123 protein-coding genes and 4 tRNA genes (1 of these 127 running past the window's edge) are annotated in these 108572 nt (G+C 70.1%); 59 read left to right on the top strand and 68 right to left on the bottom strand.

The genetic code is table 11. The features are described 5' to 3' along the window. From rpsE to ABT034_RS10500, 21 genes are all read right to left on the bottom strand, one after another. Nucleotides 1-77 carry the 5' portion of a 30S ribosomal protein S5 gene (gene rpsE, locus ABT034_RS10600; protein ID WP_015035588.1) on the bottom strand. Its footprint begins 526 nt before the window's first position, so only the first 77 of its 603 coding nucleotides appear in the window; the start codon lies at nucleotides 75-77; its stop codon lies beyond the left edge, outside the window. 46 nt (nucleotides 78-123) lie between these two features. Next, a complete protein-coding gene (gene rplR, locus ABT034_RS10595; protein WP_015035587.1) occupies nucleotides 124-507 on the bottom strand; it encodes a 50S ribosomal protein L18 in 384 nt (127 codons plus the stop codon). A 3-nt stretch (nucleotides 508-510) separates the two neighbouring features. Continuing rightward, nucleotides 511-1050: a 50S ribosomal protein L6 gene (gene rplF, locus ABT034_RS10590; RefSeq protein ID WP_351213430.1), complete on the bottom strand. Its 540-nt coding sequence runs from the start codon at nucleotides 1048-1050 to the stop codon at nucleotides 511-513. 21 nt (nucleotides 1051-1071) lie between these two features. Continuing rightward, nucleotides 1072-1470 carry a 30S ribosomal protein S8 gene (rpsH, locus tag ABT034_RS10585; protein WP_015035585.1) on the bottom strand — a complete coding sequence of 133 codons (399 nt, stop codon included), beginning with the start codon at nucleotides 1468-1470 and terminating at the stop codon, nucleotides 1072-1074. 208 nt (nucleotides 1471-1678) lie between these two features. After that, on the bottom strand, nucleotides 1679-1864 hold the full coding sequence (locus ABT034_RS10580) for a type Z 30S ribosomal protein S14 (RefSeq protein ID WP_003948630.1): 186 nt from the start codon (nucleotides 1862-1864) through the stop codon (nucleotides 1679-1681). Between the two features lie 5 nt (nucleotides 1865-1869). Beyond that, nucleotides 1870-2427, bottom strand: coding sequence for a 50S ribosomal protein L5 (gene rplE, locus ABT034_RS10575; RefSeq protein ID WP_351213750.1), 558 nt, complete (start codon nucleotides 2425-2427; stop codon nucleotides 1870-1872). After that, nucleotides 2424-2735 (bottom strand): 50S ribosomal protein L24, encoded by a 312-nt coding sequence (rplX, locus tag ABT034_RS10570; RefSeq protein ID WP_351213429.1) that lies wholly within the window; start codon nucleotides 2733-2735, stop codon nucleotides 2424-2426. Before rplX ends, rplE begins: the two co-directional genes overlap by 4 nt. A gap of 2 nt (nucleotides 2736-2737) precedes the next feature. Continuing rightward, nucleotides 2738-3106, bottom strand: a complete 369-nt coding sequence (gene rplN, locus ABT034_RS10565) for a 50S ribosomal protein L14 (RefSeq protein WP_003956455.1) — start codon at nucleotides 3104-3106, stop codon at nucleotides 2738-2740. A 130-nt stretch (nucleotides 3107-3236) separates the two neighbouring features. Beyond that, nucleotides 3237-3518, bottom strand: a complete 282-nt coding sequence (gene rpsQ, locus ABT034_RS10560) for a 30S ribosomal protein S17 (protein ID WP_030318650.1) — start codon at nucleotides 3516-3518, stop codon at nucleotides 3237-3239. After that, nucleotides 3518-3742, bottom strand: a complete 225-nt coding sequence (gene rpmC, locus ABT034_RS10555; RefSeq protein WP_015035581.1) for a 50S ribosomal protein L29 — start codon at nucleotides 3740-3742, stop codon at nucleotides 3518-3520. The genes rpsQ and rpmC overlap by 1 nt, the downstream gene beginning before the upstream one ends. Beyond that, nucleotides 3742-4161, bottom strand: a complete 420-nt coding sequence (gene rplP, locus ABT034_RS10550; RefSeq protein WP_015035580.1) for a 50S ribosomal protein L16 — start codon at nucleotides 4159-4161, stop codon at nucleotides 3742-3744. Before rplP ends, rpmC begins: the two co-directional genes overlap by 1 nt. A 5-nt stretch (nucleotides 4162-4166) precedes the next feature. Beyond that, the gene (gene rpsC / locus ABT034_RS10545) at nucleotides 4167-5018 is read right to left on the bottom strand and encodes a 30S ribosomal protein S3 (protein ID WP_030214015.1); all 852 of its coding nucleotides are present in this window, start codon (nucleotides 5016-5018) and stop codon (nucleotides 4167-4169) included. Continuing rightward, entirely contained in the window at nucleotides 5018-5365 is a 348-nt protein-coding gene (gene rplV / locus ABT034_RS10540; RefSeq protein ID WP_056552397.1) for a 50S ribosomal protein L22, read from the bottom strand. The genes rpsC and rplV overlap by 1 nt, the downstream gene beginning before the upstream one ends. Before the next feature lie 43 nt (nucleotides 5366-5408). Continuing rightward, nucleotides 5409-5690 (bottom strand): 30S ribosomal protein S19, encoded by a 282-nt coding sequence (gene rpsS / locus ABT034_RS10535; protein ID WP_024755409.1) that lies wholly within the window; start codon nucleotides 5688-5690, stop codon nucleotides 5409-5411. 12 nt (nucleotides 5691-5702) lie between these two features. Further along, nucleotides 5703-6539, bottom strand: a complete 837-nt coding sequence (gene rplB / locus ABT034_RS10530) for a 50S ribosomal protein L2 (RefSeq protein WP_266895432.1) — start codon at nucleotides 6537-6539, stop codon at nucleotides 5703-5705. Nucleotides 6540-6579: 40 nt separating this feature from the next. After that, nucleotides 6580-6903 carry a 50S ribosomal protein L23 gene (gene rplW / locus ABT034_RS10525; protein WP_024755407.1) on the bottom strand — a complete coding sequence of 108 codons (324 nt, stop codon included), beginning with the start codon at nucleotides 6901-6903 and terminating at the stop codon, nucleotides 6580-6582. Beyond that, complete coding sequence (gene rplD / locus ABT034_RS10520; protein WP_351213424.1) at nucleotides 6903-7553, bottom strand: 50S ribosomal protein L4; 651 nt, start codon at nucleotides 7551-7553, stop codon at nucleotides 6903-6905. The genes rplW and rplD overlap by 1 nt, the downstream gene beginning before the upstream one ends. Before the next feature lie 7 nt (nucleotides 7554-7560). Next, nucleotides 7561-8205 carry a 50S ribosomal protein L3 gene (rplC, locus tag ABT034_RS10515; RefSeq protein WP_024755405.1) on the bottom strand — a complete coding sequence of 215 codons (645 nt, stop codon included), beginning with the start codon at nucleotides 8203-8205 and terminating at the stop codon, nucleotides 7561-7563. Between the two features lie 11 nt (nucleotides 8206-8216). Next, the gene (gene rpsJ, locus ABT034_RS10510; RefSeq protein ID WP_003948644.1) at nucleotides 8217-8525 is read right to left on the bottom strand and encodes a 30S ribosomal protein S10; all 309 of its coding nucleotides are present in this window, start codon (nucleotides 8523-8525) and stop codon (nucleotides 8217-8219) included. Between the two features lie 433 nt (nucleotides 8526-8958). Continuing rightward, entirely contained in the window at nucleotides 8959-10200 is a 1242-nt protein-coding gene (locus ABT034_RS10505; protein WP_351213422.1) for an RNA polymerase sigma factor, read from the bottom strand. Continuing rightward, on the bottom strand, nucleotides 10197-10559 hold the full coding sequence (locus ABT034_RS10500; protein ID WP_351213420.1) for a YciI family protein: 363 nt from the start codon (nucleotides 10557-10559) through the stop codon (nucleotides 10197-10199). Before ABT034_RS10500 ends, ABT034_RS10505 begins: the two co-directional genes overlap by 4 nt. A 187-nt stretch (nucleotides 10560-10746) precedes the next feature. On the opposite strand from ABT034_RS10500, the gene ABT034_RS10495 reads away from it, so the two are divergent. After that, entirely contained in the window at nucleotides 10747-12729 is a 1983-nt protein-coding gene (locus ABT034_RS10495; protein WP_351213748.1) for a PIG-L family deacetylase, read from the top strand. A gap of 109 nt (nucleotides 12730-12838) precedes the next feature. Here ABT034_RS10495 and tuf read toward each other — a convergent pair whose 3' ends face one another. From tuf to ABT034_RS10470, 5 genes are all read right to left on the bottom strand, one after another. Continuing rightward, entirely contained in the window at nucleotides 12839-14032 is a 1194-nt protein-coding gene (gene tuf / locus ABT034_RS10490) for an elongation factor Tu (RefSeq protein WP_026058274.1), read from the bottom strand. Nucleotides 14033-14183: 151 nt separating this feature from the next. Continuing rightward, complete coding sequence (gene fusA, locus ABT034_RS10485) at nucleotides 14184-16313, bottom strand: elongation factor G (protein WP_351213417.1); 2130 nt, start codon at nucleotides 16311-16313, stop codon at nucleotides 14184-14186. Between the two features lie 39 nt (nucleotides 16314-16352). After that, a complete protein-coding gene (gene rpsG, locus ABT034_RS10480; protein ID WP_351213415.1) occupies nucleotides 16353-16823 on the bottom strand; it encodes a 30S ribosomal protein S7 in 471 nt (156 codons plus the stop codon). 2 nt (nucleotides 16824-16825) lie between these two features. Next, a complete protein-coding gene (rpsL, locus tag ABT034_RS10475; RefSeq protein WP_003948652.1) occupies nucleotides 16826-17197 on the bottom strand; it encodes a 30S ribosomal protein S12 in 372 nt (123 codons plus the stop codon). Nucleotides 17198-17491: 294 nt separating this feature from the next. Further along, entirely contained in the window at nucleotides 17492-17941 is a 450-nt protein-coding gene (locus ABT034_RS10470) for a helix-turn-helix domain-containing protein (RefSeq protein ID WP_351213413.1), read from the bottom strand. Between the two features lie 253 nt (nucleotides 17942-18194). On the opposite strand from ABT034_RS10470, the gene ABT034_RS10465 reads away from it, so the two are divergent. From ABT034_RS10465 to ABT034_RS10455, 3 genes are all read left to right on the top strand, one after another. Further along, nucleotides 18195-18470 carry a WhiB family transcriptional regulator gene (locus tag ABT034_RS10465; RefSeq protein ID WP_351213411.1) on the top strand — a complete coding sequence of 92 codons (276 nt, stop codon included), beginning with the start codon at nucleotides 18195-18197 and terminating at the stop codon, nucleotides 18468-18470. 136 nt (nucleotides 18471-18606) lie between these two features. After that, entirely contained in the window at nucleotides 18607-19311 is a 705-nt protein-coding gene (locus ABT034_RS10460) for a hypothetical protein (RefSeq protein ID WP_351213746.1), read from the top strand. Further along, the gene (locus tag ABT034_RS10455; RefSeq protein ID WP_351213409.1) at nucleotides 19305-19511 is read left to right on the top strand and encodes a MerR family transcriptional regulator; all 207 of its coding nucleotides are present in this window, start codon (nucleotides 19305-19307) and stop codon (nucleotides 19509-19511) included. Before ABT034_RS10460 ends, ABT034_RS10455 begins: the two co-directional genes overlap by 7 nt. A 51-nt stretch (nucleotides 19512-19562) precedes the next feature. Here the strand turns inward: ABT034_RS10455 and ABT034_RS10450 are convergent, their stop codons facing one another. Beyond that, nucleotides 19563-20390 carry an ATP-grasp domain-containing protein gene (locus ABT034_RS10450; protein ID WP_351213407.1) on the bottom strand — a complete coding sequence of 276 codons (828 nt, stop codon included), beginning with the start codon at nucleotides 20388-20390 and terminating at the stop codon, nucleotides 19563-19565. A gap of 315 nt (nucleotides 20391-20705) precedes the next feature. Here ABT034_RS10450 and ABT034_RS10445 point away from each other — a divergent pair, with 315 nt between their 5' ends. The 4 genes from ABT034_RS10445 to ABT034_RS35325 all read left to right on the top strand — a co-directional run bounded on the left by ABT034_RS10445 (nucleotide 20706) and on the right by ABT034_RS35325 (nucleotide 22688). Continuing rightward, complete coding sequence (locus ABT034_RS10445) at nucleotides 20706-21116, top strand: phage tail termination protein (RefSeq protein ID WP_351213405.1); 411 nt, start codon at nucleotides 20706-20708, stop codon at nucleotides 21114-21116. 152 nt (nucleotides 21117-21268) lie between these two features. Beyond that, a complete protein-coding gene (locus ABT034_RS10440) occupies nucleotides 21269-21880 on the top strand; it encodes a phage tail tube protein (protein WP_351213403.1) in 612 nt (203 codons plus the stop codon). 95 nt (nucleotides 21881-21975) lie between these two features. Continuing rightward, the gene (locus tag ABT034_RS10435) at nucleotides 21976-22266 is read left to right on the top strand and encodes a hypothetical protein (protein ID WP_351213401.1); all 291 of its coding nucleotides are present in this window, start codon (nucleotides 21976-21978) and stop codon (nucleotides 22264-22266) included. A gap of 215 nt (nucleotides 22267-22481) precedes the next feature. After that, nucleotides 22482-22688 (top strand): hypothetical protein, encoded by a 207-nt coding sequence (locus ABT034_RS35325; RefSeq protein WP_502972863.1) that lies wholly within the window; start codon nucleotides 22482-22484, stop codon nucleotides 22686-22688. A gap of 51 nt (nucleotides 22689-22739) precedes the next feature. Here the strand turns inward: ABT034_RS35325 and ABT034_RS10425 are convergent, their stop codons facing one another. Further along, on the bottom strand, nucleotides 22740-23549 hold the full coding sequence (locus tag ABT034_RS10425; protein WP_351213399.1) for a hypothetical protein: 810 nt from the start codon (nucleotides 23547-23549) through the stop codon (nucleotides 22740-22742). 306 nt (nucleotides 23550-23855) lie between these two features. Between ABT034_RS10425 and ABT034_RS10420 the strand changes: the two genes are divergently transcribed. The 14 genes from ABT034_RS10420 to ABT034_RS10355 all read left to right on the top strand — a co-directional run bounded on the left by ABT034_RS10420 (nucleotide 23856) and on the right by ABT034_RS10355 (nucleotide 36101). Beyond that, a complete protein-coding gene (locus ABT034_RS10420; RefSeq protein WP_351213397.1) occupies nucleotides 23856-24068 on the top strand; it encodes a hypothetical protein in 213 nt (70 codons plus the stop codon). A 91-nt stretch (nucleotides 24069-24159) separates the two neighbouring features. After that, nucleotides 24160-25134, top strand: a complete 975-nt coding sequence (locus tag ABT034_RS10415) for a hypothetical protein (protein ID WP_351213395.1) — start codon at nucleotides 24160-24162, stop codon at nucleotides 25132-25134. A 30-nt stretch (nucleotides 25135-25164) separates the two neighbouring features. Beyond that, nucleotides 25165-26376 (top strand): phage tail protein, encoded by a 1212-nt coding sequence (locus tag ABT034_RS10410; protein ID WP_351213393.1) that lies wholly within the window; start codon nucleotides 25165-25167, stop codon nucleotides 26374-26376. Then, nucleotides 26373-27635 (top strand): phage tail tape measure protein, encoded by a 1263-nt coding sequence (locus ABT034_RS10405; protein WP_351213391.1) that lies wholly within the window; start codon nucleotides 26373-26375, stop codon nucleotides 27633-27635. Before ABT034_RS10410 ends, ABT034_RS10405 begins: the two co-directional genes overlap by 4 nt. Before the next feature lie 165 nt (nucleotides 27636-27800). After that, nucleotides 27801-28733 carry a phage distal tail protein gene (locus tag ABT034_RS10400; protein ID WP_351213389.1) on the top strand — a complete coding sequence of 311 codons (933 nt, stop codon included), beginning with the start codon at nucleotides 27801-27803 and terminating at the stop codon, nucleotides 28731-28733. A 128-nt stretch (nucleotides 28734-28861) separates the two neighbouring features. Further along, on the top strand, nucleotides 28862-30055 hold the full coding sequence (locus ABT034_RS10395) for a hypothetical protein (RefSeq protein WP_351213387.1): 1194 nt from the start codon (nucleotides 28862-28864) through the stop codon (nucleotides 30053-30055). 49 nt (nucleotides 30056-30104) lie between these two features. Further along, nucleotides 30105-31298, top strand: coding sequence for a hypothetical protein (locus ABT034_RS10390; RefSeq protein ID WP_351213385.1), 1194 nt, complete (start codon nucleotides 30105-30107; stop codon nucleotides 31296-31298). 32 nt (nucleotides 31299-31330) lie between these two features. Next, nucleotides 31331-32464 carry a hypothetical protein gene (locus ABT034_RS10385; protein ID WP_351213383.1) on the top strand — a complete coding sequence of 378 codons (1134 nt, stop codon included), beginning with the start codon at nucleotides 31331-31333 and terminating at the stop codon, nucleotides 32462-32464. A gap of 12 nt (nucleotides 32465-32476) precedes the next feature. Further along, complete coding sequence (locus ABT034_RS10380) at nucleotides 32477-33592, top strand: hypothetical protein (RefSeq protein ID WP_351213381.1); 1116 nt, start codon at nucleotides 32477-32479, stop codon at nucleotides 33590-33592. Further along, nucleotides 33592-34170 (top strand): hypothetical protein, encoded by a 579-nt coding sequence (locus ABT034_RS10375; protein ID WP_351213379.1) that lies wholly within the window; start codon nucleotides 33592-33594, stop codon nucleotides 34168-34170. The genes ABT034_RS10380 and ABT034_RS10375 overlap by 1 nt, the downstream gene beginning before the upstream one ends. Nucleotides 34171-34190: 20 nt before the next feature. Beyond that, complete coding sequence (locus ABT034_RS10370; RefSeq protein ID WP_351213377.1) at nucleotides 34191-34595, top strand: ATP-binding protein; 405 nt, start codon at nucleotides 34191-34193, stop codon at nucleotides 34593-34595. Between the two features lie 88 nt (nucleotides 34596-34683). Next, nucleotides 34684-35595, top strand: a complete 912-nt coding sequence (locus tag ABT034_RS10365) for a peptidoglycan-binding protein (protein WP_351213375.1) — start codon at nucleotides 34684-34686, stop codon at nucleotides 35593-35595. 22 nt (nucleotides 35596-35617) lie between these two features. Then, the gene (locus ABT034_RS10360; RefSeq protein ID WP_351213373.1) at nucleotides 35618-35851 is read left to right on the top strand and encodes a hypothetical protein; all 234 of its coding nucleotides are present in this window, start codon (nucleotides 35618-35620) and stop codon (nucleotides 35849-35851) included. Beyond that, nucleotides 35838-36101, top strand: a complete 264-nt coding sequence (locus tag ABT034_RS10355) for a hypothetical protein (protein ID WP_351213371.1) — start codon at nucleotides 35838-35840, stop codon at nucleotides 36099-36101. The genes ABT034_RS10360 and ABT034_RS10355 overlap by 14 nt, the downstream gene beginning before the upstream one ends. A gap of 71 nt (nucleotides 36102-36172) precedes the next feature. Here ABT034_RS10355 and ABT034_RS10350 read toward each other — a convergent pair whose 3' ends face one another. The 9 genes from ABT034_RS10350 to ABT034_RS10310 form a co-directional block, all read right to left on the bottom strand. Then, on the bottom strand, nucleotides 36173-40087 hold the full coding sequence (locus ABT034_RS10350; protein WP_351213369.1) for a DNA-directed RNA polymerase subunit beta': 3915 nt from the start codon (nucleotides 40085-40087) through the stop codon (nucleotides 36173-36175). 100 nt (nucleotides 40088-40187) lie between these two features. Further along, a complete protein-coding gene (gene rpoB, locus ABT034_RS10345; protein WP_351213367.1) occupies nucleotides 40188-43670 on the bottom strand; it encodes a DNA-directed RNA polymerase subunit beta in 3483 nt (1160 codons plus the stop codon). A gap of 550 nt (nucleotides 43671-44220) precedes the next feature. Beyond that, entirely contained in the window at nucleotides 44221-44604 is a 384-nt protein-coding gene (gene rplL, locus ABT034_RS10340) for a 50S ribosomal protein L7/L12 (protein WP_351213365.1), read from the bottom strand. A gap of 110 nt (nucleotides 44605-44714) precedes the next feature. Then, nucleotides 44715-45245 (bottom strand): 50S ribosomal protein L10, encoded by a 531-nt coding sequence (gene rplJ, locus ABT034_RS10335; protein WP_351213363.1) that lies wholly within the window; start codon nucleotides 45243-45245, stop codon nucleotides 44715-44717. A 389-nt stretch (nucleotides 45246-45634) separates the two neighbouring features. Further along, nucleotides 45635-46363: a 50S ribosomal protein L1 gene (rplA, locus tag ABT034_RS10330; protein WP_351213361.1), complete on the bottom strand. Its 729-nt coding sequence runs from the start codon at nucleotides 46361-46363 to the stop codon at nucleotides 45635-45637. Between the two features lie 79 nt (nucleotides 46364-46442). Next, nucleotides 46443-46877 (bottom strand): 50S ribosomal protein L11, encoded by a 435-nt coding sequence (gene rplK / locus ABT034_RS10325; RefSeq protein WP_315891551.1) that lies wholly within the window; start codon nucleotides 46875-46877, stop codon nucleotides 46443-46445. Between the two features lie 158 nt (nucleotides 46878-47035). Further along, nucleotides 47036-47947 carry a transcription termination/antitermination protein NusG gene (nusG, locus tag ABT034_RS10320; RefSeq protein WP_351213359.1) on the bottom strand — a complete coding sequence of 304 codons (912 nt, stop codon included), beginning with the start codon at nucleotides 47945-47947 and terminating at the stop codon, nucleotides 47036-47038. A 43-nt stretch (nucleotides 47948-47990) separates the two neighbouring features. Beyond that, nucleotides 47991-48278 (bottom strand): preprotein translocase subunit SecE, encoded by a 288-nt coding sequence (gene secE / locus ABT034_RS10315; protein ID WP_351213357.1) that lies wholly within the window; start codon nucleotides 48276-48278, stop codon nucleotides 47991-47993. Between the two features lie 103 nt (nucleotides 48279-48381). Further along, nucleotides 48382-48454, bottom strand: a tRNA-Trp gene (locus tag ABT034_RS10310). Between the two features lie 207 nt (nucleotides 48455-48661). On the opposite strand from ABT034_RS10310, the gene ABT034_RS10305 reads away from it, so the two are divergent. Then, on the top strand, nucleotides 48662-49888 hold the full coding sequence (locus tag ABT034_RS10305; RefSeq protein WP_351213355.1) for a pyridoxal phosphate-dependent aminotransferase: 1227 nt from the start codon (nucleotides 48662-48664) through the stop codon (nucleotides 49886-49888). 131 nt (nucleotides 49889-50019) lie between these two features. Further along, nucleotides 50020-51039, top strand: coding sequence for an adenosine deaminase (locus tag ABT034_RS10300; RefSeq protein ID WP_351213353.1), 1020 nt, complete (start codon nucleotides 50020-50022; stop codon nucleotides 51037-51039). 25 nt (nucleotides 51040-51064) lie between these two features. Here the strand turns inward: ABT034_RS10300 and ABT034_RS10295 are convergent, their stop codons facing one another. Then, on the bottom strand, nucleotides 51065-51661 hold the full coding sequence (locus ABT034_RS10295) for a TetR/AcrR family transcriptional regulator (protein ID WP_351213351.1): 597 nt from the start codon (nucleotides 51659-51661) through the stop codon (nucleotides 51065-51067). Between the two features lie 87 nt (nucleotides 51662-51748). On the opposite strand from ABT034_RS10295, the gene ABT034_RS10290 reads away from it, so the two are divergent. Continuing rightward, nucleotides 51749-52381, top strand: a complete 633-nt coding sequence (locus ABT034_RS10290; protein WP_351213349.1) for an NAD(P)-dependent oxidoreductase — start codon at nucleotides 51749-51751, stop codon at nucleotides 52379-52381. Here the strand turns inward: ABT034_RS10290 and ABT034_RS10285 are convergent. The 6 genes from ABT034_RS10285 to ABT034_RS10260 form a co-directional block, all read right to left on the bottom strand. Further along, on the bottom strand, nucleotides 52378-53433 hold the full coding sequence (locus ABT034_RS10285; protein ID WP_351213347.1) for a UDP-N-acetylmuramate dehydrogenase: 1056 nt from the start codon (nucleotides 53431-53433) through the stop codon (nucleotides 52378-52380). The genes ABT034_RS10290 and ABT034_RS10285 overlap by 4 nt on opposite strands. 62 nt (nucleotides 53434-53495) lie before the next feature. Then, on the bottom strand, nucleotides 53496-53924 hold the full coding sequence (locus ABT034_RS10280) for a MaoC family dehydratase (protein ID WP_351213345.1): 429 nt from the start codon (nucleotides 53922-53924) through the stop codon (nucleotides 53496-53498). Nucleotides 53925-53926: 2 nt separating this feature from the next. Further along, nucleotides 53927-54379 (bottom strand): FAS1-like dehydratase domain-containing protein, encoded by a 453-nt coding sequence (locus ABT034_RS10275; protein WP_351213343.1) that lies wholly within the window; start codon nucleotides 54377-54379, stop codon nucleotides 53927-53929. A 109-nt stretch (nucleotides 54380-54488) separates the two neighbouring features. Beyond that, complete coding sequence (gene rpmG / locus ABT034_RS10270) at nucleotides 54489-54653, bottom strand: 50S ribosomal protein L33 (protein ID WP_003956487.1); 165 nt, start codon at nucleotides 54651-54653, stop codon at nucleotides 54489-54491. An 86-nt stretch (nucleotides 54654-54739) separates the two neighbouring features. After that, nucleotides 54740-54812: transfer RNA gene (locus ABT034_RS10265), tRNA-Met, on the bottom strand. 44 nt (nucleotides 54813-54856) lie between these two features. Beyond that, nucleotides 54857-54929 (bottom strand) — tRNA-Thr (locus ABT034_RS10260). Nucleotides 54930-55136: 207 nt separating this feature from the next. Between ABT034_RS10260 and ABT034_RS10255 the strand changes: the two genes are divergently transcribed. Together ABT034_RS10255 and ABT034_RS10250 are read left to right on the top strand one after the other, a co-directional pair. Next, nucleotides 55137-56417, top strand: coding sequence for an amidohydrolase family protein (locus tag ABT034_RS10255; protein WP_351213341.1), 1281 nt, complete (start codon nucleotides 55137-55139; stop codon nucleotides 56415-56417). Nucleotides 56418-56419: 2 nt separating this feature from the next. Next, nucleotides 56420-57076: an NAD(P)H-binding protein gene (locus ABT034_RS10250; protein ID WP_351213339.1), complete on the top strand. Its 657-nt coding sequence runs from the start codon at nucleotides 56420-56422 to the stop codon at nucleotides 57074-57076. A 220-nt stretch (nucleotides 57077-57296) separates the two neighbouring features. On the opposite strand, the gene ABT034_RS10245 is transcribed toward ABT034_RS10250, so the two are convergent. Continuing rightward, nucleotides 57297-59054 (bottom strand): ATP-dependent nuclease, encoded by a 1758-nt coding sequence (locus ABT034_RS10245; RefSeq protein WP_351213337.1) that lies wholly within the window; start codon nucleotides 59052-59054, stop codon nucleotides 57297-57299. 54 nt (nucleotides 59055-59108) lie between these two features. Here ABT034_RS10245 and ABT034_RS10240 point away from each other — a divergent pair, with 54 nt between their 5' ends. Further along, a complete protein-coding gene (locus ABT034_RS10240) occupies nucleotides 59109-59636 on the top strand; it encodes a GntR family transcriptional regulator (protein ID WP_351213335.1) in 528 nt (175 codons plus the stop codon). Nucleotides 59637-59647: 11 nt separating this feature from the next. Next, a complete protein-coding gene (locus tag ABT034_RS10235) occupies nucleotides 59648-60217 on the top strand; it encodes an HD domain-containing protein (protein ID WP_351213333.1) in 570 nt (189 codons plus the stop codon). On the opposite strand, the gene ABT034_RS10230 is transcribed toward ABT034_RS10235, so the two are convergent. After that, on the bottom strand, nucleotides 60205-60678 hold the full coding sequence (locus tag ABT034_RS10230; RefSeq protein WP_221745624.1) for an NUDIX domain-containing protein: 474 nt from the start codon (nucleotides 60676-60678) through the stop codon (nucleotides 60205-60207). The genes ABT034_RS10235 and ABT034_RS10230 overlap by 13 nt on opposite strands. Next, nucleotides 60675-61445 carry a helix-turn-helix domain-containing protein gene (locus ABT034_RS10225; RefSeq protein WP_351213331.1) on the bottom strand — a complete coding sequence of 257 codons (771 nt, stop codon included), beginning with the start codon at nucleotides 61443-61445 and terminating at the stop codon, nucleotides 60675-60677. The genes ABT034_RS10230 and ABT034_RS10225 overlap by 4 nt, the downstream gene beginning before the upstream one ends. Before the next feature lie 656 nt (nucleotides 61446-62101). Between ABT034_RS10225 and ABT034_RS10220 the strand changes: the two genes are divergently transcribed. From ABT034_RS10220 to ABT034_RS10155, 14 genes are all read left to right on the top strand, one after another. After that, on the top strand, nucleotides 62102-62368 hold the full coding sequence (locus ABT034_RS10220) for a DUF6284 family protein (RefSeq protein WP_351213329.1): 267 nt from the start codon (nucleotides 62102-62104) through the stop codon (nucleotides 62366-62368). Further along, nucleotides 62368-62967 carry a hypothetical protein gene (locus ABT034_RS10215; RefSeq protein ID WP_351213327.1) on the top strand — a complete coding sequence of 200 codons (600 nt, stop codon included), beginning with the start codon at nucleotides 62368-62370 and terminating at the stop codon, nucleotides 62965-62967. Before ABT034_RS10220 ends, ABT034_RS10215 begins: the two co-directional genes overlap by 1 nt. Continuing rightward, on the top strand, nucleotides 62964-63395 hold the full coding sequence (locus ABT034_RS10210) for a DUF6303 family protein (RefSeq protein WP_351213325.1): 432 nt from the start codon (nucleotides 62964-62966) through the stop codon (nucleotides 63393-63395). Before ABT034_RS10215 ends, ABT034_RS10210 begins: the two co-directional genes overlap by 4 nt. Nucleotides 63396-63403: 8 nt before the next feature. Next, nucleotides 63404-64261: a protein spdB gene (locus ABT034_RS10205; protein ID WP_502972875.1), complete on the top strand. Its 858-nt coding sequence runs from the start codon at nucleotides 63404-63406 to the stop codon at nucleotides 64259-64261. Continuing rightward, on the top strand, nucleotides 64258-64593 hold the full coding sequence (locus ABT034_RS10200) for an RRQRL motif-containing zinc-binding protein (RefSeq protein WP_221745631.1): 336 nt from the start codon (nucleotides 64258-64260) through the stop codon (nucleotides 64591-64593). Before ABT034_RS10205 ends, ABT034_RS10200 begins: the two co-directional genes overlap by 4 nt. A gap of 213 nt (nucleotides 64594-64806) precedes the next feature. Beyond that, on the top strand, nucleotides 64807-65193 hold the full coding sequence (locus tag ABT034_RS10195; protein ID WP_351213742.1) for a DUF6251 family protein: 387 nt from the start codon (nucleotides 64807-64809) through the stop codon (nucleotides 65191-65193). Nucleotide 65194: 1 nt separating this feature from the next. Beyond that, entirely contained in the window at nucleotides 65195-65389 is a 195-nt protein-coding gene (locus ABT034_RS10190; protein ID WP_351213323.1) for a hypothetical protein, read from the top strand. A 109-nt stretch (nucleotides 65390-65498) separates the two neighbouring features. Next, nucleotides 65499-65708, top strand: coding sequence for a DUF6257 family protein (locus tag ABT034_RS10185; protein WP_351213321.1), 210 nt, complete (start codon nucleotides 65499-65501; stop codon nucleotides 65706-65708). Between the two features lie 88 nt (nucleotides 65709-65796). Then, entirely contained in the window at nucleotides 65797-67875 is a 2079-nt protein-coding gene (locus ABT034_RS10180) for a cell division protein FtsK (RefSeq protein ID WP_221745637.1), read from the top strand. A gap of 149 nt (nucleotides 67876-68024) precedes the next feature. Beyond that, nucleotides 68025-68270 (top strand): hypothetical protein, encoded by a 246-nt coding sequence (locus ABT034_RS10175; RefSeq protein WP_221745640.1) that lies wholly within the window; start codon nucleotides 68025-68027, stop codon nucleotides 68268-68270. A 161-nt stretch (nucleotides 68271-68431) separates the two neighbouring features. Next, nucleotides 68432-68620: a hypothetical protein gene (locus ABT034_RS10170; RefSeq protein WP_221745642.1), complete on the top strand. Its 189-nt coding sequence runs from the start codon at nucleotides 68432-68434 to the stop codon at nucleotides 68618-68620. A gap of 12 nt (nucleotides 68621-68632) precedes the next feature. Further along, nucleotides 68633-69094: a hypothetical protein gene (locus ABT034_RS10165; protein ID WP_351213318.1), complete on the top strand. Its 462-nt coding sequence runs from the start codon at nucleotides 68633-68635 to the stop codon at nucleotides 69092-69094. A gap of 85 nt (nucleotides 69095-69179) precedes the next feature. Beyond that, a complete protein-coding gene (locus ABT034_RS10160) occupies nucleotides 69180-70052 on the top strand; it encodes a bifunctional DNA primase/polymerase (RefSeq protein WP_351213316.1) in 873 nt (290 codons plus the stop codon). 1 nt (nucleotide 70053) lies between these two features. Beyond that, nucleotides 70054-71529 carry an AICE element replication initiation protein gene (locus ABT034_RS10155; protein ID WP_351213314.1) on the top strand — a complete coding sequence of 492 codons (1476 nt, stop codon included), beginning with the start codon at nucleotides 70054-70056 and terminating at the stop codon, nucleotides 71527-71529. Between the two features lie 19 nt (nucleotides 71530-71548). On the opposite strand, the gene ABT034_RS10150 is transcribed toward ABT034_RS10155, so the two are convergent. Beyond that, nucleotides 71549-71821, bottom strand: coding sequence for a hypothetical protein (locus ABT034_RS10150; protein ID WP_351213312.1), 273 nt, complete (start codon nucleotides 71819-71821; stop codon nucleotides 71549-71551). 529 nt (nucleotides 71822-72350) lie between these two features. Here ABT034_RS10150 and ABT034_RS10145 point away from each other — a divergent pair. Together ABT034_RS10145 and ABT034_RS10140 are read left to right on the top strand one after the other, a co-directional pair. Next, on the top strand, nucleotides 72351-72557 hold the full coding sequence (locus ABT034_RS10145) for a helix-turn-helix transcriptional regulator (RefSeq protein ID WP_221745650.1): 207 nt from the start codon (nucleotides 72351-72353) through the stop codon (nucleotides 72555-72557). After that, entirely contained in the window at nucleotides 72554-73918 is a 1365-nt protein-coding gene (locus ABT034_RS10140) for a tyrosine-type recombinase/integrase (protein WP_351213310.1), read from the top strand. The genes ABT034_RS10145 and ABT034_RS10140 overlap by 4 nt, the downstream gene beginning before the upstream one ends. A gap of 200 nt (nucleotides 73919-74118) precedes the next feature. Here ABT034_RS10140 and ABT034_RS10135 read toward each other — a convergent pair. After that, a tRNA-Tyr gene (locus ABT034_RS10135) sits at nucleotides 74119-74200 on the bottom strand. Between the two features lie 171 nt (nucleotides 74201-74371). Here ABT034_RS10135 and ABT034_RS10130 point away from each other — a divergent pair. The 4 genes from ABT034_RS10130 to ABT034_RS10115 all read left to right on the top strand — a co-directional run bounded on the left by ABT034_RS10130 (nucleotide 74372) and on the right by ABT034_RS10115 (nucleotide 77361). Continuing rightward, nucleotides 74372-74863 carry a YajQ family cyclic di-GMP-binding protein gene (locus ABT034_RS10130; protein ID WP_351213308.1) on the top strand — a complete coding sequence of 164 codons (492 nt, stop codon included), beginning with the start codon at nucleotides 74372-74374 and terminating at the stop codon, nucleotides 74861-74863. 109 nt (nucleotides 74864-74972) lie between these two features. After that, on the top strand, nucleotides 74973-75470 hold the full coding sequence (locus ABT034_RS10125) for a methylated-DNA--[protein]-cysteine S-methyltransferase (protein WP_351213306.1): 498 nt from the start codon (nucleotides 74973-74975) through the stop codon (nucleotides 75468-75470). Continuing rightward, on the top strand, nucleotides 75467-76102 hold the full coding sequence (locus ABT034_RS10120) for an alpha-ketoglutarate-dependent dioxygenase AlkB family protein (RefSeq protein WP_351213304.1): 636 nt from the start codon (nucleotides 75467-75469) through the stop codon (nucleotides 76100-76102). Before ABT034_RS10125 ends, ABT034_RS10120 begins: the two co-directional genes overlap by 4 nt. 20 nt (nucleotides 76103-76122) lie before the next feature. Then, nucleotides 76123-77361, top strand: coding sequence for an APC family permease (locus tag ABT034_RS10115; RefSeq protein WP_351213302.1), 1239 nt, complete (start codon nucleotides 76123-76125; stop codon nucleotides 77359-77361). A gap of 2 nt (nucleotides 77362-77363) precedes the next feature. Here ABT034_RS10115 and ABT034_RS10110 read toward each other — a convergent pair whose 3' ends face one another. The 12 genes from ABT034_RS10110 to ABT034_RS10055 form a co-directional block, all read right to left on the bottom strand. Next, nucleotides 77364-77741, bottom strand: coding sequence for a YccF domain-containing protein (locus tag ABT034_RS10110; protein ID WP_351213300.1), 378 nt, complete (start codon nucleotides 77739-77741; stop codon nucleotides 77364-77366). Then, nucleotides 77738-78601: a zinc metalloprotease HtpX gene (htpX, locus tag ABT034_RS10105; RefSeq protein WP_351213298.1), complete on the bottom strand. Its 864-nt coding sequence runs from the start codon at nucleotides 78599-78601 to the stop codon at nucleotides 77738-77740. The genes ABT034_RS10110 and htpX overlap by 4 nt, the downstream gene beginning before the upstream one ends. A 165-nt stretch (nucleotides 78602-78766) precedes the next feature. Further along, nucleotides 78767-80338, bottom strand: coding sequence for an NADH-quinone oxidoreductase subunit N (locus ABT034_RS10100; protein WP_351213296.1), 1572 nt, complete (start codon nucleotides 80336-80338; stop codon nucleotides 78767-78769). Further along, a complete protein-coding gene (locus tag ABT034_RS10095) occupies nucleotides 80335-81888 on the bottom strand; it encodes a complex I subunit 4 family protein (protein ID WP_351213740.1) in 1554 nt (517 codons plus the stop codon). The genes ABT034_RS10100 and ABT034_RS10095 overlap by 4 nt, the downstream gene beginning before the upstream one ends. 27 nt (nucleotides 81889-81915) lie before the next feature. Beyond that, nucleotides 81916-83901 carry an NADH-quinone oxidoreductase subunit 5 family protein gene (locus tag ABT034_RS10090; protein ID WP_351213294.1) on the bottom strand — a complete coding sequence of 662 codons (1986 nt, stop codon included), beginning with the start codon at nucleotides 83899-83901 and terminating at the stop codon, nucleotides 81916-81918. Continuing rightward, nucleotides 83898-84320, bottom strand: a complete 423-nt coding sequence (gene nuoK / locus ABT034_RS10085; RefSeq protein WP_351213292.1) for an NADH-quinone oxidoreductase subunit NuoK — start codon at nucleotides 84318-84320, stop codon at nucleotides 83898-83900. Before nuoK ends, ABT034_RS10090 begins: the two co-directional genes overlap by 4 nt. Beyond that, entirely contained in the window at nucleotides 84320-84868 is a 549-nt protein-coding gene (locus ABT034_RS10080) for an NADH-quinone oxidoreductase subunit J family protein (RefSeq protein WP_351213290.1), read from the bottom strand. The genes nuoK and ABT034_RS10080 overlap by 1 nt, the downstream gene beginning before the upstream one ends. Further along, nucleotides 84865-85431 (bottom strand): NuoI/complex I 23 kDa subunit family protein, encoded by a 567-nt coding sequence (locus ABT034_RS10075; RefSeq protein WP_351213288.1) that lies wholly within the window; start codon nucleotides 85429-85431, stop codon nucleotides 84865-84867. The genes ABT034_RS10080 and ABT034_RS10075 overlap by 4 nt, the downstream gene beginning before the upstream one ends. Beyond that, nucleotides 85431-86399, bottom strand: coding sequence for a complex I subunit 1/NuoH family protein (locus ABT034_RS10070; protein WP_351213286.1), 969 nt, complete (start codon nucleotides 86397-86399; stop codon nucleotides 85431-85433). The genes ABT034_RS10075 and ABT034_RS10070 overlap by 1 nt, the downstream gene beginning before the upstream one ends. Beyond that, on the bottom strand, nucleotides 86396-87778 hold the full coding sequence (locus ABT034_RS10065) for an NADH-quinone oxidoreductase subunit C (RefSeq protein WP_351213284.1): 1383 nt from the start codon (nucleotides 87776-87778) through the stop codon (nucleotides 86396-86398). Before ABT034_RS10065 ends, ABT034_RS10070 begins: the two co-directional genes overlap by 4 nt. Further along, entirely contained in the window at nucleotides 87775-88341 is a 567-nt protein-coding gene (locus ABT034_RS10060; protein WP_351213282.1) for an NADH-quinone oxidoreductase subunit B, read from the bottom strand. The genes ABT034_RS10065 and ABT034_RS10060 overlap by 4 nt, the downstream gene beginning before the upstream one ends. Next, the gene (locus ABT034_RS10055) at nucleotides 88332-88733 is read right to left on the bottom strand and encodes an NADH-quinone oxidoreductase subunit A (RefSeq protein ID WP_351213280.1); all 402 of its coding nucleotides are present in this window, start codon (nucleotides 88731-88733) and stop codon (nucleotides 88332-88334) included. The genes ABT034_RS10060 and ABT034_RS10055 overlap by 10 nt, the downstream gene beginning before the upstream one ends. A 229-nt stretch (nucleotides 88734-88962) precedes the next feature. Here ABT034_RS10055 and ABT034_RS10050 point away from each other — a divergent pair, with 229 nt between their 5' ends. The 5 genes from ABT034_RS10050 to ABT034_RS10030 all read left to right on the top strand — a co-directional run bounded on the left by ABT034_RS10050 (nucleotide 88963) and on the right by ABT034_RS10030 (nucleotide 95747). Further along, entirely contained in the window at nucleotides 88963-90156 is a 1194-nt protein-coding gene (locus ABT034_RS10050) for a sensor histidine kinase (protein WP_351213278.1), read from the top strand. Between the two features lie 244 nt (nucleotides 90157-90400). Further along, the gene (locus ABT034_RS10045; protein ID WP_351213276.1) at nucleotides 90401-91687 is read left to right on the top strand and encodes a sensor histidine kinase; all 1287 of its coding nucleotides are present in this window, start codon (nucleotides 90401-90403) and stop codon (nucleotides 91685-91687) included. Between the two features lie 97 nt (nucleotides 91688-91784). Next, nucleotides 91785-92444 (top strand): response regulator, encoded by a 660-nt coding sequence (locus ABT034_RS10040; RefSeq protein WP_351213738.1) that lies wholly within the window; start codon nucleotides 91785-91787, stop codon nucleotides 92442-92444. Nucleotides 92445-92752: 308 nt separating this feature from the next. Next, entirely contained in the window at nucleotides 92753-94693 is a 1941-nt protein-coding gene (locus tag ABT034_RS10035) for a 2-oxoacid:acceptor oxidoreductase subunit alpha (protein ID WP_351213274.1), read from the top strand. Next, nucleotides 94686-95747, top strand: a complete 1062-nt coding sequence (locus tag ABT034_RS10030; RefSeq protein ID WP_351213272.1) for a 2-oxoacid:ferredoxin oxidoreductase subunit beta — start codon at nucleotides 94686-94688, stop codon at nucleotides 95745-95747. The genes ABT034_RS10035 and ABT034_RS10030 overlap by 8 nt, the downstream gene beginning before the upstream one ends. A gap of 51 nt (nucleotides 95748-95798) precedes the next feature. Here the strand turns inward: ABT034_RS10030 and ABT034_RS10025 are convergent, their stop codons facing one another. From ABT034_RS10025 to ABT034_RS10010, 4 genes are all read right to left on the bottom strand, one after another. Then, nucleotides 95799-98024, bottom strand: a complete 2226-nt coding sequence (locus ABT034_RS10025; RefSeq protein WP_351213270.1) for a bifunctional serine/threonine-protein kinase/ABC transporter substrate-binding protein — start codon at nucleotides 98022-98024, stop codon at nucleotides 95799-95801. A gap of 2 nt (nucleotides 98025-98026) precedes the next feature. Continuing rightward, nucleotides 98027-100327: a bifunctional serine/threonine-protein kinase/ABC transporter substrate-binding protein gene (locus tag ABT034_RS10020; protein ID WP_351213268.1), complete on the bottom strand. Its 2301-nt coding sequence runs from the start codon at nucleotides 100325-100327 to the stop codon at nucleotides 98027-98029. Then, complete coding sequence (locus tag ABT034_RS10015) at nucleotides 100324-101187, bottom strand: hypothetical protein (RefSeq protein WP_351213266.1); 864 nt, start codon at nucleotides 101185-101187, stop codon at nucleotides 100324-100326. Before ABT034_RS10015 ends, ABT034_RS10020 begins: the two co-directional genes overlap by 4 nt. Nucleotides 101188-101271: 84 nt before the next feature. After that, nucleotides 101272-101688, bottom strand: a complete 417-nt coding sequence (locus tag ABT034_RS10010) for a winged helix-turn-helix transcriptional regulator (RefSeq protein ID WP_351213264.1) — start codon at nucleotides 101686-101688, stop codon at nucleotides 101272-101274. 115 nt (nucleotides 101689-101803) lie between these two features. On the opposite strand from ABT034_RS10010, the gene ABT034_RS10005 reads away from it, so the two are divergent. The 3 genes from ABT034_RS10005 (at nucleotide 101804) to ABT034_RS09995 (ending at nucleotide 104715) form a co-directional block, all read left to right on the top strand. Next, nucleotides 101804-102688, top strand: a complete 885-nt coding sequence (locus ABT034_RS10005) for an SDR family oxidoreductase (RefSeq protein ID WP_351213262.1) — start codon at nucleotides 101804-101806, stop codon at nucleotides 102686-102688. Between the two features lie 167 nt (nucleotides 102689-102855). Then, the gene (gene rarD / locus ABT034_RS10000) at nucleotides 102856-103788 is read left to right on the top strand and encodes an EamA family transporter RarD (RefSeq protein WP_502972874.1); all 933 of its coding nucleotides are present in this window, start codon (nucleotides 102856-102858) and stop codon (nucleotides 103786-103788) included. Nucleotides 103789-103875: 87 nt separating this feature from the next. Next, on the top strand, nucleotides 103876-104715 hold the full coding sequence (locus ABT034_RS09995; protein WP_351213258.1) for a mechanosensitive ion channel family protein: 840 nt from the start codon (nucleotides 103876-103878) through the stop codon (nucleotides 104713-104715). A 26-nt stretch (nucleotides 104716-104741) separates the two neighbouring features. On the opposite strand, the gene ABT034_RS09990 is transcribed toward ABT034_RS09995, so the two are convergent. Further along, on the bottom strand, nucleotides 104742-105059 hold the full coding sequence (locus ABT034_RS09990) for a DUF6401 family natural product biosynthesis protein (RefSeq protein ID WP_351213256.1): 318 nt from the start codon (nucleotides 105057-105059) through the stop codon (nucleotides 104742-104744). A 29-nt stretch (nucleotides 105060-105088) separates the two neighbouring features. Next, a complete protein-coding gene (locus tag ABT034_RS09985; RefSeq protein ID WP_351213254.1) occupies nucleotides 105089-106522 on the bottom strand; it encodes an MFS transporter in 1434 nt (477 codons plus the stop codon). 111 nt (nucleotides 106523-106633) lie between these two features. On the opposite strand from ABT034_RS09985, the gene ABT034_RS09980 reads away from it, so the two are divergent. Further along, nucleotides 106634-107071, top strand: coding sequence for a winged helix-turn-helix transcriptional regulator (locus ABT034_RS09980; protein WP_351213252.1), 438 nt, complete (start codon nucleotides 106634-106636; stop codon nucleotides 107069-107071). Between the two features lie 72 nt (nucleotides 107072-107143). Next, nucleotides 107144-107761 carry a DUF4291 domain-containing protein gene (locus ABT034_RS09975; protein ID WP_351213250.1) on the top strand — a complete coding sequence of 206 codons (618 nt, stop codon included), beginning with the start codon at nucleotides 107144-107146 and terminating at the stop codon, nucleotides 107759-107761. Nucleotides 107762-107787: 26 nt separating this feature from the next. Here the strand turns inward: ABT034_RS09975 and ABT034_RS09970 are convergent, their stop codons facing one another. Beyond that, entirely contained in the window at nucleotides 107788-108411 is a 624-nt protein-coding gene (locus ABT034_RS09970) for a GNAT family N-acetyltransferase (RefSeq protein WP_351213248.1), read from the bottom strand. Nucleotides 108412-108572 lie beyond the last annotated feature (161 nt).

Raw genomic sequence — 108572 nt, 5'->3', positions numbered from 1 at the left:
GCGCCACCGTCGCGGCCCTTCCGGTCCCGCCGCTCGCCGCCACCGGCACCGCTTCCGCGGCGCTGGGGTCCAGCCATTGGATTTACCTCTCTCTGTTACGTCCGTTAGTCCCGGAACCGGGGCTTAGAACTTCAGCCCGGCTTCGCGGGCGGCGTCAGCCAGAGCGGCAATGCGCCCGGCGTACCTGTTGCCACCACGGTCGAACACGACAGCCTCGACGCCAGCGGCCTTGGCGCGCTCAGCGACGAGCGCACCGACCTGCTTGGCCTGCGCGGACTTGTCACCCTCGCCACCACGGATCGACGCGTCCAGGTTCGACGCGGACGCAAGGGTGTGACCCTTGAGGTCGTCGATGACCTGAGCGGTGATACCGCGGTTCGAACGCGTCACGACGAGGCGCGGACGCTCCGCCGTACCCGACACGTTCTTGCGGATGCGGATGTGGCGGCGCGCCTTGGCGGCACGCTTGTAAGCGTCGCCCTTGGCGATCTTCACACCGTATGCCATGGCTTACTTACCAGCCTTTCCGACCTTGCGGCGGATGACCTCGCCGGCGTACTTGACGCCCTTGGCCTTGTACGGGTCGGGCTTCCGCAGCTTGCGGATGTTCGCCGCGACCTCGCCGACCTTCTGCTTGTCGATGCCCTCGACCGAGAACTTGGTCGGCGACTCGACCTTGAACGAGATGCCCTCGGGCGCCTCGATCAGGATCGGGTGGCTGTAACCGAGCTGGAACTCCAGGCTGGAGCCCTTCGCGGCCACGCGGTAACCGACACCGCTGATCTCGAGCGCCTTCACGTAACCCTGGGTCACACCGGTGATCATGTTGGCCACCAGCGTGCGGGACAGGCCGTGAAGGGCCTTGTTCTGACGCTCGTCGTTCGGACGGTTGACGTTGAGCACGCCATCCTCGCCCTTAACGATGTCGATCGGCGCGGCGACGGTGTGGCTCAGGGTGCCCTTGGAACCCTTCACCGTGACCGTGCGGCCCTCGATGGTGACGTCCACGCCGGCGGGAACCTGGATAGGCAGCTTGCCAATACGCGACATGAGCTTTCCTTCCTTTCCCGACTACCAGACGTAGGCGAGGACTTCCCCACCTACGCCCTTCTTGCCTGCCTGCTGACCGGTCAGGAGGCCGTGGGACGTGGAGATGATCGCCACGCCCAGACCGCCGAGGACCTTCGGCAGGTTGGTGGACTTCGCGTAAACCCGGAGACCGGGCTTCGAGATCCGCTTGATGCCCGCGATGGAGCGCTCACGGTTCGGACCGAACTTGAGCTCGAGGACGAGGTTCTTGCCGACCTCGGCGTCCTCGACCTTCCAGCCCGTGATGAAGCCCTCCTGCTGGAGGATTTCCGCGATGTGAGACTTGATCTTGCTGTGCGGCATCGTCACGGAGTCGTGGTATGCCGAGTTCGCGTTACGCAGACGAGTCAGCATGTCCGCGATCGGATCAGTCATGGTCATGAATTGGCCTTCGGCCTCTCTCGCCGGGGTTTCCTGTATGCGCCATCCCTCTCCCCACACAGGGGCGGGACGGGTGCGGCGCGGGGACCTACGGCGTAGTAAGTCGTACGGGCGGCGGACGCCCAACCCTCCTAGCCTAAGCCATGGAGGCCTGGGCATCCGCCAACCCAGTGCTTACCGAGAGACTCCGGTCATCCCAAGTAAGGGATTACCAGGAGCTCTTGGTCACGCCCGGCAGCTCGCCACGGTGAGCCATCTCACGAAGGCACACGCGGCACAGGCCGAACTTGCGGTACACGGAGTGGGGTCGACCACAGCGCTGGCAGCGCGTGTAGCCGCGCACGCCGAACTTGGGCTTGCGGGCAGCCTTCGCGATGAGAGCCTTCTTCGCCATCTCGCTTACGCCTCCTTGAACGGGAAGCCGAGGTGACGCAGAAGGGCACGGCCCTCGTCGTCGTTGGTCGCCGTGGTCACCACGGTGATGTCCATACCCCGGACACGGTCGATCTTGTCCTGGTCGATCTCGTGGAACATGACCTGCTCCGTGAGACCGAAGGTGTAGTTGCCACGCCCGTCGAACTGCTTGGGGGACAGACCACGGAAGTCGCGGATGCGCGGAAGCGCGAGCGACAGGGTGCGGTCCAGGAACTCCCACATGCGGTCGCCACGGAGGGTGACGTGCGCACCGATCGGCTGGCCCTCACGCAGCTTGAACTGCGCGATGGACTTACGAGCCTTGGTGACGGCCGGCTTCTGGCCGGTGATCGTGGTCAGGTCACGGACGGCACCGTCCATGAGCTTCGAGTCACGGGCGGCGTCGCCGACACCCATGTTGACCACGATCTTCACGAGGCCGGGAACCTGCATGACGTTCTCGTACGAGAACTCCTCACGCAGCTTGCCCGCGATCTCCTCGCGGTACTTCGTCTTGAGACGCGCAGTGGTGGTAGCCATCAGATGTCCTCACCCGTCCGCTTGGCAACGCGGATCTTGTTGCCCTCGTCGTCGAAGCGGAAACCGACACGCGTGACGACCTTCTTGCCGTCCTTCTCCACCACGAGCTGAACGTTGCTCACGTGGACAGGGGCCTCGGTCGTGACGATGCCACCGGCCTGCGAGGGGCCGGCCTTCGTGTGCTTCTTGACCCGGTTGACACCCTCGACGAGGACGCGGTTGTCGCGGGGGAAGGCCGTGATGACCTTGCCCTGCTTGCCCTTGTCCTTACCGGTGATGACCTGGACCAGGTCGCCCTTCTTGATCTTCATGCTTACAGCACCTCCGGCGCGAGCGAGATGATCTTCATGAACTTCTTCTCGCGCAGCTCACGGCCCACCGGGCCGAAGATACGGGTGCCGCGAGGGTCGCCGTCGTTCTTGAGAATGACAGCGGCGTTCTCGTCGAAGCGGATGTACGAGCCGTCCTGGCGGCGGCGCTCCTTGACGGTGCGAACGATGACCGCCTTGACGACGTCACCCTTCTTCACGTTGCCACCGGGGATCGCGTCCTTGACGGTGGCGACGATGACGTCACCGATGCCCGCGTAGCGGCGACCCGAGCCACCGAGAACACGGATGCAAAGGATTTCCTTGGCACCAGTGTTGTCGGCGACACGCAGTCGCGACTCCTGCTGGATCACGTCTATCTCCTGATTGTCTGCCGGTTCCCGGCCGGGGCTTCACGAGGAAGCCCCGGCCGAGCCTGGCGGAACGAACTCGAAGGGTTACCCCTTCAAGCTGTGGTTATTGGATTTCGCTTGCGCGAAATACCTACTTGGCCTTCTCGAGGATCTCGATGACGCGCCAGTGCTTCGTCGACGACAGCTTCCGGGTCTCCATCAGGAGGACGCGGTCGCCGATGCCGGCAGCGTTCTGCTCGTCGTGAGCCTTGAGCTTGTTCGTACGGCGGATGACCTTGCCGTACAGCGCGTGCTTGACGCGGTCCTCAACGGCGACGACGACGGTCTTGTCCATCTTGTCGCTGACGACCAGGCCCTCGCGGACCTTGCGGGCGTTGCGCTCGGTCTTCTCAGTCACGTTGCTCTCGCTCATCAGGCGCTCTCCACCGTCTCGATGCCCAGCTCGCGCTCACGCATCAGGGTGTAGATCCGCGCGATGTCCTTGCGGACGGACTTGAGCCGCCCGTGGTTCTCGAGCTGACCGGTCGCCGCCTGGAAGCGGAGGTTGAACAGCTCTTCCTTGGCCTCGCGGAGCTTGTTGAGAAGCTCCTCGTTGCCCAGCTCGCGCAGCTCGGACGCCTTGGTACCGGCCGACATCACAGCTCACCTGCTTCGCGCTTAACGATCTTGCACTTCATCGGCAGCTTGTGGGCCGCACGGGTCAGGGCCTCGCGCGCGATCTTCTCGTTCGGGTAGGACAGTTCGAACATCACCCGACCCGGCTTGACGTTCGCGATCCACCACTCCGGAGAACCCTTACCGGAACCCATGCGGGTCTCGGCGGGCTTCTTCGTCAGGGGACGGTCCGGGTAGATGTTGATCCAGACCTTGCCGCCACGCTTGATGTGGCGGGTCATCGCGATACGAGCAGCCTCGATCTGGCGGTTCGTCACGTACGCCGGCGTGAGGGCCTGAATGCCGTACTCGCCGAACGCAACCTGCGTACCACCCTTGCTCATACCCGAGCGCTTGGGGTGGTGCTGCTTGCGGTGCTTGACCCTACGGGGGATCAGCATTTCGGTCAGGCCTCCGTTCCGGTGCTCTCAGCCGGAGCGGCAGCGGCGGCGGGAGCGTCGGCCTTGGGGGCCTCGGCAGCCGGCGCGGACTGCTGCTGCGGCTTGCGGCCGCGGCCGCCACGCTCGCCACCGCGGCCACCACGGCCGGCGGGACGGTCGCCAGCGCCACCCGCGCCACGGGCCGGGCGGTTACCCGCACGGGCCGCAGCGTTCTCGGCGCGGACCTCGGCGATGTTCTTGACGTCGCCCTTGTAGATCCAGACCTTGACGCCAATGCGACCGAAGGTCGTCTTGGCCTCGAAGAAGCCGTAGTCCACGTTCGCGCGGAGCGTGTGCAGCGGCACACGACCCTCGCGGTAGAACTCGGAGCGGGACATCTCGGCGCCGCCGAGGCGACCGCCGCACTGGATCTTGATGCCCTTGGCGCCGGCCTTCATCGTGCCCTGCATGCTCTTACGCATGGCGCGACGGAAGGAGACGCGGGAGGAGAGCTGCTCGGCAACGGCCTGAGCAACCAGCTGAGCGTCCATCTCGGGGTTCTTGACCTCGAGGATGTTCAGCTGGACCTGCTTGCCCGTGAGCTTCTCGAGGTCGCCGCGGATGCGGTCGGCCTCGGCGCCACGGCGGCCGATGACGATGCCGGGACGCGCGGTGTGGATGTCCACCCGCACGCGGTCACGGGTGCGCTCGATCTCAACCTTCGAGATGCCGGCGCGCTCCATGCCGGACGTCATCATCCTGCGGATGGCGACGTCTTCCTTGACGTAGTCCTTGTACAGCTTGTCGGCGTACCAGCGGGACTTGAAGTCCGTGGTGATGCCGAGCCGGAACCCATGCGGGTTAACCTTCTGGCCCATTACCGGGTTCCTTCCTTGCTGCTGACGACCACGGTGATGTGGCTGGTCCGCTTACGGATCCGGTAGGCGCGGCCCTGAGCACGCGGACGGAACCGCTTCAGGGTCGGGCCCTCATCCACAAACGCCTCGCTGATGACCAGCGAAGAGGCGTCCGTGTGGTCGTAGTTGTGTGCAGCGTTGGCGATGGCGCTGTCAAGCACCTTGCCAACCGGCACGCTCGCGGCCTGCGGGGCGAAACGCAGGACCGCCTGAGCCTCCGTGGCGTCCATGCCACGGATAAGGTCCACCACGCGGCGGGCCTTCATGGGCGTGACGCGGATGTACCGCGCCTGGGCCCTGGCTTCCATGGTTGTCCTTCCAGTGTCTGTCATGGTCGATTCCACCCCGCTACTAGCGGCGCTTCGACTTCCGGTCGTCCTTCACGTGACCCCGGAAGGTGCGCGTCGGCGAGAACTCACCGAGCTTGTGGCCGACCATCGACTCGGTGACAAACACCGGAATGTGGGTCTTGCCGTTGTGCACCGCGATCGTGTGGCCGAGCATGGCCGGGATGATCATCGAGCGACGGGACCAGGTCTTGATGACGTTCTTGGTACCGGCTTCGTTCTGTACGTCCACCTTCTTTACGAGGTGTCCGTCGACGAAGGGTCCCTTCTTGAGACTGCGCGGCATCTAAACCCGCTCCTAGCGCTTCTTGTTCGTCTTGCGGCGGCGGACGATGTACTTGCTCGAAGCCTTCTTCGGCGAGCGAGTACGACCCTCCTTCTGACCCCACGGGGAGACCGGGTGGCGACCACCGGAGGTCTTACCCTCACCACCACCGTGCGGGTGGTCCACCGGGTTCATCGCCACACCGCGAACGGTCGGGCGAACGCCCAGCCAGCGCTTACGGCCGGCCTTGCCCCAGTTGATGTTCGACTGCTCGGCGTTGCCGACCTCGCCGATGGTGGCGCGGCAGCGGGCGTCGACGAGACGGATCTCGCCGGACGGCATACGAAGGTGGGCCATCGTGCCCTCCTTCGCGAGCAGCTGCACGGAGGCACCAGCGGAGCGCGCGAACTTGGCGCCGCCACCGGGACGGATCTCGATCGCGTGGATCGTGGTACCGACCGGGATGTTGCGGAGGGCCAGGTTGTTGCCGGGCTTGATGTCAGCGCCGGGGCCGTTCTCGACGCGGTCACCCTGCGTCAGACCCTTGGGGGCGATGATGTAGCGCTTCTCGCCGTCCACGTAGTGGAGCAGCGCGATGCGGGCGGTGCGGTTGGGGTCGTACTCGATGTGAGCGACCTTCGCCGGCACGCCGTCCTTGTCGTGACGACGGAAGTCGATCAGACGGTAGGCGCGCTTGTGGCCACCACCCTGGTGGCGCACGGTGATCCGGCCGGTGTTGTTACGGCCGCCCTTGCTGTGCAGAGGGCGAACCAGCGACTTCTCCGGCGTGGACCGCGTGATCTCGACGAAGTCGGCTACGGAGGAGCCACGACGGCCCGGCGTAGTCGGCTTGTACTTGCGGATTCCCATTTCTCAGTCCTCGTCCGATTCCGGACGATCCAGACCGCCGTTAGGCGGTCGGACCGCCGAAGATGTCGATACGGTTGCCCTCAGCAAGGGTCACGATGGCGCGCTTGGTGTCCTTGCGCTTACCGAAACCGGCCTTGGTGCGCTTGCGCTTGCCCTGGCGGTTGATCGTGTTGACCCCGGTGACCTTGACCGAGAAGACCGCCTCGACGGCCTGCTTGATCTGGGTCTTGTTGGAGCCAGGCGCGACGATGAACGTGTACTTGTTCTCGTCCAGCAGGGCGTAGCTCTTCTCCGAGACGACCGGCTTGACGAGAATGTCGCGCGGGTCCGAGAAGGTCTTGCTGGTGACGACGGCCTCAGTCATCAGGCGTCGCTCCCTTCGGTCTCAGCGGTCTGGGGGCCAGACACGAAGGACTCGAGGGCGGCCTGGGTGAAGACCACGTCGTCGGAGACGATCACGTCGTACGTGTTGAGCTGGCCCGGCTCCAGGATGTGCACCTGGGGCAGGTTACGAGCGGACAGCCACGCGGCCTCGTCGGAGCGCTCGACGACCAGGAGCACGTTCTTGCGCTCCGAGATCTTGCCGAACAGCGTCTTCGCGGCCTTGGTGGAGATGTCACCCTCGACCACGCCGGTGACGACGTGGATGCGGGAGTGGAGGGCCCGGTCCGAGAGGGCACCGCGGAGGGCGGCGACCTTCATCTTCTTCGGGGTCCGCTGCGAGTAGTCACGCGGCTGCGGGCCGTGGACGACGCCACCACCGGCGAACTGCGGGGCGCGGGTCGAACCCTGACGGGCGCGGCCGGTGCCCTTCTGGCGGTACGGCTTCTTGCCACCACCGCGGACTTCGCCACGGCGCTTGGTCTTGTGCGTGCCCTGACGGGCCGCGGCCAGCTGCGCGACGACGACCTGGTGGATCAGCGGGATGCTGACCTTGGCGCCGAAGATCTCCTCGGGGAGGTCGACGGTCCCGGCCTTGTCGCCTGCCGGCGAAAGGATGTCAATGGTGCTCATCGGTTCCTCAAACCCCCTTGGCCGCGGTGCGGACCAGGACGAGGCCACCGTTGGGGCCGGGGACGGCGCCCTTGATGAGCAGCAGACCCTTCTCGGCGTCAACGGCGTGGACGGTCAGGTTCTGGGTGGTCACACGCTCGTTGCCCATGCGACCGGCCATCTTCATGCCCTTGAAGACACGGCCCGGGGTGGCGCAGCCACCGATCGAACCGGGCTTGCGGTGCACGCGGTGGGCACCGTGCGAAGCCTTGCCACCACGGAAGTTGTGGCGCTTCATGACACCAGCGAAGCCCTTGCCCTTGCTCTTGCCGGTGACGTCGACCTTCACGCCGGCCTCGAAGAGCTCGGCGGTGATCTCCTGGCCGAGCGTGTACTCGGAGGCGTCAGCGGTGCGGAGCTCCACCAGGTGGCGGCGCGGGGTGACGTCGGCCTTGGCGAAGTGACCCTTGAGGGGCTTGTTCACCTTGCGAGGGTCGATCTCGCCGAAGGCGATCTGGACCGACTCGTAGCCGTCGACGTCGTTCGTACGGACCTGGGTCACGACATTGGGGCCGGCCTTGACGACGGTCACCGGGACGACCCGGTTGTTCTCGTCCCAGACCTGCGTCATGCCGAGCTTCTCGCCCAGGATGCCCTTGATGTTCTTAGCCATCTCGCGCGCCCTCAGAGCTTGATCTCGATGTCAACGCCCGCCGGGAGGTCGAGACGCATGAGCGAGTCAACCGTCTTCGGCGTGGGGTCGAGGATGTCGATGAGGCGCTTGTGCGTGCGCATCTCGAAGTGCTCGCGCGAGTCCTTGTACTTGTGCGGCGACTTGATGACGCAGTACACGTTCTTCTCAGTGGGCAGCGGCACCGGGCCCGCGACCGACGCACCAGTGCGGGTCACCGTCTCGACGATCTTCTTCGCCGAGGAGTCGATGACCTCGTGGTCGTAGGCCTTGAGCCGGATGCGGATCTTCTGTCCCGCCATGGCTACTAGTAGTCCTTTGTCTCGTAAACGCTCTGGACTCGGGGGTTCTCTTGACTCTGTCTCCGACCCACGCGGTCGGGCGTGTCGCACTCCCTCTACGCAGAAATCCCGAAGGATTTCCCAACCAAGGGGGTGCGGTCCCAGAACCGCGAGCCGGGGGCAGAACACCACCCGAGTGCCTGGCCTGCACCCCGCTGACGCTTCCCGAAAGATTCCCGTACGTCCGCTCCCGTGAAGGGAGCGACGAGTACTGTGGGACTCGCTTCCGGTCCTCCCGACGGGAGGCGCGCAGCATCGGCACTCAACCGAGCAACCCCGACAGTCTGCCATACGGGGGCATCCGGCCGCCAATCGGAACCGGAGACTGTACCCCACGTCACGTACGGTCATGCGCCGGGGCGCGAGCGTCCGGTCCGGGCGCCCCCCGTCCGGTTCACCCCAAGCGCCGTGCGCGCTCCGTGAGATGGCGCCGCTCGGGGGCGCTCGTGGTCCGGCGGGCCGCCTCCCGGTAGGCCTCGGCCGCGGCCTCCGTGTCGCCGAGGAGTTCAAGCAGATGCGCCCGGGTGGCGAGCAGCCGGTGGTGCCGGGAAGTGCGCCGGTCCTCCGCCAGCTCGTCGAGGAGCGCGAGTCCGGCCGCGGGGCCCTTGACCATGGCGACGGCCACCGCGCGGTTCAGGGTGATCATCGGGTTCGGCCCGGTCCGCTCCAGGAGCTCGTAGAGCGCGAGGATCTGCGGCCAGTCCGTGGCCTCGGCGGACTCCGCCTCGTCGTGGACGGCCGCGATCGCCGCCTGGAGCTGGTACGGGCCCACCCGGCCGCGGGGCAGGGTGCGGCTGAGCAGCTCGACGCCCTCCGCGACGAGCCCGGCGTCCCAGCGCCCCCGGTCCTGCTCCGCGAGCGGCACCAGTTCTCCGTGCGGGCCCGTACGGGCCGGCCTGCGGGCGTCGGTGAGCAGCATCAGGGCGAGCAGGCCGGCCGTCTCGGGGTCCTCGGGGAGCAGCCGGTGCAGCAGCCTGGTGAGCCGGATCGCCTCCGTGGACAGCTCGGGCGCGGTGAGCTCGTCCCCGGCGCTGGCCGTGTAGCCCTCGTTGAAGACGAGGTAGAGCACGTGCCGCACGTCGGCGAGCCGGGCCGCCCGGTCCTCCCCCTCGGGCAGGGCGAGCGAGCCGCCGGCCGCCTTGATCGTCTGCTTGGCCCGGCTGATGCGCTGGGCCATGGTCGACTCGGGTACGAGGAAGGCGGCGGCGATCTGCGCGGTGGTGAGACCGCCGACGGCCCGCAGGGTGAGTGCGATCCGGCTGGGCGGGGACAGGTCCGGGTGGCAGCAGAGGAAGAGCAGCGGCAGGGAGTCGTCCCGGTCGGTCCCCGGGGCGTCGTCGGCGGCGGGCGCGAGCAGCTCGGAGTCCGGGGTGGCGAGGGCGGCGGTGTCCTCACGGCGCCTGCGCGCGGCCTCGCTGCGCACCAGGTCGATGTACCGGCGGCCGGCGACGGTGATCAGCCAGCTGCGCGGGTACGTGGGGACGCCCTGCTCCGGCCACTGCTCGGCGGCGGCGATCAGGGCCTCCTGGACGGCGTCCTCGCAGAGGTCGAAGTCGCCGTACCGCCGTACGAGCGCGCCGAGGACCTGCGGCGCGTAGGTGCGCAGCAGGTCCTCGATGCCGTCGGTGCCGGTCACACGTCCGCCGCGGACTCGTGCAGGACCGGCCACAGCTCGACCGGGTCGACGTCCGCGAAGGGCATGTCGGCGGCGATCTCCTGCGCCCGCTCCAGGCTGTCGCAGTCGAGCAGGTAGAAGCTGGCCAGGTATTCCTTGGTCTCCAGGTACGGGCCGTCGGTGACGGCGGGGGCGCCGCCCTCGCGCCGTACCAGCTGGGCGGCGGCCGCGTCGGCGAGCCCGTACGCGCCGATCAGTTCGCCGCTCTCCCGGTACTTCCGGTTGAAGGCCTCCTGCCGGGCGATCGCGTCGGGCCAGGCCTCGGCGGGGAAGGAGTCCCACTTGGCCTGGTTGCCGTAGATCATCGCGACGTACTTCATCTCGGGTGTCCTCCCCGTCCCGCGCGCCCTCGTGGCGCGCTGTCACCCATTGGTCGGAGCCGTGATCGCTCGTTCGACATCCGGCTACAGATTCTTTTGATCTTTGTCTCACCCTGCCGTACGGCACAACCTCTTCGCCCACGGGCCCGTCTTCCAGGCGAACCTCTGAGCGAAGGACCCGTACGTGCTGCCCACACCACCCCGCCGACGAGCGGTGCTCGCCACCGCCCTCGCCGTCCTGACGGCCGCCACCGGGTGTTCCGTACCGGAGCCGCGCCGGACCGCGCCGACCGCCGATCCGGCGCCGGGGAAGCCGATCGCGTCGGCACGGGCCCGGCGGGCGCTGCTCATGCAGTTCTGCGCACACCCGGACGACGACCTGTACTTCATGAACCCGGACGCGCAGCGGCTGCTCGACGCGGGGGTTCCGCTGGTCTCGGTGTACGTGACGGCCGGCGAGCACAACGGCCGGAACCGAATAGCGGGGATGCCCGAGACTCCCCCGGACCGGGCCGCGTACTCGGCCGCCCGCCACCAGGGTCTGCGCCAGTCGTACGCCGTGGCGCTCGGCCTTCCGATGTTCACGCCGTGGCGCCGGGAGGCGCTGACGCTGCCCGGCGGGCGCCGGGCCGAGGTCGACACGCTCGCCCACGGCGGCCGCCGGGTCGAGCTGGTCTTCCTCAACCTGCCGATGCACGCCCCCCGCCGGTACCTGGCCATGCCCGCGCTCTGGGGCGACCGCGCCCTGGAGGTACGGACCCACCGGTCGGCCGGCTCCCCCGTCACTGACACGGACACCTACGACTACGACCAGCTGGTCGGGACCCTCGCCGGGCTGCTCGCCCGCTACCGGCCCACGGTCGTGCACACCCTGGACCCGGACCCGGACATCCAGGAAGGCGACGACGCCGCCCGGCGGCGGGACGCCGAGCAGCCCGGCTACTCGGACCACCCGGACCACACGGCGGTCGCCTGCTTCACCTGGGCGGCGCTCAACCGCTGGGTCTCGGACGCGGTCCGCGACGGCGAACCCATACCGGCGTTCACAGCGAAGGCCTTCCGCGGCTACTACAACCGGCACTGGCCCAAGAACCTCCCGCCCGCGGTCCTCAAGGAGAAGGCCGCTCATCTCATTCCGTACGGCGGGGACCCGGACTGGCAGTGCGGGAACCCCTCGGGCTGCGGCGACTACGGCGTCGGCGGCGACCGGCCGCTGACCAACCGCAAGGGCTGGGTCCGCTCCACCCACCACCGCTGGCCGACGACGGGCCCCGCGCTCGCCGAAGGGCCGGACGGGCGGCTCACGGCGTACGGGGTCGTCGGGCTGCGCGCGGTCCGCTGGCGCGAGTCGGCGCCCGGCGTCTGGAGCGAACCGGCGGACCTCGGCGGCGGTCCGCTCGCGCCCGCGCTCGGCTCGGCGGTGCTCGGCGACGGCCGGGTCCTGCTCTTCGGCATACGCTTCGCCGCGCTCGACGGGCACGGCGGCGCGAACCAGCGCGAGGTGGTGCTCCTGGAGCAGCGCTCCCCCGGCGGCCCGTTCCTCGCCTGGCGGGGGCTCGGCTGCCCGGAGAACCTCGACGACCGGGGCCGGCGGATCGGCGCCCCGGTGGCGATCGCGGCGCCCGACGGCCGGGTCCACCTCTTCGTACGGAACGCGGACAAGGGCGTGTCGACGCGGGTACGCGCGACGGACGGCACCTGGACCCCGTGGCGTGTGCTCCCGGGTGCGGCGGAGGTCCAGGACGGCCTGGCGGTCTCGCTGGACGCGGCGGGCCGGGTGCACCTGTACGCGGCGGGGCGGGAGTCCGTACGGCACTGGGTGGACGGGGAGGAGCGGGCGGGCCGGCTGCCGCGCTCCGGGTCGACGGTGGCGAGCGCGGGCGGCGAGCTGTACCACCGGGCTCCCGCGGCCGCGAAGCTGCGCGGCCCCGGCGGCAGGAACACCGGTCTCGACGGATACGGAGGGGTGGTCGCGGCGCGCTCGGCGGCGCTCGGGACCGTGCTGCTCGGCACGGACACGCGGGGCCGGGTGACGGTACGGCTCGGTGGCCGGTCGCATACCCGCACGAAGGGTCCGGCGGCGGTGTCGGCCGCTCTGCACCTGGGGGCGCGCCGGGCGACCGTGGTGGGCCTCGGTGCGGACGGACACCCGTGGAGCTGGCGGCCGTAGGGGGCGGCGGTCGCAGGAGGACGGGAACGCGAGAAGGCCCCGCACCGAAAGGTGCGGGGCCTTCTTTCAACTGCTAGCAGCTCGTGCGAGCCACCGGGTCAGTTCAAGATCAGGCGGTGATCTTGACGACCTGGCCGGCGCCGACGGTCCGGCCACCCTCACGGATGGCGAACTTGAGGCCCTCCTCCATGGCGATGGGCTGGATCAGCTCAACGCTCATGGCGGTGTTGTCGCCCGGCATGACCATCTCGGTGCCCTCGGGGAGGGTCACGACGCCGGTCACGTCCGTGGTACGGAAGTAGAACTGCGGGCGGTAGTTGTTGAAGAACGGGGTGTGACGGCCACCCTCGTCCTTCGACAGGATGTAGGCCTGGGCCTCGAAGTTCGTGTGCGGCGTGACCGAACCCGGCTTGATGATGACCTGGCCGCGCTCGACGTCCTCACGCTTGATGCCACGGAGGAGCAGACCGACGTTCTCACCGGCCTGGCCCTCGTCGAGCAGCTTGCGGAACATCTCGATACCGGTGACCGTGGTGGTGGTCTTCTCGGTCTTGATACCGATGATGTCGACGGTCTCGTTGACCTTGAGGATACCGCGCTCGATACGACCGGTGACGACGGTGCCACGACCGGTGATCGTGAAGACGTCCTCGATCGGCATCAGGAACGGCTTGTCGACGTCACGCTCGGGCTGCGGGATGGACTCGTCCACCGCGTGCATGAGGCCGAGGAGCTTCTCGCCCCACTCCTTGTCGCCCTCGAGCGCCTTGAGCGCCGAGACACGGACGACCGGAAGGTCGTCGCCCGGGAACTCGTACTCGGAGAGGAGCTCACGGACCTCGAGCTCGACGAGCTCCAGGATCTCCTCGTCGTCCACCATGTCGGCCTTGTTCAGGGCGACGACGATGTACGGAACGCCGACCTGGCGGGCCAGGAGCACGTGCTCCTTAGTCTGCGGCATCGGGCCGTCGGTGGCGGCGACCACGAGGATGGCGCCGTCCATCTGCGCGGCACCCGTGATCATGTTCTTGATGTAGTCCGCGTGACCGGGGCAGTCGACGTGGGCGTAGTGACGCGACTCGGTCTGGTACTCGACGTGCGCGATCGAGATGGTGATACCGCGCTGGCGCTCCTCGGGAGCCTTGTCGATCTGGTCGAAGGCCGAGGCCTCGTTCAGGTCCGGGTACGCGTCGTGCAGCACCTTGGTAATGGCGGCCGTGAGGGTCGTCTTACCGTGGTCAATGTGACCGATGGTGCCGATGTTGACGTGCGGCTTAGTCCGCTCGAACTTTGCCTTCGCCACTGAATCCTCCTGCGGAGTGGTTCTGTACGCCTTGCTTCATCGGCGCCAGGTGATCTTTGCTGGGATGCCATCCGCCGGGGCCCGATTCCTCGGGTTGCGGGGGTCGAGCCCCGGTGATTGGTGTCAAGCCTAAAGCGTGAACTCGGGAGAGTTACTCGCCCTTGGCCTTCGCGATGATCTCCTCGGCGACGTTCCGCGGAACCTCGGCGTAGGAGTCGAACTGCATCGAGTAGCTTGCGCGACCCGAGGTCTTGCTGCGGAGGTCGCCGACGTAGCCGAACATCTCCGAAAGGGGCACGAGGCCCTTCACGACGCGGGCGCCGCTGCGCTCCTCCATGGCCTGGATCTGGCCACGGCGGGAGTTGATGTCGCCGATGACCTCACCCATGTAGTCCTCGGGCGTGGTGACCTCGACGGACATCATGGGCTCGAGGATGACCGGCGAAGCCTTCCGCGCGGCCTCCTTGAAGGCCTGCGAACCGGCGATCTTGAACGCCAGCTCGGAGGAGTCGACCTCGTGGTAGCCACCGTCGAGAAGAATGACGCGGACGCCCGTCATCTCGTAGCCGGCCAGGATGCCGAACTGCATGGCCTCCTGCGCACCCGCGTCGACCGAAGGGATGTACTCCTTCGGGATGCGGCCACCGGTGACCTTGTTCACGAACTCGTACGAGGCGTCGCCGCCCTCGATGGGCTCGATCGCGATCTGCACCTTGGCGAACTGACCGGTACCACCGGTCTGCTTCTTGTGGGTGTAGTCAAGTCGCTCGACGGCCTTGCGGATCGTCTCGCGGTACGCGACCTGCGGCTTGCCGACGTTCGCCTCGACCTTGAACTCGCGACGCATGCGGTCGACGAGGATGTCGAGGTGAAGCTCGCCCATACCACCGATGATGGTCTGGCCGGTCTCCTCGTCCGAGTGCACCTGGAAGGAGGGGTCCTCCTCCGCGAGACGCTGGATGGCGACACCCAGCTTCTCCTGGTCACCCTTGGACTTGGGCTCGATGGCGACCTGGATGACCGGCGCCGGGAAGTCCATGGACTCCAGGACAACCGGGTTCTTGTCGTCGCACAGCGTCTCACCAGTGGTGGTCTGCTTGAGGCCCATGACGGCGACGATGTCGCCGGCGCCCACCGAGTCGATCTCCTCACGCTTGTTCGCGTGCATGCGGTAGATCTTGCCGATGCGCTCCTTCTTGCCCTTGACGGAGTTCAGCACCGCGGTGCCGGCCTCCAGGCGACCGGAGTAGATCCGGACGAAGGTGAGCTTGCCGAGGTGCGGGTCGCTCGCGATCTTGAACGCGAGGGCCGACAGCGGCTCGTCGTCGGACGGCTTGCGCTTGACGACGACCTCGGCGTCCCTGACGTCGTGGCCCTCGATGGCCTCGACGTCCAGGGGCGAAGGCAGGTAACGGACGACAGCGTCGAGCAGGGGCTGAACGCCCTTGTTCTTGAACGCGGTGCCGCAGAAGACGGGGGTGACCGTCTTCTCGCCGTTGCCCTTGCCGGAAGCGATGGTGATACGACGGACAGCCGCGTACAGCTGCTCCTCGGTGGGCTCGACGCCCTCGAGGAAGAGCTCCATGAGCTCCTCGTCGTTCTCCGCGACGGTCTCGACCAGCTTCGCGCGCCACTCTTCGGCGAGCTCGGTGTGCGAGGCCGGGATGTCGACGACGTCGTACATCTCGCCCTTGCTGGCCTCGGCGGACCAGACGAGAGCCTTCATGCGGACGAGGTCGACGACGCCCTGGAAGTCCATCTCGGCGCCGATCGGGAGCTGCATGACGATCGGGACGGCGCCGAGGCGGTCCACGATCATGTCGACGCAGCGGAGGAACTCGGCGCCCGTACGGTCGAGCTTGTTGACGAAGCAGATGCGCGGGACGCCGTAGCGGTCCGCCTGTCGCCAGACAGTCTCGGACTGGGGCTCGACACCGGCCACACCGTCGAACACGGTGACAGCACCGTCGAGCACGCGCAGCGAACGCTCCACCTCGACGGTGAAGTCGACGTGACCCGGCGTGTCGATGATGTTGATCGTGTGATCGACATTCTCGAGCGGCCAGTGACAGGTCGTCGCGGCGGACGTGATCGTGATGCCGCGCTCCTGCTCCTGCTCCATCCAGTCCATCGTGGCAGCGCCGTCGTGGACTTCACCGATCTTGTACGAGACACCGGTGTAGAACAGGATCCGCTCGGTGGTGGTCGTCTTGCCCGCGTCGATGTGAGCCATGATGCCGATGTTGCGCACCTTGGCAAGGTCAAGCGAAGTGGTAGCCATATCGGCTCAGTCTTCTCTCGGTCTCGATGTGGGTTGCGACTACCAGCGGTAGTGCGCGAAGGCCTTGTTGGACTCGGCCATCTTGTGCGTGTCCTCACGCTTCTTGACGGCCGCACCGAGGCCGTTCGAGGCGTCGAGGAGCTCGTTCATGAGGCGCTCGGTCATGGTCTTCTCGCGACGGGCGCGGGAGTAACCGACGAGCCAGCGGAGGGCCAGCGTGGACGCGCGGCCCGGCTTGACCTCGATCGGCACCTGGTAGGTGGCGCCACCGACACGGCGGGACTTGACCTCAAGGGCCGGCTTGACGTTCTCAAGCGCGCGCTTCAGCGTGATGACCGGGTCAGCGCCGGTCTTCTCGCGGAGGCCTTCCATGGCGCCGTAGACGATGCGCTCGGCGGTGGAACGCTTGCCGTCAAGCAGGATCTTGTTGATCAGCGAGGTGACAAGAGGAGAGGCGTAGACCGGGTCGATGATGACCGGGCGCTTCGGGGCGGGGCCCTTACGAGGCATTCTTACTTCTCCTTCTTGGCGCCGTAGCGGCTGCGAGCCTGCTTACGGTTCTTGACGCCCTGCGTGTCGAGGGAACCGCGGATGATCTTGTAGCGAACACCCGGCAGGTCCTTCACACGGCCACCGCGCACGAGCACGATCGAGTGCTCCTGCAGGTTGTGGCCCTCACCCGGGATGTAGGCCGTGACCTCGATGCCCGAGGTCAGACGCACACGCGCGACCTTACGGAGGGCCGAGTTCGGCTTCTTCGGGGTGGTCGTGAACACACGCGTGCAGACGCCGCGACGCTGAGGGGAACCCTCGAGTGCGGGCGTCTTGTTCTTCTCGACCTTGTCCTGCCGGCCCTTCCGGACCAGCTGCTGGATCGTAGGCACTACTTCTCCGGTTTCTGTGTGCCGTCGTAAAACTAACCTGGAACATTCGCCGACCCACGCGGTCGGGTGTGTCGAATCACGCGGACTTCCGCCGAGGCGGAAATGGCACGGATCACGGTGGCCGGTACTCGGACTCGCCTTGCGGTTGAGGACACGCACGCGAGCCCAGGCACACCCCAGGCACAAGGCATGAGCGTACCTATCGCACGGACTCCGGTCAAAACAAATGCCCACGCGCACGCGTGCCCCGGCCGTTGCGGGCCGGGGCCGGGCGGGATCGGGTCGGTCCCGGGGTCAGTCCCGGGCGGTGCGGCGCGGTTCGGCGGCCTCGGCGGGGCGCTCCGCCTCCGTGTCGGGCTCCAGGAACTGGTTCACGACCTTGATGAAGACGCCCATGCGTTCGTCGGGGACGCCGAGCCAGCGGGCGAAGTCCTCCATGGAGGGCTGCCAGTCGGTCGGCGGCAGCAGGTCCGCCGCCATCGGCAGCTCCTCCGGGGTCACGCGGCCCGACCGGATCAGCATGTCCCGGACGGAGACGCCGAGCAGCGGGGCGATCCTGCGCATGGTCTCCAGGTCGGGCATGCTCTGCCGCTGGAGCAGGCGCGTCACGGCGGCACGGTGGACTCCCGCCTCGTCGGCGATCCGGGACTTGCCACCGCCGCGCGGACTGTCGATGTCGTAGCCCCGCGCCCTCATCAGGCCTTCGACCCATCCCGCGAATTCGTCGAGCCCTTGACTGGTCATGTGTAGCGCTCCCTCACTCCCCACCCTCCGGATTCCACACCTTAGCGTGCTTGCGCGCACAGAATTACGTGCTTTCGGGAGCGCAATCGTGTCGAATCAATGAAGACCTGACCAGGGCCCCCCTCCACAGCTTGTTGCGCGCTCGCACGCAACGTGTCAGGCTGCTCGTCGCCGCACTCGTCGGCCCCCTGAGCCCCAGAAGCCCCACCGGCCCCATGGACGCCCTGGTGGCCCCGGCCCGTGGAGAAACCTCTTGTTCCCGACCGACCCGTCCCCCTGGCAGGCCTCCGCCGCGTGCGCCGGCCTCTCCCCCTCCGTCGTCTTCGCCCGCCGCCCCAAAGACGCGGTCCCGGCACTGCGCGCCTGTGCCGACTGCCCCGTCCGCCGCGAGTGCGAGACGGCCGTCGCCCCCGCCGAGAGCTACTTCGACGGCGTCTGCGCGGGCCGCCTGTGGCGCAACGGCCGCCCGGCGGACTCGGAGCGCGTCGCGAAGGCGGTCGCGCAGGCGGGAGGCCACCGCCGTGGCTGACCTCACCGACCGCACGAACACGGACGACGCCGGAACCGGCCACTCCGGGCATGCCGGCCCTGTCGGCTCTGTCGGCCCTGCCGCCGCCGTCGGCCCCGTCGGCCCCGCCGTCCCCGCCGGCCCCGCCGTCGAGCTGGTGCTGCGGGACATCGCCCTCTGGACCGCCTCCCTCGTGCGGCAGTTCCCCGAGCTCTCCGAGGAGCTGGCGCCCGGCCGCCGCTCCCCCGCCGGGACCGCCCCCAGCGCCCCGCACCCCGGCCGCGACGAGCTGATCCGCCAGGAGCGGCGCGAGGCACTGCTCCTCGAACAGCGGCACGGCCTCTCCGTACCCGGGCACGGCGCCGCCCCGATCCGGCTCCACATCTCCGACGCCATCCGGGACATCACCGACGGTGTGGTGGAACTGGAGGAGGCGGTCTGCGCCCGGCTCGCCCTGCCGCGGCCGCGCCGGGCCGGGGTGATCGAGCGGCTGCGCCGGATCGTCGGCCTGCTCGACGCCGTCGCCGCCCACCCGGTCCTCGCCCGGCACGTCCGGGACGAGATCCGGCGCATGGCCCGCCGGTGCGCCCGGACCCTGGGCGACTCGGAGACGATCGTCCGGGTCTCGGGGCGCTGCCCCTGGTGCGACTCGGTGTCGCTGCGCGCGTTCCCCGACCGGCGCGCGGTGCTCTGCGTGAATCCGGCGTGCGTGTGCACGGACGCGGCGTGCGGCTGCCAGGACGACCCCGCGTACCGCCATCTGTGGCCGGAGGACGCGTGGGCCGAACTGACGGAGGCCTCGGGGACCCGTACCGAGGAGATCGAGGCGGCGATGGACGACACGAAGGAGACTTCATGCTGAGCACGCCCGCGCTGCCCGCGCTGATCCCCGGGCCGCTCGCCGCCGAAGAGGCGGGGGTCGCCCCCGCGACGATCCGCAAGTGGGTCCAGCTGGGCCACCTGCGGGCCGCGGGGAAGGCGGGCCGCGCCCAGCTGTTCCGCCTGGAGGACGTCTTCGCGGCGGAGCGGCTGGCCCGTCGCCGTACCGCGCACACCGTCTGATCGTCCGTCACCGAAGCGCCCCGAGTCCTGATCCGGACCCGGGGCGCTTCGTCATGCCGCCAGGAAGGAGTGGAGGGAGCGGGTCAGGGCGCCGGCGAAGCGCTCGCGCACCGGCTCGGCGACGCGGTCGAGGGAGAGGTACGGGTTGAGGTCCTCCAGCTCGACGAGGAGCAGCCCGCCCTCCGGGGTGCGGCAGGCGTCGACGCGCTGGATGCCGTGGTCGAGGGTGTTCCAGTCGACGAAGCGGCGGGCGAAGGCGAGGTCGTCCCCGGTCGGTTCGTACGGCTCCAGGACCCAGCGGCGCTCGGGGTCGGGGGCGTACAGGGCGTACTGGAAGAGGTCGTCGACGAAGTAGAAGGAGACCTCGTAGCGGAAGTCGATGCGCGGCTGGACGAGGAGTCCGCCGTACGTCAGCCCGGTGAGCTCCTCGTACGCCATGAAGCGCAGTCCTATGGAGTCCGCTCCGGCCACGGGCTTGACCGCGTACTGCAGGGCGGCGGGCAGCCGGTGGAGGTCCTCGGGGCGGTCGACGGTGGGGATGACGGGGTACCCGGCGGCGGTGAGGTCGAGCAGGTACTGCTTTCCGGCCATGTCACCGCGCCCGTGGAGGGGGTTGTAGACGCGGGCGCCGAGGGCCAGGGCGCGCTCGCGGAAGGCCTCGTACTCCTTCTGGTACCCGAGGACGGGGCCGCTGTTGCGGACGACGACGGCGTCGAAGCCCGGCATGAGGGCGGCGGCGTCGAGCGGGTGGCAGAGGGCGAGGTCGAAGTCGGCCCGGAGCCGGGCGGCGAGGTGCACGTCCTCGTCGCCGTAGCGCCGCCCCTTGGCCGGGTAGGTCAGGTCCGTCACGTAGAGCAGGCGGGGACGGTCGGCGGGCACGGGGCGGCTCCCTCGGTTCGGTGACGGTCAACTTATCGGTGGCGGGTGCCCCCGGGTCGGCGAGGTGCGGGCGGATGCGGCTCGGGGATCCCGCCCGGTGCGTCGCGGGCGGGAGCGGATTCACCGTTCTAGTTGCGTGCGCGCACGATCGCTGTCACAGTTGGTGCAGCGGCGGAGCTGCGCCCGCAGGTCGGGACGCGGCTCCGCCGTCCGCCGTCCGGGTGCGCTGCCGCGCCCCGCGCCCTCCCGCCGGAGCGCCCCGGGCGGCACCCCGTCCCGCCATCCCGCCCCTCCCCTCTCCCGAGGAGAACCGTCATGACCACTCCCCCGAGTGCTTTCCCGGACGTCGAGAAGCTGGTCGTCGACGTCCTCAAGGCCGACCCCGCCCTGGCCGGCGCGACCATCGCGGTCCACGCACCGGCCGGCTTCGACGGTACGCAGAGCGCGGTCCTGGTGAACCGCCGCGGCGGCGCCTGGATCGGCGACCTGCACGTCGACATGCCGCTGGTCGAGTTCGAGGTGTACGGCCCGAGCAAGAGCGCGGCCCACCTCCTCGCCAACGCGGCCCGGCGGTGCCTGCTCGCCACCATCGGCAAGCAGATCGGCGCCAACAACGTCGTCCACGACGTGGAGGAGCAGGACGGGCCGCGTTGGCTGCCCGACTACCTCTACCGGGGCGCCAACCGCTACCTCTGCGTCATCCGCCTCTCCCTCAGCGTCTTCTAGACGCCCACCGAACGGGCGTCTTCCAGACGCCCACCGAGCGCCCTTCGGATGCTCGCCCACAGACCAGGCCCCGCCGTCCGGCGGGGCCTTTGCCGTACCCGGGACCCACGCCCGGGGCGGTGCCCTCACCCCATCACAAGGAGAAATCCACCATGGCAGGAAACAACTCGGCCGAGATCCGCGTCGCCGGCACCGGCAAGCTCTACGTGGCCGACGCCGGTACGTCCGCCCCGGCCACCTTCGGCACCGACTCGGCCGCCGACTGGACCGGTGCGGGCTGGAAGGACCTCGGCTTCACCTCCGGCGACGGCGTCACCTTCTCCAAGAAGGACAAGCTGGAGGCCATCGACTCGTGGCAGTCGGTCTCCCCGATCCACTACATCTACTCGAGCCGTGACCTCTCGCTGAAGTTCTCGCTGCTCCAGTTCAACGAGGACACGCTGCCCTTCTTCATGGGTGGCGACGCCGTCAAGGCGGAGCCGACCCCGGCCGTCGACACCTACCGCTACGAGATCGCCGAGCGCCCGTACGCCGATGTGCGCGCCCTCGGCCTGGAGTTCACCGACGTCAAGGCCGGCAGCACGACCGCGGTGAAGTACCGCTTCATCATCCCGCGCGGCCAGGTCACCGCCTCCGACGACATCAAGCTGGCCCGCAAGGCCGCCTCCCAGCTCGGTGTCACCTTCTCCGCCATGTCGAAGGGCGACGGCAAGCCGCTGGCGACCTTCCTCATGAAGGACAGCCAGTACTCCGCGACCGTCTGATCCTTCTCCACCCGGGGCGGGACGGCCGATCGCCGTCCCGCCCCACCCCTCCTCCTTCTTCCTTCCCTTCACCCGAATCAAGGAGTACGCATCCCATGGCCCGTTTCGACGTCAACGCCGCCCGCGCCCAGCGCCAGGAGGCACACGGCCGCAAGTGGTCCTTCGAACTGGACGGCGAGTCCTACACCCTGCCGACGGAGCTGAGCCGCGCCACCGCGAAGGGGCTGCGCAAGCTCGACGACAACGACGTGGACGGCCTGCTCGCACTCCTGATGGGTGAGGAGCAGTTCAACCGCTTCGAGCAGCACGACGTCACCGTGCAGGACATCGCCGCCATCCTGGAGGCCTACGGCAAGGAGACCGGGCTCGGCCTGGGGGAAGACTGAGCCTCGTCGAGTTCGTTGACGAACACGCCGAGGCCCTTGAGGCGGACTTCATCCGCTATTACGGGATCGACATCCTCGACTGGCACCGCGAGGAGCTCTCCAGCAGACGCGTCCTGGCGCTGATCAAGCACCTGCCGCGGGACAGCGCCCTCCAGCGCGAGCTCCACGGCGAGGCCGCCGAGTGGTCGATCACCGACCACCTCCTCGCGGCGACGGTGGACCATCTGGCCGTCGCGAACTGGATGTTCCAGTGCGTCAACGGGTCCGAGGACAGCGACCAGCCCGATCCGCCGAAGCCCGTCCCCCGTCCGGGCGGCACGGACGAGGACGAAGGCGAGGAAGCCGAAGGACAGGACGTGCGCTCATCCGAGGCGGAGACTCCCGAGATCTCCCCCGGACACCTCGTCCGGTTCTTCGGCTGACGCCGGCGAGCCACATCTCCGCACCCCCGCAGCCCCCGGCGCCCGTTCCCGTCAGGGAGCGGACTCCGGGGGCGCTTCCTGTGCTCGCTCGGAGGTCAGCTCCTGCTCCAGGGCCCTGGCCCGTTCGGAGAGCCGGCGCGGCTGACCGGCGCGCGTCTCCGCTCCGGCGGACTCGGCGGCCCGGCGCTCGCCGCCGGTCGGGGGCTGCGCGGGTACGTCGCCCAGCGGCGGGACGATCGGGCGTCCGCCCTTGCCGCGGACGACCTTCCGTACGGGCTGGGCGTTCCTTCGGGTACGGCTCTCCTGTGCGGTGAACAGGACGTCGGGCTCCGACTCCGGTCCCGGCTCCTTCTGGTGTTCGGGCTCGGGTTCGGGCTCGGGATCCGGTGCGGGGGCGGGAGCGGGGGGCTCGGGCTCCGGCCCGGACCGCTGGTCGAACAGCTCGCGTTCCCTGCGTACACGCTCCTCGGCCTCGACGACGGCGGCCGGCGGTTCGAGGAGACGGGCGAAGGGCAGGGTGATGACCCGGGCGCCGTCCTGGCCGCTGTCCAGCCGGCGCTGGGGGCGGCGGATTCCACGCGCGTCACCCTGCCCCTGCGCGTAGGCGTCCGCGACACGCTTCTCGTACTCCCGGCGTATGCGCGGGAGTTCGTCGGACACGGCCTCGGCCCAGCCGGAGGTGAAGGCGGTCGTCTCGCGGCGGTCCACCTCGCTTCGGAGCATCACGACGAGGTCCTCGGGGGCGTGCCCATGGACGTGCACGAGCTCGGAGAGGCGTGCGAAGAGGTGGGGCAGATCGGGGTGGGTCGCGAGCCAGTCGACGGCTCGCTCCCGTGGGTTCGCTCCCGGCTCCGTGTCCATGCGTCCGTACTGCCTTCCAGCCCCCTGGGGTCCCCGCGCGCCCCTCGCGCCCCTCGCCCCCCGAGATGGTCGGGCCCGAGGAACGCGTCCTCCAGGTTACCCGGTCGAACAGAAGCTCCGATCAGCCGCCAACCCGTTCGGGAAACCAGCCAAAAGACACGCCGTCAGATGTTTCCCGCTCGACAAACCTCGAACAGATGTTCCACACTCTGTTCGCACAGTAGTTCGAACATACGTGGTGCCCCCGCTCCTGACTCCGCGGCGCCGCCACACACGCACGGGCAAGCAACCGGAAGGCAGGCGTCCATGACTCAGCAGGCCGAGGCATCGCGACCGCACATCCCGCTCCAGGACCGCCTCCGCCAGCTCCTCGACGGACCCGTCGCCCTCGACAAGAGAGCGTTGCTCGGCAGCCTCTACGCCGAGGTCTCCCGCTGCGAGACCCTCGCGTACACGGCCGGCTGGAACGACGCCCTCGCGACGGCCCGACGCGGATCCCGCCGGGACGAGGGCGCCTAGCCACCACCCGCTGCCCTGACGAACGAGCCCCTGCCGGGACCGGTGGGGGCTTTTCGGCGCTTGGCCTTCACAGGCCGGAAGCGGAGCGACCATGGCAACAACGATTCCGGAGCTCTCGGCGGAGATCGCCGCACTGAAGAGCTCCCTCACCACGCCCAAGGACCACGAGCCGTCCAAGGTCGAGTTCCACTACGACGGAGACCACCAGGGGAAGACCAAGGAGGAGCGGGACGGGAAGAAGGAGAAGCACTACGTCTCCGCACTGAAGAAGGCTCTCATCGATGAAGAGCCGAAGATCATCACGACCCATCTGCTGCCGTTCGAATTCACCAAGCGGTTCGCGGAGATGTACGAGGAGCTCCAGAAGGAGAAGTCGTCCGAGCTCCTCGAAGCCTTCGGCCTCGACGGATTCGCCGCCGCGTGGGAGAAGTTCAAGGAGGGGCACGAGGCCAGGTGGGAGTACATGCGGTGGGCCGTCGCCGGCATCATCGTCCCGATGACCATCGGCGCCCTGGTCCTCGTCTTCCGGAAGGCGATCCTCGAGGGCTTCCGCCAGCTCCAATACAAGATGCCGGGCCTGGGCGGCAAGGCGGTCACCCTCAACGAACGCCAGACCTGGTTCACGCGCATGACCAAGGACCAGATCCGGGGTCGGGACGACGCGGCCCTCGGGATCGGCCAGACCGAGACCCGCAACCCCGCGGACCTGGACCCTCTGAAGGAAGCGCTCGGCCAGGTCAACCGACGGATCATCAACTTCAACAAGGCCATCCGCCAGATGAAGAGCGCCTCCGCGCTCAAGAAGCTGGCCGGCGGGGTCGAGGCGGTGACCAAGGCGACCGACGCGGCCAAGCCCACGGACATCGAGACGCTCGCCAAGGCCATCGACAAGCTCGGCGACGCCCAGGACAAGTTCGACCCGAAGAAGCTGCCCAAGGCCCGCGGCCTCGCGTCCGCCGCCACGGAGGCCAACCGGCTGGCCGACGCCGGAAACGCGGTGAAGCTGGCGTTCGACAACCTCAAGGCCGCGGCCCAGGCCGCCGAACGCGTCATCGCCACCGGCTGACCCCACCACACCACGAAAGGAGGTACCCCCATGTCTCTCGTCAGTTCCATGAAGAAGGCGTCCGACTCCCTGCGCAATCTCAAGACGCAGGCGTCCGGCGCCGGCACCTCGGTCAAGAAGGTCGGCGACGCCGGCAAGTCCGCGTCCGGGCAGCTCAAGACACTCCGTACCAACGCCCAGGGCTCCACCACCCAGCTCAAGAACCTGAAGACCGCGTCCGACCAGGCCGAGCGCGCCATGAAGAAGGCCGGCGACACCGCTCAGTCGGCCGGCGGCAAGCTCTCCAAGTACGAGTCCGGGGCCGGCAAGGCGGCCAAGGGCCAGGACAAGCTCAACCGGTCGATGAAGGGCAACTTCCTCGTCCGGCTGCTCGAACTCTTCATGCCGCTCATCGAGAAGATCGTCGAGATGGCGCTCCGCTCGAAGACGATGCAGACGGTCCTGAAGAAGGCCTTCAGCGCCATCAAGTCCGTGATCAGCTCCGTCATGAAGGCCGTCGGGCCGATCATGAAGAAGGCCGGCGCTCTGATCAAGACGGTCTGGAACGGCATCAAGAAGGCCATCTCCACCGTCGTCAAGGCCGTCGCGACCGTCATCAAGACCTACGTGAAGATCTGGAAGACGGTCATCACCACGGTCATGAAGGCGATCAAGACCGTGATCAGCGCGGTCTGGAACGGCATCAAGGCCGTCATCATGCCGGTGGTCAACTGGATCAAGAGCGCGATCCCGAAGGCCTTCAGCGCCGTCAAGGACAAGATGTCGGCCGCCTGGAACGGCCTCAAGGACATCGCGTCCCGGGCGTTCGACGGCATCAAAAGCGGTGTGAAGGGCCCGATCAACGCCGTCATCGGCCTCATCAACTCGATGATCGGCAGCCTCAACCGCGTCAAGGTCAGCGTTCCCGGCTGGGTCCCGGTCGTCGGCGGCAAGACCTTCGGCGTCAACCTGCCGACCATCCCCATGCTCGCCACCGGTGGTGTCGTCATGCCCCGCCACGGCGGTGTCCCGGCGATCCTCGCCGAGGCCGGCGAGGCCGAGGCCGTCCTCCCGCTCTCCAAGCTGGACCGGCTGCTCGCCTCCACCGCCCGACGCGCCCGCATGGCGCAGGGCGGCCAGCAGGGCGCGGGCGCCGGTACCGGGCTCCACATCGAGCACTACCACGCGGCCCGCAACAGTGACCCGCACGCCACCGCCGCAGCGCTCATGTACCTCGTGAAGGCGCGTGGAGCACGCGCATGAGTGCCGTGGCCATCGGCGGCGGCATACGCAACCCCTTCCGGGGTGCCACCCCGTCCATGAACTCCCTGAAACGGGGGCTCGGCCAGGCGGGCGACTCCCTGCGGCGGTTCACCCAGGACGTCCGACGCGCGGACGGCAGCGTCAGCGCCCTCGCCGGCGCCGCCCGTAACGCCGGAGCCCCCCTCCGTACCCTCGGTCAGAACGCCTCCGGCGCCGCCACCGCCATGGGCAGGATCCGCCGCTCCACCGCCCCCGCCGGCGTCAAGCGGATCGGCACCGCCGCCGGCAAGGCCCGCGGCGCCGCCCGCAAGATCGGGACCGGCGCCGGGGCGATCCTCGGCATCCTGCTGCCGCTGCTGCCCGTCACGGACGTCATCTCGACGATGATGGGCACCTTCGGCACCGTCATGACCATCGCGTCGGTCGCCATGACAGGCATCAACGTCGCCATGCGGGCCAACCCGCTCGGCTTCCTCGTCGGCCTGATCGTGCCCGTCGCCGCGTACCTGATCGAACTGGCCGTCAACTCCGAGACCGGCCAGCGGATCATCAGGCAGGTCTTCCAGCAGGCCCTGAAGGGTTTCCAGGCGGTCTGGACGTTCATCCAGCCGCTCATGAAGGCCCTCGGCCAGGCCATCGGCACCTACGTCAAGGCGTACCTGACCCTCTTCAAGACCGCGCTCAAGATCGTCGGATCGGCCATCGGCGGCATCTCCAGGATCGGTTCCGCCGTCCGCTCCGCCTCGAACGCGCTGCGCGGCATCGCCTCCCGCACGATCGGCGGCATCAAGAGCGCCGTACGGTCGGTCGTCGCCTGGATCACCGACAAGATCCCCGGCTTCTTCCGCACCGCCAAGGAGGCGGTGAGCACGTCGCTGCGCGGCATCGGCGACCTGATCAAGGGCGCGCTGAGCGCCGTGCTCGGGGTGGTCAAGGGACCGATCAACGGTCTCATCGCGTTCGCCAACTGGATCATCGACGGGCTCAACAAGCTCAGCTTCGAGATCCCGCTCACCGGCAAGAAGTTCGGCGTCGAACTCGACAAGCTCCCCATGCTCGCCGAGGGCGGCATCGTCTCCCCGAGCACCGCGGACGACTACCGCATCGACTCGCTCTCCCAGCTGGAGAACCGCCGCGTCCCGGCCCTCACCGAGCCGCTGCCGCGGCCGCACCGCATCCGGGAGTTCCGCGAGGAGCCCGGCGCCGGTCCCCGGTCGACCGCCGAGGACCTGCTCTTCCTCGCGACCGCCCACCGCTGACCGCCGGACGCGACCGACCGCGAACCGCCGGCCGCTGACCGACGGCCGCCCACCGCTGACCGCCGGACACAGCCGACCGCGAACCGCCCGCCGCTGACCGCCGGCCGTCGCCGGACCCCGCTGACCGCCAACCGCCGACCCCATCCCAAGTGAGGTGACGGCCCCATGGCCGAGACCACGACCCCGTACGCCGGAAACTCCTACACCGCCGACCTCGCGCCCGGCTCGCTCATCACCCAGGACGGGCAGATGCAGTGGGCCGGGCTCCTCATAGGCCCCGGCACCCCCTTCGCCGTCGACAAGTCCGGCCTGTCGGGCTGGGAGGACCTGCCCGAGTACGACTCCTCGGACGCCGACCGCCCCACCTCCCACGGCGCCTGGCCGGGCGCCCGGTACGCCAAGCCGCGCAAGGTCGGCGGCACGATCGTGCTGATGCCCGAGTACGGCGGCACCGCGGCGGCCGTCCGCGCCCTGCGGCAGTCGCTCGCCCTCCTCGACGAGGAGCGGTGGCTCACCGTGCGGCTGCACGGCGAGCTGCTCTGCGTCCGGGCCCGGATCGCGCAGCGCGTCGTCCCGGCCGACCAGGGCTTCGCCACCCAGGGCAGCTCCCGCATGTCGGTCCAGTGGCTGGCCACCGACCCGCGCCGGTACGTCGCCAACGAGCAGACCGCCACGACGACTCCCCCGCAGCCGGAGTCGGGGCTGAACTGGCTGCCGGACGGGCTGAAGTGGCCGCTCTCCTGGGGCCAGGCCAAGAGCACCGGTGACGCCGTCGTCGAGAACACCGGTTCCGCCCCCGTCCACCCGGTGATCGTCTTCCGCGGCCCGTGCTCCATGCCGACCGTCACCGAGCGGATCAGCAGGCGCCGACTGCGGTACGCGATCGACCTGACCGCCGGCGACGAACTCACCGTCGACACCCGGGCGGGCACGGTCATGCTCAACAACTCCGCCTCCCGCCTGCACACCGCGATGGCCGACTCCACCCCGGAGGAGCTGTTCGTGCTGGATCCCGGTCGCCACGACCTGTCCTTCCGGCCGGAAGCGGGCACCGAGGACGCGCTGATGACCGTGCGCTGGCGCAGCGCCGAGTGGTGACGAGGACGCGCCAGACGTCCGCCGGCCGCCGCCCTTGAGCGGCGGCCGGGGGCGGTTCTCCGCACCGGCCCACGAACCACCGGCCCACGCAGACCACCCCGAGCCGACCCCCTTCGGAGAGGTGACCCATGACCGTACGCGCCGCTTGGCTCCAGTCCACCGGCCAGACCCGCGAGGACACCCGCCTGACCCTCGCCGCCCTGCTCACCCCCAGCGGCCAGAGCCCCGACGAGACCCCGCTGCGCTCGCGGGCGGGCATCGTCCCGGGTGGTTTCGTCCTGGCCGACACCGCGCCCATGCAGGCCACCATCGGCACCGGCCGCGCGGTCGTCCAGGGTGACGACACCGCCCAGGGCGCCTACCTCGTCGCCGTCACCGCGCCGGAGAGCTTCACGCTCAAGGACGGCGACCCGCAGTACGACCGGATCGACCTGATCGAACTGGCCGTCATGGACGACACCTACGACCGCTCGGGCGACACCCAGGCGGTCGTGCGGCTCGTCGAGGGCACTCCGGCGGCCACGCCCACCGTCCCGCTCAGCGGGCCCGGCAGCACGATCCCGCTCTACACGATCCGGGTCCCGAAGGGCACCTCGGCCGGCACCGGCGGCATCGCCTGGTCCACCGCCGTCACCACCCAGCACTGGCCGGCCGTCGCGCTCGGCGGCATCCTGCCCGCCAGCGGTTTCAAGGGCGCCTACGTCGGCCAGTACCGGGACACGGCGGGCCTCCTCCAGCGCTGGGACGGCACGACCTGGACCTCGTACCCCAAGGCCATCGGCGGCATCGCCCCGAGCACCACGACCGCCGGCGGCTACACCGGCCAGTACCGGGACAACGGCGGCGGGCTGCAGCGCTGGAGCGGTTCCGCCTGGCAGTACGTCCAGGGCGCCTCGACCGTGCTGCTCAGCGCCACGCAGTGGCTGACCGGCCAGCAGCAGAGCATCGCCCCGAACACCTGGACCGTGCTCATCCTGCCCACCGTCGAGGTCGACGACGCCGCCGGCTGGACGTCGAACACCACCTATGTCGTGCCGCGCACCGGCTGGTGGCGCATCTCGGCGCACGCCACCTGGGCCAACGACTCCCAGACCGGCATGCGCGGCGCCCGCGTCCTGGTCGGCGGCGCCGGCCAGTCCCGGATGACCTGGCTCACCCCCGCCGGCAACGGCGCCATCTCCGTGGGCGGCGGCGGCGTGGTCAGGCTCGTCGCGGGCGAGACCCTCCAGCTCGCCGGCTTCCACAGCCACACCGCGGCGATCAAGACCCTCGGCGGCTCGGGCTACGCCTGCAACCTCACCGCCGAATGGGTCAGGTCCTGACGCCCCCGACCACCGATTCGCCCCCCGACTCCCCGAACGGAGAAACCCCATGAACCTGCGCAGCAGTTGGGTCACCGAGACCGGCCAGACCCGCGAGGACACCCGGCTCACCCAGACCGGTGTCACCACCATGACCAACCCCGTCCAGGTCCGCTCCGGCGTCCTGCCCGGCTCGTACGGCGGCCAGTACCGGCTCTCCGGCTTCTGGACCTTCGGGTCCGCCGCCATGTCGGCGACCGTCTCCGAGGGCCGGGCCGTCATCCAGGGCGAGATCTCCCAGGGCGTCTTCCCGGTGACCCTGCCGAACTCCGAGGTGGTGACCTTCGCGCCGGGCAACGCCACGTACAACCGCATCGACCTGCTCGTCCTGAGGATCTACGACAAGCTCTACGACGCCGGGACGCGCACCGAAGCCGTCCTCGAGGTCATCCAGGGCGCGGCCGAGCAGGCCCCGAAGCCCCCGGTCGTCCCGCCGCGCTGCCTCCCGCTGTACGAGGTGCTGGTCCCCGCCGGTGCCAGCGCGGGCAACGGCGGCATCCCGTGGGACAGCTCACTCAAGGACCTGCGCACCCCGGTCGTCGCCCTCGGCGGCATCCTCCCGGTCGAGGGCGCGTCCCTGCCGGGCGCCTACCCCGGCCAGTACCAGGACGCGGGCGGCGCGCTCCAGCGCTGGGACGGCGGCGCCTGGGTGTCGTACCCGGCGGCGCTCGGCGGCGTCATCCCGTCGTCCGCGTCCACCACGCCGGCCAGCTACACGGGCCAGTACCGCGACTCGACGACCGGCAAGCTCCAGCGCTGGAACGGCACCAGCTGGGTCCCGGTCGTGGCGGGCCCGTACTTCATCGACAACCGCGACTACGGCGACACCACGTCGACCACGTACACCTCGACGCTCGGGGGCCGCGTCACCAACCCGCTCTCGCTCTCCTTCGTCGCCCCGCCGTCGAGGGCCGTCATCATCAGCTTCGGCTGCAAGCTCCGGTCGACGAGCGCCGACCACTACGCGCTCATGGCGCTCAAGCTCACCCAGGGCGCCACGGTCATCAGCGACCTCGAGGACGACTACGCGGCGCTCGCCGCCAGCCAGCACATGGTCTCGGTGTCCACCTCGACCCGTCAGTCGGGCCTGACTGCGGGCGCGACGTACACGCTCACGGCCTTCTTCAAGGTCAACTCCCCCACCACTCCCGTCCTCAAGGCCGGTTTCGACAACACGTTCATCAGGGTCGACCCGCTGCCGTAGCCCGGATCCACCCACACCGACAGGAGAAAACCATGGCACTGCGCAGCGGATGGCTCCCGCCGACCGGGCAGACCCGTGTCACCACCCGCCTCACCGCCCTCGGCGCGACCACCCCGGTCAACCCGCTCGCCTCGCGCTCCGGCATCCTGCCCGGCGCGGCCGACGGCAAGTACCGGGTCAGCGGCTTCAAGATGGCCGACAGCGGCCCCATGAGCGCGACCGTCTACGCCGGGCGCGCCGTCGTCCAGGGCCCCAACGCCCAGGGCGCCTACCCCGTCACCCTCGACGCGGACACCGTCCTCACCTTCGGGGACGGCGATCCGATCAACCCGCGCGTCGACCTCGTCGTCCTGCGCGTGTACGACGACGAGTTCGACAACCAGACCAGGAGCGAAGCCGCCCTGGAGGTCATCAGGGGCGAGCCGAAGGCCCTGCCGACCGCCCCGGGCGCCCCCGCGCTCTCCCTCCCCCTCTTCTCGGTCAGGGTGGAGAAGCAGACGTCGGCGGGCACCGGCGGCATCGCCTGGTCCACCGCCATCACCGACCTGCGCACCACCCTCGTCGGCGTGGGCGGCATCCTGCCCGTCTACAACAACGCCGGTGTGCCCGGCTCCTACCCCGGCCAGTACCAGGACAACGACAACGCGCACTTCCTCCAGCGCTGGGACGGCAACGGCTGGGTCGCCTACCCGAAGGAGATCGGTGGCATAGCTCCCTCCGGAGTGCTCTCCACCGGCGGCTACGCCGGCCAGTTCCGCGACCACGTCGGAACCCTCCAGCGCTGGAACGGCAGCTCCTGGGTCACCTACCAGCCGCCGGTGGAGGTGGAGACCACCACCAGCGGCGCGACCGCGCTGACCGGCTGGACGGTGGTGGCCTTCTCCGGCCGGCGCTCCCGGGGCCTCGCGACCGTCCTCGTCACCGTCACCCGCAACGGCGCCACCATCAACGTCGACGGCGCGGGCAACTTCAACGACGAGGGGCTGTGCACCCTGCCCGCCGGCTGGCGTCCGGCCATGGACTACGAGGCCTCCGCCTGCGACGGCTTCGGCAACGGCGGCGGCTTCATCACGCCCGGCGGACAGGTCAACCTGCGCACCTGGTCGTCCAACGGCGCCCTCGTCGCCGGCCGGAACATTCGCCTCGCCGCGACCTACGTCCTGTAAGGGGGCTGTCCCATGGCACTCGACACGCCCTACCGGGCCATCTTCTGCGACCTCATGAGCGACACGGCCCTCGACATCCTGCCGCTGCGGGACGTCTCGTTCGAGGACTACATCGGCCGGGCCGGGTCCCTCTCCGGCACCGTCCCCATCCCCGACCGCACCATCGCCGAGCGGGCCCACAAGATCAAGCCGGGCCGCACCACGGTCTACCTGGAGCGCGGCGGAGACCTGTGGTGGGGCGGCATCGTCTGGACCGCCAACCTGCAGGGCGGCGACCGGGGCGTGGTGACCCTGGGCATCCAGGCCTCCACCTTCGACTCCTACGCGGCCCGGCGACGCATCCGCACGAACGAGTTCGCGACCCGGTTCACCCAGCCGACCGACCAGTACGTCATCGCCCGCGAGCTCTGGAAGAGCCTGTCGACGCCGGGCCTGGGTCGCAGCAAGATCGACCTCGGCGACGAGAACGCGCTGTCCGGCGTCACGCGGACGGCCTCCTGGCGGTACGGCGACGAGACCGTCTACCAGGACGCCCTCGACCAGCTCGGTTCGCAGAAGGACGGCTTCGAGTACCAGATCCTCGTCTACCGCGACCCGGACGACGGCAAGCGGATCCGCGAACTGCGGCTCGGCTCGCCCATCAGCAACGGCGCCACCGACATGATCTTCGACCGGCCCGGCGCGATCCTGTCCTACTCCCTTCCGGACGACGCCACTCGCGGCGGCACCGTGGCCATGGCCCGCGGCGCCTCGACCAACAGCAACGCCGGCGCCGAGTCCAGGCCGACCCTGTCCGACCTGTTCGAGCCGACGGATCCGCTCCCGGACGCCTGGCCCCAGCTCGACCTGTCCTCGGACCACAACGACGTCAGCGACAAGGCCACGCTGAACTCGCTCGCCCAGGCCGCCGTCAACGAGGCTTCCGGCCATGTGCAGATCCCCGAGATCAGCATCCGGCTCGGCGGGATCGTCCCCCCGGCGCTCCTCGGCCGCACCGCCCGCATCCGCATCACCGACGAATGGCACCCGACGGGCCTCGACGCCCGCTACCGCATCGTCGGCGTCAAGGTCCGGCCGGCCGAACGCGGCCGCCCCGACACCGCCGAACTCGCACTTGAGGGGACCTGATGGCACTGCTGCCCGAGGACATCATCGACCGGCTGATCCAGATGGAGCGCCGGATCCAGGCCCTGTCCACAGCGGTCAACACCCGTCCCCTCATCAGCGAGATCCGCCCCGACCCCGACAAGCCGCCGCCCACCAAACCGGTCCTCCGGATCTTCGACGCCCACCACCACGAGCTGTTCGCCGACGACCTGGTGACCGGCGGCCTCGCCAGGCCGTGGCTCCAGCTGATGCCGCCGGTGGACCACCTGAAGGAAGCGAAGTGGCCGTCCACCACGAGCACGTCCTTCACCGCCATCGCCCAGTCCTTCAATCCGGTCTGGCAGCCCAAGATGCGTCTCGCGATGTACACGAAGGTGTCCGGCACCGCGACCGGCCAGGTGCAGGTCATGGTCGACGGCGTGCAGTTCGGCCCGACCGTCGCCGCCGGACAGACCTTCGACCACACCGGCCTGCTGCCGTTCGCCGACTTCGCGACCAAGTTCGGCAAGGTCATGACCGTCGAGATCCACGCCAGGATCGCCAGCGGCACCGGCACGGTGTACGCCCAGCCCGTCAGCATGTACGGCACCCAGACCTGAACCGGCGAGGAGCACCCACCATGGACATCGACCCCACCCAGCCCTGGGGCCTGGTCATCGACTACGCCGGCCGGGCCACCGTCACCGAGAACGGCCACACCCTCTCCGTACGCGTGCACGACAACAGCCTCGGGTACACCCTGGAACGCGACCCGTTCACCGGCCAGTACCCGTCGGTGCAGGTCACCGCCGAGTTCGCCAAGACCGGCAGTGGCGGTGACGCCACCCTCCGCGGCTACGGTCTCGCCGTCGTCGAGGCGAGGGACGGCGTCCCGGCCGTACCGGATCCGACCGCCGTCCAGCGGGCCGTCGCCGCCGCGCTCGCCGACTTCGAGGACCGCCGCTCCGCCTACGCCGAACTGTGCGCGACCTGGGCCCCGGCACCGGAGCCCGAGCCCACCCCGGAGCCCGCGCCCGCCCCCTAAGCCCGGCGAGCAGTACCGAGTGCACCCCCGCCCCACCCGTACGCCCGCCCGCCCCCCGCGGGCCTTTTTCATGTCCGGAGGACACCAGATGGCCACACCCCTCCCCGCGGACCGGCTCGTCGCCGCGCTCCGCGCCGAAGGCGTCACCGTCGTCGAACACCCCGGCTGGCGCTCCCACCACCGCAACCACACCGGCGCCTGGGGCCCGGTCACCGGCGTGATGATCCACCACACCGTCTCCACCGGAAGCGCCTCCTCCGTCGAGCTCTGCTCCAACGGCTACGACGGCCTGCCCGGACCGCTCTGCCACGGCGTCATCACCAAGGACGGCACCGTCCACCTCGTCGGCAACGGCCGCGCCAACCACGCCGGCGGCGGCGACCCGTCCGTCCTCCAGGCCGTGATCACCGAGACGTACGGCGACCGGCCCCCGGCCCCGCGCGTCCACCAGGGCAGCCCCGGAGCCGTCGACGGGAACTCCCGCTTCTACGGCTTCGAGTGCGTCAACCTGGGCGACGGCCGCGACCCCTGGCCGGCCGCCCAGCTCGACGCCATCGAACGGGCCTCCGCCGCCCTGTGCCGGGCCCACGGCTGGGGCGCCAAGTCCGTCATCGGCCACCTGGAGTGGTCCGACTGGAAGAGCGACCCCAAGGGCTTCGGCATGCCGGCCCTCCGCGGCCGCGTCCAGGCCCGGCTCGCCAAGGCCCCGGCCAAGAACACCCCCGGCAGCGGCAAGCCGGCCGCACCCCGCCTCCAGCCGTTCCCCGGCACCTCGTTCTTCCGCAAGGAGACGAGTTCCCCGGTCATCACGGCCATGGGCCGCCGACTCGTCGCCGAGGGCTGCTCCGCGTACACCGTCGGCCCCGGCCCCCGCTGGAGCGAGGCCGACCGGCTCAGTTACGCGAAGTGGCAGCGCAAGCTCGGCTTCCGCGGCTCCGACGCCGACGGCATCCCCGGCGCCGCGTCGTGGAGCGCCTTGAAAGTCCCGTACACGAAGTAACCCTCACCCAAGGAGCACACCGATGTCCGATGCCGCCCAGCGCACGGCCCGTACCGTCCTCCAGTCCGCCGTCGGCATCGCCGTCGTCCTCCCCGCCATCGTCGACGCCTCCGGCCTCCCCGCCACCCTCCCCTGGGTCGCCGGGGCCCTCGCCGTCTCCGGGGCCCTCACCCGGGTGATGGCCCTCGACGGCGTCCAGCAGCTGCTGCCCACCTGGCTGCGCACCACCCCGGACGGCGCCGATGACCGAGTCTGATCCGAACGATCCCGTGGCCGTCGCCGTCGAACTGGAACGGCTCCGCGGCACCCTGGAAGCCGGTTTCGCCCGCGTCGACGGGGCGCTCGCCCTGCTCGTCCAGCGCAGCGACCAGACCGACCGGCAGCTCGCCGACCACGAGGCCCGCCTCGACACCCTCGAACGCGCCCGCTGGCCGCTGACCAGCATCATGGCGCTCGCCGCGAGCGCCGGCGCGCTCGTCGCGGTGTGGGAGCTGACCGCCAGGTAACCCCTTTCCCGACGCACGCCGAAGGGCGGCCACCCCGCAATCGGGGTGACCGCCCTTCGGTTTCGCACTACTTACTGGTTGTACGGACCGTAGTCGTAGTCCTCCAGCGGAACGGCCTGGCCGGAGCCCGAACCGAACGGCGAGTAGTCGATGTCGTCGTAGCCGACGGCCGAGTACATCGCGGCCTTGGCCTCTTCGGTCGGCTCGACCCGGATGTTGCGGTAACGGGACAGACCCGTACCGGCCGGGATGAGCTTACCGATGATGACGTTCTCCTTGAGGCCGATGAGGCTGTCGGACTTGGCGTTGATCGCCGCATCCGTCAGAACTCGGGTCGTCTCCTGGAAGGACGCCGCCGACAGCCACGACTCGGTGGCGAGCGAGGCCTTGGTGATACCCATCAGCTGCGGACGGCCGGAGGCGGGGTGACCGCCCTCGGTGACCACACGACGGTTCTCGGTCTCGAACTTCGAGCGCTCGACGAGCTCGCCCGGCAGCAGCTCCGCGTCGCCGGACTCGATGATCGTCACACGGCGCAGCATCTGCCGGATGATGATCTCGATGTGCTTGTCGTGGATCGACACGCCCTGCGAGTTGTAGACCTTCTGGACTTCGGCGACCAGGTGGATCTGGACCGCGCGCTGACCGAGGATCCGCAGCACGTCGTGCGGGTTGGTGGCACCCACGGTGAGCTTCTGGCCCACCTCGACGTGGTCGCCCTCGCCCACGAGCAGACGGGCACGCTTCGAGATCGGGAACGCCGTCTCGTCGGTGCCGTCGTCCGGGGTGACGACGAGCTTCTTGGTCTTCTCGGTCTCCTCGATGCGGACGCGGCCGGCCGCCTCCGAGATCGGGGCGACACCCTTGGGCTGACGAGCCTCGAAGAGCTCGACGACACGGGGCAGACCCTGGGTGATGTCGTCACCGGCCACACCACCGGTGTGGAAGGTACGCATCGTCAGCTGGGTACCGGGCTCACCGATGGACTGGGCGGCGATGATGCCGACCGCCTCACCGATGTCGACCAGCTTGCCGGTGGCGAGCGAACGGCCGTAGCAGAACGCACAGGTACCGACGGCGGACTCACAGGTCAGGACCGAACGGGTCTTGACCTCCTCGACGCCCGCGTTGACCAGGGCGTCGATGAGCACGTCACCCAGGTCGACGTTGGCCGGCGCGATGACCTTGCCGTCGACGACGACGTCCTCGGCGAGCATCCGCGCGTACACGGAGGTCTCGACGTCGTCCGTCTTGCGCAGCACGTTGTCGGCGCCGCGCTCGGCGATCCGCAGCTTCAGACCGCGCTCGGTGCCGCAGTCCTCCTCGCGGATGATCACGTCCTGCGAGACGTCCACCAGACGACGGGTCAGGTAACCCGAGTCGGCGGTACGCAGGGCGGTGTCCGCCAGACCCTTACGGGCACCGTGCGTGGAGATGAAGTACTCCAGAACGGTGAGGCCCTCACGGAAGGACGCCTTGATGGGACGCGGGATCGTCTCGTTCTTGGCGTTCGACACCAGACCACGCATACCCGCGATCTGACGCATCTGCATCATGTTTCCTCGGGCACCCGAGTCGACCATCATGAAGATGGGGTTCGTCTTCGGGAAGTTCGCGTTCATCGCCTCGGCAACCTCGTTGGTCGCCTTGGTCCAGATCGCGATGAGCTCCTGAGTGCGCTCTTCCTTCGTGATGAGACCGCGCTCGTACTGCTTCTGGACCTTCTCGTCCTGCTCCTCGTAGCCCTTGACGATGGCCTTCTTGGCCTCGGGCACGACGACGTCGGAGATGGCCACGGTGACACCGGAACGGGTCGCCCAGTAGAAGCCCGCCGCCTTCAGGTTGTCGAGCGTCGCCGCCACGATGACCTTGGGGTAGCGCTCGGCGAGGTCGTTGACGATCTCGGAGAGCTGCTTCTTGCCGACGGAGTAGTCGACGAACGGGTAGTCCTCGGGCAGCAGCTCGTTGAAGAGCGCGCGGCCCAGGGACGTACGCAGGCGGAACGAGTCACCCTGCTGCCACTCGGCTGCCCCGACGTGGTCGTCGCCCTCTTCGGCGACCGGGGGGACCCAGCCGCGCGGAGCGACGGTGCCGACCGGGAAGCGGATGTCGATCTGCGACTGCAGAGCGAGCTCCCCGGCGTCGAACGCCATGATCGCCTCGGCCGTGGAGCCGAACGCGCGGCCCTCGCCCTTGGTGTCACGGAGCTCACCGTCGGTGGTCAGGAAGAACAGACCGAGGACCATGTCCTGGGTCGGCATCGTGACCGGACGGCCGTCGGCCGGCTTCAGGATGTTGTTCGAGGACAGCATCAGGATGCGGGCCTCGGCCTGCGCCTCCGCGGAGAGCGGCAGGTGCACGGCCATCTGGTCACCGTCGAAGTCCGCGTTGAACGCGGTGCAGACGAGCGGGTGGATCTGGATGGCCTTGCCCTCGACCAGCTGCGGCTCGAAGGCCTGGATGCCGAGGCGGTGCAGCGTGGGCGCACGGTTCAGCAGAACCGGGTGCTCGGCGATGACCTCTTCGAGGACGTCGTACACGACCGTGCGGCCGCGCTCGACCATCCGCTTGGCGCTCTTGATGTTCTGCGCGTGGTTCAGGTCCACCAGGCGCTTCATCACGAACGGCTTGAAGAGCTCCAGGGCCATGGCCTTGGGCAGACCGCACTGGTGCAGCTTCAGCTGCGGACCGACGACGATCACGGAACGCGCGGAGTAGTCCACACGCTTACCGAGAAGGTTCTGACGGAATCGACCCTGCTTGCCCTTCAGCATGTCGCTGAGGGACTTCAGGGGACGGTTACCGGGACCGGTCACCGGACGACCACGACGACCGTTGTCGAAGAGGGCGTCCACGGCCTCCTGAAGCATGCGCTTCTCGTTGTTCACGATGATCTCGGGCGCGCCGAGGTCGAGAAGCCGCTTCAGACGGTTGTTGCGGTTGATCACGCGGCGGTACAGGTCGTTCAGGTCGGAGGTCGCGAAGCGGCCACCGTCCAGCTGCACCATCGGACGCAGGTCCGGCGGGATCACCGGCACGCAGTCGAGAACCATGCCCTTGGGGCTGTTCGCGGTCTGCAGGAACGCGGAGACGACCTTGAGGCGCTTGAGCGCACGGGTCTTCTTCTGGCCCTTGCCGGTACGGATGATCTCGCGGAGGCGCTCGGCCTCCTCCTCGAGGTCGAAGGACTCCAGGCGCTTCTGCAGCGCAGCAGCACCCATCGAACCGTCGAAGTACGTGCCGAAACGGTCACGCAGCTCGCGGTAGAGGAGCTCGTCGCCCTCCAGGTCCTGGACCTTGAGGTTCTTGAAGCGCGACCAGACCTCGTCCAGACGGTCGATCTCGCGCTGCGCACGGTCGCGCAGCTGCTTCATCTCACGCTCGGCGCCCTCGCGCACCTTGCGGCGCACATCGGCCTTGGCGCCCTCGGCCTCAAGCTCACCGAGGTCGTTCTCGAGCTTCTTGGCGCGGGCCTCCAGGTCGGAGTCGCGACGGTTCTCGATCTGCTGGCGCTCGACGGAGACGTGCGCCTCGAGGGAGGGCAGGTCACGCGTACGGCGCTCGTCGTCGACGAACGTGATCATGTACGCCGCGAAGTAGATGACCTTCTCGAGGTCCTTCGGGGCGAGGTCGAGCAGGTAGCCAAGGCGCGACGGGACGCCCTTGAAGTACCAGATGTGGGTGACGGGAGCGGCGAGCTCGATGTGGCCCATCCGCTCACGGCGCACCTTCGCGCGGGTGACCTCGACGCCACACCGCTCACAGATGATGCCCTTGAAGCGGACACGCTTGTACTTGCCGCAGTAGCACTCCCAGTCCCGGGTCGGACCGAAGATCTTCTCGCAGAAGAGTCCGTCCTTCTCGGGCTTGAGCGTGCGGTAGTTGATGGTCTCCGGCTTCTTGACCTCGCCGTGGCTCCACTGACGGATGTCGTCAGCGGTGGCCAGACCGATCCGGAGCTCGTCGAAGAAGTTGACGTCGAGCACTATGCGTCAATCCCTCTCAGGGTTGTAAGGCTTGGGGTCTGATACGGGGGTCCTGGGGCCGGCGGGGGGACCGTGACTGGTCCCCCCGGCCGGACTCCCGTCAGACCTCTTCGACGCTGCTCGGCTCGCGCCGGGACAGGTCGATGCCGAGCTCCTCCGCTGCGCGGAAGACGTCCTCGTCGGTGTCGCGCATCTCGATGGACATGCCGTCCGAGGACAGCACCTCCACGTTGAGGCACAGGGACTGCATCTCCTTGATGAGCACCTTGAAGGACTCGGGGATGCCGGGCTCAGGGATGTTCTCGCCCTTGACGATGGCCTCGTAGACCTTCACGCGGCCGGTCACGTCGTCGGACTTGATCGTCAGCAGCTCCTGGAGGGCGTACGCGGCGCCGTATGCCTCCAGCGCCCACACCTCCATCTCACCGAAGCGCTGGCCACCGAACTGGGCCTTACCACCCAGCGGCTGCTGGGTGATCATCGAGTACGGACCGGTCGAACGAGCGTGGAGCTTGTCGTCGACCAGGTGGTGGAGCTTGAGGATGTACATGTAGCCGACCGAGACCGGGTCGGGGAACGGCTCGCCGGAGCGGCCGTCGAACAGCCTCGCCTTACCGGTCGGGAGCACCATGCGCTCGCCGTCGCGGTTCGGGATGGTGTGGTTCAGCAGACCCGCGAGCTCGTCCTCACGCGCACCGTCGAAGACGGGGGTGGCGACGTTGGTGCCCGGGGCGACCTGGTCGGCGCCGATCGCCTGGAGGCGCTGCGCCCACTCGTCCGCGAGGCCGGAGACGTCCCAGCCGCGGCTGGCGAGCCAGCCGAGGTGGATCTCCAGGACCTGTCCCGGGTTCATTCGGGACGGGACACCCAGCGGGTTGAGGATGATGTCGACCGGGGTGCCGTCCTCGAGGAACGGCATGTCCTCGATCGGCAGGATCTTGGAGATGACGCCCTTGTTGCCGTGGCGGCCGGCGAGCTTGTCACCGTCGGTGATCTTGCGCTTCTGGGCGACGTAGACGCGGACCAGCTGGTTCACGCCCGGGGGAAGCTCGTCGCCCTCCTCGCGGTCGAAGACGCGGACGCCGATGATCTTGCCGATCTCGCCGTGCGGCACCTTCAGCGAGGTGTCACGGACCTCACGGGCCTTCTCACCGAAGATCGCGCGGAGCAGGCGCTCCTCCGGGGTCAGCTCGGTCTCGCCCTTGGGCGTGACCTTGCCGACGAGGATGTCGCCGGCGACGACCTCGGCACCGATACGGATGATGCCGCGCTCGTCGAGGTCGGCGAGGACCTCCTCGGAGACGTTCGGGATGTCCCGGGTGATCTCCTCCGGGCCGAGCTTGGTGTCACGGGCGTCGACCTCGTGCTCCTCGATGTGGATCGAGGAGAGGACGTCGTCCTGCACGAGGCGCTGCGACAGGATGATCGCGTCCTCGTAGTTGTGACCCTCCCACGGCATGAACGCCACGAGCAGGTTCTTGCCGAGCGCCATCTCGCCGTCTTCGGTGGCGGGACCGTCGGCGAGGACCTGGCCCTCGATCACCCGGTCGCCCTCGTCCACGACGACCTTCTGGTTCACAGAGGTGCCCTGGTTGGAGCGGGAGAACTTGTGCAGGCGGTACGTGATGTACGTGCCGTCGTCGTTGGCGACCGTGATGTAGTCGGCCGACAGCTCCTGGACGACACCGTCCTTCTCGGCCTTGAGCACGTCACCGGCGTCGGTGGCACAGCGGTACTCCATGCCGGTGCCGACCAGCGGCGCCTCGCTCTTGATGAGCGGGACGGCCTGACGCATCATGTTCGCGCCCATGAGGGCACGGTTGGCGTCGTCGTGCTCGAGGAACGGGATCATGGCGGTCGCGACCGACACCATCTGGCGCGGCGAGACGTCCATGTAGTCCACCTCGGACGGCAGGACGTAGTCGACCTCGCCGCCGCGCTTGCGGACCAGGACGCGGTTCTCGGTGAGCCGCATGTCGTCGTTGAGCGCGGCGTTGGCCTGCGCGATGACGAAGCGGTCCTCCTCGTCGGCGGTGACGTAGTCGACCTCGTCGGTGACCTGACCGTCGATGACCTTGCGGTACGGCGTCTCGATGAAGCCGAACGCGTTGACGCGGCCGTACGAGGCGAGCGAACCGATCAGACCGATGTTCGGGCCTTCGGGGGTCTCGATCGGGCACATGCGTCCGTAGTGGGACGGGTGCACGTCTCGGACCTCGAAGCCGGCCCGCTCACGGGACAGACCACCAGGGCCCAGCGCCGAGAGACGACGCTTGTGCGTCAGACCCGACAGCGGGTTGTTCTGGTCCATGAACTGCGACAGCTGGCTGGTGCCGAAGAACTCCTTGATGGAGGCGACGACCGGCCGGATGTTGATCAGGGTCTGCGGCGTGATCGCCTCGACGTCCTGGGTGGTCATGCGCTCGCGCACGACGCGCTCCATACGAGCCAGACCCGTGCGGACCTGGTTCTGGATGAGCTCGCCGACGTTGCGCAGACGACGGTTGCCGAAGTGGTCGATGTCGTCGGTCTCGACGACGATCTCGTTGCCGTTCTCGCCGATCGTCTCGGTCTCGCCCGCGTGGAGCTTGACCAGGTACTTGATCGTGGCGATGACGTCATCGGTGGTGAGCACGCCGGCGTTCAGCGGCTCGTCGGCGCCGAGCTTCTTGTTCACCTTGTAGCGGCCGACCTTGGCGAGGTCGTAGCGCTTCGGGTTGAAGTAGAGGTTCTCGAGCAGCGTCTGAGCGGCCTCACGGGTCGGCGGTTCGCCCGGACGCAGCTTGCGGTAGATGTCGAGCAGCGCGTCGTCCTGGCCCTGGGTGTGGTCCTTCTCCAGGGTGGCGCGCATGGACTCGTACTCGCCGAACTCCTGGAGGATCTGCTCGGTGGTCCAGCCGAGAGCCTTGAGGAGGACGGTGACGGACTGCTTGCGCTTGCGGTCGATGCGGACACCGACCAGGTCGCGCTTGTCGATCTCCATCTCCAGCCAGGCACCCCGGGACGGGATGATCTTGGCCGAGAAGATGTCCTTGTCGGACGTCTTGTCGATGGAGGAGTCGAAGTAGACACCCGGCGAACGGACCAGCTGCGACACCACGACACGCTCGGTGCCGTTGATGACGAAGGTGCCCTTGTTCGTCATGAGCGGGAAGTCGCCCATGAAGACCGTCTGGGACTTGATCTCGCCGGTCTCGTTGTTGGTGAACTCGGCGGTGACGAAGAGCGGGGCGCCGTACGTGAAGTCACGGTCCTTGCACTCGTCGATCGAGTTCTTCGGCGGCTCGAAGCGGTGGTCGCGGAAGGTCAGCGACATCGACCCGGAGAAGTCCTCGATCGGCGAGATCTCCTCGAAGATCTCTTCCAGGCCGGACTTCGTGGGGACGTCCTGTCCCGACTCAAGGGCAGCCTCGACGCGAGCCTTCCAGGCGGCGTTGCCGAGCAGCCAGTCAAAGCTCTCGGTCTGCAGCGCGAGGAGGTTCGGAACCTCGAGGGGCTCCTTGATCTTTGCAAAGGAGATGCGCAGCGGGGCGGTGCTGGCGCCGTTGTTCGTATTGGTCGAGGCGTTGCGCGAGGCGGCCAAGAGGGGGTCCTTCCGAGGGCTCGGACTCACTACGCGCGTACCGGTCCCTTGTATCGCTTCACGGCAGACTTTTCCTGATATGGCCGAAAGGGCCAGTTCAGACGGGGTCGGTCCACGAAGCGGATGCGAAGGTATGCCCCTGGTGACGGGCAGGGGGCAGCTAACAGGCAGCGCAAAGGGTCAGTGTAGCCACTTGGCTCACTGATGTCCAGGGCGAATAATTCGCGACCCTCGTTGCTCTCAACTCCGCGGTACCTCGCGCCGTGTGGCGCACCTCGATACTGCCCGTTCAGCCGTCGATCCATGCCTCGGAAACGGATCGTTGTGACGACGCGTCCTGAGAATTGCGCGCTGCGTGCGGTTCGTCAAGGCCCCCCGGTCTGCGGGGCGCACGGCGAAGATCACCATACTCCGCTTCCGGCGGCCCTCAAGGCCCCCGCCACGCCCTTCCCGGGGAACGCCGAAAGGCGACCACCCAGAAGGGTGATCGCCTTTCGGTGCCCTCGCGTTACACGGGGGCGGGAGTCAGCTTCAGCGACTCGAAACGGTCTTACTTGACCGTGACGGAGGCGCCGGCGGCCTTGAGGGACTCGGCAGCCTTCTCGGCGGCCTCCTTCGCGACCTTCTCGAGGACCGGCTTCGGGGTGCCGTCGACGAGGTCCTTGGCCTCCTTGAGGCCCAGGGAGGTGAGCTCACGCACGACCTTGATGACCTGGATCTTCTTGTCGCCGGCACCCTCGAGGATGACGTCGAACTCGTCCTGCTCGGCCTCGGGCTCGGCGGCAGCGCCACCGGCGGCGGGGCCGGCAACGGCGACGGCCGCGGCGGCGGTGACGTCGAACTTGTCCTCGAACGCCTTCACGAACTCGGAGAGCTCGATGAGGGTCATCTCCTCGAACTGGGCGAGGAGGTCGTCCTGAGAGAGCTTCGCCATGATGGGCGATCCTTCCACTAATTCGGCAGGTGCCGGATGTATGTAGAGGCGGGCGTAACGGCCCGCTGCGACCCGCGCACTAGGCGGCGCGGATCAATGCGCGAGCCGAATTACTCGGCACCGCCCTGCTCGGCGAGCTTGACGCGAAGCGCCTCCGCGGTGCGGACGAACTTCGACGGCAGCGCCTGGAAGAGCGAGGCAGCCTGAGACTGCTTGCCCTTGAACGCGCCGGCCAGCTTGCTGAGCAGAACCTCGCGGGACTCGAGGTCCGCGAGCTTCTTGAACTCGTCGGCGGACAGCGCCTTGCCATCAAGGACACCGCCCTTGATGACGAGGTTCGGGTTGTCCTTGGCGAAGTCACGCAGAGCCTTCGCCGACTCCACCGGGTCACCGGTGACGAAGGCGGCCGCGGTCGAACCAGCAAGCTGGTCGTCGAGCACGGCGATCCCGGCCTGGTTGGCCGCAATCTTGGTCAGCGTGTTCTTCACCACGGCGTACTGGGCGTTCTCACCGAGCGAACGACGCAGCGTCTTGAGCTGCGCCACGGTGAGCCCCGTGTACGAGGTCAGCACGACGGCGTTCGAGCTGCGGAACTTGTCCTCAAGCTCGGCTACCGCGGCAGCCTTGTCGGGCCTTGCCATAGAGCGTCGGCCTCCTTCCGGGTGATGAGGACCGCTCAGAAGGGGCTGACAAAACAAAACGCCCCGGCGCAGGCGCTCGGGGCTCAGCTCTACCGCATCACGAAGATCCGGGAACTCTTCCTCAATCACCTGCGCGGGTCGTTCGCGTCTCAGCGAATCCTTCGGCCACCGCACCCTGGGGGCGCAGTAACGACCAGCGGTCTTTGGCTTCTTCGGAAGAGTACGCGATCGGGCCGCCCCGGGGCAAATCCGCCCTGATCAAGGCTCCGAACCGTGCTCCGGACCCTGCTGCGGACCGTGCTCCGGACCGCGACAAGAAGCCGGCCCCGCACCTCAGGAGAGGTGCGGGGCCGGCTGACCACTCAGTGAACCCGGGGGGTTCGGCCCGGTCAGACAGCTGCCGGGTCCTCCTCGACGAGGAGGTTGCGGGTGCGGTTGGAGTCCAGCGGGATGCCGGGGCCCATCGTCGTCGTCAGGGTCGCCTTCTTGATGTAGCGGCCCTTGGCGGCGGACGGCTTCAGACGGAGGATCTCCTCCAGAGCCGCGGCGTAGTTCTCGACCAGCTTCGTCTCGTCGAAGGAGACCTTGCCGATGATGAAGTGCAGGTTCGAGTGCTTGTCGACGCGGAACTCGATCTTGCCGCCCTTGATGTCGTTGACAGCCTTCGCGACATCGGGGGTGACGGTGCCGACCTTGGGGTTCGGCATGAGACCACGCGGGCCGAGGACGCGGCCGAGGCGGCCGACCTTGCCCATGAGGTCCGGGGTGGCCACCACGGCGTCGAACTCGTTCAGGCGGTTGCCCTTGGAGATCTCGTCGATGAGCTCGTCGGAGCCGACGATGTCGGCGCCCGCGGCGATCGCGGCCTCGGCACGGTCACCGGTCGCGAAGACCAGGACCCGGGCGGTCTTACCGGTGCCGTGCGGGAGGTTCACGGTGCCACGGACCATCTGGTCGGCCTTGCGCGGGTCGACGCCCAGGCGGAAGGCGACCTCGACGGTGCCGTCGAACTTCGTGGTGGCGGTGTCCTTGGCGATGCGGACGGCCTCGAGGGGAGCGTAGTTACGCTCACGGTCGATCTTGGCGTCCGCGCCGCGGAGAGCCTTGCTGCGCTTCACTGCTTCTCCTGTTGGTTCAGGTATGGAGTCGTGGTGCGGGCCGCGCCGGCCCTACCACTGAGGTCGAACGGGGGCTTGATCAGCCCTCGACCGTGATGCCCATGGAGCGGGCGGTGCCAGCGATGATCTTGGACGCGGCGTCCAGGTCGTTGGCGTTGAGGTCGGGGAGCTTGACCGTGGCGATCTCGCGGACCTGGGCGGCCGTGAGCTTGGCGACCTTGGTCTTGTGCGGCTCGCCGGAGCCCTTGTCCACACCCGCGGCCTTGAGGATCAGCTTGGCGGCCGGCGGAGTCTTGGTGATGAAGGTGAAGGAACGGTCGTCGTAGACCGTGATCTCCACCGGCACGACCATGCCACGCTGCGACTCGGTCGCGGCGTTGTAGGCCTTGCAGAACTCCATGATGTTGACGCCGTGCTGACCGAGCGCGGGGCCGACCGGCGGAGCCGGGTTCGCCGCGCCGGCGTTGATCTGGAGCTTGATAAGCCCCGTGACCTTCTTCTTCTTGGGAGGCATTGCTCTCTCCGGGTCCTAGTGAGAGTGTTCAGCCCGCCATCCGGTCATCCGGATGGAGGCATACCGCACAACGATAACGGGTATAGACGCGCGGCTAAAAACCGAGCAGGTCAGAGCGGCTGTGAGAGCCACTCTGACCTGGTCGGAAACCTGTGGGATCAGTTCTTCTGGATCTGGTCGAAGCTGAGCTCGACCGGGGTCTCGCGACCGAAGATCTCGACGAGGCCCTTGACCTTCTTCGAGTCGGGGTTGATCTCGTTGATCGTGGCCTGGAGGGTCGCGAAGGGACCGTCCGTGACCGTGACCGAGTCGCCGACCTCGAAGTCCAGCACCTGGACCTCCAGCTTGCGGGCCGGAGCCGGCTTGCCCTCGGCCTCGGCGGCCTCGCGGGCGGCCTTCTCCTCGGCCTCCGGGGCGAGCATCTTGACGATCTCGTCCAGGGTCAGCGGGTACGGGTCGTAGGCGTTGCCCACGAAGCCGGTGACGCCGGGGGTGTTGCGGACGACGCCCCAGGACTCGTTCGTCAGGTCCATGCGGACGAGCACGTACCCGGGAAGCTTGTTCTGCTTGACGTTCTTCCGCTCGCCGCCCTTGATCTGGACGATCTCTTCCTCGGGGACCTCGGCCTGGTAGATGAATTCCTCGACGTTGAGCGAGACGGCGCGCTGCTCGAGGTTGGCCTTCACGCGCTTCTCGTAGCCCGCGTAGGTGTGGATGACGTACCACTCGCCGGGGAGGGTGCGCAGCTCCTCGCGGAACGCGGCGACCGGGTCGACCGGGGCGGCCGGCTCGGCCTCCTCGTCGGTCTCTTCCTCGGCGTCCTCGTCCTCGGCCCCGGCCTCTTCCTCGGCGGCCTCGACGGTCTCGTCCTCGTCGCCCTCGGCGGCGTCGACGTCCTCGTCGGTCTCCTGCTCGTCCTCGTCCTCGACGTGGAGAGCGGCTTCCTCGGCGGCCTCGCCGGCAGCGTCGTCAGCAGCGTCGGCCTGGTCCTCGTCGGCGGCCTCGACGATGTCCAGCTCGTCCTCGACGGACTCGGACTCGAAGGCGTCGTTCAGGTTCGCGTCAGACACGGTGGCTGCTTCTTCCTGCGATACAGAGTGGTGGAACAAAAAGTCAGCCGAAGACGTACTTGACTGCTTCCTGGAAGCCATAGTCAATCACGGTGACAAGGCCGATCATGATGACGACGAAGATGATCACCACAGTGGTGTACGTCGACAGCTGGCTGCGCGTGGGCCAGACGACCTTGCGGAGCTCGGCGACGATCTGGCGGTAGAAGAGCGCGAGACGGCCCAGAGGGCCCTTCTTTCCGCGCTTGCCGCCCTTACGGGACTTCTTCTTCGAGTCGGAGGCCTCGTCATCGGCATCAGGCATGTCGATGGAGCCTACGGCGTCCGTCACGATCTCTCACCTGATTCCGGGTCGGCCGTGCCGCGCCCGGGTGGAGCCGCACGGCGGTGCAATGAAGTACGTACATGCGCACAACACCTGGCGGTGTGTGTAGCAGGGCCGGAGGGACTTGAACCCCCAACCGCCGGTTTTGGAGACCGGTGCTCTACCAATTGAGCTACGACCCTTTGTTGGTGTCCCCCAACCTACCGCATCGTGAGATGTGGTCGGTGCGGGCCAACGAGCAGTGAGCATACGTGGTCAGAGGGGTCCGCGTCGAACAGAAACCACGGGCGACCTGCTGTCGGACGCGCGTACGACCGGGAATGCCCGTTCGTGTCCGGTCCGTGAAACCTGTGTGCCGGGCCCGGAAGCGGTCTGGGACGATGGGCCGTATGAGCGCTGCTACCCCTCCCACCGAGCGTCGGGTCTCCGCCCGGATCGGTGCGATCTCCGAGTCCGCCACCCTCGCCGTCGACGCCAAGGCCAAGGCCCTCAAGGCCGCCGGGCGCCCGGTGATCGGTTTCGGCGCGGGTGAGCCCGACTTCCCGACTCCCGACTACATCGTCGACGCGGCCGTCGAGGCCTGCAAGAACCCGAAGTTCCACCGCTACACGCCGGCCGGCGGCCTGCCGGAGCTGAAGGCCGCCATCGCCGCCAAGACGCTGCGCGACTCCGGCTACGAGGTCGACGCCTCCCAGGTCCTGGTGACCAACGGCGGCAAGCAGGCGATCTACGAGGCCTTCGCCGCGATCCTCGACCCGGGCGACGAGGTCATCGTCCCGGCGCCGTACTGGACGACGTACCCCGAGTCGATCCGCCTCGCCGGCGGTGTCCCGGTGGAGGTCGTCGCCGACGAGACCACCGGCTACCGCGTCTCGGTGGAGCAGCTGGAGGCGGCCCGGACGGAGCGGACCAAGGTCGTCCTCTTCGTCTCCCCCTCGAACCCGACCGGCGCCGTCTACAGCGAGGCCGAGACCGAGGCGATCGGCCGCTGGGCCGTCGAGCACGGTCTGTGGGTGCTGACGGACGAGATCTACGAGCACCTGGTGTACGGCGACGCGGCCGCGGTCTCCCTGCCGTCGGTCATGCCGGAGCTGCGCGACAAGTGCATCGTCGTCAACGGTGTCGCCAAGACGTACGCGATGACCGGCTGGCGGGTGGGGTGGATCATCGGCCCGAAGGACGTGGTGAAGGCCGCGACCAACCTGCAGTCGCACGCCACCTCGAACGTGAGCAACGTGGCGCAGATGGCCGCGCTCGCCGCCGTGTCGGGCAACCTGGACGCGGTCGCCGAGATGGGGCGCGCCTTCGACCGGCGCCGCCAGACGATCGTGCGCATGCTCAACGAGATCGAGGGTGTGCTCTGCCCGACCCCGGAGGGCGCGTTCTACGTGTACCCGTCGGTGAAGGCGCTGCTCGGCAAGGAGATCCGCGGCAAGCGTCCGCAGACCTCGGTCGAGCTCGCGGCCCTGATCCTGGACGAGGCCGAGGTCGCGGTCGTCCCGGGCGAGGCCTTCGGCACGCCGGGCTACCTGCGCCTGTCGTACGCGCTGGGTGACGAGGACCTGGTGGAGGGCGTCTCGCGGATGCAGAAGCTGCTCGCCGAGGCCACCGACTGACACCAGTCCCCGAATTCGGGGACTGCGGGCCCCCGGTTCTTCGGAACCGGGGGCCCGTTTTTGCGTTCTAGCAAGGTCCCGATCGTGGAAACGGGGTGTCTTCGTCCGTTCGGGTGCGGCAGGATCGGCCAATGGAGCACGTTCGCGACCTCACCCTGCTGCCCAAGGCCCATCTGCACCTGCACTTCACCGGTTCGATGCGGCCCACCACCCTCATCGAGCTGGCCGACAAGTACGGCGTGCACCTCCCCGAGGCGCTGAGCAGCGGTACGCCTCCGAAGCTGCGGGCGACCGACGAGCGCGGCTGGTTCCGCTTCCAGCGGCTCTACGACATCGCCCGCTCCTGTCTGCGCACGCCCGAGGACATCCAGCGGCTGGTGCGCGAGGCGGCCGAGGAGGACGTCAGGGACGGTTCGGGCTGGCTGGAGATCCAGGTCGACCCCACCTCGTACGCGCCGCATCTCGGCGGGCTCATCCCGGCCCTCGAGGTCATCCTCGACGCGGTCGACGCGGCCGCGCGGGACACCGGCCTCGGGATGCGGGTGCTCGTGGCGGCGAACCGGATGAAGCACCCGCTGGAGGCGCGGACGCTCGCGCGGCTGGCGGTGCGGTTCGCGGACCGGGGCGTGGTGGGCTTCGGGCTCTCGAACGACGAGCGGCGGGGCATGGCGCGTGACTTCGACCGGGCCTTCGCCATCGCGCGTGACGGCGGTCTCCTCGCGGCCCCGCACGGCGGCGAGCTGACGGGCCCCGCGTCCGTACGGGACTGCCTGGACGATCTGCGGGCGACGCGGGTCGGCCACGGCGTGCGGTCGGCGGAGGACCCGAGGCTGCTGCGGAAGCTCGCGGAGCGGGGCGTGACCTGCGAGGTCTGCCCGGCGTCCAATGTGGCGCTCGGGGTGTACGAGAGGCACGAGGACGTACCGCTGCGGACCCTCTTCGATGCGGGGGTGCCGATGGCGCTCGGCGCGGACGACCCGCTGCTGTTCGGTTCGCGGCTCGCGGCGCAGTACGAGATCGCCCGCCGGCACCACGGGTTCACGGACGCGGAGCTGGCGGAGCTGGCCCGGCAGTCGGTGCGGGGCTCGGCGGCCCCGGAGGGCATCCGGACGAAGCTGCTCGCGGGGATCGACGACTGGATCGCCGACTGACGGACCGCCGGGTGGGGGCCACGCCCTAGCCGAGTCCCCTGAGCAGGGTGCGGGCGAGCGCGCGGGCGAAGTCGTCGAGGGAGTCCGGCGGTCGGCGGTCCGGGGTGGTCTCCCAGGCGAAGGCGCGCTGGACGCAGGCGCCGAGGAGCAGGGACGCGGCGGCCACCGGGTCGGCGTCGGCGGCGATGCGGCCGTGCCGCTGTTCGGCGCGCAGATAGGCGGCGAGGCCCTCGATGGGCTTGTGGGGGCCGCTGCCGTACGTGCGCATGGCCTCGTCGTGGCGCTGCTTGAGCTGCGGTTCCGCGTAGAGGGAGGCGACGACCGGGAAGGTCTGCTCGTAGAAGAGGGCCGCCCGCCGGGCGATCTCGGTGAGGTTCTCCTCGACGGTGCGGCCGCCGGGGTCGACGGCGAGCGTGCCGAGAAGCCCGCCGAGCTGGGGCAGCCGCTCGCTGAGGACGGCGAGGAACAGCTCTTCCTTGCTGGTGAAGTACTTGTAGAGCGCGGCCTCCGAGCAGCCGGCGGCCTTGGCGATCTCCTTGGTCGTGGTGCGGGCGAGCCCCGCCGTCCGCATCAGGTCGCGGGCCGCGTCGACGATCCGTACCCGGGTCGGTTTCTGTTCCATGCATCCTCCAGCGACGCTTGACGCGTGAGTGAGTATCCACCCACCCTGGGGGTGAGTGAACACTTACCCACCCCGGGAGGGTGCGACATGAAGCTCACTGTCTTCGGTGCGACCGGCGGCATCGGCCGGGAGATCGTCGGCCAGGCGCTCGCCTCGGGCCACGAGGTGACGGCGGTGGTACGGAACCCGGCGGGGCTCACGGCGACGGGTGAACGGTTGACGGTCCTCCGCGCCGACCTGTCCGACCCCGAGACGCTCCGCGGCGCCGTCAAGGGCCGGGACGCGGTCCTCTCCGGCCTCGGGGCCCGCTCCCGCGCGGACGCGGGGGTGGCCGCCCGGCTGACCCGCTCGGTACTCACGGCCATGGAGGCGGAGAAGGTGCGCCGCCTCCTGGTGGTCAGCGCGGCCCCGCTCGGCCCGGTCCCGGACGGGCATGCGGTGCTCGACAAGGCCGTCCTCGCGATCATCAACACGGTCCTGAAGGACGTCTACGCCGACCTCCGGGTCATGGAGTCCGACCTCGCCGCGAGCACCGCCGACTGGACCTCGGTACGCCCGCCCAAGCTGACGGACAAGCCGCGCACCGGCCGCTACCGCACGGTCGTCGGCGGCACCCCGCCCCGGGGCCGCTCCCTTGCCCGCGCGGACGTGGCCCACGCGATGCTGGCGATGATCGACGACCCGGCGACGGTCAAGCAGGGCGTGGGCGTGGCGTACTAGAGCGCGACGCCCACGGTCACGGGCTCGTTGACCAGGGTGATCCCGAAGGCGTCCCGGACCCCGGCGACGACCTCGCGGGCGAGCGCGAGCAGGTCCTCGGTGGTCGCCTCGCCCCGGTTGGTGAGGGCGAGCGTGTGCTTGGTGGAGATCCGCGCGGGCCCGGAGCCGTACCCCTTGGTGAACCCGGCCTTGTCGATCAGCCAGGCGGCCGAGGTCTTGGTGAGGCCCTCGCCGGCGGGGAAGGCGGGCGGGCTGACGTCCGCGCCGAGCCGCTCGGCCACGCGCGCGTGGAAGGCGGCGAACGCGTCGTCGTCAAGGATCGGGTTGGTGAAGAACGATCCGGCCGACCAGGTGTCGTGGTCGGCGGCGTCCAGGACCATGCCCTTGCCGGCGCGCAGCGCCAGGACGGTCTCGCGGGCCCGCGCGAGCGGCACCCGGTCCCCCGCCTCGACGCCGAGGGCGCGGGCGGTCTCCGGGTACTTGATCGGCGCGGAGAGGCCGCCCGCGTCCTCCAGCTGGAACCGGACCCGCAGCACCACGTACCGCTCGGGGTGGTCCTTGAAGAGGCTGTGCCGGTACGAGAAGGCGCACTCGGCGCCGGTGAGGGTGACGGTCTCCTCGGCGCGCCGGTCGTAGGCGACGACCTCGGTCACGGTGGCGGAGACGTCCTGCCCGTACGCGCCGACGTTCTGGATCGGGGTCGCACCGGCCGAGCCGGGGATGCCGGCCAGGCACTCGATCCCGGCGAGTCCGGCCTCGACGGTCCGGGCGACGGCGTCCGTCCAGACCTCGCCCGCGGCGAGCTCGAGCCGGGTCCCGTCGAGGGAGAAGCCGGTGGTGGCGATGCGCAGCGCGGTGCCGTCGAAGCCCTTGTCCCCGATGACCAGGTTGGATCCGCCGCCGATGACCAGGAGCGGCGTCCCGGAGGCGTCGGCCTCGCGGACCGCGGCTACGACCTCGTCGTCGGTGGTGGCGGTGACGAGCCGGGCGGCGGGACCGCCGAGCCGGAAGGTGGTCAGGGGGGCGAGGGGGGCGTCGTGGAGAAGCTGCACGGGCTCAAGAGTACGTTCCAACCGCGGATGGAAGGTTTCACCTGCGGTTGGAACATCGGCCATCAGGCGAGGCGGACCACGGCCCGGCTCATCCCCAGCACCTTCTGTCCGGCGCACATCGCGGTGAGGTCCACCCGTACCCGCTGGTCGTCCAGCTTCGCGCCGACCTTGGCGCTGACCTCGACGAGGGCGCCCTCGTCGTCGTTGGGGACGACGACCGGCTTGGTGAAGCGGACGCCGTACTCGACGACGGCGGCGGGGTCGCCGGCCCAGTCGGTGACGACGCGGATCGCCTCGGCCATGGTGAACATGCCGTGGGCGATGACGTCGGGGAGACCGACCTCCACCGCGAACTTCTCGTTCCAGTGGATGGGGTTGAAGTCCCCGGAGGCGCCGGCGTACCGGACGAGCGTGGCGCGCGTCACGGGGAAGCTCTGCGCGGGCAGCTCGGTGCCGACCTCGACCTGGTCGTAGGTGATCTTCGCGGTCATGGTCAGACCCCCTCGGGTGCGCGGGAGACGAGCTTGGTCCAGGCGGTGACGACGTGCTCGCCTGAGGCGTCGTGGACCTCGCCGCGGATGTCCAGGACGTCGTTGCCCGCGAGGGACTTGATCGACTCGATGGTGGAGGTGACCGAGAGCCGGTCCCCGGCGCGTACGGGCCGGGTGTAGGCGAACTTCTGGTCGCCGTGGACGACCCGGCTGTAGTCGAGACCCAGCTGCGGGTCCTCGATCACCGCGCCGGCCGCCTTGAATGTGATGGCGAACACAAAGGTGGGCGGGGCGATCACCTCGGGGTGACCGAGCGCCTTGGCCGCCTCGGTGTCGGTGTACGCGGGATTGGCGTCCCCGATCGCCTCGGCGAACTCGCGGATCTTCTCGCGTCCGACCTCGTAGGGCGGGGTGGGCGGATAGGTCCGGCCCACGAAGGACTGGTCGAGCGCCATGGACTCGATACCTCCTGGATTGGTTGCCGATGTTGCCGGTCTTGCCGATGTTGCCGACAAACGACACGAGGCCGCCCCCTGGTGGGGACGGCCTCGTGTACGAGCCTGATTAACGCGTCTCGCGGTGTGCAGTGTGCGAGTTGCAGCGAGGGCAGTGCTTCTTCATCTCAAGTCGGTCCGGGTTGTTACGCCGGTTCTTCTTGGTGATGTAGTTCCGCTCCTTGCACTCCACGCAGGCCAGCGTGATCTTCGGGCGGACGTCGGTGGCAGCCACGTGAGTGCTCCTTGGACGGATGGGACGGATGAACGCATAAAAGAGTAGCCGATCGAAGGACCGACCCCGCAATCGGCTACCGTGTGTAGCGGTGACCGGACTTGAACCGGTGACACAGCGATTATGAGCCGCTTGCTCTACCGACTGAGCTACACCGCTTTGATGATCCGGATCCCGTCCGAAGACGGGTTCCTTCTCACCAGAGCCCCAATACGGAATCGAACCGTAGACCTTCTCCTTACCATGGAGACGCTCTACCGACTGAGCTATTGGGGCGAGCGAGGAAGACATTACACGGTCTCCGGCCCATCACCCAAATCCGTTTCGCGGCCCCTGGGCAACCGTCCTCACCAGGCGTCACGTACGCCACTCGTGGCCTCATCGGTACGACTATTGCGCTCCTCCTCGAAGGTCGTGGCGAGCGCCCCTAGGCTCGGCCCCACGCTTCGTGATCTTGATCTTGAGGAGCCTTGAGGAGCCCCGATGTCAGCCGAAAGCAAGCAGCCCCAGCCGCCCGACGACGGGGCCGCCACCACCGCCGACTCGGCCTCGCTCCTGCTCTCCCACGCGCGGCTCACCGACGGCCGGACCGTGGACGTACGGCTGGTCGGCGGCCGGATCGAGGCCGTCGGCACGGCCGGGAGCCTCCCCGCCGGGGGCGCGCGCGTGGACCTGGCCGGCTATCTGCTGCTGCCCGCCGCCGCCGAGCCCCACGCCCACGCCGACACGGCGCTCTCCGCCGACTCCCCCGGCCCCGTCTCGTACGCGCCCGAGGACGTGCAGCGCCGCGCCACCGAGTCCGCGCTGCTCCAGCTCGGCCACGGCGCGACCGCGCTCCGCGCGCACGTGCGGATCGGCGACGTGCAGGGGCTCGGGCCGCTCGAAGCCGTGCTCCAGGCCCGGCGCTCGCTGCGCGGCCTCGCGGACCTCTCCGCCGTGGCCGTACCCCGGCTGCTCACCGGGGTGGCGGGCGCGGACGGTCTCGCGATGCTGCGGGACGCGGTGAAGATGGGCGCGGGAGTGGTCGGCGGGTGTCCGGATCTCGACCCTGACCCGGCCGGATACGTGGAGGCGGTCCTCGAGGTCGCGGCGGAGCACGGGGTCCCGGTCGACCTGCACACCGACGGGGACGACCCGGCCCGGCTCGCCCGGCTCGCGGCGATGGCCGGCGGGCTGCGGCCGGGGGTGGTGATCGGGCCGTGCGCGGGCCTCGGCGGGCTTCCCGCCGACGCGGCGCGGCGGGCGGCGGACCAGCTGGCGGCGGCCGGCGTGACGGTGGTGTGCCTGCCGCAGGGCGGCTGCGGGGGTACGGAGCGGCGCGGGGCGGCGCCCGTACGGCTGCTGCGGGCGGCCGGGGTGCGGGTCGCGGCGGGCAGCGGGGCGCTGCGGGACGTGTCCAACCCGGTGGGGCGGGGGGACCCGCTGGAGGCGGCGTACCTGCTTGCCTCGCTCGGCGGGCTGCCGCCCGAGGAGGCGTACGCGGCGGTGAGCGCGGAGGCCCGGGGCGCGATGGGGCTGCCGGAGGTGCGGGTGGAGGCCGGTTTCCCCGCGGAGCTGCTCGCGGTGCGCGGCGAGCGCCTGTCGGGCGTGCTGTCCCTCGCGTACAGCCGGATCGTGGTGCACCGGGGGCGGGTGGTGGCGCGGACGAGCGCGGTGCGGGAGTACTGCGACTCGGCGGCGGCCCTCGACCTGCCGCGCCAGGCGCGCCCGGAGCGTCCGCCCGAGCCGGGAAGCCCTCCGGCCGGTCCCGTCGTACGGTCGTGAGTATGCGCATCGTCATCGCTGGAGGACACGGACAGATCGCCCTGCGCCTGGAGAGGCTGCTCTCGGCGGGCGGGCACGAGGTCGCGGGGATCATCCGCAGACCGGAACAGGCCGGGGACCTGAGGGACGCGGGGGCCGAGCCCGTCGTCCTGGACCTGGAGTCGGCGTCGGTCGAGATGGTCGCCGCGGTCCTCCAGGGCGCCGGCGCGGCCGTCTTCGCGGCGGGCGCGGGCTCGGGCAGCGGCGCGGAACGCAAGGACACGGTGGACCGGGCGGCGGCGGTGCTCTTCGCGGACGCGGCGGTACGCGCGGGCGTGCGGCGCTTCGTCGTGGTGTCGTCGATGGGTGCGGACGCGTCCCACCCGGGCGACGAGATCTTCGACGCGTACCTCCGCGCCAAGGGGTCCGCCGACGACGAGGTCCGCACGCGGACGGCCCTGGACTGGACGATCCTGCGCCCTGGCACCCTGACGAACGACGCGGGGACGGGCATGGTCCGGCTGGAGGCCCGTACGGGCAACGGTCCGGTGCCCCGCGACGACGTGGCGGCCACCCTCGCGGAGATCCTCGACACCCCGGCGACGGCCGGCCTCACCCTTGAACTGATCGCGGGCTCGACCCCGCTGTCGGTCGCGGTGAAGGACGTGGCCGGAAACTGACGGGACAACGAGTGAAGGTCCCCGGTGCAAGCACCGGGGACCTTCTTCGCGTGGCGACGCCAGGATTCGAACCTGGGTAGGCTAAGCCGACGGATTTACAGTCTTCTGCTGCGTCGGGGCTTACAAGAGGTCTGACCTGCAGCGCAGTTCATGCAACTGGCGGTCAAGCCTTCTGCCGTCCACACAGCGTCCAGACCTCACGCCGCAAGCTGATGCGACGTCAGTACTGCGCCATGCTCGAAACCGCAGCCAGTAGCGCCGCAGCATGCTGGCGGGCCGGCTCTTGCTCATGCGCTTTGGCCTGGAGAGCGGCAGCCAACCATGCGGGGCCCTTGGCTACGCCAATTCCCGGAGCAAACCCTTCCAGCTCACCGACATGCACCGGAACGATGCCGATGGCATGCAATTCCTCAAGGAGTAGGTTCGCGGAAACCCTGTCCGCTCGAAATGCAGCAACCCCGTATCGCTTGAGTTCCTGCCAAGGACTCTCCTTGGCTCTCATATGCACGCCAAATTCTGCGCGAACCGAAGAATTAAAAGGCTCTCCAAGCCTGGCCGCATAAACGGAATTTAGCGCTTCAAGCACATGGTTGATCGTAGTCGCCTCACGTGGATTCCTGAACTCCGCAGTGGCCCTCTGGTAAAGGCCCTCAAGGGCACTCCAATCGCCACCAACAGAATGAACCAGGGTTTTCAGTTTATTACGATCATTCAAAATATCGAGGTCTGGACTCACCGCCACTGGGACATTGAGAGATTTCATAACCTTAGCCAGTCGCGGAAACCCATCTTTACCCCCGGAGGGCACACAGAGGATGTCTCCGGGGAGAATGAAGGAAGGCTCTGCTCCATCCAGCTTTTCCAGGGCCGACGCATAGAACTTGCAATCACGCTCAGCTTCAGCCAGCACCACCGCCTTATGGAAAATCCCTTCCAGGGCATTCGAGTACCTGAGCACCGGATCTCCCCAGACCTCTCGGATGCTTTCCACTTCCAACTGATGCGTTCGATTACGCCCATCAGGCAACCTATCCAGTCGAACTATTGAAACCTCCACTCCAGACTGAAGCAAACCAGAAAGGATGTTCCGATCATGCGTAGCGAGAATTACCTGCGTCCTTTTGGATCGCGCCTGCGAGCCCAAAACTTGACCTAGCGCCAGGGCCTGGGGCGGATGCAGGAAGGCTTCCGGCTCGTCAACAAAGATCACAGGGTATGCGGATGTGACTAGAGGTGTAATCAGCCCCACGAGGCTCTTCATGCCGTCCCCCTGGGCGCTAAGCATGGGAAGCTGAGATACCGCTTTCCAGTACTCCTCCGTCACCTCATCGAACTTAGGCGATTCGAGATCGGTTTCACCTACGCGAAGATGGAGGCTTCGCCCCAAGGAGTCGAGGGTCAGAGTGACACCGAAAATCTGCCGACAGATCTCATTTAGCTCAGAAAAAAGATCGGGACGATCCTGGAGGACATGTAGGGGGTTTTCCGCTGGCGCATCATAAGCATCCCGCTTATCGACAGAATTGATCCCTCCCAGTCGCTGCCACGCGTCACCAAAAAAGGTGAACATCTCAGCAGCGTCATCTAGTCCAGATTCCGGGCGCGTGGACGAAAAGAGGCGCTTCAGCGCCAATACGCTAACCCTCCCCTGCGGGCGAGAAAAGTAGTCACCGTTCGGAACTTTGGTCAGCTTCGCATGCCGAGAGAACCAAGCGAACGCATCCTCAAAGGTGCCCGAAATTTCAACATCCACCTCCTTTACAACATTCTCCGATCCGACGAGATACTCACGCCTAACCCCGTGTTTGACGTGAGCCAGAATCTCTCGAATTAGCGTTGATTTTCCCGCATTGTTGGGACCGACGATTACGGTTACTCCCGCCCTGGGGAGGGTGATCGAAGTTCCATTTTGAAGGTGCACGGAAGAAATAGAGACTGAGAGTTCTTCCGGATTTCCCGAGGTCTCGTAGGGCTCCATGACTTCCTCCATATATGTCTGGTTGCGTTAGGCTATCGCCGTGGTGGACGGGAGGTGCGAGAATCTGCAAAGTCACACCCACCCATCGGCCTAGCCATCCCTGTGAGCCAGGACAGCGTTCGGGAAGGAATCGGTAGCGTGCCCCAGGTCAGCCCGCGCGGGACATACCTACTCATCGCTGAGATGCTCCGGAAGGACATCGAGCTAGGCGTCACGAGCAGGACACTGCCGTCAGAGGCCTCCCTCATGCGCACGTACGACGTCTCGCGTAACACCATCCGCCGTGCGCTCAAGACACTTGAGGCTGAGGCAGTAATCAGCCCGGTCGCTGGTGTGGGATGGCAAGTGTCCGGTACATCCGCCCCTCCGCTCATTGACCGTATGACTGACGTGCTTGCTGCAGACTCGCTCCTGGTAGGTGACACGTTCCCCTCCGAGTCAGCGCTTTGCGATCGGTTCGATGTGTCCCGCACCGCAGTCCGACGTGCCCTCGCGCTGATGGAAGGTGCGGGTCTACTGTCTACAGTCCGGGGCAAGGGTCGCGTTGTACGTGCTCTCCCCGACCGACTCCAGCAGCCGTAGCCTTGGCATCCATGGGGCTTACTAAGTGGGCGTACTCGCTCTCCGAATCGCTGCTGTCCGAGCAGTTGCCGCGCCGCTGGGCGCATTCCCTCGGGGTCGCCAAGCGGGCGCGTAGCTTGAGTCCGATCCTCGGGCGGGATGCCGAGCTGCTGGAGGCCGCCGCCGTCCTGCACGACATCGGCTACTCCCCCTCCATCGCCACCACCGGCTTCCACCCGCTCGACGGGGCTCGGTTCCTTAGGGACCAGGAGGGTGCCGACGAGCGGGTCGTCCGGCTCGTGGCGCATCACTCCTGCGCTCTCCTGGAAGCCGAGGAGCGGGGGCTCCGGCATGAGCTGGAGATGGAGTTCGAGCTGGAGCGGCCCGAGCTGGTGGACGCGCTCATCGTGTCCGACATGACGACGACACCGACCGGCGAGCACACGACGCCGGCGGCCCGGCTGGACGAGATCGTGCAGCGGTACGGCCCGGACACAATCGTGGGCCGGTTCATCCAGCGGGCAGCCCCGGAGATCTACGCGGCCAATGAGCGCGTAGAGAGTCGTTTGGCCGCCGCTGCGGCTGGCGCTCAGCCGATGTAAGGCTCGTGCCGAGACTCGTCCAAGCCGTGTTGGATGCGCAGCCGCATGGACGGGTGGATGTCCAACTCATCGAGGTCCGCTGGAGTCATCCAGCGGACCTCTTTCGATTCGCTGCTCGTACGGAGGGACCCGCCGACTGGGTGGGCCCGGAAGCAGATCGAGAACTGCTGCCGGACCTCGCCGTCGTCGTAGGCGAGCACGTGCTCGGGGTCGGTGTAGAGCCCTACGATCCCGTCCACCACGACCCTGATCCCGGTCTCTTCTTGGACCTCGCGCACGACGGTGTCAGCGATCCGCTCTCCGATGTCATGGCCGCCACCGGGAAGCGCCCACAAGTCGTTGTCGGTCTTGTGGATGACGAGGAGCCTGCCGGCGTCGTCTCGGACGACGGCCGTGACCGAGGGCACGACCGAGTTGGCCTTCGGGGCCGCAGGATCGCGGAAGTAGTCAATCCGGCTCATGCGCTGGAACCTCCCAGGTCAGTGGGTGAGGAGATCCGCCGTGCGGTCTCCCAGACCCGTTCGACGCTCTCAGCGTAGGCGTCAAACAGTTCGCCTCCGGGGATGCGCTGAACGTGCAGGACCGGGGCAATATACGCCCCCACGCCGTACAGGTGCCCGTTGGCGAGCATCTCGTCGTCAGCCCGGTAGATCGAGTTGTAGAGCGTCGTGGAGTGGAGCCGGAACTCCACACCGGGGAGGCCGAACAATGGCGCGTAGTTGACCAGGGCGTTGCGAATCTTGCTCGCCATCGCTCCGCCGATCCCCTCGTCTGCCCCGCGCGTAGCAACCGCAGCGGAGTCGGGGTCCCCGAGCATGAACCGGATCGGAACGCCGGCGGCGGACTTCTCCTTGACCACCTGATGGAAGGCAGCGTCCTCGGTGAGCCAGAAGCCCGAGTAGACCAGGACGTCGAAGTGGCGAGTCGCACCGGCGTAGAGCTGCGGCCAGAGCCGGTTCGGCACGACGGAGCGGTGGGGGTACAGCTTCACCAGTTCCGCGTTTCCGGCCTCCGTGACCTCGGCGGACGTCCGCTCCTCCGGCCACAGGTAGGACATCTCGCATTGCAGGAGCGACGCCGCGGCGTACTTGAACCGACGGTACGGCTGCCGCTTGGGCTCGTTGATCCAGCGCTCCACCGTCTTAGCGGACACCCCAAGACGCTCAGCGACTTGTTCGAGCGTCAGACCGCTCTCGATGATTGCGCCACGCAGCCGCTCATTGGCCATGCCGTGCTCTCCCCCCGGCGGGACGACTTGGGACGACTTTCACCGTAGCGAGTCGTCTCGGAGCCGTACATCTGCGGAGTCCAGCGTCTGCCCTGTTCAGGCCACGCTTGAGACATCAAGCGGAACGGACTCGCACCCCCCAAAGAACCAAGGGACTTGACGGCGCGAACCTCCATCCCCATGATGAGGAACAGGTGATACATGTACCTCATTGGACTTCGGTCCGATGAGCCGTGCTGCCTGAGCTTCAGCGCCCGGAGAGCTCCGTGAAAGCGGGTCGGCTCTAAGGAAGCGACAGCTGGCTTGAGAACTGAACAGAGGACGGACCGCAACCTGCTCTAGGGGAGCGCGGCCGTCAGCAAGACAGCCCAGGCATCTGCGACAAGCCGTAGGCCCCGCCGCTGTGGAGTTCGTCCACGTGCGGTGAGACAGGGGCAAAGATCGCGCGTCCCTCAGGGGGCACAGACACGTACTCGACTGCGCAGCCGCTTGGCTGCGGCCGGTTGCCTCCTCCGCCCGTCCGGGCCCCGTACCTGGGGCTCCGTACGGGCGGGGTCGAGGGGAGCCGGAGTTTCTGGTTCTAACGGCGTGACCCCCCGGTGCGGGAACACCGGGGGGTCGGTTCGGGCCGTTCCTGTCTGAGAGGAACACACCCAATGAAGTCCATCGCTGCACTTCAGGCCGTTGTTACGGCCAACCCGTTTGACGGTGAGCCGTCGGACGCGGAGCTGGACGTGATCGAGACCGAGATGCCGCTGATCCTGGCGGAGGTCGACCTGCTCGACGCGCAGATCATGACCCTCGACCGTCCGACCACCGAGCTGGACGAGCGGCGGATCCGCCGGGCCCGCAACCGGGTCCTGGCGGAGCGCCGGGACCTGACTAACCGGGCCGTCGCGATGCTGACGGGCGGTGCCGCGTGATGGCCACGGCCCCCGAACCGAGCGCGCTGCTCGACCACAACGGCCAGCCCAAGCCGTGGCTGGACACGTCGCTCGACTACGAGGCGGCCCGGCTCGGCATGGCGTTCCACGAGGCTGGACACGCGGTGCTCGCCATGTCCTACGGCGTCCACGTGACGACCAGCGAGGTCATCGCCTGGAACGTCACCGACGACGGCGGATACAGCCTGACCGGCAAGACCGGCTTCCAGGCGGCCAACGTCTGGCCGTGGCACTTCGCCGCGCAGTGCGCCGCCGGGACGCTCGCCGAGGTCCAGTACCTGATGGCCTACGGCCTGTGGACGCCACAGCGGGCCGCCGCCTGCGCCGCCGTCCACGACCGCGAGCAGGCCATCGACACCCTCGCCGCCCATGGCTACCTGCTCGGCCGCGACCACGTCCCGGCCGGCGGAAAGTCCTGGGACATGGTCCGGGGCATGGCCCGGCAGAAGATCGGGCTGCTGTGGCGCGAGATCCGCACCGCCGCCCACGCCATGAACGAGAACACCAAGCTCACCGGCGACCAGATCGCCGCCATGACCGGTCTGACCAACCCGCCGATGCCCGGGGGTGCCGCATGAGCCGCCGCCTGTTGTGGAGCCTGGTGCTCCTGTGCGTCGCCGTGGAGGTGCTGGGGCTGGCCGTTGGCCGCCGGGACGTCCACTACGCCGGTGCCCTCGCGGCCGTCGGCGTAGTCTCCGTCCACTGGCTTCTGCTGTGGCAGCACGCCCGGCCCACCGCGTACTGCGCGCAGCTCACCCAAACCCGGTCCGGGGTGTGGGTGCTGTACGTCGCCAACGACAGCATCCCGCTCGCGAACTGGCCCTCCACACAGTTCGCGGACGGTGCGGGTGTCCCCTCGGCGGCGTCGCGGGCCGCCGCCATCGCTGTCCTCGGTTTCGAACCGGTGGACCGCGAGTGGGAGTGGCAGGAACTGAACGTGCACGGCCCGGTACGGCTCCTCGGAGCCCTGGGCGTCCGCCCTGCCCAGGGGGGTGCCCAGTGGTGAGGAAGCAGCTGGTGACCGTGGCGCCCGCCGTCGCCATGACGGTGGTGTCCATGGTCCTGACGTTGGCCGTGGTCGTGATGTGGCTCGGCTCCTCGATGCCCTGGCCGATCGCCCTGGTGGTCGGCCTCGGGCTCGATGGCGGGTGGCTGGCCACCCTCGCCTACGAGCGGCGTCTCGCCGCACAGGGCGACCACAACAGCGCGGTGACGGCCGTCGGCTGGGGCTTCGGTCTCGTCGCCACCGGCGTCCTCGTCGCCCACGCCCTCGGCGAGGAGTCCACCGGCGCGTGGCTGGCCGTGTCCTGGCTGCCGATCGCGGCCAAGGCCTTGTGGCTCGTCCACGGGCTGTGGGAGCGCACCGCGCTCACCCCGGTCGCACTGGACGCCATCCGGGGAATTCAGCAGGAGGCCCGCGATGAGGCGGCCGTGGCGCGTGCCTTGCTGCGGGCTCAGGCGGGTACGGAGGAGACCCGGCTGACGGCCGTGACGGAGGCCGGGGCACGCGTCGCGCGCATCCAGGCCGAGACCGCCGAACGCCTCTCCGGGGCCTGGTCGACGCTGGAGGCGGCCCGGCAGGGCGAGGGCACCGCACGCGCCCTGACCTGCGTGACGGACCGCGTCACACCCGGGTCACAGCCCCGATGGGAACTCCCCGTCTGGGGCCCCTACGAACCCGTCCGCGCCCTCGACACGGCACCTGCCCTGAGCGATGCCGAACTCGACCGGATCGTCACGGATCTCCGTGACGGTGAGACGCCGCCGCTGTCGTACCGCGAGCTGTCGCTGCGGTTCCGGGCGGCTGGTCACAGTGCGAGTGAGATGCGGCTGCGGGCCGCATGGCGGCGCGTCACCCCGACCGCCTCATGAGCACCCTGCCCGTCTACCGCTGGCGTCTCGCCCCCGAAGGGCTGGCGACGTTCCGGCAGCTGCGTGCGCTGGGGCTGCGGCCGGCCGGTCAGCCGGTCGTGGCTCAGCTCGAACGGCCCCGCCGACGCCGCGGCCCGCTGGTCGCCTTCCTTTACCGGATCGATCTGGCCCGCCCGGTCCGGCCGATGACACCGGCCCGCTGGGCCGCCCTCGCGAAGGCGAATGCGGCCCGGCGGGTCTGCCCGGAGTGCGGACGGGACGCCGGATACCGCATCCCGTCCTCGCTCGGCATGTGCAGCCCCTGCGCCTACCCCGACGCTTCGGCGGCTTGAAGCCGTGCGGTCAGGCGCTGGCGGCCTCCCCGACCGCTTCGAGGATCCGTGAAATCCACTTCCGTACCTGATGCCACCGGTTGCAGTACCGGCGCGAGCGCCACCACGACCGGTACGCGAGCTGCCGCCCGCACCACTTGCACGGCTTCGTACGCCTCTGCTGAGCCCCCATGGCCCGTGACTGTAGCTGCCATGGCTGACCTGGGAGAACCCATGTCGAACCTTCCCGAACCCGCCGCCGTTATCCGGCTCCCGGACGGCACCTACACCTACGCCGACCACCTCCCCGCCCCCTTCCAGCCGACCGCCGCCCCGCAGGTGGTCCACCAGCACATCCACCAGGCGCCACCGGACCGCACGGTCCAGCGGATCGCGCTCGGCTCCGGGATCGGCGCCGGCACGGTCGCCGCCGGGGTCTACTTCGGCCCCCTCCTGGTCGGCGCACTCACCGCCATCGCCGCCAACCTCGCCCTGCTCGCGTTCCTCGCCACCGTCCTCACCTGGGGCGTCGTGACCGTCGTGAAGTCGGTCGGCGGACCGGACGGCCAGGCCGCCGCCAAGACCCTCAGCAAGGCCCGTCGCTCGCGGAAGGGGAAGTGACATGTTCCGTGCCGGAGACAAGGTGCTGATCGTCGCCTGCGAGGACGACCCCCGCGCCATCGGCAAGACCGGCCGCGTCCTGGACGAGGTCCCGCCCGGCCCCCTCACCGGTGGCCGGTGGACCATCGACCGGATCAGTTGGCTGATCGCCCCGGTCCTCGTCCACACCCACGAGATCCGCAAGGTCGGGTCCTGACCCGCACCGCTCCGTTTCCGCAGGACTGACGCCTGCCTGCCCACCCTTGGCCAACCGCCGGGGGCGGGTGGGGAGTCGGGACAGCCCCGGCACCGGAAAGGACCCGGTCGTGGCCAGCAAGAAGAGCACCGAGCAGGACCCGAACTACCCCAAGCTCACCGCCGGAGAACACGCCCGCATCGCGCTCAACGTCGCCCGCATGTGCAAGCGGTCCATCGCCAGCGACACCGTCTACCAGGGCGACCTGGAGAAGAAGATCGAGCGAGTCATCGACAAGGCCCGCAAGCGCGCCGAGAACAACGACGGCAAGCGCAAGTAGCTATGCCCCGGGGCGGCCGACAGCCGGCAAGCATCCCGACCGCCCCGGGCCCCTCCCTCGCCCTTACGAGCAGCAGGAGAACCCCAGCATGACCGAGACGCCCACCACCGCGCACCTGCGGCCGGTGCCCGACATCGACCATGACGACGAGACCCCGACCGCCCCTGTGCCGGTGGACAACCCGTCCCTGCCCGACCCGAAGGTCACCATCGAGAAGCGCAAGCCGGTCCTGGCCGGGTGGCTCACCAACCGCCGGGACTTCCTCGCCACAGCCCGCCACACCGGCGCCAATGTCGGCTACGCGGCGCTCTACCACGGTGTCCGCGTCCCGGTGTATGCCGGACGGCTGGCGCTGATGTCCCCGCGGGGGACCTGCCGGTTCATCGCCTCCACCAATCGGTGGGTGTGGGACCGGGAGGCCGCGCCGCTGCGCGACTACGCGGTGCGGACCGAGGACGTCGAGGAGTACATGCGGCTGTCCCGGCTGCGCGCCGGCCGTATCCGGCTGCGTGGCCTGGTCACTCTCGTGTCCCTGGTATTCGGCGCGGGTTTCGCCCTGTGGCTGTACGTCGTGGCCCCGGCCTACCTGTTCGTGTTCGCCACCGGCGGGGTCCTGCTGCTCGGCATGGCCGGGCAGCAGCCCGACTCCCCGGTCGTCGGTCCGGCCGTGCTCAAGACCGAGATCCAGAAGCTCACCGGGTCGATCGTGCTCCGGGGTCTGGACTCGATCGGCAACGCGAAGGTCTCCGCCGCCATCAAGAAGGGCGGCGACATGAACGGCCTGAGGTTCACCAGCGAAATCGTCCGCGACGGGCCCGGATACCGCGCCGATCTCGACCTGCCCTACGGCGTCACCCCGGAGGACATCATGGAGGCCCGCAAGCCGCTGGCCTCCGGTCTGCGGCGGAAGGTCGGCTGCGTGTGGCCCTCGCCGGACCCCACCGAGCACGAGGGCCGCCTGACCCTATGGGTCGGGGACAAGCCGATGAACGAGACCACCAAGCCCGCCTGGCCGCTGCTCAAGACCGGCACCGTGGACCTGTTCAAGCCGGTGGTGTTCGGCAACGACCAGCGCATGCGGGACGTGTCGGTGACCCTGATGTTCGCGGCCGTCGTCGTCGGCTCCGTCCCCCGCATGGGCAAGACCTTCCTCATGCGGCTGCTCCTGCTGATCGCCGCCCTCGACCCGCGTGCGGAGATCCACGCGTTCGACTTCAAGGGCACCGGCGACTTCGGCGCCCTGGAACCCATCTGCCACCGCTACCGCGCCGGCGAGGAGGACGAGGACATCGGCTACGTCGTCGCCGCCCTGCGGGAGCTGAAGGAAGAGCTGCGACGCCGGGCGAAGGTCATCAAGTCCCTGCCGCGCTCCCGCTGCCCCGAATCGAAGGTCACCCCGGCCCTCGCGGACGACAAGTCGCTCGGGCTGCACCCGATCGTGGTCGGGTTCGACGAGTGCCAGGTCCCGTTCGAGCACGCCGAGCACGGCGCGGAGATCGAAGCGATCTGCACCGACCTCGTCAAGCGCGGCCCCGCCCTCGGCATCGTGACGCTGTTCGGGACCCAGCGCCCCGACGCGAAGTCGCTGCCCACGGGCATCTCGGCGAACGCGATCCTCCGGTTCTGCCTGAAGGTCATGGGCCAGCCCGCCAACGACATGGTCCTCGGTACGTCGATGTACAAGTCGGGGTACCGGGCCACGATGTTCTCCCGCTCGGACCGGGGCATTTGCTGGATGGCCGGCGAGGGCGACGACCCCCGCATCGTCGCCTCCGCGTTCGTCGACGCGGTCGCCGCCGAGCAGGTCGTGGCCCGGGCCCGTAAGGCCCGCGAGGAGTACGGCAACGTCACCGGCCACGCCATCGGCAAGGGACCCGACAAGACCACCGGCACCGACATCCTCGCCGACGTCCTCGACGTCATCCTCGACGGCGAGAAAGCCGTGTGGTGCGAGCGCATCGCCACCCGCCTCACGGGTCTGCGGCCGGACACGTACGCCGGGTGGAAGGGCGAGAACGTCACCGCCGCGCTCAAGCCCTACGGCATCAAGGCGGGTCAGGTCTGGGGCACGACGGACGAGGGCAAGGGTGCCAACCGGCGCGGCATCGACCGCAGCGACATCACCGCCGCCATCACACGCCGTAACGCCGATCGGGCCGCCGCCTGACCGTCGCAGCACCGCTAGACCTAGCGGCCCCGGCCGCTAGGTCTAGCAGCCGCGCTAGCACCCTAAAGGGCCGCTGACCTGCGCACTAGCGCCTAGCGGCTCACCTGCGAAAACTCCGGAATCCCGCCCTGGAGAGGAAACGGCCGTCCATGCTCATCGCTAGCACGCTGCTCCTGCTCGCCACTCTCGCCGGTTACACGCTGTTGTGTGCCGCGTCGCCGTTCGGGACCTGCCGCAAGTGCGCGGGACTCGGCGGCAAGACCGTCCTGGACCGCAAGGGCCGCCCTAAGCGGGTCAAGCCCTGCCGCCGCTGCAAGGGCCACGGCAAGCGCCTCCGTGTCGGTCGGCGCCTGGGCAACCACAGCCGCGCGATCCACCGCGCCGGCACCCGCTGACCCCGGACACGAAAGCGGCCGGCGGCACACGTCATGAGACGTACCCCGCTCCGAGCAGGAGCTAGGCGGACGCGCCGTCAGCCATGCCCCCGAGCTTGTCAGCACCCGAGGTACCCGCACCCTACCCAGCCCTCCCACACCCCGTCGAAGGAGATCCCGCCATGGTCGTGACCGTCTCCCTGGTCGCCCTCTTCGGACTCGTCCTCTTCTTCCTCCTCCGGGCCCACACCCTCAGCCCCGGCGCCGCCTTCACCGCCGCCGGATTCGGCTTCTTCCTCGCCTCCACCGGCGCCGCCAAGCCCATCAACCAGCTCACCGAATCCCTCATCCAGGCCGTCCAGAACCTCTGAGGAGCCACCGCCGTGTTCGAGATCCGGATCATCTGCGACCCCGCCGACACCGACCGCATCACCACCGCGCTCGCCCAGGTCTTCACCACCGGCCAGGCCCGCGTCCACACCGCCCGCAGCACCGACAAGACCCGCCTGTACGTCACCGCCGACCATCACCCGGCCACCGAGTGGCCCACGCCGACGCAGGCCTACACCGGCGCCCCGAGCATCCTCGACGAGATCGGCTGGACCGTCCGCACCCTCGCCGACAACCCGCTCACCGCCCACACCGGCCGGGAGTTCTGGCTACGCAAGGCCGCCCTGCTCGACCGCATCGCCCTCGGCGACGAGGTCGCCCCGGCCGTCAGCGACGCCACCGACGCCGCGACCCAGGCCGCCCGCCAGCTCATGGACTTCGACGACGCGGCCGTCATCTGCGACCCCCGCTACTACGTCCGCCAGCAGTACGCCCGCTACAACGCCCATCGCTAGCTGCGCCGAGGGCGGCCCCCGTCTCGCCAAAGCCTGGGGCCGCCCTCGTCTACCAGCACATCTCACAGAACTGGAGACACCTAGCATGACTCAACCCACCCTCGATCGGCGAGACGCCCGAGCCGGACACCTCGATGTGGCGCTGCGGCTGGTCACCGGCGGCCTGCCGGTTCTGCCGCTGCGCGTCGGGAAGGGCCCGTTCGGCAACTGCCGGAACTGCGCCAACAACGCCTGCGGCGGACGGCCGAACATGAAGACCCCCGGCCCCTGCGCCTGCCCGTGGCCGTGCCACGCCTGGGCCGCCGCCACCACCGACCCCGCCGTCATCACCTCCCCGGCCTGGAAGACCGCATGGAGGTACGCCGGGGCCGTCGCCTACCACCCCGGCGGCGCCGGTCTGGCCGTGGTCGACCTGGACGACGCCGACGCGGTCGCCTGGGCCCGTCAGACCCTCCCGCCCACCCGGACGGTGACCACCACCCGCGGCGAGCACTGGATCTATCGGGGCGCCATGCGTTCGGTGAACGGCGTCCGTGAGGGCGTCGACCTGAAGTCCACGATGTCTTACGCCCGCTGGCTCGGTCCCGGCACCGGCGCCCTGGCGGACCTGCCGGACGTCGTGCGCGCGCTCGCCGTGAAGAAGCCCGCCACCGTCCAGCCCGCACCGCGTGCCGTCACCGTGCCCGCCCCGGCCGGGGACGCGGAGTGCCGCCACCGATCGCCCGCCTACCTCGAGCGGGGCATCGCCATGGCGGAGCAGCGCATCACCGATGCGACCAGCGCGGTGCACGCGACGGTGTACCGGACGTTCCTCGCGGTGCTCTCCGGCCACGGCCGGTGCGGCTGCCTCACCGAGACGCACATCGCCCGCCTGTTCACCGCCGCGCAGGCCAAGGGGGAGTCCCCCCGGCACTGCACGGACGCGTGGACGAACGCCCGTACCGCTCTGGGGATGTGACGTGGCCGAGGACGAGAAGAACCCGGCCCGCGAGGTCATCACCGACTACGCGCAGGCCCATTTCCGGTACTTCCGGACCGTCGACGGCACCGTGTACGCGCAGCGCAACGGCCACCCGGTGGCCCGTCCGATCCGCTCGCAGGGCACGACCGGAAGCCACCGGCAGGAACTCATGGTCGGCCTGTTCCGCGACGGGCACGGCGTCTTCAACGGAACCGCCTTGAAGGAGGCACTCGACTTGATCGAAGCACTCGCGCTCACCGAGGGCGTCCAGCCCGTCCACATCCGCGTCGCCCCCGGATTCGACGGCGCCACCTGGCTCGACCTCGGCCGCGACGACGGCAAGTCCGTCCGTATCCACCCCAGCGGCTGGGACATCCTCGCCCCCGACCCCCGCGAGATCTGCTGGCGCCGCACCCAGCTCACCGGCGAGCTGCCGCTTCCGGTGAAGGACACCGACGGCAAGGGCATCGACCTGCTGATGCGGCTGTGCAACTTCTCCGACGCACGTGCCGAAGGCCTGGCCCTGGCCTGGCTCGTCGGGTGCCTGGGCCCGGACGTTCCCGTCCCCGCGCCGTTCCTCACCGGGCCGCAGGGCGCGGGGAAGTCGACGGCCGGGAAGATGCTGGTGCGGATCATCGAGGGCATGAGCGGCGACCTGCGCCGGGCGCCGAAGGACGAGGAGAACCTGATCACCGCCGTCGCCGCCGGATGGGTCACCGGCCTGGACAACCTCTCCCACCTCGGCCCTGACCTGTCCGACCTGATGTGCTGCATCGTCACCGGCGCGGAGAACATCAAGCGGGCCCTGTTCACCGACGGCGACGTGGTGCGCTCGCGCTACCGCCGGCCGATGCTGCTGACCGGGATCGACGTCGGCGTCATCCGCCCCGACCTCGCCGAGCGTCTCCTTCCGCTCCGCCTGGAGCGGCCGCAGGTGCGGCGGACGGAGGCGGAGCTGTGGCGGGAGTTCGCCCAGGCGCTGCCTGTGATCCTCGGCTCCGTCCTCGACCTCGCCGTCGAGATCCGCGCCGCGCAGGCCGACATCCCGACCGACCTGCGGATGGCGGACTTCGCGCACCTGTGCGCGCAGCTCGATGCCGCCCGCAACTTCGGGGCCCTGGGGGCATACCGGGCGAGCCTGGACGACCTCAACGACGACGTCATCGAGGGTGACCTGCTGGCCCAGACCGTCCTCAAGCACGCCGCCGGCGTCGAACCCGGTACCGACGTGCGGATGACGTCGTCCGAGTGGCTGCACGCGCTCACCCAGCTCTACACCGGGGAGGGTGAGTTCCGGCCCCTGCCCAAGGGGTGGCCCACCACCGGAAAGGTCCTCTCCGACCGTCTCAAGCGCCTCCAGCCCGTTCTCGCCGCCCGCGGCGTCCTCGTCGACTGGGGCCGCACCCGCACCGCCCGCTACATCGAGATGACCCGCCCCAAGTCCCCGACCGACGAACAGCAGGAACTGCTTTAGGCCGCGCCCGTCGCCGGAGCTACGACAGGCGGAATCCACCGAGCTGGTAATCAAGGCCAGCCTTGAACTCCAGCCGAGGGACTGCGGCCCGCATGGCCGCGTAGCGCTCAGGCGCGACCGGGTACACGGCGGTGGCGAGGAGCTTGTCCTCCCCACGCTCCGGAAAGAGCGTGTTGAGCCTCAGGATCTCGTCCCACGTCAGACTGATGACATGGGCCTCGACCTCGTCACCGTCCCACCCGATGAGCTCCCAGCCCAAGTCTTCAACACCGTAACTAAACATGCTGCTCACACTACGAGCAGGCCCACGGTGACCTCTCGGCAATATCCACGAGGAAGCCGGCCGCCCACGGAAGTGCCGCGACCCACCCCGGGCCCCTGTATGGCTCACCGCACAGGCAAGAGGAGCACCCCCGGCCCATCGCCCGCGGGTGCTCCTCTTGCTCTTCGGCGGCTCGCCGCCGCCCAAGAGGCGGGCCGCTTCGCGGCTCCCCATTCACGCTCGAAGGCGCGCCCGACAACAGACACAGACCCCGCCTTTTTCCTAAGTAGGAAGACGCTGCGTCACCTGCGTCACGACGGCCCCGAAAACTGGGCCTGACCTGCATCAACAAGGGTGACGCAGAGCCCCAAAGTCTGCGTCACCCTTCGTCACTCGCGTCACCAGATGACGGACGGCTCCGTCACCGGTGACACAGCACTCCGCGCCTTGTGTCACCCAAACCCGCAGGTCAGCGGCCCAAATGACGCTGATGACGGGGTGACGCAGAAATCACCACCTCGGACACATTCGCCCGCCCGACTCCGTAGAGGGAGACCCGATGGCCCGCACCGCCCGCCGCCGTCAGCCCGTGGACGAGTGGCTTCCCCTGACCGACGTCCTCGCCGAGATCGGCATCACCCGAGCCACCTACTACCGCTGGCGCAACCGCGGTTACGGCCCCGAGGTGAAGCGCCTCCCCAACGGACACCTGCGCATCCGCCGCAGCGTGCTCGACGCCTTCCTGAACGAACTGGAGACCGTGTGACCGACTGGAGCTACACCGTACGGATCTGGAGCATCCGCAAGCGGCCGTACCGCAAGCCCTATCAGCTCCGCTGGCAGGTCGGTACGAAGCCGCACTCGGAGTCGTTCCTGACGCTCGGGCTCGCGGAGAGCCGCCGCGCGCAGTTCATCACCGCGACCCGCGAGGGTGAGCCCTGGGACGTCGACAGCGGCCTGCCGAAGTCCATGGTCCAGAAGGCTAAAGACATCTCCTGGTACCAGCACGCCCGGAACTACGTGGAGATGAAGTGGGACCACTCCCCCGCCTCCACGCGCAGGAACCTGGCTGAGGCCATGGCCACCGTGACGCTCGCGCTCTTGAAAGACACGAAGGGCATGGCGGACCACAAGGCCGTGCGCCGCGCGCTCTACACCTGGGGCTTCAACGTGAACCGGTGGAAGGAGGAGACCCCGGAGGACGTGGCCGAGCTGCTCGCCTGGGTGGAGCGCAAGTCCGTCCCCACATCCTCGCTCGCGGATCGGATCCTCGTACGCCGGGCCCTGGACGCCTGCACCCGGCGCCTGGACGGCAAGACGTCTGCAGGGTCGGTCATCGCCCGCAAGCGGGCCATCTTCCACCAGGCCCTCGGCCTCGCCGTCGACGCCGAGTTGCTAGCCGAGAACCCGATCCCGGCGATCAAGTGGAAGGCCCCCGAGAAAGTCGAGGAGGAGGTCGACCCCGAAGCCGTGCCGGACCCGGAGCAGGCCGCCGCTCTCCTCGCCGGCGTACGGAAGCAGGGAAGCCGCGGGCGGCACCTGGAAGCGTTCTTCGGGTGCATGTACTACTCCGCCGGCCGTCCCGGGGAGCTGGTCGGATTACGGCTCCAGGACTGCGACCTTCCCCGTCGCGGCTGGGGTCTCATCCGGCTCCGCGAGAGCCGGGCCCGTTCGGGTAGCTCCTGGACGGATACCGGCGAGGCCCATGACCGGCGCGGGCTGAAGCACCGCACCCGTAAGGCTGTGCGGCACGTGCCGATCCCGCCCGAGCTGGTCTCGATGCTCCGGTGGCACGTCACCCTGTACGGCACCCACGCCGACGGCCGGCTGTTCCGGACCGCCCGGGGCGGCATGGTCCAGGAGAGCGGCTACGGGGAGGTCTGGGCAGGCGCCCGTGAGGATGTCCTGAGCCATTCGGAGCGGGAGACGAAGCTCGCCAAGCGGCCGTATGACCTTCGTCACGCTGCCGTGTCCACGTGGCTCAGTTCCGGCGTCGAGCCGCAGCTGGTCGCCCAGCGGGCCGGGCACTCGGTCGGGGTCCTCTTCCGCGTCTACGCGAAGTTCCTCAAGGGGGGCGACGAGGCCGCGAACGCCAAGATCTCCGCCCGCCTGAACCAGCACCGGTGAGCGTCGCCGCCGGCAGTTGACCGGCGCCCCGGTCGCAGCCGCTCACGGCGGGCCGGATATCCCGTCCACAGCCCGTCCAGACACGCTGGTAGAGAGGGTGATCGGGCGGTACAGGGCGAGACAGTCGGGCCCTGGTCTCACCTTTACACGCAGACGGCCCCTGATCGCGTTTCCGCAGATCAGGGGCCGTTCTTATCGCGTGGCGACGCCAGGATTCGAACCTGGGTAGGCTAAGCCGACGGATTTACAGTCCGCTCCCATTGGCCACTCGGGCACATCGCCATGAGATCGCTGCCGTGGAGCCGCTTTTCGGCGGTGTTCCGTGGCAACGACGTAAACAATACCTGATCCCCGGGGGTGGTCCGCCACCGGATTGATCAGCGGTTCGGGCCGTGGCACACCCCCTAGGCTTTGGGCTGTACCCCACAGCATCCGAGCAAGGAGCCACGAGTCATGGCCGACTCCAGTTTCGACATCGTCTCCAAGGTCGAGCGGCAGGAGGTCGACAACGCCCTCAACCAGGCCGTGAAGGAGATCTCCCAGCGCTACGACTTCAAGGGAACCAACGCCTCGATCTCCTGGTCCGGCGAGAAGATCCTGATGCAGGCGAACGGCGAGGAACGCGTCAACGCGATCCTCGACATCTTCCAGACCAAGCTGATCAAGCGCGGGATCTCGCTGAAGTCGCTGGACGTCGAGGGCGAGCCGCAGCTGTCCGGCAAGGAGTACAAGCTCTTCGCGTCGGTCACCGAGGGCATCTCGCAGGAGAACGCCAAGAAGGTCGCGAAGGCCATCCGGGACGAGGGCCCCAAGGGCGTCAAGGCGCAGGTCCAGGGCGACGAGCTGCGGGTCAGCTCGAAGAGCCGCGACGACCTGCAGGCCGTGCAGACGCTGCTCAAGGGCAAGGACTTCGACTTCGCGATCCAGTTCGTGAACTACCGCTGACCCCGTAGCGGGTCGGTCGTGAGGCTCGTGTCCGAAAAGCGCCAGCCCCTGGCTTGGTGGGCCCCGCACACTGGGACATGGAAGACCCGTGCGGGGAAAGGAACCAGCCATGACCGTGTACGCGTACGTCGACGGCCCCCTGGGCGAGATGCTGCTTGTCGGGCAGCTCGCCGGAGGGGGCCGTGCCGTGCTGCGTTCGCTGTCCCTGCCGGGGCAGAAGGGCGCCGTCGCGGTCGAGGACGGCTGGATGCTCGCGCCCGAGGCGTTCGGCGAGGTCGCCGGGCAACTCGGTGAGTACTTCGCCGGGTGCCGGGACCGGTTCGAGCTGCCGCTCGCGAGCGACGCCGGGACCGGGTTCCAGCGGCGGGTCTGGGAGGCCCTGGAGGAGATCCCGTACGGCACGACCGTCTCGTACGGGGAGATCGCCCGGCGGGTCGGTTCCGCCGGGGCCGGGGTCCGGGCCGTGGGGACGGCGATCGGGCGCAATCCGCTGCTTCTGGTGCGGCCCTGCCACCGGGTGATCGGGGCCGACGGGAGCCTGCGCGGGTACGCCGCCGGGCTTGAGCGGAAGGAACGGCTCCTCGCCCTCGAAGGGGTCCTCGTGTGACCGAGGGGCTCTTCCCCCGCGAGCGGGCCGAGATCGCGCCCGGCGCCGTGCACGTGCCCGCGTGGCTCCCGTTCGCGCGGCAGCGGGAGCTGGTGGACGCCTGCCGGGAGTGGGGGCGCGGGCCCGTGCCGTACCGGCAGACCGTGCTGCCCGGCGGGGGTGTCATGTCGGTGCGGTCGCTGTGCCTCGGCCGGCAGTGGGTGCCGTACCGCTATCTCGACACGGTGGGCGTCGCACTGCCCGGCTGGCTCGTCGCCCTGGGGCGTGAGGCGGTCGCCGAGGCGTACGGGGACGACGGCGGTTTCGCTCCCGACACCGCGCTCGTGAACTTCTACGCGCCGGGGGCGCGGATGGGCATGCACCAGGACCGGGAGGAGCGTTCGGGCGCGCCGGTGGTGTCGCTGAGCCTCGGCGACCGGTGCGTGTTCCGCTTCGGCAACGAGGAGGGCCGGGGGCAGCCGTACCAGGACGTCGACCTGGTCTCCGGCGACCTCTTCGTCTTCGGCGGGGCCTCGCGGTGGGTCCACCACGGGGTGCCCAAGGTGTTCCCGGGGACGGCCGAACCGGCGCTGGGTCTCACCGGGCGGCTCAACATCACCCTTCGGGAGACCGGGCTCCAGGGCCCGTCCTGACAAGCCCTAGGCTGCCGCGCATGAGTCCAGAGCTGCGCCGGTCCCTCGGCGTCTTCGACGCGGTCGTGATCGGCCTCGGCGCCATGGTCGGGGCCGGGATCTTCGTCGCGCTCGGGCCCGCCGCCGGAGCGGCCGGTTCGGGGGGCGGGCTGCTCGTGGCGCTCGGGGTCGCCGCCGTCGTCGCGTACTGCAACGCCATGGCCTCGGCCCGGCTCGCGGCCCGCTACCCCCGCTCGGGCGGCACCTATGTGTACGGTCGCGAATGCCTCGGATCCTTCTGGGGCTATCTGGCCGGCTGGGCCTTCGTGGTGGGCAAGACGGCCTCGTGCGCGGCGATGGCCCTGACGGTCGGGGCGTATGCCTGGCCGGGGTACGCGCACGCGGTGGCGGTGGCCGCCGTGGTGGCCCTGACCGCCGTCAACTACGGCGGAGTCCAGAAGTCGGCGCTGCTCACACGGGTGATCGTGGCCGTGGTCCTCGCCGTCCTCGCCGCCGTCTCGGCGGTGTCCCTCGGGGCCGGCGGGGCGGCGCCGTTCGCGGTCGGCGAGGAGCTCACGGCGGGTGGGGTGCTCCAGGCCGCGGGTTTGCTCTTCTTCGCATTCGCGGGGTACGCGCGGATCGCCACGCTCGGCGAGGAGGTCCGCGATCCGGCCCGGACGATCCCCCGGGCGGTGCCGGTGGCCCTGGGGATCGCCCTCGCCGTGTACGTCCTCGTCGCGGTGAGCGTGCTCACCGTCCTCGGCCCCGCGGCTCTCGCCGACTCCGCCACCCCGCTCACCGACGCGGCCCGCGCGGCGGGCGCCGGCTGGCTCGTGCCGGTGGTGACCGTGGGCGCGGCGGTCGCGGCGCTGGGCTCGCTGCTGTCGCTGATCCTCGGGGTGTCCCGTACGACCCTGGCGATGGCGCGGGACGCCTACCTGCCGACCGCGCTCGCCGCCGTGCACCCCCGCTTCCAGGTGCCGCACCGGGCGGAGCTCGCGGTGGGTGCGGTGGTGGCCGTGGTGGCGGCGACGGCGGACGTGCGGGGCGCGATCGGCTTCTCGTCCTTCGGCGTGCTCGTCTACTACGGCATCGCGAACGCGTCCGCCTGGACCCTGGGCGGCCGCAGCCGGCCCCTCGCCGCGCTCGGCCTCGCCGGTTGCGGGGCACTCGCGCTGGCGCTGCCCCTGGGGTCGGTGCTGGCGGGGGCGGGGGTCGTGGCGGCGGGGGTGGTGGCGTGGGCGGTCGGCCGGGGGCGGCCGGCACCGGGTCGGGGTTAGGGCTACCGGTTCGTCGGGACGATGTCCTTGCCCAGGGGGAGCAGGGACACCGGGATCAGTTTGAAGTTCGCGATGCCCAGGGGGATGCCGATGATCGTGACGCAGAGCGCGATGCCGGTGGCGATGTGGCCGAGGGCGAGCCACCAGCCCGCGAGGATCAGCCACAGGACGTTGCCGACGAAGGAGGGGGCGCCCGCGTCGCTGCGGTCGACGACCGTGTGCCCGAAGGGCCAGAGGGCGTAGATCCCGATGCGGAAGGCGGCGAGCCCGAAGGGGATGCCGATGATCGTGATGCAGAGCAGGACGCCCGCGAGCATGTAGCCCAGGAACATCCAGAATCCGCACAGGATCAGCCAAATGACGTTGAGGATCGTCTTCACGGGCGGTGACCTGCCATCTGTTCGAGCCGGGCGATTCGCTCGGCCATCGGCGGATGGGTGGAGAACATCTTGGACATGCCCTGGCCGGGTCGGAAGGGGTTCGCGATCATCATGTGGCTCGCGGTCTCGATCCGGGGCTCCGCGGGCAGCGGCAGCTGCTTGGTGCCGGCGTCCAGCTTCCGCAGGGCGCTGGCCAGGGCGAGCGGGTCGCCGGTGAGCTGGGCGCCGGAGGCGTCGGCCTCGTACTCGCGGGAGCGGGAGATGGCGAGCTGGATGACCGAGGCGGCCACCGGGCCCAGGATCATGATCAGGAGCATGCCGAGCAGGCCGGGGCCGTCGTCGTCGTTGGAGCGGCCGACGGGGATCAGCCAGGCGAAGTTGACCAGGAACAGGATCACGGAGGCGAGCGCTCCGGCGACCGAGGAGATGAGGATGTCCCGGTTGTAGACGTGGCTCAGCTCGTGGCCGATGACTCCGCGCAGCTCGCGCTCGTCGAGGAGCGCGAGGATGCCCTCGGTGCAGCACACGGCCGCGTTGCGCGGGTTGCGGCCGGTCGCGAAGGCGTTCGGCGCCTGGGTGGGCGAGATGTAGAGCCGGGGCATCGGCTGGCGGGCCTGGGTGGAGAGGTCGCGCACCATTCTGTACAGGGCGGGCGCCTCGAACTCGCTCACCGGGCGCGCGCGCATGGCCCGCAGCGCCAGCTTGTCGCTGTTCCAGTACGCGTACGCGTTGGTGCCGAGCGCCACGACGAGCGCGACGATCAGCCCCGTACGTCCGAAGAAGCTGCCGATGACGATGATGAGGGCCGAGAGCCCTCCGAGGAGTACGGCGGTCCTCAGCCCGTTGTGCCGGCGGTGCACGGTACGCCCTCCAAGTGGTGCGGCAGGGGAACCCTTTGCTTCGTGGTCGTCCACGCATTCAGTGGACCCTTCCGTACTGGTCAACGCCAGGCGGGAGGTTCGGGTTCCCCCGGCCGTACCGGGGGCGCTGTGGGCCGTTCGGGTCGAGGGGCTGCCGGAGGGCCGTCAGAAGAGGCTGTCGGCGGCGAAACGGAGGGCGAACTGGGGGTACCCCGACAGGAGGACCGCCGCGGCGGCGGTCAGCGCGATCGCCAGGGTGATCGGCACGGGGCTCTTGCGGGCGGCCCGCGCCGACGGCTCCTCGGCGGCTCCTTCCGGCGTACGGAAGAGCAGGGCCGTCCAGCGGAGGTAGTAGTACAGGGCGATCACGACGTTGACGCCCATGATCACGGCCAGCCAGCCGAGGCCCGCGTCGACGGCCGCCGAGAAGACGGTCACCTTGGCGAAGAGGCCGATGATGCCCGGGGGCAGACCGGCCAGGTTCAGCAGGAAGAACGCGAGCGCGAGGGCGGCGGCGGGGCTCGCCGCGTACAGACCGCGGTAGTCCGCGATCCGGTTCCTGGGGCGGCGGCGGGCGACGAGCGCGACGACCGCGAACGCGCCCAGGTTCACGACGGCGTACATCAGGGCGTACGCGACGGTGGCGCCGATCTGGTCGTCGCTGGAGTACGCGGCGGCGGCGATCGGCACCAGGAGATAGCCCGCCTGGGCGACGGAGGACCAGGCGAGCAGCCGGACCGCGCTCCACGCGCGCGTGGAGAGCTGGCGCAGGGCGGCGACGTTGCCCGCGGTCATGGTGAGCGCGGCGAGGACGGCGAGCGCCGGACCCCACACGTCGGCGTACGAGGGGAACGCGACGACCGTCACCAGGATGAGCCCGGTGAAGCCGACGGCCTTGCCGACCACCGAGAGGTAGGCGGCGACGGGCAGCGGGGCTCCGACGTATGTGTCGGGTACCCAGAAGTGGAACGGGACGGCGGCCGTCTTGAAGGCGAAGCCGACGAGGGTGAGGGCCACGCCCGCCTCGGCGAGGGTCTGGAGCTGAGCGGGCACGCCGTCGAGGCGCTGGGCGAGCTCCGTGAGGTGGAGGGTGCCGGTCGCCGCGTACACGAAGCTGACGCCGAGGAGCGTGACGGCGGTCGCGGTCACGGAGGAGAGGAAGAACTTGAGCGCCGCCTCGCCGGACCTGCGGTCGCCGCGCTTGAGGCCGACGAGCGCGAAGGCGGGCAGCGAGGCCACCTCCAGGGCGACGACGAGGGTCGCGAGGTCCCGGGAGGCGGGCAGCAGGGCCGCGCCCGCGGCCGAGGCGAGCAGCAGGAACCAGAACTCGCCGGCCGGCAGCTTCTCGCGGGTCCCGGTGGGCTTGCCTTCGCGGGCCCCGGTGGGCTTGCGGGACCCGAGGGGGCCGCTCGTCTCGGTGAGCGAGAGCAGCGCCGTGAGGAGCGCGCCGCCGAGGACGAGCAGCTGGATGACGAGGGTGAAGTGGTCGGCGGTGTAGCTGCAGGCCTTGATCTGGGTGTCCGCGGTGAGGCAGAAGGTGGAGCGGTCGCCGGCCCGCAGCGGCAGGAGCAGGGCGAGGGCGGCGACGAGGCCGCCGATCGCGGTCCAGCCGAGGAGCCGCTTGCGCTCCTCGGGGACGAAGAGGTCGGCGACGAGCACGGCGAGTGCGACCACGGCCGTCAGGGTGGGGGGCGCGATCGTGAGCCAGTCGACGGACTGGACGAGCGGCGACGTCACTGGGTGCCTCCGGCGAGGAGCTTCTGGACGGCCGGGTCGGTGAGGCCGAGGAGGACGGCGGGCCAGAGTCCGGCGAGGACGGTGAGGGCGACGAGCGGGGTCCAGGCGGCGAGCTCGTACCCCTGGACGTCGGCGATCGGCGTCTCCCCGGCGGGCCGGGGGCCGCCCATGCAGACGCGGCGGACGACGAGGAGGAGGTACGCGGCGGTGAGGAGCGTGCCGAACGCGCCGATGGCCATGAAGGTGAGGAAGGCGGGGCGGCTGAGGCCCTCGGCCGGCTCGAAGGCGCCGAAGAGGGCCAGCATCTCGCCCCAGAACCCGGCCAGGCCCGGCAGGCCGAGCGAGGCGACGGCGGCGAAGGCGAGGAGGGCGCCGAGGCGCGGGGCACGGCCGTAGAGGGCGGCGCCCGTGGCGCCCGCGAGGGTGTCGAGGTCGGCGGTGCCGTACCGGTCCTTGACCGCGCCGACCAGGAAGAAGAGCAGGCCGGTGACGAGGCCGTGGGCGATGTTGGCGAAGAGGGCGCCGTTGACTCCGGTGGGGGTCATGGTGGCGATGCCGAGGAGGACGAAGCCCATGTGGCCGACGGAGGAGTACGCGATGAGGCGCTTGAGGTCGCCCTTGTTGCCGGGCCTGGCGAGGGCCAGGCAGGCGAGCGATCCGTAGATGATCCCGGCGACGGCGAAGGCGGCGAGGTAGGGGGCGAAGGTCCGCATGCCGTCGGGGGCGATCGGCAGGACGATCCGGACGAAGCCGTACGTGCCCATCTTGAGCAGGACGCCGGCGAGGAGGACCGAGCCGACCGTCGGGGCGGCAGTGTGGGCGTCCGGGAGCCAGCTGTGCAGCGGCCACATCGGGGTCTTCACCGCGAGCCCGACGGCGATCGCGAGAACGGCGATGACCTGCACGGATGTGGTCAGCCCGCGGCCGTTGTCAGTGGCGAGTGCCACCATGTCGAATGTGCCCGACTTCACACCGATGAGGAGCAGGCCGAGCAGCATGACGACGGAGCCGAGCAGCGTGTAGAGGATGAACTTCCAGGCCGCGGCCTGCTTGCCCTCGCCGCCCCAGCGGGCGATGAGGAAGTACATCGGGATGAGGACCATCTCGAAGGCCAGGAAGAACAGGATCAGGTCGAGGACGGCGAAGGTGGCGAGGGTGCCGGACTCCAGGACGAGGAGGAGCGCGACGAAGCCCTTGGGGGAGGGCCCGCTCGGCATCTTGTAGTAGCTGTACAGCGCGCAGAGGAAGCTCAGGAGCGCGGTGAGGACCAGGAGGGGGAGGGAAATGCCGTCGACACCGAGGTGGATGCGCACGTCGAGTGCCCTGATCCAGCTGATGTCCGTCGTGGCCTGCATCCTCGACGGCTGGTCGTGGTCGAAGCCGAGGACGAGGACCATCGCCGCGAGGAGGACCACGCCGGTGACGGTGACGCCGTGGCGGAGCACCGCCTGGTCCGGGGACTTCCCCTTCAGCCCGGGCGGGGCCGGGAGGAGAGCGGCGGCCGCGCCGAGGAGCGGTCCGGCGACGATCAACGCCAGAAGGAACTGCATCACGGATTCGCTGATATCGATCACGGCTCACGCTCCGGCGACGGCGTTGGCAAGGGCGACGGCGACGATCGCCAGGACGACGGAGCCGGCGAGCAGGGCGCTGAGGTAGGTCTGCACGTTGCCGGTCTGGGCGCGGCGGACGAGCCACCCGAGCCCCTTGGTGGCGCTGCCCGCGCCGCTGACGTAGGTGTCGACGACCTCGCGGTCCAGGAAGCGGACCAGGGTGGCGGCGGCGAGGACGGGCCGGACGAACGCCGCCCGGTAAACGGCGTCCAGGTGGAAGCCGTCGGCGGCGGGGCCGTGCAGCGGCCCGAGGAGTACGCGGCCGGGGTCGGCCGGGTCCTTCGCGGGGTGCGGCAGGTGCAGCGCCTCCGCCTCGACGAGTCCCGCTTCGGCGTCGGGGTGGGCGACGCGGGGCGCGGGGGCGGCGGCCGGGGCCCTGGCGGCGAGGGTGCGCCAGACGGCGTAGGTGACGGCGGCTCCCGCGGCGGCGAGGCCCGTGCCCAGGACGGCCGTGGTGAGGGTCGGGGTGAGGGCGTGCCCGTCGAACCAGTCGTCGAGGTACGTGACGGTCAGACCGAAGCCGAGGGAGGGGATCGCGAGGACCCACAGGACGCTGGTCATGGCGATGGGCTGGCGGCCGTGGTCCGGGGCTTCGGCGCCTCGGCCGCGGAAGGTCCGCAGCCAGAGGCGGAGCGCGTACGCGGCCGTGAGGAGGGCGGTGAGCAGGCCCGCGACGAGGACGGTCCAGCCGGCCGCGGCGGGGGCTGTCCGGACGGCCTGGTCTCCCAGCGCGGTGTGCTCGGCGGCCACGAGGACGGCTTCCTTGGAGAAGAAGCCGGCGAAGGGCGGGATCGCGGCGAGCGCGAGGAGGGCGACGGTCATCGTCCAGTACGCGTCGGGGATGCGCTTCGCGAGGCCGCTCATGCGGGACATGGCGGTCAGCGAGTTCGTGCCGGCGGCGTGGATGACGGCGCCGGCGGCGAGGAAGAGCAGCGCCTTGAAGGCGGCGTGCGAGAGGAGGTGGAAGACGGCGGCGCCCCGGTCGCCGACGGCGAGGGCACCGGCCATGTAGCCGAGCTGGCCGATCGTCGAATAGGCGAGGACCCGCTTGATGTCGTCCTGGGCGAGCGCGGCGAGCGCCGAGCCGACCATCGTCACGGCGGCCATCACGGCGAGGACGGTCATCGCGGCGGCGGAGGCGGCGAAGACGGGCAGCAGCCGGGCCGTGAAGTAGATGCCGGCGGCGACCATCGTCGCCGCGTGGATGAGCGCGGAGACGGGGGTGGGGCCGGCCATGGCGTCGGGGAGCCAGGTGTGCAGCGGGAATTGCGCCGACTTGCCCGCCACACCGGCGAGCAGCAGCAGCGCGATCAGGGTGGGGTGGTCGAGGCCGCCGCTCGCGACGGCGTCGAGGACGCCCGTGATCCGGAAGGTGCCCGCGTCGGCGGCGAGCGCGAAGAGACCGATGAGGAAGGGGACGTCACCGAGCTTGGTGACGAGGAAGGCCTTCAGGGAGGCGGCCCGCGCCTCGGGGGTCTCCCAGTAGTGGCCGACGAGGAAGTACGAGCAGATGCCCATGATCTCCCAGCCGACCAGGAGCACCATCAGGTCGCCGGAGTAGACGACGAGCAGCATCGCGGAGGTGAAGAGGGAGACGAGCGCGGCGTACGAGGGGTAGCGCGGGTCCTGACGGAGGTAGCCGGTCGAGTAGATCTGCACACAGGTGGCGACGACGCCGACGAGGACGGCGACGAGGGCGGCGAAGCCGTCGATGTGCAGGGCCAGGTCGATGGGGACCGAGCCGGTGGGGGTCAGCTGGGTGGCGGCGTCGATCGCCTTCCCGCCGCCCTGTCGGGCGGCGACGAGGACGGCCAGGACGGCGGCGGCGAGCGTCGGCAGCACGGCGAGCGGGCGGACGAGGCCGGGCGCGGTGCGGCCGAGCAGGAGACCGGCGACGGAACCGAGGAAGGGCAGGAGGGGGACGAGGACGGCGAGGGTCGTGGTGGTCACGCGGTGGCCTCGGCCTTCTCGCCGGTGGGCGTCTCGGGTGCGGGCCCGTCGGGGCCGTGGGGCCCGTCGTCGGGCGCGTCGTCGGGCAGGTCGGCGTCGGGCGTGCCGTCCGGGGGCTCCGCCGTGTCGCGGAGGCGGTCGACGTCCGAGGTGCCCTTGTTGCGGTGGACCATCAGGACGATCGCGAGACCGATGCCGATCTCCGCGGCGGCGATGGCGATGGTGAAGAGGGTGAGGGCCTGGCCGGCGTGGAGGGTGTCGCGGAGCCAGACGTCGAAGGCGACCAGGTTGAGGTTGACGGCGTTGAGCATCAGCTCGACGGACATCAGGACCAGGATCGCGTTGCGGCGGGCGAGGACGCCGTACACGCCGATGGCGAAGAGGAGGGCGGCGAGGACGGCCGGGTAGGCGAGATGCATCAGCGCTCCCCCTCCTTCTTCTTCCGGGAGAGCACGATGGCGCCGACCAGGGCGGCCAGGAGGAGCACCGACAGCGCCTCGAAGGGCAGCACCCAGTGCCGGAAGAGGATCTCGCCGGAGACCTTCGTGGAGCCCTGTACGGCTCCGTCCAGGTCGATCCAGGTCGTACGGAACGCGTCGACGACGACCCAGACGAGCGCGGCCGCGGCGGCCAGGGCGACCGCGATCGCGACCGGCCGGTTGCGGGAGTCGGCGTCCGGGGAGTGGCCGATGGGGGCCTTGGTGAGCATGAGGCCGAAGAGGAGGAGGACGACGACGGAGCCCACGTAGATCAGGACCTGGACCCAGGCGATGAACTCGGCGGTGAGGAGCAGGTACTCCACGGCGAGGCCGCCGAGCGCCACGACCAGCCAGAGCGCGGCGTGCACGAGCTGGCGGGTGGTGACGGTGACGAGGGCGGCGCCGAGGGTGACGAGACCGACGAGGAGGAAGGCGATCTCGACGCCGGTGGGCGAGAGGAAGCCGGGGGCGGCTGCGGCGAGGTTCACTGCTGGTCTCCCTCGGCGGCCTGGGCCTCGGCGGCCGCTGCCGCCGCGGCGGCCTTCTCGGCTGCCTTGCGGGCCGCCGCGATCTCCTTCGGTTCCTCCGCGGCCGGGTCGAGCGCGGGCGGTTCGGGAACCGTCCACATCCACTCGCGGAGCTTGTCGCGCTCGTGGGTGAGTTCGTGGATGTCGGTCTCCGCGTACTCGAACTCGGGCGACCAGAACAGCGCGTCGAACGGGCACACCTCGATGCAGATGCCGCAGTACATGCAGAGCGAGAAGTCGATGGCGAACCGGTCGAGGACGTTCCGGCTGCGCTCGCGGCCGCCGGGGACGGCCGCCGGCACCGTCTCCTTGTGGGAGTCGATGTAGATGCACCAGTCGGGGCACTCGCGGGCGCAGAGCATGCAGACCGTGCAGTTCTCCTCGAACAGCCCGATGACCCCGCGGGTGCGGGGCGGCAGCTCGGGCTGGACGTCCGGGTACTGCGCGGTGACGGTCTTCTTCGTCATCGTGCGGAGGGTGACGGCGAGGCCCTTGGCGAGGCCGGAACCGGGGAACGGAGCCATTAGTTGATCGCCACCTTCACGATGCCGGTGAGCGCGATCTGCGCGAGGGCGAGCGGGACGAGCGTCGTCCAGGCCAGCTTCTGGAGCTGGTCCTCACGCAGGCGCGGGTAGCTCACCCGCAGCCAGATCACGACGAACGCGAGGACGGCGGTCTTGAGGAGGGTCCAGACCCAGCCGAGACCGTCCGCGCCGAAGGGGCCGTGCCAGCCGCCGAGGAACAGGACGGTGGTGAGGCCGCACAGGACGACGATGCCGGCGTACTCGGCGAGCAGGAACAGGGCGAAGCGGAGGCCGGTGTACTCGGTGTACGCGCCGAAGATGATCTCCGAGTCGGCGACCGGCATGTCGAACGGGGGCCGCTGGAGCTCCGCGAGGCCCGCCACGAAGAAGACGAGGGCGCCGACGATCTGCCAGGGCAGCCACCACCACTCGAAGGCGTTCAGGATGCCGGGGAGGGAGACGGTGCCGGCGGCCATCGCGACGGAGGCGGCGGCGAGCAGCATCGGGAGCTCGTACGCGAGGAGCTGGGCGGCGGTACGGAGGCCGCCGAGCAGCGAGAACTTGTTCGCGGACGCCCAGCCGGCCATCAGGCTGCCGAGGACGCCGACGCCCATCACGGCGAGGACGAAGAAGATGCCGGCGTCGACGACCTGGCCGACGGCCCCTTCGCTCGGGCCGATCGGGATCGCGACGAGGACGAGGAGGTACGGGAGGAGGGCGACGGCCGGCGCGAGCTGGAAGACCCGCCGGTCTGCGTCCTTGGGGACCACGTCCTCCTTCTGCGCGAACTTCACGCCGTCGGCGACGAGCTGGGCCCAGCCGTGGAAGCCACCGGCGTACATGGGGCCGAGGCGGCCCTGCATGTGGGCCATGACCTTGTGCTCGGTCTGCCCGACGACGAGGGGCAGCACGAGGAAGACGGCGAAGACGTCGAGCAGCCGGAGGGCGACGTCGAGTACGTCGTTCACGCGGGATCGCCTCCGGCGGGGGTGGTGGGGTCGGTGTCGTCGCCCTGCGGGGCGGTGTCGGGGCCTGCGGCCGGCTCGGCGGGCTCGGGCGCGGGCGCCGTTTCCGGGGCCTTCGGCCCGGCGTCGGGTCCGGCCGTCGCCGACTCCGTGGCCGGTGTGCCGGGGCCGTCCGGCTTCGCCGGGGTGGGCGGAGTGGTGGCCTCGTCGTCGAATGCCGGGCGGGCGTGGTGCCAGGGCGCGTCGGAGCTGCGGTTGCGCGGGGGCGCAACCTCCTCGCGCGGCTCGGGGCGGTCCGGGGCCGACTGGCTCGCCGAACCGTCGGCGGCGGACCGCGAGCGGCGGGGCGGGCGGGTCGCCGCGGGCGGAGCGCCGGCGCCCTCCTCGGGCGCGCCGGCCGGCTCCGGGGCCGACTGGCTCGCCGAGCCCTCCGAGACCGAGCGGGTGCGGCGCGGCGGGCGAGCCGCCCCGGCGCCCTCCTCCGGCGCGACGGCCGGCTCCGGGGCCGACTGGCTCGCCGAGCCCTCCGAGACCGAGCGGGTGCGGCGCGGCGGGCGAGCCGCCCCAGCGCCCTCCTCCGGCGCGACGGCCGGCTCCGGGGCCGACTGGCTCGCCGAGCCCTCCGAGACCGAGCGGGTGCGGCGCGGCGGGCGTGGGGTGTCGGTCGGGTCCGGGGTCGGAGTGGTCGCTTCCGCCGGGGTTTGAGTGGTCGCTTCTGCCTGGGTCGTCGAGCCCTCCGACACCGAGCGGGCTCGGCGGGTCGGGCGGTCTCCCGCCGCTCGGGTCGGGCGGGTCGGGGCCGGGGGGAGCTGGCCCTTCAGGGGGCCCCATTCGTTGGGGTCCGGGACGCCCGGGGGGAGCATCTGACGGCGCTTCGGGCCGCCGTCGTGGGACTCGCCCGGTTCCTTCGCGCCCGGCCACGCCTTGGCGACCCGGGCCGCCAGGACGAAGTCCTTGCGCAGCGGGTGGCCCTCGAAGTTCTCCGGGAGGAGGAGCGGCACGAGGTGCGGGTGGCCGGTGAAGTCCACGCCGAACATCTCGTGGGTCTCGCGCTCGTGCCAGCCCGCACCCGCGTACACCCCGAGCGCCGTCGGCAGGACGGGGGCGGAGTGCGGGACCGTCGTACGGACGAGGAGGCGGCGCGGGCGGCCCTCCGCGAGCGACACCACGTGCGCGCAGACCCGGAAGCCCGTGCCCGGCTCGTCCACCGCGCTCAGCCAGTCGAAGTACGTGCAGCCGAGGGTGTCGCGGGCCGTGGTGAGGGCCTGGATCCAGGCCGTCGGCGGGACGTCGACCGTCAGCAGGTCGTACGCCTGCTCCGCCACCGCCTCCTCGCCGAAGATCTCCGTGACGGAGTCGGGGAGCGTGTCGTAGACCGTCATGTCGTGCCGCCCTCCGGCCGCGGAACCAGGGGGCTGGTCAGCTGGGAGACCGAGGCGGCCGTCGCGTACCGCTCCGCCAGGTTCTCCCGCGCGATCTTCTCCTGGAGCTTGAGGATGCCCTGGAGCAGCGCCTCGGGGCGGGGCGGGCAGCCCGGCACGTACACGTCGACCGGGATGATCTGGTCCACGCCCTTGGTCACCGAGTACGAGTCCCAGTACGGGCCGCCGCAGTTCGAGCAGGCGCCGAAGGAGATGACGTACTTCGGTTCCGGCATCTGCTCGTACAGGCGCTTCACCGCCGGCGCCATCTTGTCCGTCACCGTGCCCGAGACGATCATCAGGTCCGCCTGGCGCGGGCCCGGCGCGAACGGGATCACGCCGAGGCGGATGAAGTCGTGCCGGGCCATCGACGCGGCGATGAACTCGATCGCGCAGCAGGCGAGCCCGAAGTTGAAGACCCACAGGCTGTAGCGGCGGCCCCAGTTCAGGACCACCTTCATCGGCTCGGGGGCCAGGCGGGCGAGCGGCCCCAGCTTCGGAGCGGGCAGGGGTGTTACGTCCATGACAGGACGCCCTTCTTGTACGCGTAGAGCAGCCCCACGGCGAGGAAGCCGAGGAAGACGAACATCTCGACCAGGGTCGTGGCGCCGTAGCCGGGCGCCGCGAAGACCGTCGCCCAGGGGAAGAGGAAGATCGAGTCGACGGCGAAGATCACGTAGAGGAAGGCGTACACGTAGTAGCGGACCTGGGTGTGCGCCCAGCCCTCCCCCACGGGGTCGACACCGCACTCGTACGTGAGGAGCTTCTCGGGCGTCGGCACGACGGGCCGCAGCAGCCGGCCCGCTCCGAACGCCACGGCGACGAAGAGCACGCCGACGACGGCGAGCAGGCCGACGACGGAGTACGTCTGGAAGTAGTCCGCCGCGTCGGCCGCGACGACGGTCGGTTCCCGCACGGCCGTCCACCCCTCGGTCTCGTTGTCCCAGTCTCAGGAGTCACTTCTGTCGGACGCGAGTCTAGGCCCTGCTAAAGGGACCGTAAGCAGTCACATAGGTGGTCGCGTACGCGGTCGCGTACGTGATCGTCCACGCGGCGGGTGCGCGGTGCTGGTGGGGCTATCCCCCGTGCCGCTCACCCACCTCCCCCATGGCGTCGTGCGGTCCCCGACCGGCAGTCTGGGGAGCATGACCGCTGATCTTGACACCGCCGGGGCCTCCGGGGCCCCCGGCTCCTCCGCCGCCGCCCCCCATCCGCCCCGGCGCACCGCCTACGGCAAGGAGACCTGGAAGGAGATCGCCTTCCTCCTCTCCAACCTCTTCACGGCCCTGGCCGGTTTCGTCTACGCGGTCGTCAGCGTGCTCCTCGGCGTCGCCCTCTCGGTCACCGTGATCGGGCTCCCGCTGCTCGCCCTCGGGCTCGGCGGCGCCCGCCTGATCGGCCGGTCGGAGCGGGCGCGGGCACGCGGGCTGCTCGGGGTCGAGGTCGCCGAACCGTCCCCGCTGCCCTCGCGCGGCGGCTTCTTCGGCTGGCTGTGGAGCAGGCTGAAGGACCCGGTGGCGTGGCGGACGCAGCTGTACGGGCTGATCCGGCTGCCGTGGGGGATCGTGACCTTCACGGTCGCCCTGGTCTCGCTCATCGTCCTCTGGCCCGTACTCCCCCTCCTCTCCCGGGGCCTGGCCAACGCCGACCGGGGCATGGTCCGGGGCCTCCTCTCGCCCTCCGACGAGCTGGAGCGGCGGATCGCCGAGCTGGAGTCGGACCGGGGCGTGGTCGTCGACACCGCCGCGGCCGACCTGCGGCGCATCGAACGCGATCTGCACGACGGCGCGCAGGCCCGGCTCGTCGCCCTGGCCATGGGCCTCGGCCTGGCGAAGGAGAAGCTCCTCGACGACCCGGAGACGGCCGCGGCCATGGTCGACGAAGCGCACGGGGAGGTGAAGCTCGCCCTCCAGGAGCTGCGGGACCTCGCCCGCGGCATCCACCCGGCGGTCCTCACCGACCGGGGGCTGAGCGCCGCGCTCTCCTCCGTCTCCGCGCGCTGCACGGTGCCGGTGAAGGTGACCGTGGACCTGACGGAGCGGCCGGCGGAGGCGATCGAGGGCATCGCGTACTTCACGGTGTCGGAGCTGCTCCAGAACGTCTCCAAGCACGCGCGTGCCCGGTCCGCGTCCGTGGAGGTGTGGCGGGCCAAGGACCGGCTGCTGCTCCAGGTTCGGGACGACGGGGCGGGCGGGGCGCGCTTCGACGGCGGTACGGGGCTCGCGGGGCTCGCGGAGCGGCTCGGCGCGGTGGACGGGCTGCTCGTCCTGGACTCCCCCGAGGGCGGCCCCACGACGGTCACGGCGGAGCTGCCGTGGCGCTCGCGGACGGGGCAGTGAGCGGCGGGCGGTGAGCGGCGGGGGCGCCCCCCCCTGAGGCGTGGGGCCCGCTGAGGCGTAGGGCCCTGACCTAGGGCCCTGACCTAGGGCCCTCGCGCAGACCTAGGGCCCTCGCGCAGGCCCCCCTCACCACCCAGGTAGGGAAAACCCCCGCCCCCAGACGCCCACCCGCCTCATGGTCCGGACGGTCCCGGGACGGAACCCTGGAACACGTACCCACCTCACCCAGCGAAGGACCCCCGCGATGGCCTCCCACCGACTTCCCGCCGCGATCCGCGCGCCGTTCGAGGCCCGCACCTGGCGTGCCCTCCTCTACGTGCTGATCGGGCTGCCGCTCAGCATCTGCTGGTTCGCGCTCTCCGTCGCCTTCGTCTCGGTCGGCGCCGGGCTGCTCATCACCTTCCTCGGTGTGCCGATCCTCGCCGGGGCCCTCGCGATGTGCCGGGGCTTCGGCGCGGTGGAGCGGGCCAGGGCGCGCGGGCTGCTCGGGCTCGACGTGGAGGCCCCCGAGCCGGTGCGGGGGAAGACCGGCGGGGCGTTCTCGTGGATGGGGGCCATGTTGAAGAGCGGGGCGTCGTGGCGGCACCTGCTGTACGCGGTGGTGCACCTGCCGTGGGCGGTGTTCTCGTTCGGGGTGACGGTGGCGTTCTGGACCTGGGGCTGGACCCTCTTCACGTATCCGCTGTGGCAGTGGACCTTCCCGGCGTACGTGGGGCAGGACGGCCTCCAGCTGTACGGCGACGGTTCCCACGACCTGTACCTCGACTCGCCCTTCGAGGTCACCGCGACCAGCCTGATCGGGCTGCTGTTCGTGCTGGTGGGGCCGTGGCTGCTGCGCGGGTTCGTCGCCGTCGACCGGCTCCTGGTCTCCGGGCTCCTCGGCCCCTCGCGGCTCGCCTCCCGTGTGACGGAGCTGGAGTCGGACCGGGGCGTGGTCGTCGACACCGCCGCGGCGGACCTGCGGCGCATCGAGCGGGACCTGCACGACGGGGCGCAGGCGCGGCTCGCCGCGCTCGCCATGGACCTGGGTCTCGCGAAGGAGAAGCTCGCGGAGGACCCGCGGGCGGCGGCGGTGCTCGTGGGTGAGGCGCACGGCGAGGTGAAGCTCGCGCTCCAGGAGCTGCGGGACCTGGCCCGTGGCATCCACCCGGCGGTCCTCACCGACCGCGGGCTCGACGCGGCGCTCTCGGCGGTCGCCTCCCGGTGCGCGGTGCCGGTGTCGGTGGACGTGGACCTGCCGGCCCGGCCGGTGCCGGCGATCGAGGGGATCGCGTACTTCACGGTCTCGGAGCTGCTGCGGAACGTCACGGCGCACGCGCGGGCGCGGCGGGCGTGGGTGGACGTGTGGCGGTCGGGCGACCGGCTGATGCTCCAGGTGCGGGACGACGGGGTGGGCGGGGCGGAGACGGTGGCGGGGCGGAGTCTCGCGGGGCTCGCGGAGCGGGTGGGTGCGGTGGACGGGGTGCTCGCGGTGGACTCGCCTTCGGGGGGCCCGACGACGGTGACGGCGGAACTGCCCTGGCGCTCGTAACGCATGCCCGCGACGGGGGGACAGTGCCATGCTGGGGGTCGCATTGGGCGACACGACAACATGGGGGCTGTACGGCGTGGGTGGGCAAGACGGGGCGGTGCGGGTGGTCATCGCCGAGGATTCGGTGTTGTTGCGGGAGGGGCTGACCCGGCTCCTGACCGATCTGGGGCACGAGGTCGTCGCCGGTGTCGGTGACGGGGAGGCGCTCGTCGAGACGGTCGCGAAGCTGGCGGCTCAGGACGCGTTGCCGGACGTCGTCGTCGCGGACGTACGGATGCCGCCGACGCACACGGACGAGGGCGTGCGGGCGGCGGTGCGGCTGCGCAAGGAGCATCCGGGGCTCGGCGTCCTGGTCCTTTCGCAGTACGTGGAGGAGCAGTACGCCACCGAACTCCTGGCCGGTTCCAGCCGGGGCGTGGGGTATCTGCTGAAGGACCGGGTCGCGGAGGTCCGCGAGTTCGTGGACGCCGTGGTCCGGGTGGCCGGGGGCGGTACCGCGCTCGACCCCGAGGTCGTGCAGCAGCTGCTCGGCCGGAGCCGTCAGCAGGACGTGCTGGCGAACCTGACGCCGCGCGAGCGGGAGGTCCTCGGTCTGATGGCGGAGGGCCGGACGAACTCGGCGATCGCGAAGGCGCTGGTGGTGAGCGACGGCGCGGTGGAGAAGCACATCAGCAACATCTTCCTGAAGCTGGGCCTGTCGCCGAGTGACGGCGATCATCGACGGGTACTCGCAGTGTTGACGTATCTGAGATCCTGAGAATCTGACACTCTGTCAGTTGAGAGCGGTACCGGAGGTCGGAGGCCGCCCGTCGTACGCCCCGAGGGCCCTAGGTCCAAAGGATGAGGCGGAATCCGACATTCCGGAATGTTCGCATGGCGACAGAACGTGACGATTCAGGACAAGAGGGCGTCTCAAAAAGAGGTCCATGATGCGAGAAGTCCCGGGAGGGCCCGCCCTACCGTCGTAGGGTGGGCCTCGGGGACGGACGGTGATCGGCCGGCCGCGTCCCGAGCCTTCTCCGCCTCCGGCGGAGAGTCCCCTTGCCGCGAGGGAGGTCCAGTTCAGTGACCAGTCAGGTCAGTAGCGAGGCCGGTGAGGCCCTGCTGGGGGAGCAGCGCAGCGCCCCGGCGAAGCCGCACCACGGCGCCGAGAAGGAAGTGCGCCGTCTCGACCGCGTGATCATCCGCTTCGCGGGTGACTCCGGTGACGGTATGCAGCTGACGGGTGACCGCTTCACCTCGGAGACGGCGTCCTTCGGGAACGACCTCTCCACGCTGCCGAACTTCCCGGCCGAGATCCGCGCACCCGCCGGCACCCTGCCGGGCGTCTCGTCCTTCCAGCTCCACTTCGCCGACCACGACATCCTGACCCCGGGCGACGCCCCGAACGTGCTGGTCGCGATGAACCCGGCCGCCCTCAAGGCCAACCTCGGGGACGTGCCGCGCGGCGGCGAGATCATCGTCAACACCGACGAGTTCGCGCCCCGCGCCATGAAGAAGATCGGCTGGGACGTCTCGCCCCTGGAGGACGGCTCCCTCGACGGCTACCGGGTCCACCCGGTGCCGCTGACCACGCTGACCGTGGAGGCCCTCAAGGACTTCGGTCTCTCCCGGAAGGAGGCCGAGCGCTCCAAGAACATGTTCGCGCTCGGGCTGCTGTCCTGGATGTACCACCGGCCGACCGAGGGCACCGAGACCTTCCTGCGGAGCAAGTTCGCGAAGAAGCCGCAGATCGCCGAGGCGAACATCGTCGCCTTCCGGGCCGGCTGGAACTTCGGCGAGACCACCGAGGACTTCGCCGTCTCCTACGAGATCGCCCCGGCGACCACGGCCTTCCCCACCGGCACCTACCGCAACATCTCCGGGAACCTGGCCCTCTCCTACGGGCTGATCGCCGCCGGCCGCCAGGCCGACCTGCCGCTCTACCTGGGCTCGTACCCCATCACCCCGGCCTCGGACATCCTGCACGAGCTCAGCCGGCACAAGAACTTCGGCGTCCGCACCTTCCAGGCCGAGGACGAGATCGCCGGCATCGGCGCCGCGCTCGGCGCGGCCTTCGGCGGCTCGCTCGCCGTGACCACCACGAGCGGCCCCGGCGTGGCGCTCAAGTCCGAGACGATCGGCCTCGCGGTCTCCCTGGAGCTGCCGCTGGTCGTCGTCGACATCCAGCGCGGCGGCCCGTCCACCGGTCTGCCCACCAAGACGGAGCAGGCCGACCTCCTCCAGGCCATGTACGGCCGCAACGGCGAGGCCCCGGTCCCGATCGTCGCCCCGAAGACCCCCGCGGACTGTTTCGACGCGGCGATCGAGGCGGCCCGGATCGCCCTCACGTACCGCACGCCGGTCTTCCTGCTCTCCGACGGCTACCTCGCCAACGGCTCCGAGCCCTGGCGCATCCCGGACGTCGAGGAGCTCCCCGACCTGCGGACGCTGTTCGCCACCGGCCCGAACCACACGCTGGAGGACGGCACCGACGTCTTCTGGCCGTACAAGCGCGACCCGGAGACCCTCGCCCGCCCGTGGGCCGTCCCCGGCACGCCCGGCCTCGAACACCGCATCGGCGGCATCGAGAAGCAGGACGGCACCGGCAACATCTCGTACGACCCCGCCAACCACGAGTTCATGGTCCGCACCCGGCAGGCCAAGATCGACGGCATCGACGTCCCCGACATCGAGGTCGACGACCCGGACGGCGCGAGCAGCACCCTGGTCCTCGGCTGGGGCTCCACCTACGGGCCGATCACCGCGGCCGTCCGCCGCATCCGCAGAGCCGGCGGGCACATCGCCCAGGCCCATCTGCGCCACCTCAACCCCTTCCCGAAGAACCTCGGCGAGGTCCTCAAGGGGTACGAGAAGGTCGTCGTCCCCGAGATGAACCTCGGGCAGCTCGCCACCCTCGTCCGGGCGAAGTACCTCGTCGACGCCCGCAGCCACACCCAGGTCAACGGCATGCCGTTCAAGGCCGAGCAGCTCGCCGCCGTCCTCAAGGAGGCCATCGATGCCTGAGCCCACGGAGACGCTGCTGAGCCTGGTGCCCAAGGCCGAGGGCCGGCAGTCCATGAAGGACTTCAAGTCCGACCAGGAGGTCCGCTGGTGTCCGGGCTGCGGTGACTACGCGGTCCTCGCCGCCGTGCAGGGCTTCATGCCCGACCTCGGGCTGGCGAAGGAGAACATCGTCTTCGTCTCCGGCATCGGCTGCTCCTCCCGCTTCCCGTACTACATGAACACCTACGGGATGCACTCCATCCACGGCCGCGCCCCGGCCATCGCCACCGGCCTCGCCACCTCCCGCCGCGACCTGTCCGTCTGGGTCGTCACGGGCGACGGCGACGCGCTCTCCATCGGCGGCAACCACCTCATCCACGCCCTGCGCCGCAACGTCAACCTCAAGATCCTGCTCTTCAACAACCGGATCTACGGCCTCACCAAGGGCCAGTACTCGCCCACCTCCGAGGTCGGCAAGATCACCAAGTCGACGCCGATGGGCTCGCTCGACGCGCCCTTCAACCCGGTGTCGCTCGCGCTCGGCGCGGAGGCCTCCTTCGTGGCCCGTACGGTCGACTCCGACCGCAAGCACCTCACCGAGGTGCTGCGGCAGGCCGCCGACCACGACGGCACGGCGCTCGTCGAGATCTACCAGAACTGCAACATCTTCAACGACGGCGCCTTCGAGGTCCTCAAGGACAAGGACCAGGCCAAGGAGGCGGTGATCCGGCTGACGCACGGGCAGCCGATCCGCTTCGGCGCCGAGGACGAGAAGGGCGTCGTCCGCGACCCGGTGACCGGCGACCTCCAGGTCGTCACCGTCACCCCCGAGAACGAGTCGCGGATCCTCGTCCACGACGCCCACGCGGCCACCCCCACCACCGCCTTCGCGCTCTCCCGGCTCGCGGACCCGGACACCCTCCACCAGACCCCCATCGGGGTGTTCCGGTCGGTGGACCGGCCGGTGTACGACACGCTGATGGCGGACCAGCTGGAGACGGCGGTGGAGCAGTACGGCAAGGGCGACCTCGGTCAGCTCCTCGCCGGGAACGACACCTGGACGGTCGTCGGCTGACAGCCCGACGCAGAGGGCCCGGTCCGTACACCCGTACGGACCGGGCCCTCGTCACGTCCCCGCGGCCGCCGCCTCGTCGAACTTCCCCAGGAAGCGGGGGACCCCGCCCTTCACCTGCCAGAGGAAGAGCCCGACGAGCGCCGCGACGCTGCTGTCCCTGCCCGCCGACGAGTACTGCCTGACGACGCCCTGGTACGCGTCCTGCCGCAGGCTGTTCGCCGCCCCCGCGGCCACCGACTCCGCGTGGTTCGCGACCGCCGTCCCGAGCGCCTGGATCACCCAGTTGACCGCGTCGAACGCCTCCGCGGCGTACGGCTCGACGGGGACGGCAGGAGGGACGCCCCAGCGCTTGCGGTACGCGGCGGTGAACTCCTTCGCCGCCGGAAGGCCGTCGGGGTCGGCGAAGGCCGTACCGAAGTACCAGCCCTCGGCCGCAGGACCCGCGAGCCTGAGGAACTCCGGCTGGAGCGCGGCCTCGACGCCGCCGCACGGCCCCTCGTACCCCTGGTCGCGCAACGCCCTGGCGCAGAGCGCGGCCCGGCGCGGCGAGGTCCCCACGTACATCACGCCCAGCGGGTCGGTGGCGAGCGCGGCCCGTACGGCGGGGCCGAAGTCCTCGCTGTCCTTCGCGACGGGGTGGGTGGTGACCACCCCGCCGAGGTCCTGCGCGGGCGGGGTGGTCTTGATGCTCTTGACCGCGAACCAGCTGTCCCGGCCGCCGGCCCGGTCCTCCACCAGCGCGGTCCGCACGGCCTCGTGCTCGGAGAGATAGCGGATGTAGGGCACGATCAGGGTGTCGGCGGCGGAACGCGGCTCGAAGTAGGTGCGCCTCATGGTCTGCCCCGGCACCGTGGTCCCGGTCGGCACCGCGGCGAGGACGCTCACCAGCGGGACGGAACGGTCCACGAGTTCGGCCACCGCCGCGACGACGCTCGCCGCCGTCGCCGGGCCAACCACACCGATCAGGTTCTCGTCCTTGAGCAGGGTGCGGGTGGCGGCCGTGGCGCGCGCCGCGTCCCCGCCGTCGTCCACGACCCGCAGGACCAGGTCGAAGAGGCGGTCCCGGCGGGCGTTGCAGGCCTCCACGGCCACCCTGGCCCCGCGCTCCTGGGCCCGGCCGTACACCTTCAGGGGGCCGCTGAGGTCGGTGAGCAGGCCGAGCGTGTACGCCGGGAGCGGGGCGCCGGCGCCTCCGCCCTTCCCCCCGAGCGTGCCCACTCCCGTGCCGCCGAGGGTGCCCACTCCGGTGCCCTCCGGGGTACGGCTCAGGAGCCAGGCGGTCAGGCCGCCCGCGCCCGCCAGGGCCGCCGCCGAGCCGCCCATCAGGAGGCCGCGCCGCGAGAGCCCCTTCGGCGGCTCGGGGGGCACGAGCATCGTCGGCTCAGGGACCGGCAGGTCCAGGACCCGTGCGGAGCGCTGGGCGATGAGCGCGGGCAGCCCCGACGGCAGCCAGTCCCCCGCCGGCGCGTCGGCCTCCCCGAGCACCGCCCGTACCTCCGCCGCCGTGGGCCGGGCCGCCGGATCCTTCGCCAGACAGGCCCTGACCAGGGGCAGGATCGTGTCCGGTACGTCGGTGAGGTCGGGCTCCTCGTGGACGGTGCGGTAGACGACCGCGGCCACCCCGCCCGTACCGAAGGGGCGTTCGCCGGTCAGCGCGTACGCGAGGACGCAGCCGAGCGAGAAGACGTCACTGGCCGGGCCGACCTCCCCCGCCCCCGCCGCCCTGGCCTGCTCGGGCGCGAGGAAGCCGGGGGTGCCGATCATCGCGTCGGTCGCGGTGAGCGCGGTCGCCCCGGCGGAGCGGGCGATGCCGAAGTCGATGAGCCGGGGCCCGTCGAGGGCGAGGAGGACGTTGCCGGGCTTGACGTCCCGGTGCACGAGGTCGGCCGCGTGCATGCCGTCGAGCGCGGACGCGAGCCGGGCGCCGAGGGCCCGTACGGTCGGCTCGGGCAGGGCGCCGTGCAGGGCGACGGCCTCGGCGAGGGACGGCCCCGGCACGTACTCCGTCGCCAGCCACGGCTCCCTGGCCTCCGGGTCGGCGCCGAGGACCCGGACGACCCAGCGCCCGGTGATCCGCTCGGCGGCGCGCGCCTCGCGGCGGAACCGCTCCCGGAACCCGGGGTCGGCCGCGTGCTCGGCGCGGATGAGCTTGAGCGCGACGAGGGCCCCGCCGCCGGAGCGGGCGAGGTACACCACGCCCATGCCTCCGGCGCCGAGGCGGCCGATGAGCCGGTGGCCCGCGATCGAGGAGGGGTCGCCCCTGCGCAGTGGCTGCACGGTCAGGCCTTCGGCTTCGCCTTGTTCGCGGGCATGACGGGCGCGGGGCCGATCAGCTTGAAGGCGCCGTTCTGCACCGCGTGCACGAAGGTGCCGCCGTTGGTGAGGTCTCCGTTCTCGTCGAAGGTGTAACCGCCCATGACGCCGGTGTACTTCTGCTTCCGCAGCTCCGCCCAGAGGCCCTTGCGGGCGGGGGCGCGGCCCGCTTTCGCGTTCCGGGCGAGCTGTTCGAGGGCCATGGTGACGACGTCGTACGACTCCCCCGTGTAGTACGCGGGGGCGGCGCCGAACCGCTTGCGGTACGCGGCGACGAAGCCGGCGGCCTCCTTGCGGGTGACGGCGTCGAGGACGGGGGCGCCGAAGAACCAGCCCTCCGCGGCGGCGCCCGCCTCCTTCAGGAACGCGGACCCGAAGGCGTGCTGGCCGGCGAACCGGGGCCCGGTGAAGCGGAGTTCGTCGAGGGCGCGGGCCGCGAGCACCGCGGTCTCGCGGACCCCGCAGTGGACGTACGCGTCCATGCCGGCGTCGATCATCTCGCCGAGGATCGCGCGGTAGTCCCGTGCGGCGGCCGGGATCACCCGGAAGTGGGGCGTGAGGCCGGCCTGCCCGAAGGCGAACTGGGCGCCCCGGACGAGCTGCCAGCCGTACTGGTCGTCGGTGCGGTCCTGGAGGACTCCGGGTCTGCGGATCTCCTTGAGGAGCGTGACGGCGTACGCGAGGTGCATCCCGGCGTAGGGGTGGTGCGGGATCGCCCGCAGCACGGTCGTGTTCGGTGCGCTGCCCTCGTCCCGGGCGGTGAGGAGGTTGAACCCGGCGGAGACCGTGATCAGCGGGAGGCCGGATTCCTCGAAGGCCGGGAGGACGGCCTGCCCGACACCGTCGGAGGTGGGGCCGAGGACGGCGAGGACGCCCGGGTCGGTCGTGAGCCTGCGGGCCGAGGCGAGGGCGCCGGCGCGGTCACCGCGGTCGTCGGAGACCGCGAGTTCGAGCGTGTACGGCTTGTCCTTGCGGGCGTTGAACCGCTCGACGGCGAGCCGCGCGCCGCGCTCCTGGGCGAGGCCCATCTCCTTGTCGGGTCCGGAGAGGTCGGCGAGGACGCCGATCTTCCAGCTGGTGCGGGGCGGGACCGGCTTCGCGCCGTTCCCCTTGCCGTCGGTGGCGCCGTCCTCCTTCAGGGCCGACCAGGCCGCGACGGACCCACCGCCCACGGCCAGGACGGCGGCGCCGGAGGCGAGCAGCAGGAAGCCGCGCCGGCTGCGGCGCGGCGGTCCGTCCGGCGCCGGGCCCGTGTGGGTGGCGTCGATCTCGGGGAGCGCGAGCATCCGGGCGGAGCGTTCGGCGATGGTACGGACGACGGGGTCGGGCAGCCAGCCGGCGCCGGTGGCCGGGGCGTCCTCGGTGAGCCGGACGCCGATCTCGGCGGCGGTGGGCCGGGCGGCCGGGTCCTTGGCGAGGCAGGCGCCGACGAGTTCGACGAGCCCCGCCGGTACGCCCGCGAGGTCGGGGGCGTCGTGGACGGTCCGGTACATGAGGGCGTCCACGGCGCCGGTGCCGAAGGGCGGGCGGCCGGTCGCCGCGTACGCGAGGAGGCAGCCGAGCGAGAAGACGTCGGCGGGCGGGCCGATGGCGTCGGCGCGGGCCTCGGCCTGCTCGGGCGCGAGGAAGCCGGGGGTGCCGACGACCATGTCGGTGGCGGTGAGGGCGGTCTCGCCGGTGGCGCGGGCGATGCCGAAGTCGATGAGGCGGGGGCCGTCGACGGCGAGGAGGACGTTGCCGGGCTTGACGTCCCGGTGCACGAGCCCGGCCGTGTGGACGGCGGCGAGGGCGCGGGCGACGGCCCAGCCGATGAGGCGGACGCTCCTTTCGGGCAGCGGGCCGTGGGCGGTGACGGCCTCGCCGAGGGAGGGGCCGGGGACGAAGGCGGTGGCCATCCACGGTTCGGGGGCGTCCGGGTCGGCGCCGATGACGGGGACGGCCCAGGGGCTGGACACCCGCCGGGCGGCCTCGACCTCACGGCGGAACCGGGCCCGGAAGTCGGGCTGGTCGGCCTGGTCGGCATGGGTGACCTTGACGGCGGCGAGCTCGCCGTTCTCCGTACGGCCCAGATAGACGACCCCCATACCGCCGGCCCCGAGCCGCCCGAGAAGCCGGTAGCCGGCGAGGGAGGACGGATCGGAGGACAGGAGGGGGTGGAGGTCACCGGGCTGGGGGCGGGGCGGGGTCGGCTGGGGGCCGGGGGCCTGCTGGGGCTCCGGCTGGGAGGCGGGCTCGTGGTCCGGGCGGGGCGGGGTCGGCTCGGTCATGACTGGGCCTCCAGCTGGTCCGTCGCGCGGTTGATCATCGTGACGAGGGCCTGCACCTGGCCGGGGACGGTGGCGACCGTGGTGCCGGTCGCATCCTCGCTGTAGCCGGGTGCTCCCTTGACGACGGTGGCGACGGTGATCTGGCCGATCCGGGACTGGTACCAGCCGTAGGAGTGCTTCCCCTTCATGGCGTCGTTGTGGTAGACGCCGCGCTCTCCGAGGGAGTCCGTGGCGGTGTAGTTGCCGCCGACACCGAAGGGGTTGCCGAGGGAGATGAGGCCGGTGATGCGTTCGCCGTCGCGGAGCCTCTGGTCGGGGCAGCGGAGCGCCTCCTCCAGGGTCCCGGCCATCTCCCAGTCCGCGTCGGCCTCGGTGCGGTGCACGGTGACGGTGGCGGCGACCCTGAGGTTCCCGAGGGCGCCGTCGGCGGGGATCTCGCTGTAGGCGGTGACGCTGTAGAGGACGGTGGAGGGCCGGGTGCCCGTCCCCCAGGAGCAGTTGGCGCCGAGGACGGGCCAGTAGGCGGGGTCGCTGAGGTGCGGGGTGCGCTCGACGTACTCCGGTCCCCAGGCGTCGGGCCCCGCGACGACGGCGAGCGCGATCCTCTTGGCGTCGGCCTCGTTCTTGGGCGCGCGCTTCGGGTCGGGGTCGAAGTCGAGTGCGGTCCGCGGGGCGGTCGGGGTCGGCCCGGCCTTGGTCGGCGCGGAGGCGGTCGGCGCGGCCGACGCGCTCGTGGTCCCCCCGCCGTTCTTGCCGTCGGGCCTCTTCCCGTCGTCGCCGTCGGCGCACCCGGTCGTGATCAGCCCGCCCACCAGTACGGCGCAGCAGGCGCGCAGCAGTCTTCGGTCCCCGTACGCCACAGTTCCCCCACGGTCCCTCACGGTTTCCCCCGAACAGTGAGCAGATCGTACGACTTGGCGACCCAACTCGCCGCGTCTACAACGTCATTGGGACGAAGCGGTATCCCTCTCGCGACGTGCCGTGTCGTACCGCTCGCGGGCCTGTTCGACCTCGGGGACCCTGCGGTCGGTCCAGCGGGCGAGTTCCCAGACCTGGCGGGCGGCCTCCTCACCGAGGGTGGTGAGGCTGTAGTCGACGCGGGGCGGGATGACGGGCTTGGCGTCGCGGTGGACGAAGCCGTCGCGCTCCAGGGTCTGGAGCGTCTGCGTGAGCATCTTCTCGCTGACGCGGCCGACGTGCCGCCGGAGCTCGCTGAAGCGGTACGAGCGCTCCCTGAGGGCGATCAGGATCAGGACGCCCCAGCGACTGGTGACGTGTTCCAGGACGAGCCGGGCCGGGCACATGGTGCCGTCGACGTCACCGAGCAGGTCCTTCGCCTTCGGTTCCTCACTTACTCCCATACCAGTACCTTACTTCAAAGTGGGTACTTACGAAAGGTTAGCGCCCGTCGTACGGTGAGTGGACCGCCCACCGCACCCCGCGGACCCCACGGAACCCCACGGAGAAGGAACCACCATGAGCATCGTCGTCACCGGCGCCACCGGACAGCTCGGCCGCCTCGTCATCGACGCCCTCCTCGCCGGCGCCACCCCCGCCGGCCCCGTCCCCGCCGAGTCCGTCGTCGCCGTCGTCCGCGACAAGGCGAAGGCCGCCGACCTCGCCGAGCGCGGTGTCGAGCTGCGGATCGCCGACTACAGCCGCCCCGAGACCCTGGCGGGCGCCTTCGAGGCCGGCGGCCGGGTGCTCCTGATCTCGGGCAGCGAGGTCGGGCAGCGCGTCGCCCAGCACACCGCCGTGATCGACGCGGCCAAGGCGGCGGGCGTGGCCCAGCTCGCGTACACGGGCATCCTCGGCGGCCCGGAGGCCGACTTCGACCTGGCCGCCGAGCACAAGGAGACCGAGCGGCTGATCCTCGCCTCCGGCCTGCCGCACACCTTCCTCCGCAACGGCTGGTACACCGAGAACTACACCGCCAACCTCGCCCCCGTCCTGGCCCACGGCGCCGTCGTCGCCAACGCGGGCGAGGGCCGGGTCGCCTCCGCCTCCCGCGCCGACTACGCCGCCGCCGCGGCCGCCGTCCTGGCCGGCCCGGCCGATGAGCACCTGGGCAAGGCGTACGAGCTGAGCGGCGACACCGCCTGGTCGCTCGCCGAGTACGCGGCCGAGGTCGCCGCGCAGACCGGCCGGGAGATCGCGTACAGCAACGTCCCCGCCGAGACCCACCTCGCGATCCTCACCGGCGCCGGGGTCCCCGAGTCCTTCGCCGCGATCCTGGTCGACGTCGACCGGGCGATCGAGCGTGGCGCGCTCGCCCGCCGGACCGGCGACCTGGCCCGCCTCATCGGCCGCCCCACCACCCCGATCGCCGTGACGATCGAGGAAGCCCTGGCCGCCTCCTGAACCGTCATGACCGTATTGCGGTACGGGCATGACAACCCGCCCGGTGCGGCGCTACCTTCGACAGGACAGCGCGGCACAGGGCGGGAGGTCCGGTGAAGACGGAGACCACGGAGAACACGGAGAACGCGGAGCGAGCAGGATTGCTCTACGGGATCGGCGCCTACGGCATGTGGGGGCTCGTCCCGCTCTTCTGGCCCCTCCTCAAACCCGCCGGGGCGATCGAGATCCTCGCCCACCGGATGGTGTGGTCCCTGGCCTTCGTCGGCGTCGCCCTGCTCGCCCTGCGCCGCTGGGGCTGGATACGCGAGCTGGTCCGCAGCCCGCGCAAGCTGGGCCTGATCACGGTCGCCGCCACCGTCATCACCGTGAACTGGGGCCTCTACATCTGGTCCGTCAACACCGGCCACGTCGTCGAGGCGTCCCTCGGCTACTTCATCAACCCGCTCGTCACCATCGCCCTCGGCGTCCTCGTCCTCCAGGAACGGCTGCGCCCCGCGCAGTGGGCGGCGGTCGGCATCGGCTTCGCCGCCGTACTCGTCCTCGCGATCGGATACGGGCGGCCGCCCTGGATCTCCCTCACCCTCGCCTTCTCCTTCGCCGCCTACGGCCTCGTGAAGAAGAAGGTCAACATCGGCGGCCTCGAATCGCTCGCCGCCGAGACCGCCGTCCAGTTCCTGCCCGCCCTCGGCTACCTCGTCTGGCTCGGCGCCCAGGGCACGCTCGCCTTCGGCGACCACGGCGCCGGCCACACGGCCCTGCTCGCCGCCACCGGCATCGTCACCGCGGTCCCGCTCGTCTGCTTCGGGGCGGCCGCGATCCGCGTACCCCTGTCGACACTCGGGCTCCTCCAGTACCTGGCGCCGACCTTCCAGTTCCTGCTCGGGATCCTCTACTTCCACGAGGAGATGCCGCCGGAGCGCTGGGCTGGCTTCTCCCTCGTCTGGCTGGCCCTGACCCTCCTCACCTGGGACGCCCTGCGCACGGCCCGCCGCAGCCGGGCCGCGGTCGAGGCGGCGAAGGCGTCGGCGGAGGCATCGGCGGGTGCGCCGGTGCCGCCGACGCCGGCGGTTTCCACCCCTTCGGCGCAGCCGGGACGCTGACCGGGGGCGGGTACGCCCGAGCCGTAGTTACGTCGGGAGTCCAGGCCCCGGAACGGACGGGGCCCTCCCGAGCGGAGTGATGGCTCCATGTCGCAGCCCCTCGCCCTCTCGGTCGACTTCGGCAAGGGATTCACGGACGCCTGGTCCGCCGTCGCCGAGTTCGTACCGAAGTTCATCGCCTTCCTCGCGATCCTCCTCGTCGGCTGGTTCGTCGCCAAGATGATCGCCAAGGTCGCCGACCGCGTGCTGCGCAAGGTCGGCTTCGAGCGGATGGCCGAGCGCAGCGGCGTCGCGAACACCCTCAAGGGGTCGAAGTACGACGCCACCGGCATCATCGCCAAGATCCTCTACTACGCGATCCTGCTGATCGCCCTCCAGCTGGCCTTCGGGGTCTTCGGCCCCAACCCGGTCAGCGTGATGATCAACGGCATCGTGTCCTGGCTGCCGAAGGCGATCGTCGCCTGTGTCATCGTCGTCGTCGCCATGGCCATCGCCCGCGCGGTGCGGGACATCGTGGAGGGCGCGCTGAGCCAGACGTCCTACGGCAAGATCCTCGCCACGGCGGCCTGGGCGTTCATCGTCGGCCTCGGTGTGATCGCCGCGCTGAGCCAGGCGGGCATCGCGACCTCGGTGACCGGGCCGGTGCTCACGGCGGTGCTCGCGATGATCGCCGGTGTCGTGATCGTCGGCGTCGGCGGCGGCCTCGTCACCCCGATGCGGGGGCGCTGGGAGCGCTGGCTGTCGGCGGCCGAGGAGGAGACCGGTCGGGCGAAGGACCAGGTCGCGGCCTACCAGCGCGGCCGCGAGGACGCCCGGAGCGGGATGCCGGCCGCGCAGGAGCGGATGGCGCGGGGCGAGGGACGCGAGGGCATGGGGCGGGGCGAGGAGCGTCGCCCCGGCCAGGAGCCTCCGATGGACCCGATGTAGTCCGTGCACCGAGATTCGGTGGGGGCTCACACGCCCAGCAGGTCGTGCTCCCGGATCAGCCAGCAGACCGCCGTCAGACGCAGGGTCGCGAAGTCGTGGCCGACGGGCTCGGTCCAGTCGACCTCGGAGAGCCAGTCGGTGAACCCGAGGACGTAGTCGGCGAGCTCCTCCCGCGCGACGGTCCGGGCCTCCGGTCCCCGCTGAGCGGGGATCAGCGCGTCGCACACGGCAGCCGCGTGCTGGTCGACGGCAGCCACAAGCCCCGGCTCGAAGGTGAACTCCGAGAGCCGGGGCATGTACGTGGCGACCAAGTCGATCAGCGGGCAGCCGGGCGAAAACTCCATCCCTCCACATTAGGGGCGGGCGGGGGCGTTCAGACCGTGACCTTCGTCGCAGACGCCGGGGCCGCCGGGGCGCCCTGGGCCAGGTCCTCCCGGGCCGGTCCCTCCGTCGATCGGCCGGCGCTTCCGCGTACTCCCGTCGCCGTGACCGCGGCCCCGAGGGCCACCATGACCAGCGGGACGACGAGCGCCGCCCGGAAGCCGTCGAGACCGCCGCCGGCCAGGCCGTACACCGCCGTCACCGCCGCGATGCCGACCGCCGAGCCGAACTGGGTGGCCGTCGTGAGCAGTCCGCTCGCGAGCCCCTGCTCCTCCTCCGCGATGCCGTCCGTACCGGCGATGGTGAGCGGTCCGTACGCCAGGGCGAAGGCGAGCCCGGTCAGGAACAGCGTCGGGAACATGGCCGCGTACGACCAGTCCGGGCCGACCGGCAGGAACAGCGCGTACGAGACGACGGCGAGGACGAAGCCGCCGAGGATCACCTTGGCGTTGCCGTACCGGGCCACGAGCCGCGGGGTCAGGGTCGGTGCGAGGACCGCGTCGACGCCCATGACGAGGAGGGCGAGGGCCGTCTGGAGGGACGACCAGCCGCGCAGCTCCTGGAGGTAGAGCGTGGCCATGAACTGGAAGCCGAAGAAGGAGCCGACGAAGAGCAGGGCGCCGAGGTCGGCGCGGACGAGCGAGGCCTGGCGGAGGATGCCGAGGCGGACGAGCGGGGTGGATGCCCGGCGTTCGACGGCGACGAAGACGCCGGCGAGGAGGAGTCCGGCGGCGAGCGCGGCGACCGTGACCTGCCATCCGGCGAAGCCGTGCTCCAGACGCACGATGCCGTACGCGAGGAGGAGCATCGCCCCGGCGGCGGTGAGCGACCCGCCCAGGTCGAAGCCGCCCTTGACGCGGACCGGGCGCGGCTCCTTCGGGATCAGGGCGATCGCGGCGACCAGGATCGCGGCGGCGAGCAGGACCGGCGCGAAGAAGACCCAGCGCCAGCCGAGCTGGGTGAGCAGCCCGCCGATGACGAGGCCGAGCGAGAAGCCGCCGGCGGCGGTGCCCGCGAAGACCAGGAGGGCCTTGTTGCGCTGGGGGCCCTCCTCGTAGGACGTGGTGATGATGGACAGCGCGGCCGGGGTCATGAAGGCGGCGGCGACGCCCGTCACGAAGCGGGCCAGGATGAGGGTCCAGCCCTCGTCGGCGAGGCCGCCGAGGCCGGAGAAGAGCAGGAAGACGGTGAGCCAGCCGAGGAGCATCCGGCGCCGTCCGAGGAGGTCGGCGGCGCGGCCGCCGAGGAGGGTGAAGCCGGCGTAGCCGAGGACGTAGGCGGACATGACCCACGCGGCGGTGCCGGTGCCGAGGCCGAGGTCGGCGCGGAGGGTGGGGACGGCGACGGCGAGCATGGCGACGTCGATGCCTTCGAGGAAGATCGTCCCGGAGAGGACGAGGAGCAGACTCCAGGCGCGTAGGGACACAACTGTCTCCAGGGCAGGGTGGGTTGGGGTGGCCGGTTACCGACCGGGTTACCGTCCCGGGGGTCGGTTCCCTCTTGTAACCACCTGCATCCTGCGGGAGGATCGGGAGCCATGGAAGAAGGCACTTTGAAGGAACCGAGTCACTGCGCGGGAACCTATGGGGACGCGGGCGACCCCGACCCCTTCCAGTGGGACACGCGGGAGGACTGCGAGGTACGCCAGATCCTCGACCGGGTCGCCGACAAGTGGTCCCTCCTCGTCATCGCGCTCCTGGACCGCCGGGTCCTGCGCTTCACGGAGCTCAAGCGCGAGATCGACGGCGTCAGCCAGCGCATGCTGACCGTGACCCTGCGCCAGCTGGAGCGGGACGGACTGGTGAAGCGCACGGTCCATCCGACGATCCCGCCGCGCGTCGAGTACGAACTGACGGCCCTGGGCGGCACGTTGCACACGACGATCCGCTCGCTCGTCACCTGGACCGAGCAGCACCAGAACGAGATCGCGGCGGCCCGGGAGGCGTACGACGCGAAGGAGGCGGTGGGGGTGTAGCCGCCCTTTGACCGGTCTTTGGCCGGTCTTTAACCGGTGGTTCTTTCCCGGGTCTTCGCCGACGCTGGGGCGATGGAGGAACCGAAGTACCGAATCCGTGCGCTCCACACCGCGCGCACGGTCACCGTCTACCAGGCGTACCGGCCCGCGATCGGCCTGCCCGCGGCCCGTGAGGGTCGATTTCCGGCCGCTTGGAAGCGGGACCGGATGACGTGGATCAAGCCGTCGTTCCTGTGGATGATGTACCGCTGCGGCTGGGGGGCGAAGGAGGGCCAGGAGACCGTCCTCGCCGTGGAGATCACCCGCGAGGGCTTCGAGTGGGCCGTACGGAACGCCTGCCTGTCCCACTACGTCCGCGGCGTCCACGCCGACCGGGTGGCGTGGAAGCGGCAGTTGAGGCAGGCACCCACGCGTGTGCAGTGGGATCCGGAGCGGGATCCCGCGCTCCGCCCGCTCCCGTACCGCTCGCTCCAGCTCGGGCTCTCGGGCGAGGCGGCGAGGCGGTACGCGGACGAGTGGACGGTGTCCATCAGCGACGTGACGCCGCTGGCGCACCGCGTACGCGAGGTGGTCCGGACCGACGGGCCGGAGGCGGCCCGCCGGCTACTGCCCCGCGAGGAGCCGTACCCGGAGGCCGCGGGGCTGCTGGACCACCTGCGCGTTCAGGACGCGGAGCCGGCGGGGGCCTGAGGCGGGACCTGGGTCTGGGTCTGGGTCTAGGCCGGGGCCGGGGCCGGGTCCTGCGGCGGGCGCCGCATGGCCCACAGCGTCGGGCCGCCGCCGGGCAGGGACGCCTCGCCGAGTACGGCGAAGCCGAAGTGCTCGTACACGGGGAGGTTGGACGGCTTGGAGGACTCCAGGTAGACCGGGAGGCCCGCCGCGTCGGCCTGGGCGAGACCCGAGCGCAGCAGCGCGGACCCGTGGCCCTGGCCGCGGGCGGCGGGGTCGGCGCCGATGACGGCGAGGTACCAGTGGGGCTCCGGCGGCGTGTGCGCGGCTGCGGCCTCGACGGCCTCGCGGAAGAGACCGGCGCGGTCGCCGAGGATGTCGGCGAGCTCCTGGACGGTGGAGGCGTCGGGCACGGCCTTCTCCTGCCCCTCGGGCGCCACCCAGAAGGAGGCGGCGGCGTCGGTGCGCTCGCAGACGCCATGGAGGCCGTACTGCCGGGTGAAGAGGGTCGTGAAGTAACGGCTGAGACCGGCCTCGCGCGTGGCCTCGTCGGGGAAGAACCAGCGCATCATCGGGTCGTCGCCGAAGGCCCGTGCCAGGGTGCGGCCGACCATCGGGGCGTCGTGGAGCGTTGCCGTTATCGGTGTGTTCGAGGTAGGCATACGGGTCATTCTGCACCGGGGATGATCTTGGGCGGTGGGTGGGGGCGGGGGCGGGGGCGGCGAGGTGCTGGGGGTTGGGGGTTGGGGTCCGGAGGGGGCGGGGTTCGGGTGGGGCGGGGTTCGGGTGGGGCGGGGTTCGGGTGGGGCGGGGTTCGGGTGGGGCGGGGAGA

This window comes from Streptomyces sp. NPDC002773 (genome assembly GCF_040295605.1).
Classification (GTDB): domain Bacteria; phylum Actinomycetota; class Actinomycetes; order Streptomycetales; family Streptomycetaceae; genus Streptomyces.
This window is presented reverse-complemented; position numbering and strand designations above follow the sequence as displayed.

Excerpts from the sequence above, each read along its gene's own strand:
- rpsC (WP_030214015.1), bottom strand. The coding sequence starts at position 5,018 with ATGGGCCAGAAGGTTAACCCGCATGGGTTCCGGCTCGGCATCACCACG.
- ABT034_RS10075 (WP_351213288.1), bottom strand. The coding sequence starts at position 85,431 with ATGGCTCCGTTCCCCGGTTCCGGCCTCGCCAAGGGCCTCGCCGTCACC.
- ABT034_RS10370 (WP_351213377.1), top strand. The coding sequence starts at position 34,191 with ATGGACATCGACCCCACCCAGCCCTGGGGCCTGGTCATCGACTACGCC.
- ABT034_RS10060 (WP_351213282.1), bottom strand. The coding sequence starts at position 88,341 with ATGGACGTAACACCCCTGCCCGCTCCGAAGCTGGGGCCGCTCGCCCGC.
- rpsG (WP_351213415.1), bottom strand. The coding sequence starts at position 16,823 with ATGCCTCGTAAGGGCCCCGCCCCGAAGCGCCCGGTCATCATCGACCCG.
- ABT034_RS10425 (WP_351213399.1), bottom strand. The coding sequence starts at position 23,549 with ATGGACACGGAGCCGGGAGCGAACCCACGGGAGCGAGCCGTCGACTGG.
- ABT034_RS10500 (WP_351213420.1), bottom strand. The coding sequence starts at position 10,559 with ATGAAGTACGTCGCGATGATCTACGGCAACCAGGCCAAGTGGGACTCC.
- ABT034_RS10180 (WP_221745637.1), top strand. The coding sequence starts at position 65,797 with ATGACCGAGACGCCCACCACCGCGCACCTGCGGCCGGTGCCCGACATC.
- ABT034_RS10210 (WP_351213325.1), top strand. The coding sequence starts at position 62,964 with ATGAGCCGCCGCCTGTTGTGGAGCCTGGTGCTCCTGTGCGTCGCCGTG.
- ABT034_RS10280 (WP_351213345.1), bottom strand. The coding sequence starts at position 53,924 with ATGACCGCGAAGATCACCTACGACCAGGTCGAGGTCGGCACCGAGCTG.
- ABT034_RS10225 (WP_351213331.1), bottom strand. The coding sequence starts at position 61,445 with ATGGCCAATGAGCGGCTGCGTGGCGCAATCATCGAGAGCGGTCTGACG.
- rplJ (WP_351213363.1), bottom strand. The coding sequence starts at position 45,245 with ATGGCAAGGCCCGACAAGGCTGCCGCGGTAGCCGAGCTTGAGGACAAG.
- ABT034_RS10395 (WP_351213387.1), top strand. The coding sequence starts at position 28,862 with ATGACCGTACGCGCCGCTTGGCTCCAGTCCACCGGCCAGACCCGCGAG.
- ABT034_RS09995 (WP_351213258.1), top strand. The coding sequence starts at position 103,876 with ATGTCGCAGCCCCTCGCCCTCTCGGTCGACTTCGGCAAGGGATTCACG.
- rplX (WP_351213429.1), bottom strand. The coding sequence starts at position 2,735 with ATGAAGATCAAGAAGGGCGACCTGGTCCAGGTCATCACCGGTAAGGAC.
- ABT034_RS10065 (WP_351213284.1), bottom strand. The coding sequence starts at position 87,778 with ATGACGGTCTACGACACGCTCCCCGACTCCGTCACGGAGATCTTCGGC.
- nuoK (WP_351213292.1), bottom strand. The coding sequence starts at position 84,320 with ATGCATCTCGCCTACCCGGCCGTCCTCGCCGCCCTCCTCTTCGCCATC.
- ABT034_RS10295 (WP_351213351.1), bottom strand. The coding sequence starts at position 51,661 with ATGGAACAGAAACCGACCCGGGTACGGATCGTCGACGCGGCCCGCGAC.
- ABT034_RS10220 (WP_351213329.1), top strand. The coding sequence starts at position 62,102 with ATGAAGTCCATCGCTGCACTTCAGGCCGTTGTTACGGCCAACCCGTTT.
- ABT034_RS09970 (WP_351213248.1), bottom strand. The coding sequence starts at position 108,411 with ATGACCCGTATGCCTACCTCGAACACACCGATAACGGCAACGCTCCAC.
- ABT034_RS10385 (WP_351213383.1), top strand. The coding sequence starts at position 31,331 with ATGGCACTGCGCAGCGGATGGCTCCCGCCGACCGGGCAGACCCGTGTC.
- ABT034_RS10130 (WP_351213308.1), top strand. The coding sequence starts at position 74,372 with ATGGCCGACTCCAGTTTCGACATCGTCTCCAAGGTCGAGCGGCAGGAG.
- ABT034_RS10045 (WP_351213276.1), top strand. The coding sequence starts at position 90,401 with ATGGCCTCCCACCGACTTCCCGCCGCGATCCGCGCGCCGTTCGAGGCC.
- ABT034_RS10360 (WP_351213373.1), top strand. The coding sequence starts at position 35,618 with ATGTCCGATGCCGCCCAGCGCACGGCCCGTACCGTCCTCCAGTCCGCC.
- ABT034_RS10435 (WP_351213401.1), top strand. The coding sequence starts at position 21,976 with ATGGCCCGTTTCGACGTCAACGCCGCCCGCGCCCAGCGCCAGGAGGCA.
- ABT034_RS10455 (WP_351213409.1), top strand. The coding sequence starts at position 19,305 with ATGCTGAGCACGCCCGCGCTGCCCGCGCTGATCCCCGGGCCGCTCGCC.
- ABT034_RS10245 (WP_351213337.1), bottom strand. The coding sequence starts at position 59,054 with ATGGAGCCCTACGAGACCTCGGGAAATCCGGAAGAACTCTCAGTCTCT.
- ABT034_RS10215 (WP_351213327.1), top strand. The coding sequence starts at position 62,368 with ATGGCCACGGCCCCCGAACCGAGCGCGCTGCTCGACCACAACGGCCAG.
- rplB (WP_266895432.1), bottom strand. The coding sequence starts at position 6,539 with ATGGGAATCCGCAAGTACAAGCCGACTACGCCGGGCCGTCGTGGCTCC.
- rpsS (WP_024755409.1), bottom strand. The coding sequence starts at position 5,690 with ATGCCGCGCAGTCTCAAGAAGGGACCCTTCGTCGACGGACACCTCGTA.
- ABT034_RS10115 (WP_351213302.1), top strand. The coding sequence starts at position 76,123 with ATGAGTCCAGAGCTGCGCCGGTCCCTCGGCGTCTTCGACGCGGTCGTG.
- rplR (WP_015035587.1), bottom strand. The coding sequence starts at position 507 with ATGGCATACGGTGTGAAGATCGCCAAGGGCGACGCTTACAAGCGTGCC.
- rplF (WP_351213430.1), bottom strand. The coding sequence starts at position 1,050 with ATGTCGCGTATTGGCAAGCTGCCTATCCAGGTTCCCGCCGGCGTGGAC.
- ABT034_RS10095 (WP_351213740.1), bottom strand. The coding sequence starts at position 81,888 with ATGCAGTTCCTTCTGGCGTTGATCGTCGCCGGACCGCTCCTCGGCGCG.
- ABT034_RS10010 (WP_351213264.1), bottom strand. The coding sequence starts at position 101,688 with ATGGGAGTAAGTGAGGAACCGAAGGCGAAGGACCTGCTCGGTGACGTC.
- ABT034_RS10355 (WP_351213371.1), top strand. The coding sequence starts at position 35,838 with ATGACCGAGTCTGATCCGAACGATCCCGTGGCCGTCGCCGTCGAACTG.
- ABT034_RS10005 (WP_351213262.1), top strand. The coding sequence starts at position 101,804 with ATGAGCATCGTCGTCACCGGCGCCACCGGACAGCTCGGCCGCCTCGTC.
- ABT034_RS10305 (WP_351213355.1), top strand. The coding sequence starts at position 48,662 with ATGAGCGCTGCTACCCCTCCCACCGAGCGTCGGGTCTCCGCCCGGATC.
- ABT034_RS09990 (WP_351213256.1), bottom strand. The coding sequence starts at position 105,059 with ATGGAGTTTTCGCCCGGCTGCCCGCTGATCGACTTGGTCGCCACGTAC.
- fusA (WP_351213417.1), bottom strand. The coding sequence starts at position 16,313 with ATGGCTACCACTTCGCTTGACCTTGCCAAGGTGCGCAACATCGGCATC.
- rplK (WP_315891551.1), bottom strand. The coding sequence starts at position 46,877 with ATGCCTCCCAAGAAGAAGAAGGTCACGGGGCTTATCAAGCTCCAGATC.
- ABT034_RS10175 (WP_221745640.1), top strand. The coding sequence starts at position 68,025 with ATGCTCATCGCTAGCACGCTGCTCCTGCTCGCCACTCTCGCCGGTTAC.
- ABT034_RS10250 (WP_351213339.1), top strand. The coding sequence starts at position 56,420 with ATGCGCATCGTCATCGCTGGAGGACACGGACAGATCGCCCTGCGCCTG.
- rplW (WP_024755407.1), bottom strand. The coding sequence starts at position 6,903 with ATGACTGAGGCCGTCGTCACCAGCAAGACCTTCTCGGACCCGCGCGAC.
- ABT034_RS10230 (WP_221745624.1), bottom strand. The coding sequence starts at position 60,678 with ATGAGCCGGATTGACTACTTCCGCGATCCTGCGGCCCCGAAGGCCAAC.
- ABT034_RS10400 (WP_351213389.1), top strand. The coding sequence starts at position 27,801 with ATGGCCGAGACCACGACCCCGTACGCCGGAAACTCCTACACCGCCGAC.
- ABT034_RS10410 (WP_351213393.1), top strand. The coding sequence starts at position 25,165 with ATGTCTCTCGTCAGTTCCATGAAGAAGGCGTCCGACTCCCTGCGCAAT.
- ABT034_RS10170 (WP_221745642.1), top strand. The coding sequence starts at position 68,432 with ATGGTCGTGACCGTCTCCCTGGTCGCCCTCTTCGGACTCGTCCTCTTC.
- ABT034_RS10445 (WP_351213405.1), top strand. The coding sequence starts at position 20,706 with ATGACCACTCCCCCGAGTGCTTTCCCGGACGTCGAGAAGCTGGTCGTC.
- ABT034_RS10440 (WP_351213403.1), top strand. The coding sequence starts at position 21,269 with ATGGCAGGAAACAACTCGGCCGAGATCCGCGTCGCCGGCACCGGCAAG.
- ABT034_RS10235 (WP_351213333.1), top strand. The coding sequence starts at position 59,648 with ATGGGGCTTACTAAGTGGGCGTACTCGCTCTCCGAATCGCTGCTGTCC.
- ABT034_RS09975 (WP_351213250.1), top strand. The coding sequence starts at position 107,144 with ATGGAGGAACCGAAGTACCGAATCCGTGCGCTCCACACCGCGCGCACG.
- ABT034_RS10580 (WP_003948630.1), bottom strand. The coding sequence starts at position 1,864 with ATGGCGAAGAAGGCTCTCATCGCGAAGGCTGCCCGCAAGCCCAAGTTC.
- ABT034_RS10275 (WP_351213343.1), bottom strand. The coding sequence starts at position 54,379 with ATGGCGCTCGACCAGTCCTTCGTGGGCCGGACCTATCCGCCCACCCCG.
- ABT034_RS10255 (WP_351213341.1), top strand. The coding sequence starts at position 55,137 with ATGTCAGCCGAAAGCAAGCAGCCCCAGCCGCCCGACGACGGGGCCGCC.
- rarD (WP_502972874.1), top strand. The coding sequence starts at position 102,856 with ATGTGGGGGCTCGTCCCGCTCTTCTGGCCCCTCCTCAAACCCGCCGGG.
- rplD (WP_351213424.1), bottom strand. The coding sequence starts at position 7,553 with ATGAGCACCATTGACATCCTTTCGCCGGCAGGCGACAAGGCCGGGACC.
- ABT034_RS10125 (WP_351213306.1), top strand. The coding sequence starts at position 74,973 with ATGACCGTGTACGCGTACGTCGACGGCCCCCTGGGCGAGATGCTGCTT.
- ABT034_RS10020 (WP_351213268.1), bottom strand. The coding sequence starts at position 100,327 with ATGACCGAGCCGACCCCGCCCCGCCCGGACCACGAGCCCGCCTCCCAG.
- ABT034_RS10160 (WP_351213316.1), top strand. The coding sequence starts at position 69,180 with ATGACTCAACCCACCCTCGATCGGCGAGACGCCCGAGCCGGACACCTC.
- ABT034_RS10050 (WP_351213278.1), top strand. The coding sequence starts at position 88,963 with ATGACCGCTGATCTTGACACCGCCGGGGCCTCCGGGGCCCCCGGCTCC.
- rpmC (WP_015035581.1), bottom strand. The coding sequence starts at position 3,742 with ATGTCGGCCGGTACCAAGGCGTCCGAGCTGCGCGAGCTGGGCAACGAG.
- ABT034_RS10190 (WP_351213323.1), top strand. The coding sequence starts at position 65,195 with ATGTTCCGTGCCGGAGACAAGGTGCTGATCGTCGCCTGCGAGGACGAC.
- ABT034_RS10380 (WP_351213381.1), top strand. The coding sequence starts at position 32,477 with ATGGCACTCGACACGCCCTACCGGGCCATCTTCTGCGACCTCATGAGC.
- ABT034_RS10290 (WP_351213349.1), top strand. The coding sequence starts at position 51,749 with ATGAAGCTCACTGTCTTCGGTGCGACCGGCGGCATCGGCCGGGAGATC.
- ABT034_RS10405 (WP_351213391.1), top strand. The coding sequence starts at position 26,373 with ATGAGTGCCGTGGCCATCGGCGGCGGCATACGCAACCCCTTCCGGGGT.
- rplV (WP_056552397.1), bottom strand. The coding sequence starts at position 5,365 with ATGGAAGCCAGGGCCCAGGCGCGGTACATCCGCGTCACGCCCATGAAG.
- ABT034_RS10200 (WP_221745631.1), top strand. The coding sequence starts at position 64,258 with ATGAGCACCCTGCCCGTCTACCGCTGGCGTCTCGCCCCCGAAGGGCTG.
- ABT034_RS10375 (WP_351213379.1), top strand. The coding sequence starts at position 33,592 with ATGGCACTGCTGCCCGAGGACATCATCGACCGGCTGATCCAGATGGAG.
- ABT034_RS10420 (WP_351213397.1), top strand. The coding sequence starts at position 23,856 with ATGACTCAGCAGGCCGAGGCATCGCGACCGCACATCCCGCTCCAGGAC.
- rpsH (WP_015035585.1), bottom strand. The coding sequence starts at position 1,470 with ATGACCATGACTGATCCGATCGCGGACATGCTGACTCGTCTGCGTAAC.
- ABT034_RS10145 (WP_221745650.1), top strand. The coding sequence starts at position 72,351 with ATGGCCCGCACCGCCCGCCGCCGTCAGCCCGTGGACGAGTGGCTTCCC.
- rpsQ (WP_030318650.1), bottom strand. The coding sequence starts at position 3,518 with ATGAGCGAGAGCAACGTGACTGAGAAGACCGAGCGCAACGCCCGCAAG.
- rplC (WP_024755405.1), bottom strand. The coding sequence starts at position 8,205 with ATGGCTAAGAACATCAAGGGCATCCTGGGCGAGAAGCTCGGCATGACG.
- ABT034_RS10300 (WP_351213353.1), top strand. The coding sequence starts at position 50,020 with ATGGAGCACGTTCGCGACCTCACCCTGCTGCCCAAGGCCCATCTGCAC.
- ABT034_RS10030 (WP_351213272.1), top strand. The coding sequence starts at position 94,686 with ATGCCTGAGCCCACGGAGACGCTGCTGAGCCTGGTGCCCAAGGCCGAG.
- ABT034_RS10470 (WP_351213413.1), bottom strand. The coding sequence starts at position 17,941 with ATGACCAGTCAAGGGCTCGACGAATTCGCGGGATGGGTCGAAGGCCTG.
- ABT034_RS10415 (WP_351213395.1), top strand. The coding sequence starts at position 24,160 with ATGGCAACAACGATTCCGGAGCTCTCGGCGGAGATCGCCGCACTGAAG.
- ABT034_RS10365 (WP_351213375.1), top strand. The coding sequence starts at position 34,684 with ATGGCCACACCCCTCCCCGCGGACCGGCTCGTCGCCGCGCTCCGCGCC.
- rplP (WP_015035580.1), bottom strand. The coding sequence starts at position 4,161 with ATGCTGATCCCCCGTAGGGTCAAGCACCGCAAGCAGCACCACCCCAAG.
- ABT034_RS09980 (WP_351213252.1), top strand. The coding sequence starts at position 106,634 with ATGGAAGAAGGCACTTTGAAGGAACCGAGTCACTGCGCGGGAACCTAT.
- ABT034_RS10195 (WP_351213742.1), top strand. The coding sequence starts at position 64,807 with ATGTCGAACCTTCCCGAACCCGCCGCCGTTATCCGGCTCCCGGACGGC.
- rpsJ (WP_003948644.1), bottom strand. The coding sequence starts at position 8,525 with ATGGCGGGACAGAAGATCCGCATCCGGCTCAAGGCCTACGACCACGAG.
- ABT034_RS10390 (WP_351213385.1), top strand. The coding sequence starts at position 30,105 with ATGAACCTGCGCAGCAGTTGGGTCACCGAGACCGGCCAGACCCGCGAG.
- rplL (WP_351213365.1), bottom strand. The coding sequence starts at position 44,604 with ATGGCGAAGCTCTCTCAGGACGACCTCCTCGCCCAGTTCGAGGAGATG.